The organism is Rhodococcus wratislaviensis (assembly GCF_041228765.1).
Taxonomy (GTDB): Bacteria; Actinomycetota; Actinomycetes; order Mycobacteriales; family Mycobacteriaceae; genus Rhodococcus_F; species Rhodococcus_F wratislaviensis.
The window spans coordinates 288,357-403,699 of the sequence record NZ_CP150489.1 but is presented as its reverse complement, the minus strand read 5'-3'; the positions used below and the strand labels follow the sequence as shown (position 1 = coordinate 403,699).

At 65.3% G+C, this 115,343-nt stretch carries 97 protein-coding genes and 4 pseudogenes (1 of these 101 only partly in view); 61 read left to right on the top strand and 40 right to left on the bottom strand.

The window, feature by feature from the left end; genetic code table 11:
* Both WKC72_RS40680 and WKC72_RS40675 read left to right on the top strand, forming a co-directional pair.
* Window positions 1–352, top strand: the 3' portion of a protein-coding gene (locus WKC72_RS40680; protein WP_370184896.1) for a flavin reductase family protein. Its footprint begins 179 nt before the window's first position; 352 of the gene's 531 nt are visible here — the last part of the coding sequence; its start codon lies beyond the left edge, outside the window; its stop codon occupies window positions 350–352.
* A 65-nt stretch (window positions 353–417) separates the two neighbouring features.
* Entirely contained in the window at window positions 418–1,782 is a 1,365-nt protein-coding gene (locus tag WKC72_RS40675; protein ID WP_370184894.1) for an NAD-dependent succinate-semialdehyde dehydrogenase, read from the top strand.
* Window positions 1,783–1,825: 43 nt separating this feature from the next.
* Here the strand turns inward: WKC72_RS40675 and WKC72_RS40670 are convergent, their stop codons facing one another.
* Window positions 1,826–3,295 (bottom strand): MFS transporter, encoded by a 1,470-nt coding sequence (locus tag WKC72_RS40670; RefSeq protein ID WP_370184892.1) that lies wholly within the window; start codon window positions 3,293–3,295, stop codon window positions 1,826–1,828.
* 103 nt (window positions 3,296–3,398) lie between these two features.
* Between WKC72_RS40670 and WKC72_RS40665 the strand changes: the two genes are divergently transcribed.
* Entirely contained in the window at window positions 3,399–3,932 is a 534-nt protein-coding gene (locus WKC72_RS40665; protein ID WP_370184890.1) for a PadR family transcriptional regulator, read from the top strand.
* 64 nt (window positions 3,933–3,996) lie between these two features.
* Window positions 3,997–4,977: an NADPH:quinone reductase gene (locus tag WKC72_RS40660; protein WP_370184888.1), complete on the top strand. Its 981-nt coding sequence runs from the start codon at window positions 3,997–3,999 to the stop codon at window positions 4,975–4,977.
* A 1,019-nt stretch (window positions 4,978–5,996) separates the two neighbouring features.
* Here the strand turns inward: WKC72_RS40660 and WKC72_RS40655 are convergent.
* The 13 genes and pseudogenes from WKC72_RS40655 to WKC72_RS40595 all read right to left on the bottom strand — a co-directional run bounded on the left by WKC72_RS40655 (window position 5,997) and on the right by WKC72_RS40595 (window position 18,085).
* Window positions 5,997–6,134: a hypothetical protein gene (locus tag WKC72_RS40655; protein ID WP_370184886.1), complete on the bottom strand. Its 138-nt coding sequence runs from the start codon at window positions 6,132–6,134 to the stop codon at window positions 5,997–5,999.
* Window positions 6,135–6,469: 335 nt separating this feature from the next.
* Entirely contained in the window at window positions 6,470–7,699 is a 1,230-nt protein-coding gene (locus WKC72_RS40650) for an IS256 family transposase (RefSeq protein ID WP_016880606.1), read from the bottom strand.
* 437 nt (window positions 7,700–8,136) lie between these two features.
* The gene (locus tag WKC72_RS40645) at window positions 8,137–9,090 is read right to left on the bottom strand and encodes a helix-turn-helix domain-containing protein (protein ID WP_370185545.1); all 954 of its coding nucleotides are present in this window, start codon (window positions 9,088–9,090) and stop codon (window positions 8,137–8,139) included.
* Window positions 9,091–9,106: 16 nt separating this feature from the next.
* Window positions 9,107–10,405, bottom strand: coding sequence for a phenylacetate--CoA ligase PaaK (gene paaK, locus WKC72_RS40640; protein WP_370184885.1), 1,299 nt, complete (start codon window positions 10,403–10,405; stop codon window positions 9,107–9,109).
* A 32-nt stretch (window positions 10,406–10,437) separates the two neighbouring features.
* Window positions 10,438–11,534: pseudogene (gene paaE / locus WKC72_RS40635) on the bottom strand (1,2-phenylacetyl-CoA epoxidase subunit PaaE).
* A 2-nt stretch (window positions 11,535–11,536) separates the two neighbouring features.
* Window positions 11,537–12,046, bottom strand: coding sequence for a 1,2-phenylacetyl-CoA epoxidase subunit PaaD (paaD, locus tag WKC72_RS40630; RefSeq protein WP_370182314.1), 510 nt, complete (start codon window positions 12,044–12,046; stop codon window positions 11,537–11,539).
* 1 nt (window position 12,047) lies between these two features.
* Complete coding sequence (paaC, locus tag WKC72_RS40625; RefSeq protein WP_370184883.1) at window positions 12,048–12,965, bottom strand: 1,2-phenylacetyl-CoA epoxidase subunit PaaC; 918 nt, start codon at window positions 12,963–12,965, stop codon at window positions 12,048–12,050.
* Window positions 12,966–13,059: 94 nt separating this feature from the next.
* Entirely contained in the window at window positions 13,060–13,365 is a 306-nt protein-coding gene (gene paaB / locus WKC72_RS40620; protein ID WP_009475635.1) for a 1,2-phenylacetyl-CoA epoxidase subunit PaaB, read from the bottom strand.
* Window positions 13,362–14,315, bottom strand: coding sequence for a 1,2-phenylacetyl-CoA epoxidase subunit PaaA (gene paaA, locus WKC72_RS40615; protein WP_370184882.1), 954 nt, complete (start codon window positions 14,313–14,315; stop codon window positions 13,362–13,364). The genes paaB and paaA overlap by 4 nt, the downstream gene beginning before the upstream one ends.
* 125 nt (window positions 14,316–14,440) lie before the next feature.
* Entirely contained in the window at window positions 14,441–15,253 is an 813-nt protein-coding gene (locus WKC72_RS40610; RefSeq protein WP_370184880.1) for an enoyl-CoA hydratase/isomerase family protein, read from the bottom strand.
* A 35-nt stretch (window positions 15,254–15,288) separates the two neighbouring features.
* On the bottom strand, window positions 15,289–16,143 hold the full coding sequence (locus tag WKC72_RS40605) for a 3-hydroxyacyl-CoA dehydrogenase family protein (RefSeq protein ID WP_370184878.1): 855 nt from the start codon (window positions 16,141–16,143) through the stop codon (window positions 15,289–15,291).
* Entirely contained in the window at window positions 16,140–16,868 is a 729-nt protein-coding gene (locus WKC72_RS40600; RefSeq protein ID WP_009475638.1) for an enoyl-CoA hydratase/isomerase family protein, read from the bottom strand. Before WKC72_RS40600 ends, WKC72_RS40605 begins: the two co-directional genes overlap by 4 nt.
* Entirely contained in the window at window positions 16,865–18,085 is a 1,221-nt protein-coding gene (locus WKC72_RS40595) for an acetyl-CoA C-acyltransferase (RefSeq protein ID WP_370184876.1), read from the bottom strand. Before WKC72_RS40595 ends, WKC72_RS40600 begins: the two co-directional genes overlap by 4 nt.
* A gap of 147 nt (window positions 18,086–18,232) precedes the next feature.
* Here WKC72_RS40595 and WKC72_RS40590 point away from each other — a divergent pair, with 147 nt between their 5' ends.
* From WKC72_RS40590 to paaI, 4 genes are all read left to right on the top strand, one after another.
* Entirely contained in the window at window positions 18,233–18,871 is a 639-nt protein-coding gene (locus WKC72_RS40590; RefSeq protein WP_370184874.1) for a TetR/AcrR family transcriptional regulator, read from the top strand.
* A 76-nt stretch (window positions 18,872–18,947) separates the two neighbouring features.
* A complete protein-coding gene (gene paaZ / locus WKC72_RS40585; RefSeq protein ID WP_370184872.1) occupies window positions 18,948–20,987 on the top strand; it encodes a phenylacetic acid degradation bifunctional protein PaaZ in 2,040 nt (679 codons plus the stop codon).
* 38 nt (window positions 20,988–21,025) lie between these two features.
* A complete protein-coding gene (locus WKC72_RS40580) occupies window positions 21,026–21,343 on the top strand; it encodes an EthD family reductase (protein WP_370184870.1) in 318 nt (105 codons plus the stop codon).
* A 75-nt stretch (window positions 21,344–21,418) separates the two neighbouring features.
* Window positions 21,419–21,859 carry a hydroxyphenylacetyl-CoA thioesterase PaaI gene (paaI, locus tag WKC72_RS40575; RefSeq protein WP_370184868.1) on the top strand — a complete coding sequence of 147 codons (441 nt, stop codon included), beginning with the start codon at window positions 21,419–21,421 and terminating at the stop codon, window positions 21,857–21,859.
* A gap of 21 nt (window positions 21,860–21,880) precedes the next feature.
* Here the strand turns inward: paaI and WKC72_RS40570 are convergent.
* The 3 genes and pseudogenes from WKC72_RS40570 to WKC72_RS40560 all read right to left on the bottom strand — a co-directional run bounded on the left by WKC72_RS40570 (window position 21,881) and on the right by WKC72_RS40560 (window position 27,862).
* Window positions 21,881–25,338 (bottom strand): annotated as a pseudogene (locus tag WKC72_RS40570) (protein kinase).
* A gap of 235 nt (window positions 25,339–25,573) precedes the next feature.
* On the bottom strand, window positions 25,574–26,593 hold the full coding sequence (locus tag WKC72_RS40565) for a helix-turn-helix domain-containing protein (protein ID WP_370184866.1): 1,020 nt from the start codon (window positions 26,591–26,593) through the stop codon (window positions 25,574–25,576).
* A gap of 255 nt (window positions 26,594–26,848) precedes the next feature.
* Window positions 26,849–27,862 carry an AraC family transcriptional regulator gene (locus WKC72_RS40560; protein WP_370184865.1) on the bottom strand — a complete coding sequence of 338 codons (1,014 nt, stop codon included), beginning with the start codon at window positions 27,860–27,862 and terminating at the stop codon, window positions 26,849–26,851.
* Window positions 27,863–28,314: 452 nt separating this feature from the next.
* On the opposite strand from WKC72_RS40560, the gene styA reads away from it, so the two are divergent.
* The 18 genes from styA to WKC72_RS40470 all read left to right on the top strand — a co-directional run bounded on the left by styA (window position 28,315) and on the right by WKC72_RS40470 (window position 44,070).
* A complete protein-coding gene (gene styA, locus WKC72_RS40555; protein ID WP_370184863.1) occupies window positions 28,315–29,595 on the top strand; it encodes a styrene monooxygenase subunit StyA in 1,281 nt (426 codons plus the stop codon).
* On the top strand, window positions 29,592–30,125 hold the full coding sequence (styB, locus tag WKC72_RS40550) for a styrene monooxygenase NADH-dependent flavin reductase subunit StyB (protein WP_370184861.1): 534 nt from the start codon (window positions 29,592–29,594) through the stop codon (window positions 30,123–30,125). Before styA ends, styB begins: the two co-directional genes overlap by 4 nt.
* 66 nt (window positions 30,126–30,191) lie before the next feature.
* Complete coding sequence (gene styC / locus WKC72_RS40545) at window positions 30,192–30,698, top strand: styrene-oxide isomerase StyC (RefSeq protein ID WP_065493735.1); 507 nt, start codon at window positions 30,192–30,194, stop codon at window positions 30,696–30,698.
* A gap of 76 nt (window positions 30,699–30,774) precedes the next feature.
* Window positions 30,775–32,265 (top strand): phenylacetaldehyde dehydrogenase StyD, encoded by a 1,491-nt coding sequence (styD, locus tag WKC72_RS40540; protein ID WP_370184859.1) that lies wholly within the window; start codon window positions 30,775–30,777, stop codon window positions 32,263–32,265.
* Between the two features lie 80 nt (window positions 32,266–32,345).
* Entirely contained in the window at window positions 32,346–33,293 is a 948-nt protein-coding gene (locus tag WKC72_RS40535) for an ABC transporter ATP-binding protein (protein WP_370184857.1), read from the top strand.
* Complete coding sequence (locus WKC72_RS40530; RefSeq protein ID WP_370184856.1) at window positions 33,290–34,075, top strand: multidrug ABC transporter permease; 786 nt, start codon at window positions 33,290–33,292, stop codon at window positions 34,073–34,075. The genes WKC72_RS40535 and WKC72_RS40530 overlap by 4 nt, the downstream gene beginning before the upstream one ends.
* 453 nt (window positions 34,076–34,528) lie before the next feature.
* Window positions 34,529–34,942 (top strand): hypothetical protein, encoded by a 414-nt coding sequence (locus tag WKC72_RS40525; protein ID WP_073359527.1) that lies wholly within the window; start codon window positions 34,529–34,531, stop codon window positions 34,940–34,942.
* Between the two features lie 123 nt (window positions 34,943–35,065).
* Complete coding sequence (locus WKC72_RS40520) at window positions 35,066–35,518, top strand: hypothetical protein (protein ID WP_064080099.1); 453 nt, start codon at window positions 35,066–35,068, stop codon at window positions 35,516–35,518.
* A complete protein-coding gene (locus WKC72_RS40515; RefSeq protein WP_370184853.1) occupies window positions 35,515–36,168 on the top strand; it encodes a hypothetical protein in 654 nt (217 codons plus the stop codon). Before WKC72_RS40520 ends, WKC72_RS40515 begins: the two co-directional genes overlap by 4 nt.
* An 11-nt stretch (window positions 36,169–36,179) precedes the next feature.
* Window positions 36,180–36,713 carry a hypothetical protein gene (locus tag WKC72_RS40510; protein WP_370184852.1) on the top strand — a complete coding sequence of 178 codons (534 nt, stop codon included), beginning with the start codon at window positions 36,180–36,182 and terminating at the stop codon, window positions 36,711–36,713.
* Window positions 36,714–36,760: 47 nt separating this feature from the next.
* Window positions 36,761–37,465: a hypothetical protein gene (locus WKC72_RS40505; RefSeq protein WP_370185543.1), complete on the top strand. Its 705-nt coding sequence runs from the start codon at window positions 36,761–36,763 to the stop codon at window positions 37,463–37,465.
* Window positions 37,466–38,113 carry a hypothetical protein gene (locus tag WKC72_RS40500; protein WP_370184850.1) on the top strand — a complete coding sequence of 216 codons (648 nt, stop codon included), beginning with the start codon at window positions 37,466–37,468 and terminating at the stop codon, window positions 38,111–38,113.
* 51 nt (window positions 38,114–38,164) lie between these two features.
* Window positions 38,165–38,689 carry a hypothetical protein gene (locus tag WKC72_RS40495; protein WP_370184848.1) on the top strand — a complete coding sequence of 175 codons (525 nt, stop codon included), beginning with the start codon at window positions 38,165–38,167 and terminating at the stop codon, window positions 38,687–38,689.
* Between the two features lie 112 nt (window positions 38,690–38,801).
* Window positions 38,802–39,044 carry a hypothetical protein gene (locus WKC72_RS40490; protein WP_065493725.1) on the top strand — a complete coding sequence of 81 codons (243 nt, stop codon included), beginning with the start codon at window positions 38,802–38,804 and terminating at the stop codon, window positions 39,042–39,044.
* Between the two features lie 93 nt (window positions 39,045–39,137).
* Entirely contained in the window at window positions 39,138–40,271 is a 1,134-nt protein-coding gene (locus tag WKC72_RS40485; protein ID WP_370185540.1) for a nitric oxide synthase oxygenase, read from the top strand.
* Window positions 40,272–40,656: 385 nt separating this feature from the next.
* Window positions 40,657–41,157 (top strand): styrene-oxide isomerase StyC, encoded by a 501-nt coding sequence (gene styC / locus WKC72_RS40480; RefSeq protein WP_231138025.1) that lies wholly within the window; start codon window positions 40,657–40,659, stop codon window positions 41,155–41,157.
* 256 nt (window positions 41,158–41,413) lie between these two features.
* Complete coding sequence (locus WKC72_RS40475) at window positions 41,414–42,685, top strand: globin domain-containing protein (protein WP_370184845.1); 1,272 nt, start codon at window positions 41,414–41,416, stop codon at window positions 42,683–42,685.
* A 122-nt stretch (window positions 42,686–42,807) separates the two neighbouring features.
* Window positions 42,808–44,070 (top strand): lipase family protein, encoded by a 1,263-nt coding sequence (locus WKC72_RS40470; protein WP_370184843.1) that lies wholly within the window; start codon window positions 42,808–42,810, stop codon window positions 44,068–44,070.
* A 9-nt stretch (window positions 44,071–44,079) separates the two neighbouring features.
* Here WKC72_RS40470 and WKC72_RS40465 read toward each other — a convergent pair whose 3' ends face one another.
* From WKC72_RS40465 to WKC72_RS40445, 5 genes are read right to left on the bottom strand one after another with little or no spacing between them, the layout of a single operon-like run.
* A complete protein-coding gene (locus tag WKC72_RS40465; protein WP_370184841.1) occupies window positions 44,080–45,261 on the bottom strand; it encodes a cytochrome P450 in 1,182 nt (393 codons plus the stop codon).
* A 10-nt stretch (window positions 45,262–45,271) separates the two neighbouring features.
* Window positions 45,272–46,483, bottom strand: a complete 1,212-nt coding sequence (locus WKC72_RS40460; RefSeq protein ID WP_370184839.1) for a cytochrome P450 — start codon at window positions 46,481–46,483, stop codon at window positions 45,272–45,274.
* Complete coding sequence (locus WKC72_RS40455; RefSeq protein WP_370184837.1) at window positions 46,484–47,509, bottom strand: ABC transporter substrate-binding protein; 1,026 nt, start codon at window positions 47,507–47,509, stop codon at window positions 46,484–46,486. It lies immediately after the preceding gene.
* Window positions 47,510–47,536: 27 nt separating this feature from the next.
* A complete protein-coding gene (locus tag WKC72_RS40450) occupies window positions 47,537–49,303 on the bottom strand; it encodes an ABC transporter permease (RefSeq protein ID WP_370184835.1) in 1,767 nt (588 codons plus the stop codon).
* Window positions 49,300–50,445 (bottom strand): ABC transporter ATP-binding protein, encoded by a 1,146-nt coding sequence (locus WKC72_RS40445; protein WP_370184833.1) that lies wholly within the window; start codon window positions 50,443–50,445, stop codon window positions 49,300–49,302. The genes WKC72_RS40450 and WKC72_RS40445 overlap by 4 nt, the downstream gene beginning before the upstream one ends.
* A gap of 169 nt (window positions 50,446–50,614) precedes the next feature.
* On the opposite strand from WKC72_RS40445, the gene WKC72_RS40440 reads away from it, so the two are divergent.
* The 4 genes from WKC72_RS40440 (at window position 50,615) to WKC72_RS40425 (ending at window position 55,260) form a co-directional block, all read left to right on the top strand.
* Window positions 50,615–51,547: a PaaX family transcriptional regulator C-terminal domain-containing protein gene (locus WKC72_RS40440; protein WP_370184831.1), complete on the top strand. Its 933-nt coding sequence runs from the start codon at window positions 50,615–50,617 to the stop codon at window positions 51,545–51,547.
* Window positions 51,548–51,638: 91 nt separating this feature from the next.
* A complete protein-coding gene (locus WKC72_RS40435) occupies window positions 51,639–52,868 on the top strand; it encodes a CaiB/BaiF CoA transferase family protein (RefSeq protein ID WP_370184829.1) in 1,230 nt (409 codons plus the stop codon).
* Window positions 52,865–54,019 carry a 2-hydroxyacyl-CoA dehydratase gene (locus WKC72_RS40430; protein ID WP_370184827.1) on the top strand — a complete coding sequence of 385 codons (1,155 nt, stop codon included), beginning with the start codon at window positions 52,865–52,867 and terminating at the stop codon, window positions 54,017–54,019. Before WKC72_RS40435 ends, WKC72_RS40430 begins: the two co-directional genes overlap by 4 nt.
* On the top strand, window positions 54,016–55,260 hold the full coding sequence (locus tag WKC72_RS40425; protein WP_370184825.1) for a 2-hydroxyacyl-CoA dehydratase: 1,245 nt from the start codon (window positions 54,016–54,018) through the stop codon (window positions 55,258–55,260). The genes WKC72_RS40430 and WKC72_RS40425 overlap by 4 nt, the downstream gene beginning before the upstream one ends.
* A gap of 114 nt (window positions 55,261–55,374) precedes the next feature.
* Here the strand turns inward: WKC72_RS40425 and WKC72_RS40420 are convergent, their stop codons facing one another.
* Window positions 55,375–56,316: a PaaX family transcriptional regulator C-terminal domain-containing protein gene (locus WKC72_RS40420; RefSeq protein ID WP_370184824.1), complete on the bottom strand. Its 942-nt coding sequence runs from the start codon at window positions 56,314–56,316 to the stop codon at window positions 55,375–55,377.
* Between the two features lie 124 nt (window positions 56,317–56,440).
* Between WKC72_RS40420 and WKC72_RS40415 the strand changes: the two genes are divergently transcribed.
* Window positions 56,441–58,618, top strand: coding sequence for a cytochrome P450 (locus tag WKC72_RS40415; protein ID WP_370184822.1), 2,178 nt, complete (start codon window positions 56,441–56,443; stop codon window positions 58,616–58,618).
* Between the two features lie 72 nt (window positions 58,619–58,690).
* On the opposite strand, the gene WKC72_RS40410 is transcribed toward WKC72_RS40415, so the two are convergent.
* Both WKC72_RS40410 and WKC72_RS40405 read right to left on the bottom strand, forming a co-directional pair.
* Window positions 58,691–59,575: a TIGR03084 family metal-binding protein gene (locus WKC72_RS40410; protein WP_370184820.1), complete on the bottom strand. Its 885-nt coding sequence runs from the start codon at window positions 59,573–59,575 to the stop codon at window positions 58,691–58,693.
* Complete coding sequence (locus WKC72_RS40405) at window positions 59,575–61,152, bottom strand: class I adenylate-forming enzyme family protein (RefSeq protein ID WP_370184818.1); 1,578 nt, start codon at window positions 61,150–61,152, stop codon at window positions 59,575–59,577. The genes WKC72_RS40410 and WKC72_RS40405 overlap by 1 nt, the downstream gene beginning before the upstream one ends.
* A 214-nt stretch (window positions 61,153–61,366) precedes the next feature.
* Between WKC72_RS40405 and WKC72_RS40400 the strand changes: the two genes are divergently transcribed.
* From WKC72_RS40400 to WKC72_RS40355, 10 genes are all read left to right on the top strand, one after another.
* Window positions 61,367–62,698, top strand: coding sequence for an MFS transporter (locus tag WKC72_RS40400; protein WP_370184816.1), 1,332 nt, complete (start codon window positions 61,367–61,369; stop codon window positions 62,696–62,698).
* Between the two features lie 36 nt (window positions 62,699–62,734).
* Window positions 62,735–63,652 (top strand): LysR substrate-binding domain-containing protein, encoded by a 918-nt coding sequence (locus WKC72_RS40395; protein ID WP_370184815.1) that lies wholly within the window; start codon window positions 62,735–62,737, stop codon window positions 63,650–63,652.
* A gap of 190 nt (window positions 63,653–63,842) precedes the next feature.
* Window positions 63,843–64,829 carry a phosphate/phosphite/phosphonate ABC transporter substrate-binding protein gene (locus tag WKC72_RS40390; RefSeq protein WP_370184813.1) on the top strand — a complete coding sequence of 329 codons (987 nt, stop codon included), beginning with the start codon at window positions 63,843–63,845 and terminating at the stop codon, window positions 64,827–64,829.
* Window positions 64,830–64,860: 31 nt separating this feature from the next.
* Window positions 64,861–65,697, top strand: coding sequence for a phosphonate ABC transporter ATP-binding protein (gene phnC, locus WKC72_RS40385; protein ID WP_370184811.1), 837 nt, complete (start codon window positions 64,861–64,863; stop codon window positions 65,695–65,697).
* Entirely contained in the window at window positions 65,694–67,331 is a 1,638-nt protein-coding gene (gene phnE, locus WKC72_RS40380; RefSeq protein WP_370184809.1) for a phosphonate ABC transporter, permease protein PhnE, read from the top strand. The genes phnC and phnE overlap by 4 nt, the downstream gene beginning before the upstream one ends.
* A 133-nt stretch (window positions 67,332–67,464) precedes the next feature.
* Entirely contained in the window at window positions 67,465–68,595 is a 1,131-nt protein-coding gene (locus tag WKC72_RS40375; protein ID WP_370184808.1) for a cytochrome P450, read from the top strand.
* Between the two features lie 450 nt (window positions 68,596–69,045).
* Window positions 69,046–69,915 (top strand): cytochrome P450, encoded by an 870-nt coding sequence (locus WKC72_RS40370; protein WP_370184806.1) that lies wholly within the window; start codon window positions 69,046–69,048, stop codon window positions 69,913–69,915.
* A 22-nt stretch (window positions 69,916–69,937) separates the two neighbouring features.
* The gene (locus WKC72_RS40365) at window positions 69,938–70,141 is read left to right on the top strand and encodes a ferredoxin (protein WP_370184804.1); all 204 of its coding nucleotides are present in this window, start codon (window positions 69,938–69,940) and stop codon (window positions 70,139–70,141) included.
* 1 nt (window position 70,142) lies between these two features.
* On the top strand, window positions 70,143–71,348 hold the full coding sequence (locus WKC72_RS40360) for an NAD(P)/FAD-dependent oxidoreductase (protein WP_370184803.1): 1,206 nt from the start codon (window positions 70,143–70,145) through the stop codon (window positions 71,346–71,348).
* 118 nt (window positions 71,349–71,466) lie between these two features.
* Window positions 71,467–72,342 carry a PaaX family transcriptional regulator C-terminal domain-containing protein gene (locus WKC72_RS40355; protein WP_370184801.1) on the top strand — a complete coding sequence of 292 codons (876 nt, stop codon included), beginning with the start codon at window positions 71,467–71,469 and terminating at the stop codon, window positions 72,340–72,342.
* 324 nt (window positions 72,343–72,666) lie between these two features.
* On the opposite strand, the gene WKC72_RS40350 is transcribed toward WKC72_RS40355, so the two are convergent.
* Window positions 72,667–72,984, bottom strand: coding sequence for a hypothetical protein (locus WKC72_RS40350; protein WP_370185562.1), 318 nt, complete (start codon window positions 72,982–72,984; stop codon window positions 72,667–72,669).
* On the opposite strand from WKC72_RS40350, the pseudogene WKC72_RS40345 reads away from it, so the two are divergent.
* Window positions 72,967–73,997 (top strand): annotated as a pseudogene (locus WKC72_RS40345) (YhcG family protein). The gene WKC72_RS40350 and the pseudogene WKC72_RS40345 sit on opposite strands and share 18 nt — an antisense overlap.
* A 932-nt stretch (window positions 73,998–74,929) precedes the next feature.
* Here the strand turns inward: WKC72_RS40345 and WKC72_RS40340 are convergent.
* The 3 genes from WKC72_RS40340 to WKC72_RS40330 all read right to left on the bottom strand — a co-directional run bounded on the left by WKC72_RS40340 (window position 74,930) and on the right by WKC72_RS40330 (window position 76,214).
* Entirely contained in the window at window positions 74,930–75,259 is a 330-nt protein-coding gene (locus WKC72_RS40340; RefSeq protein ID WP_370184799.1) for a hypothetical protein, read from the bottom strand.
* A complete protein-coding gene (locus tag WKC72_RS40335) occupies window positions 75,256–75,546 on the bottom strand; it encodes a hypothetical protein (RefSeq protein ID WP_370184798.1) in 291 nt (96 codons plus the stop codon). Before WKC72_RS40335 ends, WKC72_RS40340 begins: the two co-directional genes overlap by 4 nt.
* Before the next feature lie 419 nt (window positions 75,547–75,965).
* Window positions 75,966–76,214 carry a hypothetical protein gene (locus WKC72_RS40330; protein WP_370184796.1) on the bottom strand — a complete coding sequence of 83 codons (249 nt, stop codon included), beginning with the start codon at window positions 76,212–76,214 and terminating at the stop codon, window positions 75,966–75,968.
* A gap of 345 nt (window positions 76,215–76,559) precedes the next feature.
* Between WKC72_RS40330 and WKC72_RS40325 the strand changes: the two genes are divergently transcribed.
* A complete protein-coding gene (locus WKC72_RS40325; protein WP_370184794.1) occupies window positions 76,560–77,585 on the top strand; it encodes a beta-propeller fold lactonase family protein in 1,026 nt (341 codons plus the stop codon).
* Window positions 77,586–78,021: 436 nt separating this feature from the next.
* Here the strand turns inward: WKC72_RS40325 and WKC72_RS40320 are convergent, their stop codons facing one another.
* From WKC72_RS40320 to istA, 5 genes are all read right to left on the bottom strand, one after another.
* Window positions 78,022–79,344: a VWA domain-containing protein gene (locus WKC72_RS40320; protein ID WP_370184792.1), complete on the bottom strand. Its 1,323-nt coding sequence runs from the start codon at window positions 79,342–79,344 to the stop codon at window positions 78,022–78,024.
* A 199-nt stretch (window positions 79,345–79,543) separates the two neighbouring features.
* Entirely contained in the window at window positions 79,544–79,777 is a 234-nt protein-coding gene (locus tag WKC72_RS40315) for a hypothetical protein (protein WP_370184790.1), read from the bottom strand.
* Window positions 79,774–80,271, bottom strand: coding sequence for a DUF2510 domain-containing protein (locus WKC72_RS40310; protein ID WP_370184788.1), 498 nt, complete (start codon window positions 80,269–80,271; stop codon window positions 79,774–79,776). The genes WKC72_RS40315 and WKC72_RS40310 overlap by 4 nt, the downstream gene beginning before the upstream one ends.
* A gap of 427 nt (window positions 80,272–80,698) precedes the next feature.
* Complete coding sequence (istB, locus tag WKC72_RS40305; RefSeq protein WP_029537648.1) at window positions 80,699–81,472, bottom strand: IS21-like element helper ATPase IstB; 774 nt, start codon at window positions 81,470–81,472, stop codon at window positions 80,699–80,701.
* Window positions 81,469–82,968 (bottom strand): IS21 family transposase, encoded by a 1,500-nt coding sequence (gene istA / locus WKC72_RS40300; protein ID WP_370184786.1) that lies wholly within the window; start codon window positions 82,966–82,968, stop codon window positions 81,469–81,471. Before istA ends, istB begins: the two co-directional genes overlap by 4 nt.
* 390 nt (window positions 82,969–83,358) lie before the next feature.
* Here istA and WKC72_RS40295 point away from each other — a divergent pair, with 390 nt between their 5' ends.
* The 3 genes from WKC72_RS40295 (at window position 83,359) to WKC72_RS40285 (ending at window position 85,755) form a co-directional block, all read left to right on the top strand.
* On the top strand, window positions 83,359–83,682 hold the full coding sequence (locus WKC72_RS40295; protein WP_370184784.1) for a hypothetical protein: 324 nt from the start codon (window positions 83,359–83,361) through the stop codon (window positions 83,680–83,682).
* Between the two features lie 670 nt (window positions 83,683–84,352).
* Window positions 84,353–85,000 carry a type IV toxin-antitoxin system AbiEi family antitoxin gene (locus tag WKC72_RS40290; RefSeq protein WP_370184782.1) on the top strand — a complete coding sequence of 216 codons (648 nt, stop codon included), beginning with the start codon at window positions 84,353–84,355 and terminating at the stop codon, window positions 84,998–85,000.
* Window positions 84,997–85,755, top strand: coding sequence for a nucleotidyl transferase AbiEii/AbiGii toxin family protein (locus WKC72_RS40285; RefSeq protein ID WP_370184780.1), 759 nt, complete (start codon window positions 84,997–84,999; stop codon window positions 85,753–85,755). The genes WKC72_RS40290 and WKC72_RS40285 overlap by 4 nt, the downstream gene beginning before the upstream one ends.
* Before the next feature lie 347 nt (window positions 85,756–86,102).
* Here WKC72_RS40285 and WKC72_RS40280 read toward each other — a convergent pair.
* A pseudogene (locus tag WKC72_RS40280) lies at window positions 86,103–86,345 on the bottom strand (AMP-dependent synthetase); the annotation flags it as partial.
* Window positions 86,346–86,377: 32 nt separating this feature from the next.
* Between WKC72_RS40280 and WKC72_RS40275 the strand changes: the two are divergent.
* The 8 genes from WKC72_RS40275 to WKC72_RS40240 all read left to right on the top strand — a co-directional run bounded on the left by WKC72_RS40275 (window position 86,378) and on the right by WKC72_RS40240 (window position 99,435).
* Window positions 86,378–86,560, top strand: coding sequence for a hypothetical protein (locus WKC72_RS40275; RefSeq protein ID WP_370185560.1), 183 nt, complete (start codon window positions 86,378–86,380; stop codon window positions 86,558–86,560).
* A gap of 805 nt (window positions 86,561–87,365) precedes the next feature.
* Window positions 87,366–88,211, top strand: a complete 846-nt coding sequence (locus tag WKC72_RS40270; protein WP_370184778.1) for a nitrilase-related carbon-nitrogen hydrolase — start codon at window positions 87,366–87,368, stop codon at window positions 88,209–88,211.
* On the top strand, window positions 88,208–89,716 hold the full coding sequence (locus WKC72_RS40265) for a cytosine permease (RefSeq protein WP_370184776.1): 1,509 nt from the start codon (window positions 88,208–88,210) through the stop codon (window positions 89,714–89,716). Before WKC72_RS40270 ends, WKC72_RS40265 begins: the two co-directional genes overlap by 4 nt.
* Before the next feature lie 505 nt (window positions 89,717–90,221).
* Window positions 90,222–91,157 carry a LysR family transcriptional regulator gene (locus tag WKC72_RS40260; protein ID WP_370184774.1) on the top strand — a complete coding sequence of 312 codons (936 nt, stop codon included), beginning with the start codon at window positions 90,222–90,224 and terminating at the stop codon, window positions 91,155–91,157.
* 189 nt (window positions 91,158–91,346) lie between these two features.
* Window positions 91,347–92,708 carry a histidinol dehydrogenase gene (gene hisD, locus WKC72_RS40255; RefSeq protein WP_370184772.1) on the top strand — a complete coding sequence of 454 codons (1,362 nt, stop codon included), beginning with the start codon at window positions 91,347–91,349 and terminating at the stop codon, window positions 92,706–92,708.
* Between the two features lie 233 nt (window positions 92,709–92,941).
* A complete protein-coding gene (locus tag WKC72_RS40250) occupies window positions 92,942–94,393 on the top strand; it encodes an amino acid permease (protein WP_370184771.1) in 1,452 nt (483 codons plus the stop codon).
* A 116-nt stretch (window positions 94,394–94,509) separates the two neighbouring features.
* Window positions 94,510–97,917: an NAD-glutamate dehydrogenase domain-containing protein gene (locus WKC72_RS40245; protein ID WP_370184770.1), complete on the top strand. Its 3,408-nt coding sequence runs from the start codon at window positions 94,510–94,512 to the stop codon at window positions 97,915–97,917.
* Window positions 97,918–98,451: 534 nt separating this feature from the next.
* On the top strand, window positions 98,452–99,435 hold the full coding sequence (locus tag WKC72_RS40240; protein WP_370184769.1) for an ester cyclase: 984 nt from the start codon (window positions 98,452–98,454) through the stop codon (window positions 99,433–99,435).
* A 1,489-nt stretch (window positions 99,436–100,924) separates the two neighbouring features.
* Here the strand turns inward: WKC72_RS40240 and WKC72_RS40235 are convergent.
* From WKC72_RS40235 to WKC72_RS40215, 5 genes are read right to left on the bottom strand one after another with little or no spacing between them, the layout of a single operon-like run.
* Complete coding sequence (locus WKC72_RS40235; RefSeq protein ID WP_370184767.1) at window positions 100,925–101,674, bottom strand: HpcH/HpaI aldolase/citrate lyase family protein; 750 nt, start codon at window positions 101,672–101,674, stop codon at window positions 100,925–100,927.
* Complete coding sequence (locus WKC72_RS40230) at window positions 101,671–102,435, bottom strand: SDR family NAD(P)-dependent oxidoreductase (protein ID WP_370184765.1); 765 nt, start codon at window positions 102,433–102,435, stop codon at window positions 101,671–101,673. The genes WKC72_RS40235 and WKC72_RS40230 overlap by 4 nt, the downstream gene beginning before the upstream one ends.
* Entirely contained in the window at window positions 102,432–103,754 is a 1,323-nt protein-coding gene (gene hisD, locus WKC72_RS40225) for a histidinol dehydrogenase (protein ID WP_370184763.1), read from the bottom strand. Before hisD (WKC72_RS40225) ends, WKC72_RS40230 begins: the two co-directional genes overlap by 4 nt.
* Window positions 103,739–104,464, bottom strand: coding sequence for an alpha/beta fold hydrolase (locus WKC72_RS40220; protein ID WP_370184761.1), 726 nt, complete (start codon window positions 104,462–104,464; stop codon window positions 103,739–103,741). Before WKC72_RS40220 ends, hisD (WKC72_RS40225) begins: the two co-directional genes overlap by 16 nt.
* A 1-nt stretch (window position 104,465) precedes the next feature.
* Entirely contained in the window at window positions 104,466–105,608 is a 1,143-nt protein-coding gene (locus WKC72_RS40215) for a hypothetical protein (protein ID WP_370184759.1), read from the bottom strand.
* 318 nt (window positions 105,609–105,926) lie between these two features.
* Here WKC72_RS40215 and WKC72_RS40210 point away from each other — a divergent pair, with 318 nt between their 5' ends.
* From WKC72_RS40210 to WKC72_RS40180, 7 genes are all read left to right on the top strand, one after another.
* Window positions 105,927–106,931, top strand: coding sequence for a LacI family DNA-binding transcriptional regulator (locus WKC72_RS40210; protein WP_370184757.1), 1,005 nt, complete (start codon window positions 105,927–105,929; stop codon window positions 106,929–106,931).
* A gap of 347 nt (window positions 106,932–107,278) precedes the next feature.
* Window positions 107,279–108,211 carry a carbohydrate ABC transporter permease gene (locus tag WKC72_RS40205; protein WP_370184756.1) on the top strand — a complete coding sequence of 311 codons (933 nt, stop codon included), beginning with the start codon at window positions 107,279–107,281 and terminating at the stop codon, window positions 108,209–108,211.
* A complete protein-coding gene (locus WKC72_RS40200) occupies window positions 108,208–109,098 on the top strand; it encodes a carbohydrate ABC transporter permease (protein WP_370184754.1) in 891 nt (296 codons plus the stop codon). The genes WKC72_RS40205 and WKC72_RS40200 overlap by 4 nt, the downstream gene beginning before the upstream one ends.
* Entirely contained in the window at window positions 109,095–110,468 is a 1,374-nt protein-coding gene (locus WKC72_RS40195; protein WP_370184752.1) for an ABC transporter substrate-binding protein, read from the top strand. The genes WKC72_RS40200 and WKC72_RS40195 overlap by 4 nt, the downstream gene beginning before the upstream one ends.
* Window positions 110,469–110,711: 243 nt before the next feature.
* Window positions 110,712–111,794: an ABC transporter ATP-binding protein gene (locus tag WKC72_RS40190; RefSeq protein ID WP_370184750.1), complete on the top strand. Its 1,083-nt coding sequence runs from the start codon at window positions 110,712–110,714 to the stop codon at window positions 111,792–111,794.
* Between the two features lie 148 nt (window positions 111,795–111,942).
* On the top strand, window positions 111,943–113,133 hold the full coding sequence (locus WKC72_RS40185) for an ester cyclase (protein ID WP_370184748.1): 1,191 nt from the start codon (window positions 111,943–111,945) through the stop codon (window positions 113,131–113,133).
* A gap of 539 nt (window positions 113,134–113,672) precedes the next feature.
* Window positions 113,673–115,085, top strand: a complete 1,413-nt coding sequence (locus WKC72_RS40180; RefSeq protein ID WP_370185523.1) for an L-serine ammonia-lyase — start codon at window positions 113,673–113,675, stop codon at window positions 115,083–115,085.
* Window positions 115,086–115,343 lie beyond the last annotated feature (258 nt).

The following is a 115,343-nucleotide window of genomic DNA, read 5'->3' as shown; positions in this document are numbered from 1 at the left end:
GTCGACGACGTGGCCGCTGCTGCGCGGACGGCACCGCCTGGGCCTCAGCATCCTGTCGCAGTGGCACGACGTCGCGTGCCGCCAACTCGCGAGCAAGGAAGGTGATCGGTTTGCCGGTGTGGAGTGGGATGCCAGTGAACACGACAGCATCTTCATTCGACGCTCCAGCGCCTGGATGGAGGTTTCCCTATACGACGAAGTTGAGGCCGGTGACCACACCATCGCTCTTCTCGAGGTCCACGGGATCGACACAGCACCTGACACACCTCCGCTGATCTTTCATGCCAGCAAATTCCGCCAGATCGCACTAACGCGTGATGAGGAGCTCCGACTTCACGCCCACCAGTGGTGAACACCTCTCGCACGTGAAGCCGGCTTTCTCGCTGGCCAGTCATCTCCCAACCAGAGGACCCTTAGATGTATGCAACCATCGACCCCACCACCGGTGGTGTCGTCCAGAAGTTTCCCACCCTGACCGCTGCAGAGACAACGGATGCCCTCACATCCTCAGCGAGAGCGTACCGAGAATGGTCACGGACGGCGCCAGCCGACCGGGCAGAGGTACTCCGCCGCATGGCCGAGCTGCATCGGGCCAACATCGAAGAACTCGCCGCGACTGCCACACTCGAAATGGGTAAGCCCATCACTCAAGCACGGGCCGAAGTCGAACTCGCGGCATCGATCTACGAGTACTACGCAACCGTATGGCCCTCGCTACTCGAGGACGAAGTACTCGATATCTCAGGAACCGGTCGAGCCCTGGTCAAAACCGAAGCGATCGGGCCGCTACTCGGCATCATGCCGTGGAATTTCCCCTTCTATCAGGTCGCACGTTTTGTGGCCCCGAATCTACTTCTAGGCAACACCATCTTGCTCAAGCACGCACCGAACTGTCCCCAGGCCGCTCTCGCCATCGAGGCAATCGCCACCCAATCCGGCGCCCCAACCAATGTGTACCGCAACCTCTTCGCGACGCACGAGCAGGTCGCAACGATGATCGCCAGCCCCCTCCTCCAGGGAATCTCGCTCACTGGCTCTGAGCGAGCAGGACGAGCCGTCGGCGCACTCGCGGGCCAGAACCTGAAGAAGTGCGTGCTCGAACTCGGCGGGTCCGACCCCCTCCTCGTGCTGCCCGAAGCAGACCTCGATCGTGCGGCCCCCGCAGCCGCGAACGGCCGGTTCTGGAACGCTGGCCAGGTATGCACATCGTCGAAACGCGCAATCATCACCGAACCTGTATGGAGCGAATTCGTTTCCCGGTTCCTTAAGGAGGCCGCCACATGGTCAATCGGTGACCCTAGAGCCGACGAAACCCGCCTCGGTCCCCTCGCCTCCGTCGCTGCACGAGACGAAGTCGCCGCCCAGGTAGCCGACGCAATCGACAAGGGCGCTGCCCTCCATCTCGGAGGCGAGATCCCCTCCGGCTCCGGCGCCTACTACCCGGCTACCGTGCTTTCCGGCGTCACACCCGAAATGCGCGCGTACCACGAGGAAATCTTCGGACCCGTCGCCGTCCTCTACCGCGTCGAGAACACCGACGCCGCAATCGTCCTAGCGAACAACTCCCCCTTCGGTCTTGGGAGTGCCGTCTTTACCACCGACCAAAATGAGGCAGTGGACACCGCCGACCGTCTCGACGTCGGAATGGTCGGACTTAACATGCTCATCCGCAGTTCTCCCGAGATGCCATTCGGCGGCGTCAAGAACTCGGGATTCGGCCGCGAACTCGGGCGCTTCGGTCTTGACGAATTCGCCAACAAGAAGCTCATCCGCATTCACTGACCAACGACAAAACCATCAGCACCCCCGGATTTTCCGGGCCGCCCTACCGATCTGTGCGATGTGCGCATGGCGCACCGTTATTCCCAGCCGTTGGACGCTGATGGATGTGGGTGTGGGTGGGGTCGATTGCAGTAGGTGTAGTTCGGGGGGCGTTGTCACCGCCGACGCGGTCAGTCGATGTGCGATCGCTGGCATTCGCGGGCGCTCTGGGCGCGGTCTCGGGCATATGCCACAGGACGGGGAGAGCCAGGAGGGCGACGGCGGTGACCATGGCTCCAGGGAGGATCGCCGAACCGCTGTCCTGGACCAGGGTTTGGGCGCCGTACGGGGTGAGGCCACCGAAGATGGTGGTTGCGACGGTGCCGACGGCCAGACCGGACAACCGGCCGGCGACCGGGAGTTGTTCGGGAGTGGCGGAGGCCCCGACGGCGCTCAGGCCGCCGGCGATGCAGGCCAGGGTCACCGCGCCGGTCAGCGCGAGAGCGAGCGAGCCGTGGGCCATGAATCCGAACATGCTCAGCGGCAACGCAACCGCGAGTGCGCCGAGGACGATCAGTGTCGGTCGCCGCCCAAAGCGGTCGGCCAGTGCTCCGGCGATCGGGGTGACCACGACGACGGCCACCGACGCGATCGTCGTCAGCCCGAGTGACCACCGTTCGTCATAGCCGCTCACGGTGGACAGAAAGACGGGCACGTACGTGATGCCGACGTAATAGGTCACCGAGGCCAACGCGGAGATCGCGAACGTTCGATACAGCGCGGGCCGATGAGATCGCAGAATGGAACTGAGCGGGCGCGAAGGCGCCGACCCGGATTTCTGCAGCTGCTCGAAAGCCGGGGACTCCTGCATGACCGACCGAGCGGCCACGGTGCCGGCCGCAAGCATGGCTCCGACCAGGAACGGGATGCGCCAGCCCCACTCCTCCAGCGCGTCACCACTGACGAAGAACACGGTCAGTGCGGAAATCCCGGCGGCGAGCAGACCGCCGATCTCGCTCGCCGCGGCGGCAAGTGACGCCACCAACCCCCGACGGCCCGGAACCGCACCCTCGACGAGGTAGGTCATCACGCCGGTGTACTCCCCGCCCACGGAGAACCCCATGACGCACCGCAACAACAGCAGCAGGACCCCGGCGGTGGGCCCGATCTGCGCCTGGGTGGGTAGCAGCGCGGTCGCGAGCATCGCGGCGGTCATCACGGTCATCGATGCGAGCAGGACAGGGCGTCGGCCGAGTCTGTCACCGAAGTATCCGAACACGAGCGCCCCAACCGGTCGCATCACATAGGCGATCGCGAAGACGGCGAGGGTGGTGAGGATCGATTCCGGTCCGTCGCCGAAGAACACCCGGGAGAGCACCGTGGCCATGAACAAAAAGAGGGTGAAGTCGTACCACTCGACGACGGTCGAGAGGGCCGCGACCACGATCGAGGCCCGCGGGAGTTGATGGTCGGTGGCCGCGTTGCCTGCGGTGGGCGGCCCCTGAGGGTCGGGGGCAGCGGGATTGATCGTCATGAGGATGTGCACTCCGGGGTGTCGAAGAGTCAGGCGCCGAGACAGCGCAGGACAAACGATACCTCGTATCGAGGTATCGCGTTTCGAGGTGTACGGTTGCGACATGCTGGAGTTGGCAATCCTGGGTTTCCTCACCGACGGTCCGTTGCACGGTTACGAGCTGCGCCGCCGCGTCACCCAGTTGTCCGGTTACACCCGCCCGGTCAGCGACGGGAGCCTGTACCCGGCGATCAAACGCCTGGTGCGGCAAGGGCTTCTCGAACAGCGGGTCGAACCGGGCTCCGCGGCGGCCCCACGGCAGGTGCTACACCTGACCGACGACGGCCGTAGCGAACTGCTGCGACGCTTGCGGCAACCGAACGAGCACGAGATCACCGACAACACCAAGTTCATGACCATCCTGGCTTTCCTGTCCCGGTTGCCCGACCCCGCCGCTCGGGCGGCGGTGCTGCGGCGACGCCTCGCGTTCCTCGAGGAACCGGCCAGCTTCTTCTACGACGGCGACCGGCCACTGCGCGCCGAGGAGGTCGGTGACCCCTACCGCCGCGGGATGCTCCGCGTCGCCCGGGCGACCAGTACCGCCGAGCGAGCCTGGCTGCACGAAATCCTTGCCGAACCGGAAATCGATCCCAAGTAGAACGTCCGCCGCAACATCATCGCGTGCGCGTCACTCCTGTGGCGGGCGAGAGAAAGGCCCCCCTGTGCTGGCAGTCTGGTACGACCTGCAAGGCCCGGCCGAGCAGGTGCTGCAATTCGCGAACCTGCCGACACCCGAACCCGGCGCCGGTGAGGTCCGGGTGCGGGTGACTCGTTCCGGGATCAATCCCGGTGACACCAAGAAGCGTCGAGGCTGGCTGGGGTCGTCGATGCCCTTCCCGCGGGTCATCCCGCACAGCGACGGCGCCGGCGTGGTTGACAAGGTGGGTGCGGGTGTCGATTCCGCCCGCATCGGCGAACGGGTCTGGGTGTTCGGTGCGCAGTCCTACCGCGCGTTCGGCACAGCGGCCCAGTTCACGGTTGTCCCTGCCGGCCAGGCCGTGGCCCTTCCCGAGACCGTCGGTGACGATGTCGGTGCCTGCCTGGGTATCCCCGGCATCACCGCCCACCGCGCGGTGTTCGGTGACGGCCCGGTCCGCGGCAGCACAGTCCTGGTGCACGGCGTGCTCGGCGGCGTCGGAAGCCTTGCGGCGCAACTCGCCGCCTGGGGCGGAGCGACCGTCATCGGGACCGTGCGCACACGCGCCGATTCCCAGGCCGCCCACCGCCGCGGAATCGAGCAGGTCGTCGCACTGGATGGCCCCGACCCCGCACGCGAGATCCGCAATCGTGCGCAGGGCGGGGTCGATCGCATTGTCGAGGTCGCGTTCTCCGACAACGTCGACCTCGACGCCGCGGTAGCGAAGAACAACACCGTGATCACCGCCTATGGCACCAGCGAGGACCGACCCAGCTTCCCGTTCTGGCCGATGCTGTTCGACAACATCACCATTCGCTTGCTGGGTAGTGACGATTTCCCGGCCGAGGCTAAAGAACAGGCCGCCACCGACCTGACCGCTGCAGCGGGGGGCGGTGCCCTGTCGATCGCGATCGACGAGCCCCTCCCCCTTGATCAGGCCGCGCGCGCCCACGACCTCGTCGACCGCGGCACCCGCGCCCGCATCCTGCTGGCTATACCGGACTGAACGAATGACACGAACTGCGGGCTAGCCAAGGGATCGGACCGGACGGATCAGTGTCGAAACCACCACTACCACAACACAAACTCCAGCCAGCGTCGACGCCAGGATCGGCGCCAAGCGCAACCGGCACGGACGGAAGTCTGCAGAGTTGGACGGTATTGGCGGTGGCCCAGCCCGCGCGATTATGGCTGTCCCTTTCCCACCTCACCTCGATCGAGAAGTAGAAGCCGGTCTTGTTCGCGTCGGAAAAGAGAGGAGCGTGTCGAGGTGAACAAGACTCTCCGTCGCAACAGATGGCTATGTTGGTACGGGCGTCGGTTGGAACGCAGCGAGCGTCTCTGTCATCGTCGGCGACCCACACGGCGAGGACCTCGCTGTGCAGGGTCTTCGCGGTGCAGTGCATCCCGATCGCGCCCTTCATCGTGCCGTGACGACGGCGGTGGCCGGGTAGAGGTCGACGCGTTCGGTGGTGTGCGTCAGTGCTGAGTTAACGAGTTTGCCGGATCACAACAGTTTCAGATATTCGTCCTTGGTGTCGGTCACTGCATTCAAATGTGTGTAACGGCGCCGCAGCAACGTGGAGCGGTTGAGAGCACTCCTAGCGACAGCGCTAGCCGCGCACCGGCTCGCGCGGCCCACGCGAGTTCGATCCGTTCGAGGATCTACTGGGCACAGTGGGTCGGTGTCGGGAATAGTACCTGCTCAATACATCAATCCGCTCGGCGAAAGTCCGTCGACTGTACTCGACGGACGGGCATGAGAGCCGACTGACGTGACGGCGAGAGTGCGGTCGTACCGACTGTGAATCCGCCGCGACAAGCCTTCACAGTCCGGGCACGAAGCAATTGTGCCAGCAGAGACGCTTGGTTTCGGATCCCGCCGGCTGTTTCGTCGATGGAGTCGATCGCGACTCGGGTCAGGTGGGAAGCAGGACAAGCCGGTCACAGTAGTTCTGAGCGCACCAGCAAGATCATCTCGGGCGCGTTCGACGTCGCCGCGGAGCGACACGCGGACCGTCACCGTCACGGAAAGTCAGTCAGAACCAGTCCGTTCGGTCCGACCAGCTCGACGCCCTCGGCTTTGGCCTGGGCCAACAGTTGTTGGGCCAGCTTCTGGTGGTCAATCTTCGACTGATCCATGTGATCAAGTGTTTCGGTCATCGTCTTGCCTTCTCGCCAAGAGAACTCGGCGTGTCGGCCAGATCCAGTTCAACCGTTATCCCGACAGTCCCGGTCGAATGTCCTGATGACCGGGTGTTCGGGCCATCGTTCGGTCCAGCTGTCGGTGTTCATCACAGTGCAGCTCGCAGTGGGGCGTGGCTGGTGGCCGGGATCTCGGGGATGGTGCGCCAGGCCACCGAGCCGGAGTCGCTGCGGATCTCCATGCGCCGTGTGCGCCGTTGGAATCCTTTGCCGGCGGCCGCGACGTCGAGTTGTATCCCGGTGACGGATAGAGCCCCGTGGGGTGGTGGGCTTTGAGGTCGAATCCTCGGTGCCTACTCGCCACGGTTGATCGCGGCGATGGTCCCAGTATCGCCGCTGGGATCCAGCAACGCCATCGACCCCTCGGAGAGGTAGCGGCGCTCGCCGGACTGCCACTCATCGTGCATGTCGGCCAGGACCGCACCGACGAGTCGGATCACGGCCGCCTCGTTCGGGAAGATGCCCACGACACGGGCTCTGCGCTTGATCTCCTTGTTTACCCGCTCCAACGGATTGGTCGACCAGATCTTCGACCAATGTGCCCGCGGAAACGTGCTGAACGCCAAGACCTCCGCCTTCGCCTGGTCCATCAAGGGACCGATCTTGGGGAACCGGCCGGCCAACTGATCGCGGACCTCGTCCCACGTGGAGGCCGCGGTGGCGGGATCGGGCTGGGCGAAGATCGTGCGAAACACGGCGGCGACCATGTCGGAGTGCGACTTGGGGACGTGCGCCAACAGGTTTCGCGCGAAATGCACTCGACACCGCTGGTGCCCCGAGCCCTGGAACGAGCGCCGCAAGGCCGCGACCAGGCCGGCATGCTGATCGCTGATGACCAGTCGGACACCGGACAGGCCGCGTTTCTTCAGCGAAGCGAGGAAGCCGCGCCAGAACACCTCGTCCTCACTGTCCCCGACATCGAGGCCGAGGACCTCACGCGCACCCTCGGCGGTGATCCCCGTGGCGACCACGACCGCCATCGATGTCACCTGCGAAGAGGAGTTGCGTACGTGCAGGTAGGTCGCGTCGAGGTAGACGTAAGGAAACGCGGTGTGGTCGAGCGAGCGGGTGCGAAATGCGCCGACGACCTCGTCGAGGCCAGCGCAGATCCGCGACACCTCGGACTTGGAAATTCCCGAATCGATTCCCAGAGCCGCTACGAGGTCGTCCACGCTGCGGGTGGAAACTCCGTGTACGTAGGCCTCCATCACCACCGCGTACAGTGCCTGGTCGATCCGTCGGCGGGGTTCGAGGATCGAGGGGTAGAACGAGCCCTTGCGCAGTTTCGGGATCCGCAATTGGACGTCGCCGGCTTGGGTGGCCACCAGCCGGGACCGGGCTCCGTTGCGTTCGGTCGTGCGGGCCTCGGTGCGTTCATAGCGGCCGGCGCCGATCTGTTCGGTCGCTTCGGTTTCGATCAGTTCTTGCATAACCATCCGGACCGATTCACGGATCAGATTCACTCCATCTCCGGTACGGAATGCGTCGAGTAGCTCGGACAGGGCAGACTGGGACAGGGCCATCGGTGGACCTCTTTCTTCGATGCGTGCTTGGCCGTACACACCGAAGATCCCGCCGATGGCCCTCTCTACGTCGGAGCCGCGCCGCTCAGCCCCAAACCCCACCACTCCACGGGACGCCTACCGGTGACGCGGCCGTGCCCTTCGCCGAGACCCTTCGGAGAGTCCCGTGTTGTGAACGAGGTGGCCGAGGCCGGCCGCGCAGAAGCCGTGTTGTTCGAACCCGGACGCCGCTGGTGAAGGATGGCCATCCGGGTGATCTCAGCGCTCGGAGCGGTCCCGACCTGTCGGGTCTCACGAGGTGCTCGCGCGGTCACCGTTGCGTCGGCTGATGCCCCTGTTGTGGTTGCCGTTTTCACCAGAAATGGGTCTTTCTGTTCAATTTGTAGGGGTCGGTGTTTGGCATGCCCCTGGTACGGGTCGGGGTGTTCGTTCCTCGGTCAGCGGGGGTAGCTTTCCTCGCGGAATGCGCGTGGCGATATCCCGTAGGTTTCCTTGAACAGTTTGGAGAAGTGCGAGGAGTTGACAAGTCCGAAGCGGGCGCAGATGGTACCGATATTCTCGGATCGCAGCGCCGGATCGGCCAGGTCGCGACGACATTTTTCGAGGCGTCGGTAGCGGATCCATCCGGCGACCGTGGCGCCGTCTTCTTCGAAAGTCTTCTGGAGGTGTCGGGTGGAGACGTGGTGGTGGGTTGCCACCATGGTGGTGCCCAGCGCGATGTCGCCGAGGTGGGTTTCAATGAACCCTTTCGCCTGTGTGAGCAGGGTCGCCTCGGTCACCGCGGTGGTGGGGGTAGATGTTTCTGTATGAAGGGCGGATTCGAGCAGATTGATGACACCGTCTTCGAGGTCTCGAGACGAGGTGACGGATTGGGTCATCGCAGTCCCGTGGAGGTTTCGCAGAAAGGGGGAAACAAGTGTCCCCACACCGGTGGAGCCACGGATCCGGCGTGCTGCCATGGTCTGCAACTCGGTGGTTCCGAAACGGAACAAATTTCGGGGAAACATCAGCACCAACATGTTGAAGTCGCCGGTGAAGTGCAGGTCGTAGGGCGTACTCGTGTCGTAGATCGCGAAATCTCCTGGAGTGAGGATAGTTTCGCGATCGTGTTGGGTGAGTATCCCGGTGCCTGCACGTTGGAGTCCGACTTTGATCATGCCAGGGTCGGACCGTTTGATCGTCCGCGGTGTGCGTTGGACGTGGACTTGTCGTCCGGCCACCTCGCTGAACTGAAGTTTGCCCAGCGAGGTGGTGTGCAGAGAACCGCGAAATGGTGGGGTGTCGGCGGCGGCGATGCTTCTGACTTCGAGTGGGACGAAGGCTTCCGAGACGGCGTGTTGCCATGGTTCGAACGGCGTATGTTTACACGCCGCCTCGGCGTTGTCGGCCAGAAGCACGGGGATCATCTCACAGAGCAGTTCGGTTGTCGATCAGGCGTCGGGCTTTGCCGATGGAGCGTTCGAGGTCGCCGGGGTCGGTGACGTCGACCTTCACGCTGACGCCGATGCGGTTTTTGATCAGTTTTTGCAGTTCTGTTGCGGCGCCGGTGTGATCGTCCGTGGCGGCGTCAGGGCGTGCTTCGACCCGCACGGTCAGCTCGTCCATGCGGCCCGGGCGGTCGAGGATGCACTGGAACTGGGGGGCCAGCGCCGGCACGGCGAGGATCAGTTCCTCGATCTGGGTGGGGAAGAGGTTCACCCCGCGCAGGATGATCATGTCGTCGGTGCGCCCGGTGACCTTCTGCATCCGCCGCACCGACCGCGCCGTCCCCGGCAGCAGCCGGGTGAGGTCGCGGGTGCGGTACCGGATGATCGGCATCGCTTCCTTGGTCAGCGACGTGAAGACGAGCTCGCCCTCCTCACCGTCGGGCAGCACCTCCCCGGTGACCGGGTCGATGATCTCCGGGTAGAAGTGGTCCTCCCAGATGTGCAGGCCGTCCTTCGTCTCGACGCATTCCATCGCGACACCCGGGCCCATCACCTCGGACAGGCCGTAGATGTCGACGGCGTCCATGTTCAGCTGCTTCTCGAGTTCGGTGCGCATCTCCTCGGTCCACGGCTCCGCCCCGAACACACCGGTCCGCAGCGACGTCTTCGACGGGTCGATGCCCTTCTTGATCATCGCGTCGACGATCGTGAGCATGTACGACGGCGTCACCATGATCGCGTCGGGTTCGAAGTCCTCGATCAGCTGGATCTGGCGGTCCGTCATGCCACCGGACATCGGGATCACCGTGCAGCCCAGCCGCTCGGCACCGTAGTGCGCGCCGAGACCACCGGTGAACAGGCCGTACCCGTACGCGACGTGCACCTTGTCCGTCGGCTTCACCCCACCCGCCCGCAGGCTCCGCGCGACCAGGTCGGCCCAGTTGTTCAGGTCGCCGGTGGTGTACCCGACGACCGTCGGTCGCCCGGTGGTCCCGGACGACGCGTGGATGCGCGAGACCTTCTCCTGCGGCACCGCGAACATCCCGAACGGGTAGTTCGCCCGCAGGTCAGCCTTCGCCGTGAACGGGAACTTCGCCAGATCCGACAGGTCCTTCAGGTCGCTCGGGTGCACACCGGCGTCGTCGAACGCCTTCCGATAATGCGGAACGTTGGTGTACGCGTGGAGAAGTGACCACTGCAGGCGTTCGAGTTGCAGCGATGAGATCCGGTCGCGCGTGGCGAACTCGATGTCCTGCGAGGGGGTGGCGATACTGGTCATTCTAGTCTCCGGGGTGTGCGGGCTGGGTATGGTCAGGCGTCGAAATCGACGGTCACGTCGTCGCTGACCGGGAAGGTCTGGCACGTGAGCACGAAGCCGGAGTCGACCTCGTAGTCCTCGAGCGCGTAGTTGCGGCGCATGTCCACGTCACCGCACGTGATCTTGGCGCGGCACGTTCCGCAGACGCCGCCCTTGCAGGCGAACGGAAGGTCCGAGCGGTACTTCTCGGCGGCATCGAGGATCGACTCGTCCCGCGGCAACGTCGCGGTGGTCGAGCGACCGTCCAGGACGAGGGTCACCTCGCTGCTCGGCCCGGTGACACCGGGTTCGCGGTGGGTTTCCATCGGCGGGGGACGTCGTCGACGAAGAACAGTTCGTGGTGCACGCGGCTCTTGTCGATCTGCAGCTCACCGAGAACCGTCTCGGCGTCGGTGACCATCCCGAACGGGCCGCAGAGCCAGAAGTGGTCGATGTCGGCGAGCGGCACGATGGACGTGAAGAGGGCACGCAACCGGTCGGCGTCGAGTCGCCCGGTGAACAGCTCGACCTCGCGGGGTTCGCGGGACAGCACGTGCACCACGTCGAAACGCGACCCGTACGTGTCCTTGAGGTCGGCGATCTCCTCGGCGAACATCACCGAGCGGGTGCGCCGGTTGCCGTACAGGAGAACGACTTCGGCCTCGGGATTCGCGAGCATCGATGCAGCGATCGACAGCATCGGCGTGATGCCCGAGCCGGCGGCGATCAGCACGTGGCGACCGCCGGCCGCCGGGTCGGCGACGAACGTTCCGCTCGGGCCCTGCACCTCGATCCGGTCGCCGGGGCGGACGTCGCGCACGAGCCACGTCGAGAACAGACCGTCGGACACCTCGCGCACACCGACCCGCGGCGCGGAACCGGCAGGCGCGCAGATCGAGTACGAGCGCCGGTGTTCGACGCCGTCGATCGTCCGCCGCAGCGTGAGCGACTGTCCGGGACCGAACGCGAACTCGTCGGCGAGCTCGGCCGGAACGTCGAACGTGACCGCGACCGCGTCGTCGCACAGGGATTCGACGTCGGCGACGGTCAGGGTGTGGAATGCCCTGTTGCGCAACGCCGCACCGGGTTTCGGGGAGATCGCTGTGGTCATGGTCAGATTTCCTTCACGTGATCGAAGGGTTCGAGGCAGTCGAGGCACCGGTAGAGCGCCTTGCACAGCGTCGCCCCGAATTCCGAGTCGAGCCGGGTGTTCGCCGAGTGACACTTGGGGCATGCCACGGCTCGCGGCTTGACGATGAGCGTCAACGGCACCGGACCCGAGGTGCGTCGCGGCGCGGGACCGGGTGTCGAGTAGCCGTTCTCGCGGAGCTTGCGCCTGCCGTTCTCGCTGATCCAGTCCGTGCTCCACGGCGGCGACAGGACGGTCCGGACCTCGACGCTGCCGAACCCCGCGTCCTGCAGGGTGTGCTCGATGTCGTCCCGCATGGTGGCCATGGCGGGGCAACCGGAATAGGTGGGGGTGATGGTCACGACCACCGAGCCGTCGGCGAGTTCCTCGACGTCGCGCAGGACACCGAGATCGGCGAGCGTGAGCATCGGCATCTCGGGGTCGAGGACCGATTCGGCGAGGCGGCGGGCGTCGCTGCGCACTGCCGTGGTCATGTCACCACACCCCTTCGGGATGTGCGCGGGCCACGCTCTGCATCTCGGCGAGCAGCAGTCCGAGCGTCTCGGTGTGCAGCCCCTGCCGGCCTGCCCGGCCGCCGACGGTGCCGACGGTCCGGCCGGTCGGTGCGGTGAGCTCGGCGGCATGCAGCACCTGCTCGAGCACGGAATCGAACTCCTCGCGCACGTCCCGCGGGTCGACCCCCACACCCACCTGTGCGAGCGCGAGCTCCTCGGTGGTCGGGGCGAACAGTTCCTCGACGTACGGCCACACCCGGGCGAGGGCGTCGACCATCCGCGACTTCGACTCCTCCGTGCCGCAGCCGAGCGTCACAACCCAGCGGGCCGCGTAGTCGCGGTGGTAGGTGAGTTCCTTGACGCCCTTCACCGCGACCGCCGCGAGGACCGGGTCCCGGGACGTGCGGAGACGATCGAACAGCGCGAGACGCCACGTCGAGAACACCAGCAGTCGCGTGATCGACTGAGCGAAGTCGCCGTTGTCGAGTTCGGCCAGCCGGGTGTTGCGGAACCGATTCTCGTCCCGGAAGAACGCGAGCGCGTCCTCGGCGGGAATCGGGCTCGTCTCCGAGATATACGGCACCACCGACGCGTCCGCCGCGGCCGCACGGGCGAGCAGCAGTCGCGCCTGACCGAGCAGGTCGAGCCCGACGTTCGCGAGCGCCACCTCCTCCTCGAGTTCCGGTGCGCGCGTGCTCCACTCGGCGAGACGCTGCGAGCTGATCAGTGCATCGTCACCGAGCATCAGGCAGTACCCGGCCAGCGCGGAGAGGTCGACGTCACCCGGAACCGTGGTGTCGACACCCGCGAGGGGGTCGTCGAAGCTGGTGCCGAACGCCCACTGCCCGTGGCTGTCTTCGTCGACGAGGCCTTCGTAAGCATTGTCGTGGTCGATCATCGATTCATCCTTGGGGTCAGTGAGCATGTGTCGACTGGTGCGGTGGACGCTGGATCCGCCGAGAGCCGTGATTGCCGGGACAAGATGTCGGGCGTCACATGTGGGGAACGTTGTCGGGGATCTCGTAGAACGTGGGGTGCCGGTACACCTTGTCGCCGCTGGGCGCGAAGTAGGGATCCTTCTCCGACGGGCTGGAGGCCACGATCGAACTGGACCGCACCACCCAGATGCTCACGCCCTCGTTGCGGCGGGTGTAGACGTCCCGGGCGTGCCGGACGGCCATCTCGTCGTCGGCGGCGTGCAGGGATCCGACGTGAACGTGGTTGAGTCCGCGCTTGCCGCGCAAGAACACCTCGTACAGGGGCCAGTCCGCGCGCACTGCGTTGTCGTCCGTGCTCATCGTGCGTTCTCCTTGCTGCTCTCGCGGCGGGCGAAGGCCGTCGCGGCCTCCCGCACCCACGCCCCGTTCTCGTGTGCTGCCCGCCGGTTGGCGACGCGCTCGACGCTCGATGCGCCGTTGCCCTTGATCACCTGCATGAACTCGCTCCAGTCGGGCTCACCGAAGTCGTGAGCGCCGCGCTCGGCGTTCCACTTCAGGTCCGGATCCGGGAACGTCACGCCGAGCACCTCGGCCTGCGGGATGGACATGTCGACGAACCGCTGACGGAGTTCGTCGTTGGTGTGCCGCTTGATGCGCCACTTCATGGACTGCTCGGAGTTGGGCGATTGATCGTCCGGCGGTCCGAACATCATCAGCGCCGGCCACCACCAGCGGTTCACCGACTCCTGCACCATCTCGCGCTGGGCGTCGGTGCCGCGCATCATCGTCATCAGCAGTTCGAAGCCCTGCCGCTGGTGGAACGACTCCTCCTTGCACACTCGGATCATCGCCCGCGCGTACGGCCCGAAGGAGCTGCGGCACAACGGAACCTGGTTGCAGATCGCGGCGCCGTCGACGAGCCAGCCGATCACGCCGACGTCGGCGTAGGTCAGCGTCGGGTAGTTGAAGATCGAGGAGTACTTCTGCTTGCCTTCGATCAGCTTCTCGGTGAGGTCGGCGCGATCGGCTCCGAGCGTCTCGGCGGCCGAGTACAGGTACAGGCCGTGCCCGGCCTCGTCCTGAACCTTCGCCATGAGGATCGCCTTGCGGCGCAGCGACGGCGCGCGGGTGAGCCAGTTCCCTTCCGGCTGCATGCCGATGATCTCCGAATGCGCGTGCTGCGCGATCTGCCGGATCAGCGTCTTGCGGTAGCCGTCGGGCATCCAGTCCCGCGGCTCGACCCTCTGGTCAGCGGTGATGGTGTCATCGAACAGGTGCTCGAGCTCTTCTGGTGCGTGTGACGTCGTCATATGTCCTAGCCTCCGTAGCCGAGTGGTTGGCGGTTCGAGCTGGGCTTGCAGGTAGTGCCACCCGTGGGGGCGGTATGCCCCGGCCCGGGGGTGCTCCCGGGGTGGTGCACGTGCTGAGGCGGGGGTCAGCGTCCCTCGAAGGTGGGGGTCTGTTTGTTCAGGAAGGCGTCGACAGCGGCACGGTGGTCCCTCGATTTCCCGAGGCACTCCTGCGCCTCCCGTTCGCGTTCGAGAGTCTCGGCCAACCCAGGTGCGGATGCCGAGACCAGCGCCTTCACCAGCGCATAAGCACCGGTAGGCCCGTCAGCGAGTTGACGGGCCAGCGCGGTCGCGGCGTCCCGAAGTTCGGCGTCGGGCACCACGCGGTGCACCAGGCCCCAGTCCAGCGCCTGTGTTGCGGTGAATCGGTCACCGAGGAGCATGAGCCCGGTGGCCCGGCTGGGGCCCAGGGCCGCGACCAGGGTGTGGCTGAGGCCGGAGTCGCTCGCCAGCGCGATCCCGGTGAAGGCGGTGGCGAACTTTGCGCCCTCGCCGGCGACGCGAATATCACCTGCGAGGGCGATACCGAGTCCGGCACCGACGCACGCTCCATTGATGGCCACGACGACAGGAACCTGGATACGAGAGAGGACTGTCAACAGGGGGTTGTAGTGCTCACCGACGGTGTCCATCGCATGTGCCGGGTCAGCCTCGAGGCCGGCGACGTGCTCGGCCAGGTCCTGCCCCACACAGAAATTCTTGCCGTCGGCAACAAGGAGCACAGCCCGCACCGAGTCGTCGGCGGCCACTGCCTGCAGCGCAGTCAATAGTTGTATTTTGGTTGCCCTGTCGAGAGCGTTGGATGCTGCGGGTCGTTGGAGTGTGATGGTGGCCAGGCCTGCGTCGACGGCCGATGCCACCACCGGGACGTTGGTTGTTGCGGTGTCGGTGGTGCTCATGGGCGCCTCCTGTTGGTTGTGGTGTGGGTGGCCCGTCAGGACCAGGTGAAGAACCCCTGGCCGGTCTTGCGGCCGAGTTCGCCCTTGGCGACCTTCTCGCGCAGCAGCGCGGGCGGCGCGAACCGGTCGCCGAGCGTCTTCGCCAGGTGCTCGGCGATCGCGAGCCGGACGTCCAGTCCGACCAGATCGGTGGACCGCAGCGGTCCCATCGGGTGGCGATAGCCGAGTTCCATGGCCCGGTCGATGGACTCGGCGTCGGCGACGCCTTCCTCGAGCATCCGGATCGCCTCGAGCCCGAGGCACACGCCGAGACGGCTGGTCGCGAAGCCGGGAGAATCGTTGACCAGCACCTCGGTCTTGCCGAGCTGGGCGACCCACTCCCGGACCTTCTCGACGACGCCGGCATCGGTGGCCGGGGCGCGGACGATCTCGACGAGCGTCGACGCCGGAACCGGATTGAAGAAGTGCATGCCGATCAGCCGGGCCGGGTCGCCGAGGGCACTGCCGAGTTCGGCGATCGAGATCGAACTGGTGTTGCTGGCGATTACCGTCGTGGGCGACACCGTCTTCTCGACGAGCGAGAGCACGGATAGCTTGAGGTCGACCAGTTCGGGCACCGCCTCGACCACCAGATCCAGGGCCGGCGGGAGCGCATCGGGGGCGGCCACCGTGGAGACCCGTCCGAGGATCGTCGCGGGATCGACGTCGCCGAGCTTGCCGCGTTCGTGCGCGCGGTCGAGTCCGTCGGACACCCGCTTCAGGGCCGCCTGCCGGTCGCCGCTCTCGGCGATGGTGACGGTGGAGCCGAGGGTGGCGAAGACCTGCGCGATACCCGCGCCCATCCGGCCGCCGCCGACCACTCCGACGTTCTTCGGTGCTGTGCTCGTCATTTCTTCTTCTCCAGAAACGCAGTCATGCGGTCGTGTTTGTCGCGGCTCTCGAACAGCACCGCCTGCGCGATGTCGTCGGCGAACGGGTGCGAGCCCGGCGCGTCGACGATCATCTTCGTGAGCTTGAGCGCCAGCGGCGCCGAGCGCGTGATGCGGTCGATGACCTTGTGCGCTGCATCGATGTGCTCGCCGGGTGCGACGACACTCATCACGAGTCCGCTGCGCAGCGCGTCCTGCGCGTCGAGGTTCCGGCCGCCGAGCAGAACCTGCTTGGCGACGGACGTGCCGACCAATTCGGGCAACCGGTAACTGGCCCCGGCCGCGGCCATGATGCCCAGCCCCGGCTCCGGGTTCCCGAAGACCGCGGTCTCGGTGGCGATGCGGATGTCACAGGCGTAGGACAGTTCGGCGCCGCCGCCGAGCGCGTACCCGCTCACCGCGGCGACGGTGGGCATCGGCAGCTTCGCGATGCGGTCGAACAAGTTGCGGTTGATGCCGGCGAACGCCTCGTCGCGGCCGCGCTCACGCAGTTCGGCGATGTCTGCGCCGCCGGCGAAGTGATCGCCCTCGCCGGTCAGCAACATCGGCTTCGGCGTGGCCTCCAGCGACGCGCACACCTGGTGCAGTTCGCCGATCATCTCCGCGTTGATCGCGTTGCGCTGTGCGGGACGATGCAGCGTGACCACCATGCGGTCGTCGCGGTCCTCGATCTTCAGTGTGTTCACGGCGCCTCGATCAACATCGCGACGCCCTGGCCGACGCCCACGCACAGCGTGGCCAGTCCGCGGCGGGCGCCTTCGCGTTCCATCCGGCCGAGCAGCGTCAGCAGGATCCGCGCACCCGAGCAGCCCAGCGGGTGGCCGAGCGCGATGGCGCCGCCGTCCGCGTTGACGATCGACTCGTCGAGCTTCAACTGCCGGATCACCCCGAGCGACTGCGCCGCGAAGGCCTCGTTGAGTTCGGCGGCGCCGAGGTCGGAGATCGACCAGTTGGCGCGGGCGAGGGCCTTGCGGGTGGCCGGGACCGGGCCCAGACCCATGACGTTGGGGGCGATGCCCGCGCTGGCGCTGGTGACGATGCGGCCGCGGACGGTCAGGCCGTACTTCTCCACCGCCGCCTCGCTCGCGACGACCAGGGCCGCGGCGCCGTCCGAGAGGGACGACGACGAGCCGGCGGTCACGATGCCGCCGGTGCGGAACACCGGTTTCAGCGAACCCAGCTTCTCCAGCGTGGTTCCCCGCCTGGGGGTTTCGTCGGCGGTCAGTTCACCGTCGCGCACCGGCACGGGCACGATCTCGCGCTCGAACCGGCCGGCGTCGACCGCCGCGATCGCCCGCTCCTGGCTGCGGAGCGCGAAGGCGTCGCTCTCGGCGCGGGTGATGCCCTCGAGCGCGGCGACCTCCTCGGCCGTCTCGCCCATCGACAGCGTCACCTTGCGGACGTCCGGTCCTGCCCCGGCCGGAACGTCGCGGTCGGCGGCGGTGAACCGCGGGTTCGTGAAGCGCCAGCCGAGCGAGGTGTCGGCCACCTCTCCCGGGCGTGCCCACGGGGTGCCGGGCTTGGCCATCACCCAGGGTGCGCGGGTCATCGATTCGACGCCGCCGGCGATCACGATGTCGGCCTCGCCGCTGCGGATGGTGTGCGCGGCGGACGCGACGGCGGTCAGACCGCTCGCGCACAGGCGGTTCACCGTGTAGCCGGGAACGCTGTCGGGCAGGCCCGCGAGCAGCACGGCCATGCGGGCGACGTCCCGGTTGTCCTCGCCGGCCTGGTTGGCGGCACCGAGGATCACCTCGTCGACGGCGTCGCCCGGGATTCCGGCCCGGCGGGCGGCCTCGGCCACGACCAGACCGGCAAGGTCGTCGGGGCGCACTCCTGCGAGCGCTCCGCCGTATCGACCCTGCGGGGTACGGGCTCCGTCCACCAGAAACACTTCGGCCACGCTTACTCCTTCACGGTGGGTGTCGTACATCTATTAATAACCGAATCTTCGGTCGGTAGACAAGGAGAATTGCGAACAATTACTTGGACTGGAGCGAACAAATGGAGCGACCGACACATTTGCCGAACCGTGCTGCAGGATGAACCCATGACCGCATTGCCCGCGAGACGCCCTTCGGGACTGCCCGGCCGACCCGGATACGACCTCGATTCCCTCCTTTCCGTGGCGGTCGAAGTCTTCATCGAGAAGGGTTTCGACAGCGCCAGCATGGAGACGCTCGCAAGCAGGCTGGGCATTTCGAAATCCTCTATCTATCATCATGTTTCAGGTAAGACCGAACTGCTCCAACTCGCTTTGACTCGGGCCCTGAACGCCCTGTTTGCGGTGCTCGCAGAACCTGGGACGGGGACCGGGCGCGCGATGGACCGTCTCGAATACGTCGTGCATCGAAGTGTCCACGTCCTACTCGACGAGCTGCCGTATGTCACGTTGCTGCTTCGGGTTCGAGGAAACACCGCGGTAGAGCGCCGCGCCCTGACCCGGCGCCGTGAGTTCGATTCCTTCGTCACCAATCTGGCTGTTTCCGCAGCTGAGGAGGGCGATTTGGCGACCGGCGTCGATCCCGCCCTGCTAGGTCGCCTGATATTCGGCACGGTCAATTCGTTGATCGAGTGGTACCGCCCCCGCACCGGCGAGTCGGCCACCGAGTTAGCGGATGCGGTCGTGGCATTCACGTTCGAGGGCTTACGTCGCCGGCACGGCGGTTACCAAATTCAAGGCTCATAATTTCAGACTCTTGACAACGGGCGCTAATTGCGACAATTCTGATTACCGACCGAACGTACGGTGAAATGGAGTTGTCGTGAGCAAGTTACTGGAAAGCTACGCCGCCGGACGCTGGTACACCGCGCCGGACGAAGGAACCCCGCTGCTGAGCGCGGTCGACGGCTCCGAGGTGGCGCGCATCTCCGCGACCGGACTCGACCTCGGCGAGATGGTGACCTACGCCCGCGAGGTGGGCGGAGCGGCGCTCGCGAAACTGACCTTCCACGAGCGTGCCGCTGTCCTCAAGGCGCTCGCCCTCACCCTCATGGCGGGCAAGGAGGAGTTCTACGCCCTCTCCACCTCGACCGGCGCCACCAAGCGCGACTCCGGCGTCGACATCGACGGCGGCTTCGGCACCCTCCTCAGCTACGCCAGCAAGGCCAGGCGGGAACTCCCCAACGACACCGTCTACCTCGACGGCGCCTTCGAGCAGCTGGGCAAGAAGGGCACCTTCCTCGGCCAGCACGTCTACACCTCGCGCCGCGGCGTGGCCGTCCAGATCAACGCGTTCAACTTCCCGGTGTGGGGCTTCCTCGAGAAGCTCGCCCCCGCGTTCATCGCCGGCGCCCCGTCCATCGTCAAGCCTGCGAGCCAGTCGGCCTATCTCACCGAACTCGTGTTCCGTCGCATCATCGAGTCCGGGCTGCTGCCCGAGGGTTCGGTCCAGCTGCTGTCGGGCAGCGCCCGCGGGCTGCTCGACCACCTCGGTGGGCAGGACTCCGTGGCGTTCACCGGATCCGCCGACACCGCGGCCACCCTGCGGGCGCATCCGAACGTCGTCGGTGAGGGCGTCCACTTCAACGCCGAGGCCGATTCGCTCAACGCGTCGATCCTCGGCTCCGACGTCGAACCGGGCAGCGAGGAATTCGACCTCTACGTCAAGCAGCTCGTCACCGAGATGACGGTGAAGGCCGGCCAGAAGTGCACCGCCATCCGGCGCGCCTTCGTGCCGTCGGCGTTGATGGACGACGTCATCGCCGCTGCCGAGGCCCGGCTGTCGCGCGTCGTGGTCGGCGCCCCCGACACCGAAGGCGTCACGATGGGTGCGCTCGCCAGCCTCGAACAGCGCGACGAGGTCCTGAAATCGCTCCGCGGCCTGACCAAGACGGCGCAGATCGTGGTCGGCGACCCGGAGAACTTCGACGTCGTCGGCGCCGACAATGCGACGGGCGCATTCCTGCCGCCGATCCTGCTGCGCTCCGACGACAAGGACGCCACCGAACCCCACGACATCGAGGCCTTCGGCCCCGTCAGCACCGTCATCGGATACGACAGCACCGACGAGGTCATCGAACTCGCCGCCCGCGGCAAGGGCAGCCTCGTCGCCTCCCTCGTCACCCGCGATTCCGCACTCGCCCGCGACATCGTGCTGGGCCTCGCCCCGTTCCACGGCCGCGTCCTCGTCCTCAACCGCGACGACGCCAAGGAATCCACCGGCCACGGCTCACCCCTGCCCGTCCTCGTGCACGGCGGCCCCGGACGCGCAGGCGGCGGCGAGGAACTCGGCGGCATCCGCGGCATCCTGCACCACATGCAGCGCACCGCGGTCCAGGCCACCCCCGACATCCTCACCGCGGTCGGAAACAAGTGGGTCACCGGTTCGCAGCGCAACGACGACGGCATCCACCCGTTCCGGAAGAACCTCGCACAGTTGCGGATCGGCGACACCATCGTCGGCGGCCCCCGCCAGGTCACCCTCGCCGACATCGACCTCTTCGCCGAGTTCACCGGCGACACGTTCTACGCCCACACCGACCCCGAGGCCGCGGCCGCCAACCCACTGTTCGGCGGCATCGTCGCCCACGGATACCTCGTCGTCTCCCTCGCCGCCGGCCTGTTCGTCGAACCGAATCCCGGTCCCGTCCTCGCCAACTTCGGCGTCGACAACCTCCGGTTCCTCACCCCCGTCAAGGCCGACGACAGCCTCACCGTCACCCTCACCGCGAAGCTCATCACCCCACGCAGCAACGCCGACTACGGTGAAGTCCGTTGGGATGCAGTCGTCGTCAACCAGGACGGCGATCCCGTCGCAACGTACGACGTTCTCACCCTCGTCGCCAAGGGCGACCCCGAATAGACCGTCGCCTCTGGCGGCGCCGATGAGAAGGAAGAGATATGAGCTTGAAAGTTGTCGTTTGTTACGGCCATCCCGATGACTCGGACGCCTTCGATGCGTACTACCGCGACACCCACATGCCGCTGGCCCGCAAGATCCCCGGGCTCACCGAATTTACATGGGGCAAATGCAGTGCGCTCGAGGGAGATACGCCGCCGTATTACGGTGTCGCGAGTCTGTTCTTCCCGGATGCCGAAACGCTGCACAACGCCCTGACGTCGGAGGAGATGGGGGCGGCTGCCGCGGACGTGGCGAACTTCGCCACCGGCGGAGTGACGATGTATACCCAGGAAGAGCGTTCGGTCGTCACCGCATAAGACTTCGGCCGGATCCCCGCCCTTTCGAGAGGGGGTCCGGCCGAATTTCAACGCGCCAGTACGGGAAGAGGACGTATGCCAGTCGAGGTTGAGGCAGGTCAGTGCCGGGTGGCGCGGAAGATGTTCGAGTCCGATGTCGCGTCGAAGGCGCTCGGCATCGAGATCCTCGAACTCAGCCCCGGTCACGCGGTCGCGTCGATGGTCGTGGGTGAGACCATGGTCAACGGCCACGGCATCACTCACGGCGGGTTCGTGTTCACCCTCGCCGACACCGCATTCGCGATGGCGTGCAACGGGTACGACTCCCCCGCCGTCGCCGCCCGCGCCGACATCCGATTCCTGACCGCCACCCGCCTCGGCGACACCCTTGTCGCCGAGGCCGTGGAACGGGCCCGCTACGGGCGCAACGGCATCTACGACGTCACTGTCCGGCGCGGGGACGACGTCATCGCCGAGTTCCGCGGCGACAGTCGCGTGATCGGGCGGACGAAGGCGACACCGCCGGACCGGGCGTGAGATCGGCGGCCCCACTTGGTGTCAGGGTCCTGTGCCGCGGAGCAGCCCGGTGAGGTAAGCGTCGGCAGCATCTGACCAGCCAGGCGGCCAGGGATGTGTGTGCAAGGCGCTGTCGAGGGCAGTGAGGATCTCGCTGATTCCCGGTCCTGCGTCGAGCAGCGGGCGGACGAGGCCGTGCCTGGTGCATGTGAGGATGGCGGGCACGAGTTCGCTGACGGCGTCATCGGTACGGCCAGCGGCTTGCAATGCGCAGGCGCGAAGTAGATGCGCCCGCAGTTCGGCCCGCGGTCGCGCCGATCGTGTGGCGCAGGTGACTAATTCGGTGGCCAACGTGATGGCCTGATCGGTGTTCTCCGCAGTGGGGTCGACGAGCAGAAGCCGGATGGTCGAGTCGGTGTCGAGTTCGGCGGTAATCGTCGCGATGCCGTCGGAGCCCGCACCGGTCAGCGGTGGGCGTTCACTGGTGCGGCGTTTGGTGATCAGACCTGCGCGGATACGCTCGTTCTCGATCCGGGCCGCCAGCCGTGGAAGGGACAAGTTGGCGGCGACCTCGGCTCCCTCTCGTAGACGCTGCTCGGCTGCGGATCGGTCACCCTGCACGGCCTTGATCCGGGCGCCGGTGCCGTAGGTGGCGAGCATGAAGTCCACGACCCCGCCTTCGGATCCGAGTTTGTAACTCTCGTCGAGAAGCTGTTCGGCGTCGTCGATATGCCCCTGCTCGTACATCAGGTCGGCGAGGATCGCCCCGGCCAACCGCACGGCATGCGAGGAATGTCCGCCGATCTGCCGGGCGAGTTGTTGCGCGGCGCGAAACGCATCATGAGCGGCGGTGATGTCGAGTTGCTCCATGGCGGCGATGCCGGTGAAACATGCCCCGTACATCACACTGAACGGACCGGTGGTGCGTTCGTGGTACGGGGTGGCCCACTCCTGCCAGCGGCGTGCGCCGGTGAAATCGAAGGTATAGATCGCTTGAAATGCGGCAACGTTGGCCGCCGCGGAGACGACGAACGGGCGCAGTGTGTCGGGGCGGGCGAGGCATTCGGCGATCCGTTTGTCCAGGCCGACGACGTGGTCGGCGAACAACTCACTGACTCCCCGGACGAGGGAGACCTCGGCGAGCAGATCGTCGGCGTCCTCGGTGGTGGTGCGCATGTGTTCGAGTGTGGACTCGGCGCTGCGGAGGGCTTCCTGGATCGGATGGGGCCGGTGGTGCAGCAGAACGTGGGCCCAGGCCACCGCGATCTGCAGTCGTGGGCGGGCACGCACGTGTTCGTGGGTGAGTTTGGCTGCCAGTCCCAGCAGTGTGGCCATCTGGGAGTGTTCGATGAGCAGCATGCCCTGGGCCTCGACGAGGTCTGCTGCAGTATCGGGATCGCCGGCGGCGAGGGCGTGGTCGACCGCCTCACTGAGCATGGCGTGCTCGGCGAACCACTGCCCGGCTGTGGCATGCAGGGCAACCACCAGCTCGGGGTGGTCACGTTCGAGACGGCACCGGAGGAAGTCGGCGAAAAGGTGGTGATAACGGAACCATTGGCCGTCGTCGTCGAGCCTGCGCAGGAATAGGTCGCGGCCCTCGATGTGTTCGAGCATCGCCTGCCCGCGGGGGATGTCGGCCAGCCGCCCAGCGAGGGGGCCGCAGAGTCGTTCGGTGATCGAGGTGCGTAGGAGGAAGTCGAGGACCTCGGGTTCGAGGGTGTTGAGGACATTCTCGGCGAGGTATTCGCCGATCGCGTGGTGCCGGCCGGACAGGTGCGCGATCAACTCGGTGGGGTCTTCGCGGCCGCGCAGTGACAGTGACGCCAGTTGCAGGGCAGCCACCCATCCATCGGTGAAGGTGCGCAACCGGGTGATGTCGTCAGCGGCCAGAGTGAGACCGGCCAGATCGACGAGGAAGGAGCGAGCCTCCTCGTCGTCGAAGCGCAGAGCGGCGGCATCGATTTCGACCAGTTCGTCGCGGACCCGCAATCGGCTCAATGGGAGCCCGGTTCGGCTGCGGCTGGTCACCACGACCTGCAGGTGGTGGCAGCTGTTGGTGAGCAGGAAGTCGATGGTCTCGAGGGTGGTCGAGTCGGTGATGCGATGCCAGTCGTCGATGATCACCACGAGTAGTTCGCCCGTCTCGTGGATGTCGTTGATCAGTGAGGTGAGCACATACCGTTCCGCGTCGTCCCCGTGTTCTTCGAGAACTTGTCCGAGTTCGTGCGCCAGGGCAGGACGCACCATGCGGATGGCCTCGATCAGGTGAGCGAGGAACCAGACTGCGTTGTTGTCGTCTGGGTCGATGCTCAGCCAGGCCACCGGGATGCCGGCGATGATCAGGTGTTCGCGCCACTGGGCGGCGAGGGTGCTCTTCCCGAAGCCGGCGGGAGCGTGGATGAGGACCAGCCTTCGGCGCTGCCCGGCCTGGAGCAGGTCGAGCAGCCGGGCCCGGGGCACGAGGGCACGGGCCGGGGTGGGGGGCCGGAACTTCGTCGAGGCGCTCGGTGGCACCGTGGCTGTGGGGGTGCGTGGTGGTGACGAGGTGGCCGCCGCGGCGGCCTCGACCGGTTCGCGTGAACCGGTGAGGCCGTCGGGTAGCGCCATGTCGTCGGTCGGTAGGCCCAGCTGCCGCTGCGCGTCGCGCAGCTTTTCGGCGAACTGGGCGACGGTATCGGGACGCCCGGCGGGTTCACGGGACATCGCCTGCTCGAGGATGGTGCAGACCGTGTCCGGGACGCCGGTGGGGCGTAAGTCGGGAATCGGTTCACCGGTGATACGCAGGAACTGGGCGACGATCCGTTCGCCGGGCCTGCGTTCGAACGGGGAGTGACCGGTGAGCAGACAGTAGAGGGTGACCGCGAGACTGTAGACGTCCGAGGTGACGGTGGGGGTTTCTCCCTTGAGGACCTCGGGGGCCGTGAACGACGGGGAGCCTGCGACGGTGCCGGTGGTGGTTTCGAATCCGCCGCTGACCCGGGCGATACCGAAGTCGGTCAGTTGCGGTTCTCCGTAGGCGGTGATCAGGATGTTTGCGGGCTTGACGTCGCGGTGCACGATGCCCGCGCGGTGCGCGAGGTGCAGGGCCCCGGCGAGTTTGACACCGATGGTCAGGACTTCGTGCACCGATAGTGGGCCGTGCTCACGGATGCGGGCGTCGAGTGAGGCGCCGGGGTGATACGGCATGACGATGTAGGGACGGCCGCGAGAGGTCACCCCGGTTTGCAGGACGTCGACGATATTCGGGTGCCCGGACAAGGTGCCCATTGCCTGTTGCTCGCGCAGGAACCGCGCACGATGGTCCTGGTCCGTGTCCTCGGTGAAGAGCACCTTGATCGCCACACTGCGGTGCAGCTCCGTTTGCCGGCACCGGTACACGACCCCGAACCCGCCGCGGCCGACTCGCGGGCGTCCTCGAATCCCGCCTCGGCGAACTCGTCCTCGAGCGTCGGGCCCGCCTCCGCCTGGGTCGGCTCGGGATCACCCGGATGCAAAGACATCTCATCCGTCCGACGTCGCACCCAGCACGGGCAGAACGCTTGCCGCGCGGTGTCCGGGCACCGCCGGACGGCGGCCGCGTCGTTGTTGTGGGTGTGAGCGCATCTCTCCTCGACCATCGCCATGCACAGACCGGTGGGCGATCGTTCCACCACGACAACCCCAGTGCCCCGGAGATGGTCCGGCCACTTACGGTCACCGTCCTGGATCGACCCACTTCAGTATGCGCGTGGGCGGTCAGCCTGCAGGCGAAGTCGCGTAGTTCCGCTCCCACGTCTGCGGAGCGTCGTCGTGGCCGCTGGCGAGTGCCTGTGCCCGGTACTCCCGGGGTGAGATGCCGTAGCTGGTTTTGAACAGCTTGGAAAAGTACGAGGAGTCGAGCAGGCCCCATTGGGCGGCGATCGTCGCGATCGGTGTCGTACCGTTTCGAGGATCGACCAGGTCACGGCGGCAGTGTTCGAGACGTCGGCGGCGGATCCACTCGGTGACGGTGGTTCCTTCGCCCTCGAACATCTTCTGTAGATAGCGAGATGAAATGTTGTGGGCGCGGGCGATCAGCGCCGAACTGAGCTCGGGATCGTAGAGCCGGGCGTCGATGAACGATTTGATCTGCAGCACCAGGGCAGCCCGGTGCGTTTCCGGGGGCACATTCGATTCGCAACCGAGCTGCTCAGAAAACGCTGCGGCCAGCAGATTGAGGACCCCATTCGACAGTTGTTGGTTGGCGGCGAGCTCTTCGACACCGCGGAGTTGCTCGGCAATACCGACTAGGAACTTGGACACCAGTCCGCCGACGCCCCGGCGACCGGAGACACGCCGAGCTGTCATGTCCCTCAACGCGTCGGGCCGCAGATGAATCAGCTCGGACGGAAACATCACCACCAACTGCGCGAAGTCCCGTTCGAACGCAACTTGGTAGGGGCGACGGGTGTCGTAAATGCTGAAATCTCCCGGGGTCAGCGCCGCCTCACGGTCGTCCTGGGTCAGGACGCAGTATCCGCGCAGCTGCATCCCCAGTTTCAAATACCCGGGATCGGATCGGCGGATCGTCTCGGGGCTACGGCGCACCTCGACCGCTCCCCCGGTCACCTCGGAGACCTGCAGCGCCCCGATCGCTTCGGTCAACAGGTGTCCATCGAAGACGCCGGGGGCGTGAGACTCGGCATCGAGCGGTACGAATGCGTTGGATACCGTTTCCCGCCACGCGCCGAACTTCTCCTGTGCGGGAATGTCATTGAACGAATACAGGGAACTCACGGATCTGTCCTCACTCCCAGCTGGCCGCGGCGCCGTGCGGGCACCGCCCGGTGGCTGTCGTTGCTCGTCGCTCACGCGGCAAGCAAGTTTCAGAAGCAGACACCCCTTCGGGAACAACATTTTTGGCTTCTGCTCAGGGCGTTTCTGTCCTCTGTCGGCAACGGTAGTCCTGTCAGGGGTGGGGCATTGTCCGCAGACCGCAGAGACTATCCATTCTGCGCAGAGACTTTGTCACCCTGCCGATCTGGCAGTAGGTCATGCCTTGGTCAAGGTCACCGACGGAGATTGGCCGTATCGTTTGCGATACTCGACGGAGAAACGACCGAGATGCCGAAAACCCCAGCGGTAGGCGATATCCGACACCGCGATATATCCCGGGTCGGCCGCGACCAGATCCTCGTGCGCGCGTTCGAGGCGGATACCACGCAGATACGCCATCGGCGCAGCACCGACGCACCGGGCGAATCCATCCTGCAGGGTGCGCACACTGACACCGACCAACTCGGCGAGGGTGCGCACGGTCCAGGGCTCCTCGGGGTGCGCGTGCATAGCATCGAGCGCCGCCTTGACCGTTCGCGGGCGGGCCGCCGGCACCCGCGAATCGAGCAATTCCCGCTGATCGTGAACCGCCGACACCAACAAACCCCTGGTCAAGGCCTCGACGAGGGGGCGGGAGACGAGCGGCGAGTACAGCATGCTGTGGCCGGTGTCCAGGTCCGACACCAGGGTCTTCACCAGCGCCAGCCAGCTGTTGACCTGCGGATTCGTCAGATCGAGCACTGGGTCGAACGTCACCGGTGCGCGTGCGGGCCGTCCGACCATTTCCTGAAGTTCGGCTTCAAGGTAGTCGCGATCGAATTTGATTCCGTATTGGGCGCCGCCCGCGCTCCACCTGGTGATGCTCGTGGCCCGGTGAGGGAGGTAGATGCACGCCTGACCGGGGGTGAAAATATGTCTTTGACCAGCCGATTCCGTGTCATGTCGACCGGCGACGGGGATAGCGACGTTGTAGGCGTTGCCGAGTTCACCGAAATCGAGGCTGACTTCGACACCGTAGGAGAGCCGCCCCACCGTCAGCGGGCCGAGATGAACCAGATGCAGGGACATGTCCATGCCCTCGCCGCCGCTGAGCTGGTGCAATCGGTGCGGAAAGTAGGTACGACCGAGCGCTGCCTGAGCCTCGTCGCGGTCGTGGGCGTCGAACGCCCGGACCTCGCGTTCTTCCGCTTCACCGGCGGCGCCATCCGCCGCATGCGGTGACTCCTGCATCGTCTCTTCGCCTCCAAAACCCCAGGCTACGCGCCCGACAACGTCACAACCGAAACACCGAAACCGGCGGTTTCACACCAGATCTTGGCAGGTTGGTGCCGCCGCCGAGGCAAGATACCCGAGTGCGGTGCGATCGGGCATACCGGTCCGGGCGCACCGGACATCGCCGACGCACCGGCCATTCCTCCGCACGAACAGGGCTCGGATTACCGAGTTTTGGTGAGGGTTGCGCGTGTACGCAAGCCGGTGTGCGGTTTTCTCCAATTATTCGTGCGCCCTGGTGCATGACGGGGCGGTGCGGACGTGTACATACTCGTGATGCGGGTCACAACTGACCACAGTAATCGGGTGCAGCCACCCTCGAGCGCATGAAACAGGCGCTATCGACTCACCCAGAAATCCCGTGTCACACACACCGACGCGTCCGACGCGTCAGCAGGAGGAGACCTTCCATGAGCAAGCGAATCGCCATCGTCGGGGCCGGCACCGCCGGCCTGCACCTCGGTCTGTACCTGAACGAGAAGGGCATCGATGCAACGATTTTCACGGATCGCCGCCCCGAGGAGTACGCGAACATCCGGCTGCTCAACACGGTGGCGCACCACTCGGTGACCATCGACCGTGAGGACGCGCTCGGGATCGACCACTGGCCCAACGACGGCTACTTCGGCCACTACTACTACGTCGGGATCCCCGGCATGCCGATCCGTTCCTACGGAGATCTGGCCAAGCCGAGCCGCGCGGTGGACTACCGAATCCTGCAGCCGCAGCTGATGCGCGACTTCGAAGAACGAGGCGGGAAGATCGAATACCGCCCCATCGGGGTCGACGACCTCACCGATCTGTCCGACGACTACGACTTGGTCGTCATCGGCACCGGCAAGGGCGGGCTCGGCACCCTGTTCGCTCGTGACGAGCAGAGCTCGCCGTTCACCGAGCCGCAGCGTCAGCTGTGTGTGGGAATCTTCAAGGGCATCGCGCCCGCCGAGACCCGGGCCGTGACCTTCTGCATCTCCCCCGGCGCCGGTGAAATGATCGAGATCCCGACCGTGACCTTCAGCGGTGACGCCACCGCCCTGGTGTTCGAGAACCACATCGGCAGCGACCTCGAGGTCCTCGCCCACACCCGCTACGAGGACGACCCGCGGGCGTTCCTCGACCTGATGATCGAAAAGCTCAAGCAGCACTACCCGATCACCGCCGAGCGCCTCGACGAGAAGGAGTTCGATGTGGCGAACAGCCACCTCGACATCCTCCAGGGTGGTGTCACTCCCACGGTCCGGCACGGACACGTCAAGCTCGACAACGGCAAGCTCGCCGTTCTGCTCGGCGACGCGCACGCGACCGTCGACCCGGTCCTCGGCCAGGGCGGCAACATGGCCTCGTACGCCGCTCACGTGCTCGGCGAGGAGATCGCCGGCAACGAGGTGTACGACGAGCTGTTCTGCGAGCGTGTCGACGCACGCCGGGCCGGCCGCGTTCTCGGCGCCACCCGCTGGACCAACTTCATGCTCAGCAACCTCAAGGAGTTGCCGAACCACTTCGTCGAGTTCCTCGGCCGCGTGATGATGGACCGCCAGCTCGCCGACCGGTTCACCGACAACTTCAACTACCCCGAAAAGCAGTGGGACATCTTCTCGAGCCCGGAGAACATGGTCGCCTGGATCGAGGCGAACGAGACCGGCGCGGAGGAGACCGAGCGCCCTTTCGCACAGACGGGAGCACAGTCATGACCCGCGCGGCCGAGGCTCCCCCCGCGCCCGAGGTTGTTCCCGCGCCGGTGGAGGTCGCCGCCGACTCGACTCAGTTCCGAAATTCGGTTGCGCTGTTCGCCACCGGCATCGCGGTAGTGACCATGCAGGACGGTGAGGGCGGTGTGCACGGCGCCACCATCAACAGCTTCACCTCGATCAGCCTCGACCCGCCGACGGTGATGATCTCCCTCAAACCCGGCTACGCCCACGAGCTGATCAGCAAGAGTGGCTGGTACGGGGTGAGTGTGCTGAGCAAGGCCCAGCAGGAGCACTCCCGGTACTTCTGCGGCACCCGCGACAGCGACTGGCGTCCCCAGTTCGTCGCCGGCGAGAACGTGCCCACTCTGTTCGGCAGCCTCGCCCGCTTCGAATGCAAGGTCATCGACACGATCACCGTCAACGACCACACCCTGTTCCTGGCCCGGGTGGCCCGGTGTGAATCCGAGGACGGTTCACCGCTGATGTTCTTCGCCAGTACCTACCACCAGCCGGCGCTGGGCGAGAGCTGACGTCAGTAGTCCCGGGCGGCCGCTGACGCGATTTACCCACACAAACCTGAGATACACGGAGAAACCATGAAAACGCTCGAACGGAAGATTTACGGACACGGAGTGCTGATGATCCTCAGCACGCTGATCTTCGGGTTGTTCCTGTGGATGAACCTCGTCGGCGGCTTCGAGATCGTTCCGGGGTACATCATCAACTTCAACATCCCCGGAACCGCCGAAGGCTGGGCGAAGGCCCACGTCGGGCCGGCACTCAACGGCATGATGGTGATCGCCATCGGCCTGGTCCTGCCGAAGCTGGCGTTCCCACTCAAGACCGCCAAGAAGCTCGGGTACATCATCGTGCTGGATGGCTGGGGCAACGTGTGCTTCTACTTCTTCAGCAACTTCGCCCCCAGCCGCGGCCTGAGCTTCGGCTCGAACCGCCTCGGTGAGACCAACATCTTCGGCGTCCTCGCTCTGGCACCGGCCTACGTCTTCGGTGTCCTGGCGATCGGTGCACTGGCGATCATCGGGTTCAAGGCCCTGCGGCAGACCGACGCCGAGGATCGTGCCATCGAATCGGCAAATGCCTGAGATCACCTTCACCGAGCGGATTCGACGACTCGGGTCCCGCTTCACCGCCCCTCGACCTACCCAGAAAGAACTCGCGATGACCACTGCAGACACCCTGCCCGGCGTCGGCACACCGCTGCCTGCCGGGACCCCCACCCAACTGTTCCTCAACGGCAACTGGCAACCGGCCTCCGACGGCGGCGTCTTCACCAACATCAATCCCGCCACCGAACAGGTCCTGGCCGAGGTGTCGGCCGGAACCCCCGACGACATAGACGCCGCCGTCCGCGCGGCCCGAGCTCAGCTGGGCGGTCAGTGGGGCGCGACCCCTGGGGCCGTGCGCGGACAGATCCTGAACAAGATCGCCGATCTGATCGAGCGCGACATCGACATCCTCGCCACGCTCGAGGCGCTCGACGTCGGCAAGCCGGTCGGTCAGCCCAAGATGCTCGACGTCCCCAATGCGGCCGCCACCTTCCGGCACTTCGCCGGCTGGGCCGACAAGATCACCGGATCCTCGATCCCCACCGCCGGGTACTTCGGCAAGCCGACCCACTCGTTCACCGTCCGGGAACCGGTCGGGGTCATCGGGGCGATCGTCCCGTGGAACACCCCGCTGATGATCGCCGCCTGGAAGCTCGCCCCAGCCTTGGCCTGTGGCAACACCGTGGTCGTCAAGCCGCCGGAAGAAGCCCCGCTCTCGATCCTGCATTTGGGGAAGATCTTCGAGGAAGCCGGCCTGCCCGCGGGCGTGGTCAGCATCGTGCCCGGTAACGGTGCCGTCACCGGCAACGCGCTCGTCGAGCATCCCGACGTCGACAAGATCAGCTTCACCGGTTCCCCGGCGGTCGGCCGCCTGATCCAGCAGCGGGCAGCGGCGACGTTCAAGCGCGTCACCCTCGAACTCGGCGGCAAGTCGCCCCAGATCATCCTCGACGACGCCGACGTCGAGGCCGCCGTGCAGGGCACCGCCATGGGGTTGTTCTTCAACCAGGGCGAGGTCTGTGCCGCCGGCACCCGCGTGTTCGTGCACCGCTCCCTCTACAACGACGTCGTCGACGCGCTCAGCGGGGCTGCCGACGCGCAGGTTCTCGGAGATCCGTTCGATCCGTCGACCACGCTCGGTGCACTGGTCAGTGCCAAGCAGCGGGACACCGTCCTGAGCTACATCGAACAGGGCAAGAAGGAAGGTGCCCGCGTCGCCGCCGGGGGCACCCGACCCGATCACTCCGGGTACTTCGTGCGGCCGACGATCTTCGCCGACGCCAACAACGACATGACCATCGCGCGGGAAGAGATCTTCGGTCCCGTCGGCACCGTCATCGCGTTCGACGATCCGGAAGAGGCGATCCGCCTGGCCAACGACACCCAGTACGGTCTCGCAGCCAGCATCTGGACCCGCGACGTCTCCCGTGCGCACACCCTGGCCCGCCAGGTGCGTGCCGGTGCGGTGTGGGTCAACGGCTGGGCCGCCATCGACCCGGCACTGCCCTGGGGCGGCATGAAGACCTCCGGCATCGGCCGGGAACTCGGCTATGCCGGCATCCTCGCCAACACCGAGGAAAAGGTCGTCACGATCGTCCTCTAGTCCGATCGGCTGGTTGACCCCTGCCCTGCAGCGGTCAACCAGCCGACCCCCACGATTTCCCTCTGCCCTCCGGAGTAGCAATGAACGCCTATCGCGCCCACACCGACCAGCCCTGTCTGCAGCTGAAGGGAGTGGTGAAGCGGTTCGGGAACACCACCGCGGTGGGCGGGGTGGACTTGCAGCTCGCACCCGCTCGGATCCTGGCCCTGCTCGGCCCCAACGGTGCGGGCAAAACCACCACGATCGAGATGTGCGAGGGATTCACCGCGCCGGACGAGGGGGAAATCTCCGTACTCGGGTTGAACCCGAGCACCGACGCCGATGCCCTCCGTCCCCGCATCGGGGTCATGCTCCAAGGTGGCGGTGGCTACCCCGGGGCCCGCACCGGTGAGATGCTCCGGGTCGTCGCCGCCTGCGCCCTTAACCCCCTCGACCCGGAATGGCTGCTACACACCCTCGGGTTGGCCGACGCCACCCGCACACCGTTCAAACGTCTCTCCGGTGGCCAACAACAACGCCTGTCCCTGGCGTGTGCGCTCGTCGGCCGGCCCGAACTGGTCTTCCTGGACGAACCCACCGCCGGACTCGATCCGCAGGCGCGCCACGTGGTGTGGGAGTTGATCGACAGTCTTCGTCGCGACGGTGTCGCCGTTGTGCTCACCACCCATCTGATGGACGAAGCGGAAGCTCTCGCCGACGAGGTCGTCATCCTCGACCACGGACGAATCGTGGCCGCCGGATCCCCGGGCGAACTGGTCCGCCGCGGAGCCGAACAGCAGGTGCGTTTCACTGCGCTCCCGGGCCTGGACCTTTCGACCTTGCAGACGACTCTGGCGGGCACCCACCGGGTCGACGAAACCAGCCCCGGCTCCTACCTGATCGAAGGCCATCTGAGCCCGCAGCTGTTGACGACCATCTCCACCTGGTGCGCTGCGATGAACGTGCTCATGACCGAATTGCAGGTCGAGCAACGCAGTCTCGAGGACTATTTCCTCGACCTGACCGGGCGGGAGATGAGCTACCGATGAGCACCCTCTCCCCCGGCCCGATGTTCACCGCCGGCACCTTCACCCCCGCACCGCGACGAAACACCGTTCCGGCCATGCTCGCCGCCCTGACCCGACTCGAAGCAACATTGCTGCTCCGCAACGGTGAACAACAGCTGTTGACGATGATGCTGCCGGTCACCTTCCTGATCGGATTGACTGTTCTGCCGATCGGAGCTATGCCCGACCCCCGCATCGACACGGTTTTCCCCGTCGTTCTCGCGGTGGCGATCATGTCCACCGGGTTCACCGGCCAAGCGATCGCCATCGGCTTCGACCGCCGCTACGGCGCCCTGAAGCGGCTCGGCGCCAACGCCATCCCCAAATGGGCGATGATCACCGGCAAGAGCGCCGCAGTCGTGGTCGTGGTCAGCCTGCAAACGTTGCTGCTCGGCACGATCGCGGCAGTCCTCGGCTGGCGACCGAACCTACTGGAATTGCTCCTCACTGCCGCGGTGATCATCGTCGGCACCGCTGCTTTCGCCGCGCTCGGGTTGTTACTCGGCGGCAGTCTACGTGCCGAAATCGTTCTGGCGCTGGCTAATGTCCTCTGGTTCGTGCAGCTGGGATTGTGCTCGATGTCGATGCTGCCCGGTACCTCTTCCACCGTGCAGAACCTGGTCGAACTCACTCCCGCCGGCGCCCTCGCCGACGCGCTGCACCAGGCGAACGACGGCGGCCTCGCACTGTCGAGCCTCATCGTTCTGACGGTGTGGGCTGCTGCTGCAACAGCTTTGGCGCGACGAACCTTTTCTTTCTCCTGAACCTTCTCGTGCTGGGCTGAGCCTCACCGTGATCCCCTCTGACGGGACGAGCTCGCACCACACAAGCATTGGGGAAGACATCATTCATTCTGGTAGAGGCGCGATCTGAGTTCCACGCGAGTGTTCGGAATCGTCGCACAATCTGAGCGCAGAATGACAAGACCTGACTGCATTGAATGACACAAGATGTGAGTGCAGTCACAAAGCGGAACGTGTGTGTTCTACACCGCGACTGTTGTTGGCCTGAGTGCCTCGGATGAGGGTCGCGGACTGCGTTCGTTCCCCGCAACACCGCACAGGTACCGCTCAATCCGCTGACCGCCTCCGCGAAATTTTCTTGCGGATGCACCGCCGGGATTTGGAGACCACCGAATCCCACCGCGGACTCCACCCCGAACTACATCGCGACCGGCTCGATGCACGAGCTGGCGAACAGAAAAGGAGATGAGATACATGACCGACAAGCTGAAGTTCTTCTCGCAGGAGTGGTGCGACGCCGCACGCGAGGCTGTCAACGCCAACCCCGACGTCCTCGCCGGATTCAAGGACGCATCGTCGTTCACCAACAAGATGGAATTCGGCGTGATCGGCCGCGACGACGTCGCCAGCCACCTCGAATTCAAGGAGGGCAAGGTCGTCTCCTGGTCGCCGCGCGTATTCGACCAGAGCGAGCTGTGGCTGGTCATCAACGGCAGCTTCCAGACCTGGCAGACCGCGGCCGCCGGTGAGGAAGAGGGCGGAAAGCTCCTGATGAAGGGCCTGATCAAGTTCGCCAAGGGACCGATGTCCGCGGCGATCGAGAACGCCGGCGCCCTCAACGCATTCCTGCGCACCTGGGGACAGATCCCCACCGACTGGGACGTGTAATCGACCTCCGTCAATTCGCTCACACCAGTTAGCCCCTCGCGCGGGACTCATGTCCTCCGCTGGAACGAGTCCCGCGCGGGTCCGAACCCTCACCGAACACCATGCTTGGAAAGGCCTTGACCCATGACAACCGTCGAGAAGGGCTACGCCGTCACGATGTACGACGGCGAGGACGCTAACGGCGTCGCCGGTATTGTCGGGATGCTGCTCGGGCAGAATCTCGAGAACTTCCCCTCCCGCGTGAAGTTCGCGCGTCGCATCTCCCGGCCGGTATCGATCTACAGCACCGACACCGAGACCGCCTGCACCATCATCTTCGGCAGTGACGAGGCCGTCGTCTACAACGACATCGTCGGCAAACCCGCCGTCACGGTGATGGCGACCGTCGATCAGATCCTCGACGTCTCCCAGCTGCCGATGAAGGCCGGCGGTCTGGTGCCGGTCGGATTCTTCACCGGCCGCGGTATGTCCGTTCTCGGGGAGATCCTCAAGCACAAGCTCGTCGTCAAGGGACTGCTGACCCACACCGTGACAGCGCTACGCACGATCGCGTTGGTCTCGGTCGTCGACGCATGACCGCGCTCTCGGGCCGAGGGCGCCCGTCAAGTCACGCCCTCGACGATCGCACCGACGTCATCGAATTGCCCTATGTCGGTGACCCCGAGGCATTCGAACCGGACCCGCCGCGGGCGTCGGCGAAGATGAACATCGCCCGCGGGCTGCTCGTGCTCGCGTTGATCCCGATCGGCGCGTTATACCTGTATCCACGTATCTACGATCTGACGGCAACGCCGTACCGGCTCGATCAGGCCGTGGTCTCGGCAGGCAATTACAACCCGGCCCTGGATCAGATCGTCGAGCACGAGAAGGTCACTCTCGCCGCGTTCGATTCGCTCGAGAAGATGAAGACCTCGCTGGCCAGTGTGCTGAGCACCGACGCGGCGGTGACCGCGGAATTGAACACCTTGACCGGGCAGATCAGCGGCGACGTCCAGGCGACCCTGAATCAGGCCGGTGCGAACGTGACCGACCTGGTCGCTTCCCTCGATACCTTGACCGCGCACATCAATTCGCTGCAGCCCGCGGCCGATGGTGCCACTGCGGCCGTCACCGGTAACCGGGCCACCTTGGATGCGATCCTCGCCGACGCCCGATCGACCGCCGAGAAGGTCCACAGCGCCCGTCTGTCCGCGGAAGAGTCCGCCAACGATTTGTCCGGAAAGTAGGAGATGTACCCGTGATTTTCTTCGGACGCCGCGGCGGCCCGGCCCGATTGGTGCTGTCGGTTGTCGCGGTAGGCGTGCTCGGCCTGCTCGCGTTCGTGGTGTTCAACCTCAACACCCGACTCGACAACCAGCAGCGGGCCAACGAGACCAGCATCACCGCATCCTCGGCGATTGTCGACGTGAACGACCGGCTGACCAACCAGCTGCAGCAGCTGACCGAGCTCACCCACACCGCGCAGACCGCCCTCGACGCCACGGCGGCGCTGGGCCCGTTGCTGGTGAAGCTGGACGAGGCGATCTCCCCGGCCGCGCAGATGCTGGCCAGTAACACCGAAGGGGCGCAGCTGACCAATGAGCAGTTGACGAACATTCAGGGCATCCTCGGCGAGGTTCAGAACACCGTGTTACCGCTGGTGGAATCCGCCCGCGCCTTCGGCGATCAGGGACAGCAGCTGTTGGTGGTCGTGCAGGGCCTGGTCAGTGACCTGCAAGGGTCGGTCGCTGCGGCGCAGACGATCAACCAGATGCTGCCGCTGCCGGGCTGATCGACCTTCCCCTTTGAACCGACAACCGATCGATGACTGGACGTGACATGAAGATGGGCACCGACCTGCCGGACGAGGCATATCCACGCCGCGGCCTGGCCCGATTCCAGCGTTTCGATGTTCCCGCATCAGCGCTGCCGTACCGCAAGGGCGTGATACCACAACGCCCGGATGTACCAGTGACCGCCGCAGCGGCCTCGAATGGTTTCACTGTGGCCACCGAATGGATGGGGCGACTGGCCGCGGTCCTGGCACTGATCCTGTTCGCCTTGGTCCTCATGGCCATCCACAAAGGCCAGCTCGTTCAGGACAGTGCCCGCACCATCGTGGACAACTTCCGGACCACCAACGGTTACTTCGCCGACCGCGCTGACTTGACCGCGCCGGCGACCGCCCGCAAGCAACTCGACGAACTCGCCGGGGTGCTGGCGGATCTCAACACCGCCACCGCGGCCGATGTCGACCACCTTGCGGCGCTGTTGCCGGACGCGCGGGCGTTGCTTGCCGCCGGGCAGGGTGACACCGCGATCGCCGGGCAGCTCGAAGGTGTCGCCACCACCCTGCAGGGGTCGGCGGCGTCTCTGCACCAGATCTCCGCGGACGCCAACACCACGGTCTCCGCCGTCAACAACGAGCTCACCACGGCCATCGACCTGGTCAACCAGCTCAACGGTGAGCTCACCCGCACAACCAACAAGCTGGCGCTCATTCCCGCCCAAGACGCCATCATTCCTGCACCCGGAGGCAACTGAATGATCACCAAGAAGGCATGGTTCGGGGTTGTCCTCGGTCTCGGCGTGGCACCGGCGGTGCTGCTGTGCGCGGTCAACGGGTTCCTTCCCGGTCTCGACGATGTCGTCGACCCTCTCGGTCGGCCGTCTCAGCTCAGCCTCGAGGTCATCGACTCCGCCGGCCAGTTCGACACCCTCACCGGCATCCTCGTTCCCAAGCACGCCCAGCTCTCCGGAGACATCCAGACCCTGGGCCCGTTGGCCGACGACCTCGAGGGTCTCACCGACAAGGCCGGCGAACTGACCGGGCAGGCGAAGACGCTCAATTCCTCCACCGGCGATGTCAGCACGATCGCCGGTCCCCTTCCGGATCTGGTCGCGAACGTGACCGGTCGCGCTAATCAGGCCGGTCCCACCGTTGCGGGACTGTCCACGGCTGTCGGGTCGGTGACCACCCAACTCGAGGCCGTCAACGATGGTTTGATCACGGTCGGAGGCACTCTGAGCACCCTCGGGCCGAAGGCCACCGCCATCGCCGCGACCCTGGCGAACGTGGAGGAGGAAGCACGCCACGTCCAGGAGTTGGGCCCGGTGCTCGCAGTAGTCGGACCTCCGGTCAACTCCCTCAACCTTCCAGCACTCGGTGTCGCACCCACTCCCACCCCGTAACGCTCGCCGCGGCCACCCGGCCGCACACGAGTGAAAGGCAGAACACAGACGATGTTTCGGCTCTCCTGGGCAATCGCCGCAGCCTTCACCATCGCGCTCCTGTGTGGCATCTTGATCGTCACAAGGGACCTCGCCATCACCAACGACATCTTCAAAGACGGTGTGGTACAGGCGCAAACGGTCGACAAGACCACCAACGACGCGTTGGCGGGTGCGAAAGAGCTTCCTCCCGCCAATGCCGCCATCAACCAGGGTCTGCCCGAGGTGGTGGGAGTCCTCGATTCCCTCACCCGCGCCGACCACACTCTCGGCGACCTCGGCACGCAACTGCAGGCGCTCGGTGACGCCCTGACAGCCGCCGACGCCCCTCTGGGCGGCATCATCGACGCCGGTGCCGCTGCGACGGATCAGGCCAACGCCGCCGCCGTGCCGGCAGAACAGATCGTGCAGACCCTCGCCGACGCCGACGGCAAGGTACAGACTCTGGGTCCGCTGCTGGATCAGTCCCTCGCCCTCGGCCAGGAAATCGACTCGAAACTGCGGATCGCGCTGATCCTTCCCGTCATCGGGGAGTAACCGGGCGATAGCGACGGAATCTCGCTCGTGCTTGTCGGAGGAGCACGAGCGAGACCGCACCTCGTGCGGAGCACCTCATGTATCAACCATCCGAAGTACGACGGAGAACGACATGGATCCCTACGACCAGGCCCTGCTCGAGCACACCCTGAGGTGGTGCAACTACGGCGGCGGCGACGAACACATCTTTCCCGAGTTCGGTCTCACCCCGGAGATGTTCTACCGTCGTGTCCTCACCGTGGTCGACAGCCGCAGCGAACTCGAGTTCCCCGCCAAGCAGTACCTCCGTGCGTACTGCTCCGAGAAGGTCACCAGTTCCGCTCGCCGCCGCAGGACCCACCCGTTCGGACTCTGACCATCGGACAGTCCGCTGTCCACCTCTGGCGGATACAGCGGCTGGAGGGACGGACTCGGCACAGGAGAAATCATCATGGTGTTCGCAGCGAGAATGGTCGATGCCGAGCCCGGTACCCACCACGGTGGGTTCGAGCGGCGTCTTCGGGAATGTCGGGAGTTCTTCGCGATGCCCGAACTGTCGCATCTTCCGGCCACGCGATTGCGGCAGGCGCTCTACGAGTTGTATGCGACCGGAACGTACACCCATACCGCCGAGGAGTTGCTGATCGGCGCGAAGGTCGCGTGGCGCAACCATGCTCGATGTGTGGGCCGACGGCACTGGCGGACACTGAAGTTGCTCGACGCCCGACACGCAACCACCGCGGAGGACATCGCTGCCGCGTGTTGGAAGCACCTGCGCATCGCGACCAACGGCGGGGCACTGCAATCGGTCATCACGGTCGGACCGCCGCCCCGAGCAGACGGTCGCGAGTACCGAATCCACAGTCCGCAACTGATCCGCTACGCCGGATACCGGCAAACCGACGGCAGCATCCTCGGCGACCCCGCCCATCTGGAGATCACCGAGACAGCACTCGAGCTCGGTTGGCGCGGATCCGGGACGGCCTTCGACGTCCTCCCTCTGCTGGTCTCCACCCCGGAGGAACCACTTCGCCAGTTTCCGGTGCCCCCCGAACTCGTGCTGGAAGTCGACATCACCCACCCCGACTATCCCTGGTTCGGCGAACTGGACCTGAAATGGCACGCCGTTCCGGCTGTCTCGAACATGGACCTGTCCATCGGCGGAGTGATCTACCCGTGCGCGCCGTTCAGTGGCTGGTACGTCAACACCGAAATCGGTGCCCGGAACCTCTGCGACGAAGACCGCTACAACATGCTCCCCGCCGTCGCCGCCGAACTCGGACTCGACACAAGTTCGGCCCGCACCCTGTGGAGAGACCGGGCACTGGTCGAGCTCAACCGCGCCGTCATCCACAGCTTCCGTACCGCCAAGGTCATCATGGTCGACCACCACACCGTGGCCCGCCAGTTCATCGACCATGTCGAACGCGAAGCCCGCGAGGGGCGCCTCTGTCCGACCGACTGGTCCTGGATCAACCCGCCGATGTCAGCCGGCCTGACCCCCACCTATCACCGGCTCTTCGACCGGCCCGATCCGACGGTACGACCCAACTTCCTCGCCCGACCACCCGGCGTCGGGTGCCCAGCCTCCGGAACGGAGTGATTACGGTGCAACCGCGCGTACACCCCGGTGCCGGCGGCCGACAGGAGCGAACCCGGCCGAGCGCAGGCACCGCGCTCGTTGGCACTGGAGATCGTGTCGGCGCCGTGCCGATTCTCGCGATCGGCGCTATATGGCCGCGGCGGCTACTAGCGTCGCTTCCAAGGGCTGCAACTCACGACTTCGTCATCTAGAGAGCGCCGATACCGTGACCGAACGCAAGTCGCACCGGCCAGCAGGCGACGCCTTGGGCGCGATACATCCGCCGGGCATTCCCTGCCGAGTCGGCGGCACCGCCGAACCCGTCGGGGTGGGCGACGTGTCACCCCGGGGAAGAACAGACCTCGTACGTCCGGATCCGGACACCACGAAAATGGAGGTGGAAGTAATGGAAACCCTGCAGAGAAAGATGGCCGGGCACGGCATCTTGATGATCTTCTCCACACTGATCGCGGGGCTCGTTCTGTGGGCAAAGCTCCTCGGAGGGTGGGAGGTTCGTCCCGGTAAGATCGTCAAGTTCGATGTACCGGGAACCGACGAGGGATGGGCTCGCGCGCACACCGGCCCGGCACTGAACGGCATGATGGTCATCGCGGCAGCATCGGTCATGCCCCACACCGGGCTGCCCGCCAAGACCGCGAAACGCCTCGGCTGGATCGTCGTCGCCGACGGTTGGGCCAACGTGCTGTTCTACTTCGCGTCGAACTTCACCGAGAACCGGTCGCTGAGCTTCGGCCCGAACAAGCACGGCAAGCAGAACATCTTCTCGACCATCGGACTGCTGCCCGCTTACGTCTTCGGCGTCCTCGTCACCATCGCGATGCCGATCATCGGATGGAAGGCCCTTAAGAACAACACGGCGACGAACAAGATCCTCGAAAAGATCTGAGACGCCGCAACCGCGACCACCCAGGTCGCAGGAGTCTCGAGTTCAGCCCAGCTCGAACGTAGCACTTCTGTGGGCGCCGCCCGAACCGGGTGGCGCCCACGGCTCCTGTGCCCGCGTAAACACACTGGTCCGGCGGGCGAAACCCGACGCCAGCCCTCCCTGACCCTCCGAGGACCCCCGAACCCGAAACCACCGCAGTGGAATCGTCACCGGATCACCGTTCTCAGCATCGATCAAGACAAAGGCAACGATTGTCGTGGATCCCCTGACGACTTCACTGGTCAAATCGAGCTTCAAATCCATTGGTGCGACTCACGGGGGCGAGAACGCATTCGCACGATCCTTCTATGCCGTCCTGTTCGCCGCGCATCCCGAGATCCGCCAGTACTTTCCGGCGGCCATGGACTTACAACGCGACCGGCTCATGCGAGCTGTCGGGTATGTCGTCGAGCGGCTCGACACACCGGAGACCGTTCTGCCGTTGCTCGCGCAGCTCGGACGTGACCACCGCAAGTACGACATCACCGATGACCACTATCAGGCAGTGGGGGAAGCGCTGGTCACCGCACTGGCGGGCCTGGCCGGACCTGAACTGTGGACCGATGAGACCGCACACGCCTGGCACAGTGCGGTCGCGTTGATCGTCACCACCATGACGGAAGCCGCGCGCGGCGAGCCTGGACCGCCGACCTGGGTGGGCACGGTACTCGACCACCGCCGCGTCCTCGATGACCTCGCCGTCGTCCGGCTCGAACTCGACCAGCCCATGCCGTACGCACCCGGCCAGTACGTCAGCGTGCAGGTACCAGGCCGTCCACGAATGTGGCGTTACCTTTCGTTCGCCACCCCACCCGGTCCCGACCGCATGGTCGAATTTCATGTCCGCCGGGTATCCGGTGGCTGGGTGAGCCCGGCGATCATTGGAGAAACCCGCGTCGGCGACACCTGGTTGCTCGGTTCCCCGCTCGGCGGGCTCGGAGTGTGGCAGAACCCCGAGCGGAGTCGGCTGATGATCGCCGAGGGAACCGGAATAGCTCCGTTGCGAGCGCAACTGATGAACATGCCTCGCCTCTCCGAACATCCTCGGACCCATCTGTTCGTCGGTGGGACCTACCCCTATGACCTCTACGACCTCGACCTTTTGTGGGCACTGTCGCGGACAAGTCCCTGGTTGACCGTCGTTCCAGTCAGCGAGAACAATCAAAACCCTTGGTGGTTCAGAGGAACATCAGACATTCCGGCGGGAATGCACGCCCGACTCACCGGGCAACTCGGGCGCGTCGTCGCCGAGTACGCGGACTGGACCGACCACGACATTCAGGTCGTCGGCTCGCCAAAAAAAAAAAAAAAAAAAAAAAAAAAAAAAAAAAAAAAAAAAAAAAAAAAAAAAAAAAAAAAAAAAAAAAAAAAAAAAAAAAAAAAAAAAAAAAAAAAAAAAAAAAAAAAAAAAAAAAAAAAAAAAAAAAAAAAGCACCATGGTCCGCACCACCAAATACCGGCTGATGGCCGCGGGTGTCGATTCAGATGACATCCACCACGACCCCCTGTACTGAGTACACCGCAGCGCCTAGCTGCACGCATTGCGCGGAAAGAATGCCGCACAGGTATCGCTCAACCAAATTTTTCATCATTCGAGATACGGAGTAGTTCATGGGTTCTCTTGTGCGTCGGACTATGGGCGGCGCCGTCGTGTGCCTTGCCCTGGCACTGGCCGGGGCAGGTGAGTCCGGCGCGGACCCGGTTTCCCCCGCAGTACCGTTTCCGGTGCCACAGTTGGAACTGACTCCCGACGTCGCCTCCTTGGTTCCCGACCCCGACCCGTTCTATGCCGCGCCCCAGGATCTGGCGTCGCACCTGCCCGGTGACGTGTTGAAGATCCGGCAGCTCCCGCCGTCCTACTACTTCCCCGGTAGCGCGGTGTGGGAGTTACTCTTTCGCACCACAGATTCTCGGGGACTGCCGATCGCGGCAAACACCACCTTCGTTCTGCCGCCAAATCACGTCCCCGACGGCCCTCTGGTGTCGTATCAGCACATCATCAATTCGCTGGGGCAGAAGTGCAAGATCGCCAGCGAGTTGTACACCGATGACCCGATGCACCAGATCCGTGAGGCAGCCGGGCTGAATATCGCGCTCGCGCGCGGGTGGGCGGTGGCGTTGCCCGACCACCTGGGACCGAGGATGGCGTACGGCGCCGCGAAGCTGGGTGGCCAGGTCACCCTCGACGGCATCCGGGCGGTTCAAAAGGTACCCGAACTACAGGTGCAGTACAGCAACGTCGGCTTGGGCGGATATTCCGGGGGCGGGATGGCGACGGCGTGGGCGGCGGCGCTGGCTCCGACCTACGCGCCGGAGCTGAACATCGTCGGGGCCGCCGCCGGCGGCGCTCCGATGAATCTCGTCAAGATGGGCGAAGCGCTGGGGGCCAATCCACACCCGGCCTTCGGCCTCGCCATGGCTGCCGCGTTCGGCCTCGAGCGGGAGTACCCCGACCGCGTCAACGTCACCGGACAGCTCAACAACAACGGTCGCTGGATGCGGCAGATGATCGGCAATGGTTGCACCAACGAGATCATGTTCTGGGGTCTCGGGCGCAGCGCCGCCGAGATGACCGATAACCGGAATTTCATGGATGATCCCGAAGCCTGGAAGGTGATGGAGGAGAACAGCCTCGAGCTCTATCCGGGAGTTCCGTCCGTGCCCCTCTTCGAATGGCACAGCCCCACGGACGCCCTGATTCCCGTCGACTCGGTCGACCGCACCCTCGAACGCTACTGCGACGCCGGTGTCGCGGTGCAGTCGTTGCTCACGCCCAGTCCGGACCACCTGTCGGCGGCGGTGCTCGGTCTCGTGCCCGGACTGGACTGGATGGACGCCCGATTCCGGGGCGACCCTGCACCGAGCACGTGCTGACGGGGATAGCTAGGACTTCGCGTTTATCCGGACTGCCTGGTATCCAAGTTCCGGCATCCGGGTAGGTACCGGATCGCTGACTAGCGTGATCGTTGTGGAGCCGTCGAGGATGGCGTCGAGGCCGACGCTGATGATCCCGCGGGCCAGGTGCATTCCGACGCACTGATGCCTGCCGATTCCGAAGCCGAGGTGTTGGGCGATGTTGTCTCTGTCGAGCACGAACTCGTGCGGATTGTCGAAGATGGCCGGGTCACGATTGGCTGCCGCGTAGGTCAGGGTGATGGGCTCGGTGGGTGTGATGGTTCTGCCCCGGATCGTCGTCTCGCGGCTGACTGTCCGGGCGAACCCGCGATAAGGCGTGAAGAGTCGGATGTATTCCTCTGCCGCCGATGGTCGGATTTGGCGGTTGGAACGGAGTTGTTCCTGCAGTGCGGGTTCGGTGGCGAGGTGTTTGGCCATGGAGCCGATGAGCAGAGGTGGTGCCACCATGCCCACAACCAGCGATTGGCGGATCGCGCCGATGACGAGGTCGGACTCGAGGGGTTGACCGTCGACGCGTTCGCTCAACAGCGAGCTTGCAGGGTCGGATACGATATCCCGGGGGTTGCTGGTTCGGTCGTCGACCAGCCAGCGCGCGACCCGGTACATCTCCTCGCTGAATCGGGTGACCTGCTGAGAGTCCTGGTTGCGCCATGCGTCGACCCAGTCTGTCGCTGTTGTGGCAAGCCATTCGACACGCTGCTCGTCGAGGTTCAGCCACGTTGCTGCGGCGTACGCGGGAAGTAGAGTTCCGAAAGATCGCGCGATGTCCTGGTCCTCGCCATCGACGAAGTCGGCGAACAGGGCGGCGGCGCGGGGGCGAAGGGCCTGGACGATCTGTTCGACCCTGGTGGTGGACAGGGTCCGGAGAAGTGCACGTCGGAATGGAGTGTGCTTGGGTGCGTCGAAGTTCAGGGGTGGTCGTCGGATCCCGCGGGGATCGCTGGGCACTACGGCCTTCACGGAGGAGATGAAAAGATCCGCGTCTACCGCGGCGTCGCGTACGTCCTCGTAGCGTGTCAGAGCCCAGTATCCGCCGTAGTCGGAGGTGTGTGCGACGGGACAGTGAGCTTGCAGATCCTGATACACCTTGAATACGTGGTCGGGATCGTCGTTGCCCGCAATGCTGAAATCGTCCGTCGTGGTTCTCATGATTGGTTCCTTAGAGTCCGATGAATTCCAGCGGAACCGAGCGGGTGCCCCACTCCGCCCACATGGCCATGCCAGGTGAGTCGGTGAGGAGGAATTCGGCGCGGGAGAGGGCTTCTTCGAGAGTGACTGTGAGCATGATGCGCGCAAGTGGGGCACCGGGGCAGCTGTGGGTTCCTCTGCCGAAGCTGATGTGGTCTTTGATGTTGGAACGGTCGAGGATGAACTCGTCGGGGCGTTCGAACACGCGGGGGTCCCGGTTGGCGGCCGTGTACACCAGCGCTATCGGGTCGTCTTGCAGAATTTCTTGGCCACCGACCGTGGTGGTGTCGCGGGCAGTGCGTGCCATGCCGCGGTACGGGTTGTACAGACGGAGGAATTCTTCGACCGCGGCGGGAATCTTGTCGGGGGTGGCACGGAGGAAGGACTGAAGTTCGGTATCGCGGCCGAGATGGACGAACATGTTGCCGATGAAGACGCTGGGTGCGACCATCCCTGTCACGATGAGTTGCCTGACGCATCCCAGGATCATCGCGGGTGGGAGGGGTTCACCTTCGTGGGTGCCGTCGAGCAGGGCTGCGGTGAGGTCTTCATCGGGACTGTAGAATCCGCTCGCGCGGTCGTCGATGATGGCCTGGGCGACGTCGTACAGTTCGCGGCTCAGTCGGCGGACGGTGTCGTGATCGAGGACCTGGATGGCGTCGACGTAGGTTCCGCTGATCCGCTTGATCTCGGAGCTCAATTCCACTGACAGATTGAAGAACTCGGCGAAGACATGCGCGGGAAGCTTCTGGGAGTATTCGAGTGCTACATCGACTTTTCCCTTGTGGATGAGGGGGTCGAGGAGTTCGGTCGAGCAGCGGCGGACCTTCGGCTCGATGGCTCTCATTTTCGGTGGTGTGAAGAACTGGTTGATGATTCGTCGATAGGCCATGTGTTCGGGAGGATCCAGGTGGAGCGGTGGGCGGACGCCGGTGAACGCGAAGGATGGGATCGCGTTCTGTTTGGTGGTGGTGAACCGGGAGATGTCGGTGATGACCTCGAGCAGTTCGGGGTATCCCAGCATGGCCCAGAAGCCGCCGAATTCTTGGCTGCGGGCGACGGGGCAGCGATTGCGCAGTTCCCGGAACTGAGTGTGCGCGGTGTCGAATGTCTCGGATACCTGAGGGTCGAAGTCGTGGTCGTCTCGTCGTGAGCGGCTGGTCGGGGCGGATTCGTTGGTCACTTAGTTGACTCCCAGTAGTGCGTTGATCTGAGCCGAGTCGGCCAGTTTGATGTTTTCCACCCGCGTGAATCGCTTCGTTCCCTCGGGGTCGTACGGTGAGATGCCGTCGGAGTCGTCGTTGAGCAGTCTGTTGCCGGCCTCCGACATCAGGTAGCTGGCGAGAAGCTTGGCGCCGGCAGGGTTGGATGAGTTCTTGGACAGGGCGAGGGTGGCCTCGGGACCCGTGGTCGGGGCCAGGTTTACCAATTGCACGGGCGCGCCTTGTTTGGTCAGGTTGTTGACGATCGCGGCGACTCCGGGGAAGCCGACTTGCGCTTCACCGGCCGCAATTCCCTGTGTCAACGGCACAGCGCTGTTCATGAACTGTGGCTGGTTGGCTGCAATCTGCTCGAGGAAGTCGTCGCCGTACTGCTGTTTCATCAGACTCCAGAACGCGATGTTGGCGGGTGAGGAGTCCGGCTTCGTCAGCATCAGCTTGCCTTTGAACTGGGAATCGGCGTACGCCGTCCAATCCGACGGAGTGTCCGATGTCTCGTCGGAGTTGATCACCATCTCGCTGGGAATGAGGGAGACCACCGCAGCGGACCCGTCGTGGGTGAGGTAGTCCTTAGGGAAGGTGTCGGCGGCCGGCGGCAGGTCTTGTTGAGCGATCGGGGTGATCCAGTCCTTGGCAAGGGCATCGGCGACGAAGCCGGAATCGGTCAGCAACATGATGTCGGCGGCGCTCTTGCCCGATGAGGCTTCGGCCGAGTAGCGCTGGACGAGATCGGCGGTCACCAATCGGACCGGTTCGACGCGGACTCCGTAGTTCTTGCTGAAGTCTTCGGAGATCACGCGCAAGGTACTTTCATCGAGCATGCTGTAGAAGGTGACCGGCCCGGCGTTCTTCGCCTCGGCGATCAGGGCTTGGGTTTCTGCGTCGAGATTGGCTGCGGTGCCCCCGCTTGCGGACTCGGTGCCGCCTCCGCCGCAGGCGGCCAGCACGGAGGTTGCACATGCGAGCGCGAGGAGAGTGAGTTTCTTCATGGTCGTTCCCTGTTCACGAGTTGAGGATCAGTGAGTAGATCGAGATTTGGCGACACCGAATCGTTTCGATGTCCAGATCACCAGCAGCAAAACTGTTCCGGTCACCAGGACAAGGACGGCAGACAGGGCGGCGAGTGTGGCGTACGAGCCCCCATTGAAGACTTCGAGGATCCGAAAGCCGAGGACGACATTGTTGGTCCCGGACAGGATCGCCGAAGCCGTGAGGTCACCGACGATGCGGATGAACAGCAGCGCCCATCCACCAACCAGTCCGGGCAGCATGAGGGGTGCGTAGATGCGTAGGAACGTTTTCCAGTCCCGGCCGCCGCTGACCCTGGAGGCCTCGGCAAGTTCGCGGCCGACGACGGCGACTGCCGCGTCGGAGGCGATGGAGGCCTGCGGGAGATATATCGCCAGGTATCCCAGTAGCAGGATCAGCCAGGTGCCGCCGAGGTGGAAGGGCGGGCCGCCGAGGAGGAGCAGGATTCCCACGGCGATGACCATGTGGGAGATCGAGGAGGGAAGTTTGATGGCTGCGTCCAGGATTTGCGTCGAGCGAGTGCGGCGCTGGGCGATGTAGATGGACACGATTGCGGCAGCCGAGATGCCGATCAGCCCGCCGACGAGGCCCAGTCCGAGGCTGTTGGTGAACGCCTGCTGTGTCTTGGGATCGGCGAACAACGCGGTGTGGAAGGCCTCGAAGCCCAGCGAGTCCCATTTGATCTTGGGGGTCCAGTAACCGTTGAGGGCTACGAGAAATAGTCCGGCCATCGGCAGTACGGTCGACAGGGTGACGTAGAGCAGAACGACTCCGCGGACGACGGGGCGCCATCTGCCCAGGCGAGTGATTTTGTGGGTGGAACTCTTGCCGCTCATACTGCTGAAGCGTGAGGTCTTGAGAATTCTGTACTGGACGAAGTACGAGATCCCGACGAACACCATCACAATTGCGCTTAATCCGAGTGCGAGATCTTCTTCCGGGGGGTAGGAGAAGGTCAGTAATTGCACGATGCGCACCGCGATGACGTCGATATGCGCGGGAGTTCCGATGATGGCGGCGATCGAGAACATGCCAAAACCGAACCATGTGCAGAGCAGGAAACCGGCACCGATCGAAGGAGCGAGGGCGGGAATGGTCACGCGGCGCAAGGTAGTGAGGTAGCTGGCGCCGCTCAGTCGCGAGGCTTCTTCGAGACTGGAGTCGAACGTGGTCATCGCCGCGGAGACGTTCATGTAAACGTAGGGCACTGCGTAGATGGTGTAGACCATGATCAGTCCGTACCAGGTGTTGATATCGAACGGTCCGCTGTCGAGGTGAATCCCGACTAGCTCGAGGCCATCCCGTAGCCATGCGTTGATCAGTCCGGCCTTGGGTGAGAGGAGCATCGTCCACCCGACCGCTCCGGCGATGGGAGGCAGCAGGAACGGCAGGTACGGCAGTACGTCGTTGAGAATTCCCATGCGGGCGTCGGTGCGTTCGTTGGCCCACGCGATGAGAGTGCCGATGATGACCGCCATCAGACTGCTGGCGACGACGACAACGACCGTGTTCAGGATCAATTTTCCGAGATCGGGAATCGCCAAGGTGCGTCGAATGGCCCCGAAGCTGAGAGCGCCGTTCTGCCAGAACATGTCCACCACGACGTTCATCAGCGGAACGCACACGATGACGATCAACGCCGTGGCGATGAGGAGAGCGACGAGGTTGAAGCTGGTGGGCGTTTTGAGTTTGCGCAGACGCGGGTTCTGTGCCGGCGCGTTGTCTGTGGGCGGGAGAGTGTCTGTGGTCGTCACGAGGCGGCCGTCTCGAGTTCGCGTGTGTCGGTGTTGGAGGTACTCGAGGTGTTCGGGAAGACCATGACGTCTTCAGGTCGGATTCCGATCCAGACTGTGTCGTCGACCTGGAAGCCTCCGTGTTGGCTCGTCCAGACCCTGGATCGCACCTCAGCGGACCGAATGATGTATTCGGTGTGTGTTCCCATGAACAAGGATGCGACGATCCGGCCCTTGAACCCGTTCATGTGGGTTGGCTGTTCGTGAAAGAGGCGACCGGCTTCTGGTCGCCAGAGCAGGGTCGCCTGCTCGGGTGAGCCGGATGCCGGGCCGGTGTGTACCGCCCCGGCCTCGGTCGCATACACGGCGGCGGCGCCACCTGTGACCCGGCGCCCGGGCAGCTCGTTGGTGTTCCCGATGAATTTCGCGACGTATTCGGTCGACGGGCGGCTGTAGATCTCCGCGGGTGTACCGAGCTGCTGCACTCTTCCCTTGTCGAGCACGGCTATTCGGGTCGCGAGTTCCATGGCCTCGGCCTGGTCATGGGTGACGAACAGGGCGGTGAATCCGAGCCGACGCTGGGTGGCGAGCAGTTCGATACGTAGTTGCTCACGAACTTTGGCGTCGACATTGGACAACGGTTCATCGAACAGCACGACATCGGAATCGTTGACGAGCGCGCGGGCAAGCGCGACCCGCTGCTGTTGTCCACCGCTGAGCTGGGCGGGGTATTGGTCGCCGAGGTCACCGATACCCACCAGGGTCAGCGCAGCGTCGACCTTGTCCTTCATCGCTGCGCGGGAAGGGCGTCGAATGCGCTGATTCTCGAGGGGGTACTGGACGTTCTTGCGGGCCGTCATGTGTGGCCAGAGCGCGTAGGACTGGAACATCATGCTCAACTGGCGTCGTTCGGGCGGTACGCAGATTCCTTCTGCGCTATTGAACACGGTGTGGCCGTTTACCTGGATTGTTCCCGAGTCGGGGGTCTCGAGCCCCGCTACCGAGCGCAGAAGGGTGGTCTTGCCGCATCCGCTCGGTCCGAGAAGGACGATGAACTCGCCGCGGTCGATGTGGATGGTGGCGTTGTCTATCGCACTGACAACGGCGCCGTCTCGGCGTCGGAACCGTTTCGACAGATTTTCGATGGCCACGGAGTGATTCATGCTTCCTCTTTCCCAGTTCGCGCCTGGAGTTCGACCCTTCCCTGCCCGGCAGGATGAGATCGGCGTCACTGCCCGATTATTGTCGGCGTATTTGTGACGATCGTCAATGTTTTTCGGTTAATTTGTGGGTCTACGCTAGATTCACAACAACCCCCTCCGAAGGAGTCGCATGGTCAGCCCAGGTCAGCACCACTTTCTCGAGCACATGCGAGTCCGCACCGCCGACGGGACACGTGCCCGACAGATGCTGGTCACCTTGATGGCCGACTACTGGTTGACAGAGGGGGCGCTTGCACCGTCCGGTGTCCTGGTGGATCTGATGTGCGATTTCGGTGTGTCCGAATCAGGCTGTCGCACGCTGTTGAGCCGGCTGACCAAAGAGGGGCGCCTCGTCGTGGTCAAGGAAGGTCGGCGAACGTTCTACCGCCTGTCCGAGCAAGCAAGAGTCCGCCTGGCGTCGGGACTGCGGCGAATCGCCGACTTCGATCAGGTCCGACGTGAGGGCCCGGACCAGTGGACCTGCGTCGGCTTCTCGGTTCCCGAGCAACAGCGGGCGCTGCGACAACAACTCCGCAAAGGGCTGTCCTGGTTGGGTTTCGCCCCACTCTACGATGGCCTGTGGATTACCCCGAGGCCGGCGGCCCGGGATGCGGCGGCACTGATCACCAAGCTGGGCATCGATTCCGCCTCGCTCTTCGAGGGAAAGATCGACGGCATCGGACTGGGCCACGGTAACCCGACCGACGCCTGGGACCTCACCGTGATCGAGAGCTTGTACCGGGAGTTTCTCGACGGTGCCGAACCACTGCTCGGAGGACTCGACGAGGCCAGCCTCGACCCGGCCTCGGCGCTGGTACTTCGGACCGAGCTCGTCAATGTGTGGCGATCGTTTCCGCGGATCGACCCCGATCTGCCACTGGATCTACTTCCGGAGGACTGGCCGCGGTCGGAGGCCCAAGCCGTGTTCGTCCGCCTCTACGACTCACTCGCTCCGGTCGCGATGCGCCGGGTACGGGACGTGCTGGATCGCAACGCCCCGGACTACGGGCAGCATGTGTCGGCGCACATCATCGGGACGCGCACCAGCACCTGGCGTGATTGACGCAAAACGCCCAATGCATCGCATTCTATAGACGATCGTATTGTTATTGAGATACGTTTGAGGGACAGTGCTTCACCCTCTGGAGGAAATTATGCGACGCGCGTTGGACGGTGTGGTTGTGCTCGACTTGACCACGGCTTTGGCGGGACCTTATGCAACGATGTTGCTGGCCGGTCTGGGTGCGCGCGTGATCAAGGTCGAAAATCGGTCCACGGGCGGCGATGCAGCACGAAACAACTCCCCCTATCTGACCGGTGACGGCCTCAGCTTGCGGCGCACGTGTGAAAACGACATGTCCCTCTCGCACCTGTCGAGGAGCCGGAACAAGGAGAGCCTGACCCTCGACCTGAAATCGTCACGGGGGCACGAGATCTTCTTGGATCTGGTCGGCAAGGCCGACGTAGTGGTCGAGAATTTCAGCGCCGGGGTAACCGGACGGCTGGGGATCTCGTACGAGGACCTCGAACCAGCGAATCCGCGACTGATCTACACCTCCATCAGCGGCTTCGGTGCCGACGGAGGCGATGGGCGCGCAATGGACACCATCATTCAGGCACTGAGCGGGATCATGCTGACCGCCGGCGACCCGGATGGACAACCGATCCGCTGCGGTCTTCCCATCGCCGATCTCGCGGCACCATTGTTTGCTGTCATCGGCACGCTGGGCGCGATCGCCCATCGCACACGGACCGGGGAAGGCCAGCAGGTCGACGTCTCCATGCTCGGGGCGTTGACCTCCCTGGTCGCCGCCGAACACTACGAAGCGTCCGTCAAACTGGGCATGCCCACTCGCACGGGACAATTCGTCCCCAGGCTCGCGCCTTTCGGAACGTTCGAATGCCACGACGGGTGGATCGCCGTCTGCGCCCCGTTGGACAAGTTCGCCCACGGCGTCCTGGCTGCGATCGGGTCCCCGGAACTGGTGCGCGACCAGCGCTTCGCCTACCGGGATGCCCGGGTGGAAAACGCCGACGTACTACACAAGCTCATCGCCGAGTGGGCACGAACCCAGGCCACCGCAGAGGCAGTGGCCACCCTCGACTCCCACGGCGTCCCGGTCGCCCCTGTCCGGGATCCGGTACAGGCGATGCGAGATGAACGGGTTCGCGCCCGAGGCGAGGTCATGCCGCTGAGCGGCACCGATGATCCTGACGGCGAGAAGCTCCTGGGCCCTGGACTACCGTTTGTGCTCTCGAAGTCGGCCACCTCGCTCGAGCAACGCGCACCGTACCTCGGCGAACATTCCCGAACGATCTTGGCCGAGCTCCTGGGGTACACCGAGCAGCACCTCGACATCCTCGAACAGGATGCCGTCCTGTGATCGACGTGGAGCAACTCTACAACGACCGGTGGGCATGGGCCCGCGCGCAGGCAACGAAGGGCAGCGTCGTCGTTCTCACTGTGGGAGCGGACATTCCTCATGAAATTCTGCACGCTGCAGGAGTGTTGCCGGTCGACATCTCATCGGGCTACGACCCGAGCGCATCCCCGGTGTCTCTCCGTTCCAACAAGTCCGGACTGTCGTCGGCAAACTTGCTGGGCGCTGCCGTCGACCCCGTCGCCGCCGTCATTCTCGATCATCTGCTTCGTGAAGATCTCGACTTCGCCGCGGCAGTCGTCGTCTCCTCCGAACGCGAGGCCTGGGTGCGTCTGTTCCAAGTTCTTCGGGAACTGGCCCGGATCGGGGAGAAGCTCCCACCGATCCATCTGGTCGACGCGTTGCATTTTCCGCGCGCCGCCTCGCGCAGCTATACCCGCGAGCAGTTCATACGCCTTCGCGACATCGCGACCGGCTGGACGAACACCGCCCCTGACCAAATCGACACGGCCGCAGCGATCGCCGCCACCGCGCCGGTACACACGCGTCTCTTCACACTCCGGCGTGCGCGGACCGCGGGACGGATCTCCGGACTAACCATGCTGCATTCGTGCGCCGCCACCCGGATACTCCCACCGAAAGAGGCTGTCACCATGCTCGACGCCCAGCTCGAGACGGCGAGCGCCGCCGAAACCGACAACCGACCGGGTCTCTACTTGTGGGGTTCCCCCCCACACAGTGACCGTCTATTTCGGATCGTCGAGTCCGGTGACTGGCGCATCAGCGGTGACGAGGCCGACGACTGTGCAGTCACGAGCGCGTACGACGACGCCGCCGACTCTGCCGACGACCCGATCGGATTTCTGGTTGACGCCTACTGCCGCCGCGGGCCCCTTCCCACTAGTGCGTCACCGCGATCGCGGGCCATCGACACACTGTGTGCAGTTCGACGCTCCGGGGCGAGAGTGCTGTTGGGGGTGATCCGCGAACACGATGAGGCACCCCGCTGGGATGCTCCGGCACTGCGCACCGAACTGGACACAGCCGGCATCCGGTCTGCGTTCCGTGAGCACCAGCCGATGGAGCCGGACCACGCCGTCCTCCACTCCTGCTTGGAGGAGCTGTCGGTCCATCCCGTTGGGGCGGGCGAATGACCGGCCGTCGCATCGAATCGGCCGAACGCGCCAGCGCCTACCACAAGCAGTGGTTCGCCGCGATCCGCGAGCGCGCCGCAGACGGGGATCCGCTTGCCCTGGTCAATGCCGATGCCCCGCAAGAAATCCTGCGCGCGATGGACATTCCCTACGTTGTCAACCAGTGGTGGGCAGCTCTGGTCGGCGCTAAGCGTCTTGCCGATCACAGTTTGGACGCGGTCCGCGCACTCGGGTATCCGGACGACTCCCGACAGTACGACGCGATCGCGCTGGGTTCGACCGGACTCGCATCCGCGGACGCCCCGTGGGGTGGGCTCCCCCGCCCCACCATTGTGATAGCCGAGAACAGCGGCGACGCCGGCCGCAAGGTGTTCGATTTGTGGGGTGAGTATCGCGATACCGAAGTGTTCCTGTTCGAGCGAACCACCGCACACGACGCACCCCATCGTTGGTGGGAGCTCGTACCGCGGCGGTGGTCGGAGGCTTTCGATGCCGACCGTCTCGACCTGATGGTGGCGGAGAACTGGTTGCTGGTCGACAAGTTGGAGAGGATCACCGGTCGGACCCTTTCACTTGATCGGCTTGCCGAGGTCATGGATCTGGTCAACCAGCAGGCCGAGTGGAACAGGCGATCACGCGACATCCTGGCCAGCGCCCGGCCGACCCCGGTCAGCGTGCACGAATCGATCAACAGCGTCATGATCCCGCAGTGGCACAGGGGGACGCAGTGGGCGGTCGACGCGGCCGAACGCTTCTGCCACGAGGTCGAAGCGGCGGCCGCCTCAGGGCGGGCCGTCTGTCCCGGTGAACGGGTCCGATTGATGTGGGTCGGCCGCGGATTGTGGTTCGACATGGACCTGTACGAGCGCTTCCAGCAGCGTTACGGTGCCGTCTTCGTATGGTCGATGTACCTGGCGATCGCCGCAGATGGCTATCCCCGTTACGGAGGGGACCCGATGCGTGCTCTCGCCGCGCGCTTCACCGGCTTCACCGACCAGTTGTACATGCCTGGCTGGGCGGCAGACTGGTACGTGAAAGAAGCACGGGGCCATGGCGTCGACGGGGTGATCCACTTGGTTGCCGACGATGTCCCCGGCCCCTACTTCGTTACTCGGGCCCTGGAGGAAGCCGGGATACCTGTCCTCGAAATCCGCGGCAACAACGCCGATCCACGCGCGCTGAACTCAGGCGTAATCGGACAGCGGATCGAGGAGTTCATCGCGTCCCGATTCTCGAGGTAACCGAGAAGGATGGGTACGTGCCCATCGGGAGTGCGAACATCGTCGCGGGTGGGGAGGCGGCGTCCCTCGAACGTGCTAGTTGCGAAGCCTGCGGGCAGTAGCTCAGAGTCGGCGTCACCAGGTCGTTGATGCCGCCCGATGAGGCACTTCGATATCCATCAGTTCCAGATTGGCTGCAACGGCGGAATTGTCCTCTTTCAGAAGAGTTCTGAGCCTGGTCAGGGCAAGCGGGCCCAATCCCGTCCACAGAGTCTCGAAGACCCGGCGCGCGTCACCTTGTGGCCAGTCCGCCGGTAGCAGCTGTTGCGGCAGCGAGGGGTCCAACGCGGCGATTCTACGCCAGTCGCGTAGCACGGTCGTTCGCAGCATCAACGCCCGGTCGGCGGTCAGTTGTCCCCGGACGATCGCGGTTGCCTCGTCCGAGTGGGAGGCAAGGAAGGTGTCGTACTCCTTGCGCACTTCTCGAAGGTCGAAGGCTCGGCTGGGCGCCATCTCGGAATCGGCGCCGGAGAGGAACTCTCCGCGGAACAGCGCCAGGTGCACACCTAGATCGGAGCCGATCCGGGACGCGTTGTCTCGTCGGTCCCAAGGACAGACCCAGACTGCATCTGCAAACATCGCAAACCCGTTGCTTTCGAGCAACGTTCGAAGGCGTTGACGAAGAATCCGCTGGGTTTCAGGGACCGAGAACATGGCCACGGTCCAGAGCCCGTCCCAGTGCGGCGCGGTGGTTCCGAAACGCACGACGGCGCCGAGTTTGGCGCGGTGGGTGAGCCGAGCGGTGTCACTGATGTGGTAAGTCACCGTCCGTCCGCGACGATGCGGGACGAGCAGTCCACGTTTGACGATACGGCTCAAGGCCGATCGGGCTCCGGAGGCGGATATGCCGAACTCGGCGAGCAGCTGCACGACTGCTTCGGATGTCAGGCCGCCCGCATCCTCGAAGGTGTAGTCCGCCAGTAGGGCTCCCAACAGGGCCTGTGAGCTGGACCCGGCCTGGTGCCGTGGCAAATCGACGACCTCGGGATCGGGCCATGGGTCGTTGGCATTGGTCATCTGGGCTTCCTCCTTATGTCGTGTCTCATCTTCACAGATCCCACCAAAGCATTGCACTACAAACGACGGTCACATATTATTATGCAAACATTCGTCCGGTCATCCACCCGAAAGAGGCCACCCGATGGCACCAGAGACAATGTGTCACGGCGACTGGGACCCGCTCGCCGCCCCACACGAAACCGATCCCACCGCCGAACACGCCAGACTCCGAGAACAATGCCCGGTCGCGCACACAGACCGATTCGGCGGGTTCTGGACCCTCAGCCGATACGAGGACGTGGTCGCGGCGGCACGGGACACCGACCTCTTCGCCAGCCGTTACAAAACGACCATCCCAGATTCGACGGGACCCACCCGACCTCCCCGGCCGCCCCTGGAATCGGACCCTCCCGAGCACCGCCAGTACCGCGATCTCTTGAACAAATACTTCTCCCCCCAACGTATTCGAGCCATCGAGCCGGCGATTCGGCGAATTGCACGGGACCTGATGGGCTCGGCAGTTGCGGCAGGACAGGCGGAAGTCGTCGAGTCGATCGCCTTTCCGCTGCCCGCACAGGTGTTGTGCACCTTTCTCGGGATCCCCACCGCGGATGCCGCCGGAATCAAAGAGATGGCGAACGCGGTGCTGACCGCCGGCACCCAAGGAGACGCCGCTCGACACAGCCAGGCCAACGACCGGCTCTACGCCTACGTCGAGGCACTGGTCGAGCAACGTCGCCAGCGACCACTCGCCCCGGAGACCGACGTGGCCACCGGCCTTTTGGTCGGTGAGATCAACGGGCGTCTGCTGAGCAACGACGAAGTGGTCGCTGTCTTGCGACTGCTCCTGCAAGCCGGGCACGGCACCACGACCAATGGCATCGGCAGCGTGATCGCCTTCCTCGCCAGCCATCCCGAAGAGCAGCAACATCTGCGCGAGAACCCGCATGCCATCCCGACGGCGATCGAAGAAATCCTGCGCGTGTGGTCACCGGCCCGACTGTTGGCCAGGACCGCCACCCGAGACGTCGACCTCCACGGGCACACCATCCGAGCGGGCGACAAAGTGGCCCTCCTGTGGTCCTCCGCCAATCGGGACGCGACGATATTCGAGGACGCCGACCGTTGCGTGATCGACCGCCGCCCGAACCGTCACGTTGCCTTCGGCCACGGTATTCATACCTGCCTCGGCGCACCATTGGCGCGTGCCGAGTTGCGAATCGTAGTCGAGGAACTGTTCGCGTTGACCGACGAAATCGTTCTCGACGGCGAGGCGGCACAGGCCGGTTGGCCCCATATCGGCCTGTCCAGCCTGCCGGTCCGGTTCACCCCGGCATCTGGTCACCGAACACTCGACTACGGGCTCGGTCTCCGTTCGGGTGAACGCATCACCGTGGTCGCCGAGGTGCGAGATGTGGCCGATGGCGTAGTGGAACTGACCCTAGCTGATCCCGGCGGGAACGCACTGCCTCGGTGGGAACCCGGCGCGCACATAGAACTGCGCCTACCCACCGGACTGGCCCGTCAATACTCGTTGTGCGGAAACCCCGACGAGTCCGACGCATGGACCATCGCTGTCCGTCGCGAGGACCACAGCCGCGGCGGTTCGGCGTTCATCCACGAGATGCTCAAGGCCGGCGACTCCCTCACCGTTGCAGGCCCGAAGAATCACTTTCCGCTGGTCGATGCCGATCGGTACCTGTTCGTGGCCGGTGGGATCGGGGTGACCCCCATGCTCACCATGGCGCGGCAGGCCCTCGATCGGCGCCGTCCGTTCGAGTTCCACTACATCGGCAAACAGCGCATGTCGATGGCCTATGCCGATATCGTCGCCGACCTACCCGCCGCTCAATTACACGAATCCACCGTGTCCGGTCGCCCCAACCTACTTGCGCTGGTTACCGCACAGGAACCCGGCACGGTCGTATACTCTTGCGGTCCTGTATCTTTGCTGTCCGAACTCGAAGAGGTCAGTAAGGCCACAGGCTTGGAACTGCATGTGGAATGGTTCTCCCCGAAGCCCGGCGCGAATGTTGCCGGCTATGGTGCGCTCGAATCGTTCCGGGTGCATCTGGAGCGCTCTGACGTACAGGTGACGGTGCTTCCTGGTCAGTCGATCATCGACGCGTGCGCCGAATCGGGTGTGGTCATTCCCGGATCGTGCTTCGAAGGAACGTGTGGCTCATGCGAGACTCGCGTGATCGAAGGGACACCAGATCATCGCGATTCGGTACTCGAGCAGTCTCAGCGTGAGTCGGGGAAGGTGATGATGCCGTGTGTGTCCCGTTCATGCACCGAGGCGCTGACCCTCGACGCGTAGACACTGCTGGAGCAGAACGTGTGCAACGACCCTGCGGTTCCCTCGCGGCCCTGATGATCAGATCTCGGTAAATCAAGTTGCCGACAGTTTCGCGGCAAGGCCACCCGACCCGGTGATGCGAGTAGCGCCCATCAGGGCGCTGCTGATACCGGGTTTGGGGTGGTGCGCCGCCGCGATCGTGTGGGGTTCACGACCGGGCCCGGGGTCGCCAGCGTAGGCCTGCACGATTGCCAGCCACCGGTCGGCGACGGCGCCGTCCGCCGACAGTGCGCAGTCGTCGCGGTGCCGGCGGCGGGTGGCCAATAGTGCGAAATCCAACGTGGATCCAGCAACACGCTCGTCGGCGTCGGCGGGTCCCGATTCCCATCGCAATCCGCCGTACTCTAGTTCGACGCGGAACGGTGCTGCCGGAACGGGTAAGTCGTGATTTCGGAAGGCGAAGTCACGGGCAGCGACGGCGAGGTGCGCGACGTGATGCAGACGCTCCGAAGCGGCCGGCTCGATCGCGAAGGTATCGCGAATGTCCTGTCCGTGGCCGAACGTTTCCATCACGCGCGCACTGATCGCGGTGGCGGCGCCCATTGGCGGGCCGAACCACGGTATGCGCTGCCTCGGTGGACACGTCAGCAGCGCCGATCGCACGGCCGCGCGCCCTTCCCGCCATCTGGTCAGCAGCACCGTTGGAGTTTCGGTGGCGCCATCCGTTGCGGCACGGTCGACGGTGTGCGGGTTCGCCGCTACCTGCGCGGCGAGCGCGGAAAAGGCTTCCGGGGTGCGCAGCGCGGAGACCAGCGCGGCGTCGGTCCATGCCAGATGGGCGACTTGGTGTGCGACGGTCCATCCCGGGGCGGGTGTGAGCCGGGTCCAATCCCGGGGATTCAGCGCGGTGAGGATCGAATCGAGTGAGGAGCTTTCCTGCTCGAGGTCGGCGAGCAGTGCCTGCAGGTCCGGTGCCATCAGGCTTGCTCGTTGCGTAGTTTGTTCTTGACGATCTTTCCTGTGGCGTTGCGCGGCAAGTCGGAGCGGAATTCGATCTGACTGGGGACTTTGTACGGGGCTAGGCGTTCTCGGCACCATGCCCGCAGCTGTTCGGAGTCGACGGTGCGGCCGTCGGCCGGGACTACGTAGGCCTTGCCGGTTTCGCCCCATTTCGTGTCGGGGATGCCGATGACCGAGGCTAGAACGATGTCCGGATGCTGGTAGAGGACGTTCTCGACTTCGGCGGGGTAGACGTTCTCTCCGCCGGAGATATACATGTCCTTCCAGCGGTCGACGATGTGGAAGATGCCGTCGGGATCGACGCTGGCAGCGTCACCGGTGCACAACCATCCATCCTCGGTCAGTGCTTTCGCGGTCTCCTCCGGCTTGCCCCAGTAGCTGTGCATCGTCATGGGCCCCCGGAGCCAGAGTTCACCTACTTCGCCGACTGCAACTTCGGTTCCGGAGTCGTCGCGGATCGTTGCTTCGACGTGGCGAAGGGGGATGCCGATTGCCGCGGTGCCCGAACTGCCCCGCGGTGGCATCGCCAGTAGGGAGGATCCGGCTTCGGTTGCGCCGTAGATCGGCATCATGTTCACGCCTCGATCGCGCCAGGTGCGGATCATCGCGGCAGGGACCGGTGAGCCGCCGACGGTAGCGAGCAACGGCGGAAACGCGAGGTGCTGGAAGTCCGGGTCGGCTGCCATGAACTGGTAATGCGCGGGGACACCGCAGAAATGGGTGATGCCGAGTGCGGTGTCGGCGAAGAGGCGCAGCGTCTCGGCGGGGTCGAAGGTCTTTGCGATGAGCACGGTTCCCCCGTGCATGAGTGCCGCGTTGGCGTAGAGATGTAGGCCGGCGACGTGGAAGGTCGGAAGCACGGTCAGCGCCACCGAATCCGCGTGGACGTTGCCGGCGAACGCGGAGTTCTCGAGATTTGCGGTTACCGACCGGAGGGTGTGTACCGCCCCCTTCGGCTGTCCGGTCGTACCCGAGGTGTAAATGATGACCCAGGGATCGGTCTCCGCCGCCCTGTGGGCCACCGAGGTCGGCTCGGTGGCCGCGGCGATCGCCCTCTCGTAGGCGTTGTCGACTCCGTCGTCCCAGCAGACCTGGTGCAGGTGCGGCGCGCCTTCGGTCAGTGCGGCAACGGCTTCGGCGTTGTCGGGGTCGAAGAAGATGGCGGACGGGGTGAAGTCGCGAGCGATCGCGCGGAGTTCGTGGGTGGACAGCCGCCAGTTCATCGGCACCATGATCGCCCCGATGTGGGCACACGCATACAGTACTTCGAAGACGTTCGCGCTGTTGTGGCTGAGCACTGCGACGCGGTCACCGCGACCGATTCCCAGGCCGGTCAGATGTCTTGCGAGACGGGGGATCCGGTCGCGTAGTTCGGCGTAGCTGCGACTGCGTCCGGTGGACAGTTCGGTGATGGCCGGCTTGTCCGGCACCCGGCGGGCTTGGTAGTCGATCCATCCAATCGGGGAGGTCGCCGCCTCATGTTCGCTCGTAGCGGTATGTCTCGCCGTTGGTCGGATCGGTGACACGGTTGCCATGGGCCCTCCGTTGATGCTTCGGGTGTGATCTGGACAACACGCTAAAGCCTCAGGCGACGGTTCGGAATGACGATTTTCTCGACGTTTCACGACGATTTATTGCGCTTGACCTGGAATTTTTCTCAACCCATGCTCACTGGAGCCGGTGTGACCTAGGACACGGCACCGGTATTCGCGACATCGTCGCCATGCCCGTAATCGAAGGAGTTCCGCAATGAGCGAAGAGCTGACCACTATCTCGGTGGGGCCACTGCCGCGCGTCCCGCCCTTGGCGCAGGGGGTGAGTCGGCGGCGCCGCGCCAAGGATTTGGTGGCCGTGAACATCGGCAACGCCATCGAGTGGTTCGACTGGAACGTCTATGCGATCTTTGCTCCGTTCTTTGCGGTGCAATTCTTCAACCGTTCCGATCCCCTCTCGGCCATGCTTTCCACCCTGGCGATATTCGGTGTCGGGTTCTTGATGCGTCCGATCGGCGGGTGGGTCTTCGGGCTGATCGCCGACAAGAGGGGCAGGCGTTTCAGCCTGACGTTGGCGATTCTTCTGGCGGCGGCCGGAAGCTTGATCATCGCCCTGGCTCCGACATTCACCCAGGTTGGCGTCCTCGCGTCGGCTGTCCTGCTCATGGCACGCCTGATTCAAGGACTTTCACATGGCGGCGAAACGGGGTCGGCCTTCACCTACCTTGCCGAGATCTCCCCGGACGGCAAACGCGGCCTATGGGCGTCGACGCCGTGGGTCGGTGTCGCGATCGGCACGATGACCGCTACCGGTCTCGGGTTCGCGTTCACAACCTTGCTGACTGCAGATCAGATGAGCGACTTCGGCTGGCGTATACCGTTCTTCGTCGGTGCCGCGCTTGGCGTCTACGGTCTCGTCATCCGATTCCGCATGGCGGAGTCCGACGTGTACGAGCAGCAGGATGAGTCTCCGCACAGCCTCACCTTGAAGGACACCTGGCGGATTCTGGTCGAGCACCGCACGGCGGTGAAGTACATTGCGATCCTGTCCACGAGCGGTGTGGCAATCTTCTACACCTGGTTCATCTTTGCGCCGTCCTATGCGACGACGGTGCACGGTGTCCCTCCCGGCCAGGCCCTGCTGGCTGGTCTGCTCGGTCAAGCGGTGTTTCTCGCGTTGATCCCGGTGATGGGCGCCCTGTCCGATCGCATCGGCCGACGCAAGATGGTCTTTGCCTACACTCTCGGCTTCGCCGCACTCGCGTTCCCCCTCGAGCTGATACTCGGCTCGTCCGCGGTGCGTCTCTTCCTGGCCATGGCCGTGGCGTCGACCATTCTCGCGGTCTGCTGCGCCCCCTTGGGCGCTATCTTCACCGAACTCGTGCCCACGCGAGTACGAGCAACCGTCGTCGGAATCACCTATGGCGGGTTCTGCGCCGTCTTCGGTGGCAGTGCTCCGTATCTGAACGCGTGGCTCTCCAGTGTGGGACTGCACTATCTGTTCGTAACGGCTCTCGTGGGGTTGTCGCTGCTGACTGCAGTCATCTGCCGGCGAATGCCCGAAACCAAAGGCACACCGATTCGCTAGAGTACGAGCACCCTGTTCTAGCGAGAGGCGGCGCTGATGCCCCGATTCACGTTGCGGCAGTTGGCCTACTTCAAGGCTATCGCCGCAACAGGGAGCATCAGCGCCGCAGCTGCGGCCGAGTCGGTTTCGAGGTCTGCCCTGACTTCAGCGCTGGACGCGCTCGAACAAAGCCTGCGGACTCAACTCTTCGTTCGCCACAAAGCGCACGGCGTCATCCTCACCCCCACCGGTGAGCGCATCCTCGAGATGGCCAATGCCCTTCTTCAAGATGCCGAGCAGATCGAAGCGTCCATCGATCAGAGCCATCTCACCGGCAGCGTGGCAGTCGGATGCTTCAGCTCGCTGGGCCCGACCATAGTGCCGACGTTGTTCGACGCACTGGCGGCCGATCACCCGGGTGTCACGGTGCGCGCCTACACCGAATCGGCGGATCGGTTGATGCAACTTCTTCTGTCCGGGGAGATCGAGATCGCCATCGGGTACAACACGCACCTGGACAGGGCGCTCCAAACGGTGCCACTGTTCGAGACTCGAATGCACGGGATCGTCTCCGCCGACCATCCAGCCGCAGCTCAGCCGGTGATCGCTGCGATAGATCTTGTGGAAGAGCCGCTGATTCTCCTCGACGTCCCGCCGAGTCCGGAGTATGTCTCGAACTACTTCCGGGAGCTGGATCTGTCCCCCGTCATCAGGCACCGGTTCCCGAGTTTCGAAGTGGTTCGTTCCCTTGTGGCGCGTGGCTACGGATACTCGCTGTTCATTCAACAGCCGGCCTCCGGCGTCAGCTACGAGGGCGTGCCCGTCGTGGCGAAGCCATTATTGCCTGCGCCGCGAAGGGAGCGGGTGGGGGTGGCATGGCCCGCCGGGCGACGGCTGTCGACGAACGCCAAGGCCGCGGTCGATGCACTTCGGGCCCACGTCGACCGCATTCAGCCGCCCGACCTGTACTCCTGAATTTCCACCCCCATACTCTGTTGACATCTACAACCATTGATGATTGTCTGTGATCCCCATTACATCCCCTTCCCTCCAGTTCCAGCTCAGCTGAAATAGGCCACACAAATTGTGGTGACCGAACGAATCTAAGCAGACCATCTCCTCATGTGAGCCGACTTTCAGACGGCAACGACGACGAAGGACGACCATGCGAAACACAATCTTCCGGGCCGCGCTGGTCGGTGGTGCGCTCGCCTCCACCGTGGCGCTGACCGCCTGCGGGACCGGGCCCGCCACCCAACGCAGTGCCGAATCCCCCACCAAACTCGTGTTCGCCGCGATTCCGTCCGAGGGCTCGGAGGAGCTCCAATCCTCCTTCGCACCACTCGTCAACGCCCTGGAGAAGGACTTGGGAATGCCGGTGGAATTCCAAGCCGCAAACAGCAACTCGGGCGTCATCGAAGCGCAGGTCGCGCATCGGGTAGACATCGCAGTGTACGGCGCATTCAGCTACTTTCTGGCCCGCAACGTCGCCGAGGTCGAACCAGTTGCCGTTCCCGTGCAGACGCCCGCCGCTGATCCCGGAGTTCATTCCTACGGCCTCACCCGCTCGGACGATACGGGCATCAACGAACTCGGCGATGCGGCCGGCAAGGACGTCTGCTTTACGGATCCGGCATCGACGAGCGGGTACCTTTCGCCGGCAGCGGGCCTGATCGAAGCGGGCGTCGATCCGGCGAAGGACCTGACAGCGATATATGCGGGAGGTCACGATACGGCCGTGTCCTCTCTTCTGGCGGGAGACTGTGCGCTCGCATTCGCCGCCGACGCCTTCGTCGATGACATCCTGCCCGCTCGGGGTCTGCTGAGCGCGGGAGACGTGCGTAAGGTGTGGACCTCACCGTCGATCCCCGGACCCCCTGTGGTGGTAGGGACATGGCTGCCCGAAAAGCTGCGACAGAAGATCGCAACGACCATTACTTCCTACACCGCCACGTCCGCTGCCGCCGCCGGCTTCTGCGAGGACGGTCAAGTACCCGGCCCTTCTGCATGGGGCGAGTTCGCAGGACAACCATCGTGCAAGTGGGGGGCCAACAACGGCTTCGCCTACGTTCCGGCGACTCAGGCGGATTTCGATCCGATCGTCGAGATCTGCGAGACGACCAAGGCCGAAGTGTGCACGTCCGGAAGCTGATCCCGCTTTTCGAGTCCGAAACGAGAACAACATGACACGCGCCACAGGAAGCCGCCCGGACGTGGTCGCGGGCAGCCTCGACAACCTACGCGTAAACGGTCACCGCCGCGACGAGCGTGGGGCCGCCATCACGGTCCGCGATCTTGCCAAGCAATTCGGCTCCAACAACGTCCTGCACTCGATCGACCTCGAGGTCGGACGGGGCGAGTTCGTGGCGCTGCTCGGCCCGTCGGGCTCGGGTAAATCCACGCTGCTACGCATGCTCAACGGAACGCTGCGACCCAGTAAGGGCACAGTGGAGATTCTCGGTACCGACCCAGCCACCTGCTCCCGATCCGACCTGCGTGCTGTGCGCACCCGCGTCGGGTTCGTCTTCCAACAGTTCGGACTGATCGGCCGAATGTCTGCCATGGAGAACGTATTGATGGGCGCACTGGGCCAACTCAGACTGCCGCGCTACGGAATCGCCACATATCCCAAAGATCTGCGTCTGAGAGCCGTCGAGAAACTCGACCGGGTCGGTCTGGTCGACTACCGCTTTCAACGCTGCGACACCCTGTCCGGTGGCCAGCAGCAGCGTGTAGCCATTGCGCGATCGCTCATGCAGCAGCCGTCGGTGATTCTGGCCGACGAACCAGTAGCGTCACTCGACCCAGTGACGAGCGAGCGGGTGCTCGCGATCCTGCGGCGCATCAGCACCGAGGACGATCTCACTGTGGTGTGCAGCTTGCATCAGACCGAACTGGCCCTGCAGAGCGCCGATCGCATCGTGGCTCTGAGTGACGGCGGAATCGTTCTCGATTCCGCCACGCAAGGCCTGACCACCGATGATCTTCATACGATCTACGCACCCAGGGCAGCGTCATGACCGCGCGAGCCACTGCCGTACTCGATCTTCCTACCTCGAGCCACCAGCCGGGACGCGGAAAACAGGGGATACTGGTCGCGGCACTGCCAGCGGCTTTCCTCGTGATCACTCTGATCGGATTCTGGTGGATGGGGGTTTCGGCCGCATCACTCGCCGAGGGTGTGGGTGATTCGTGGCGACTTCTCCAGCGCATGTTTCCACCGACGTTCGGCGACCCCGTCACTTTGACCGGCCTGATCATCGAAACCCTCCTGATCGCAGTCGCCGGAACAGGTCTGGCCACACTCGCCTCCATACCGTTGGCTCTTGCGGCCACTCGGTCTGATTCGGGTCGGAACATCGGACGCGCAGTCGCCCGCGGCACCATCGTTCTGACCCGGGCGATCCCGAGTCTGATCTTCGCCATCTTGTTCGTTCGGGCCTTCGGCCTCGGTCCGTTCGCGGGGGGTCTCGCGATAGCAGTGCACTCGATCGGGATGATCGCCAAGCTTGTCGCGGACTCTATCGACGAACTCGACCCCACTCCCTCGGAAGCGGTGACGGCGGTCGGTGCGCGTAGATTGCAGGTAGAAGTTGCCACGGTGCTGCCGCGCATCGCGCCTGTTCTGACCGGCGCGGTCCTGTACCGACTCGACATCAACATTCGAGCTTCCGCGATCCTCGGAATCGTTGGCGCCGGCGGCATCGGCGTAGCCCTCGAGACCGCACTGGGAAGCCTGAATTATCGCCGAGCCGCGGGGATGATCCTAGTCGTCATCTGCATCATCCTGGTATTGGAACTGGTGTCGGCGGGCGCGCGACGACGACTATCGATGCATCACAGCGATCGAGCACATCGCGATCTCTTCTCCGCCGCGAGAGAGCCACATGACGTCGGCTGGGACAGCGTCCGGATCCGACGGATTCTGCTCACGGCGGGAATGCTCGTCTTGTTCCTCTATTCCCTCTGGGCCCTCGACGCCGATCTCGGACGGCTACGCGACGCGGCACCCAGAATGACCGAGATTCTTTCCGGTATGTGGCCGCCGGCCTTCTCGATCGCTGTGTACCAAGGTGTTCTGGAGAGCCTCCTGATGGCCGTGTCCGCGACGACGGTCGGCGTCGTCCTCGGACTCGGGCTCGCGGTCGCCGCAACGCAGCTGCTGGTGCCGTCCATCATTTTGTCGGCGGCGGCACGCGCGGTCGCTGTGCTGCTGCGCGGCATTCCGGACATCGTGTACGCGATCATCTTCGTCGCCGCGCTCGGTCTCGGCCCATTTCCGGGATTTCTGGCTCTGTCCATATCCTGCACTGCGTTGGCCGCAAAGTTCTTCACAGATTCGCTCGAAGTCCTCGATCCGGCTCCACGCGAAGCCTTGCAGGCGCTCGGAGCGACCAGGTGTCAGGTGTTCGTCTGCGCAGTGTGGCCGCAATTCGTCCCGTCGCTCACCGGCAACAGCTTGTTCACCACCGACCTGGCGCTCCGCGAATCGACTGTGCTCGGGGTCGTCGGTGCCGGCGGTATCGGATTCTTGATGTACGAGTCGGTCTCCACCCTCGATTACCAGACGACCAGCGCAATCCTGGGCTCGCTCGTGGTGGTCGTCACGGCCCTCGAGGCCATTGCGCGCAGCCTTCGCCAGCGCATCATCTGACACATCACCGATCCCCAGGATGACACTCATGGACCAGCACTCCGCCCAAGTCAGCACTTCTCGGGGCCGCTGCCCCTTCCGCGCCTCGGAATGGGACCCGACCACACCGGAGACTTTCGACAGCGCCCACACCGTGTACACCGACTTGCGAAATAGCACCCCGGTGCCATGGAGTAACGCCTACGGCGGCTTCTGGGCCGTAACGACGTACGACGACGTGATCCGAGTGACGAGCGACTCCGACACTTTCGTGACGTCAGTCCAGAATGTCGTTCCCGCGGTGCCCCGCACCACCCGGCGTCCACCGCTGCACTTCGATCCTCCTGATCACGCGAGGTATCGCGCTCCACTCGACAGGGTCCTCCGCAAGTCGCTCGTGCAGCGACTGGAAGGCAATTTCCGCTCTGTAGCAGAGGATCTCACGAAGTATTTCATCACCTCCGGTGGCGGCGACTACAGCACTGACGTCGCGTTACCCTTTGCAGCGGGAGCCTTTGCCTGCCTTCTTGACGTGCCCGCCGACCGGGTAATGGAGATCCGCAAGATCGGAGTGGACTACTCGCTGGCCATCCAGGCGATGGACACGGCGCAAATCGCAACCACAAGTGCCGAGCTGTACGAGCTGGCCACGGCGATCGTCGATCTCCGCCGCCGCGATCCACGATCGCCGGAGCAGGATCTGGTATCGAGTCTCCTCGCCGCCGGCGATGATCCCGATGCTCCGATTTCGGACGAGATGGTGGTCGCGTCGGTCCGTCAGCTCATAGTGGCGGGTATCGGTGCGCCACAGGCTGTTCTCGGAAGCATCGTTGCGCATCTGTCCCGAGATCACAATCTGCAAGACCGTCTGCGTGCCGACCGCACCCTTCTTCCGAGAGCCATCGAGGAATTCCTGCGCCTCTACGCTCCCTACCGAGTATTTGCCCGCACTCCGGTCGAGGACGTGGTCGTCGGTGGGCGGACGATTGCAGCGGGGGAGCCGATCGCCATGATCTTCCCCTCGGCGAACCGGGACGCTGCCCGATTTCCGAATGCACAGGAGTTCGTCCTCGATCGTGCCCCAAATCCGCATCTCGCGTTCGGTCGAGGTCCCCACCGCTGTCCAGCTGCAGCGATGGCGCGCCTCGAATTGGGCTGCGCACTCGATACCCTTTTGTCGGCGACCACCTGTTTCGCACTCGACGGTGAAATCGAAATGTTCAACTGGCTCGAGTTCGGGCCACGCGTCCTCCCGCTGACGATCACCCCGCGTGCTACAGGATAGTTCAGATCGCTTTGTCTTCAACATCTTCCGGCAATCTCGCAAATAGGCTACAGTTTTCATTGCGAGAGCTATTACTAGTGCATCTAATTTCGCCCGATCTTCCGAAGGAGACACATGACACTCGCCGACTCATCTCAATCACCCCCTCGAGAATCCGACTGGAATCCGATTGGAGAGGCCGCCGACCAGAACCCACTCGCCGAGCAAGCGCGCCTCCGTCGCGAATGCCCGGTGGCGTGGACCTCGGTACTGGGCGACGGCTTCTGGGCGATCACCCGCTACGACGATGTGACCCGGGCCGCCCGTGACCGGGACACCTTCTCCAACAAGCCAATCGGAGGCCCACGCCTCGGCGCACAGCCCGCTCCGCCACTCGAAGTCGATCGACCGGAACACACACCGTATCGGCGACTGCTCAACAGCTACTTCACCCGCGATCGACTGCAGGTGTTGGAACCGTGGATCACCGACCTCGCCGACGAGATGATCTCGTCCATGGTAATCGCCGAACAAGTCGACGCCGCTCAGGTCTTGACCTATCCCTTTCCGGCTCGGGTTCTCTGCCATCTACTCAAGCTGCCTGACACCGACTGGGCGAAGATCAAGCAATGGTCCGAAGAAGTCTTCCGCTACATGGAGGAACGCGAGAACGACCCGGTCCGGCACGCAGAAGCCAACAGAAAACTGCACGATTACGGCGCACAGATGATCAAAAGCCGCCTGCCGATGGGCCTCGACCCGAGCGAGGACATCGTCACTGGGCTGCTTTCCCATAAAGTCGACGGTCAGCCACTCACCTCGGAAGCTGTGTTCGGGATTGTTCGCCTACTGCTATCCGCCGGCCACAACTCGACCACGAGTTCGATGGGCATCAGTCTGCTGCGGATCGCCGAAGACCAGCAATTGCAGGACCGACTCCGCGCCAACCCGGACCTGATTGCTACAGCGATCCCGGAGTTCCTCCGACACGAGTCGCCCGTCATGGCCACACCGCGACACATAACCCGCGACATCGAGTTCGCCGGGAAGAGCATGAAGGCGGGCGAACTCGCCATGCTGGTGTGGTCTTCCGCCAACCGCGACAGCGACCACTTCGATGAGCCCGAACAGTGCAAGATCGGCAGATCCACCACCGATGCGGTCACGTTCGGTCACGGTATCCACAAATGCCTCGGCATGCCCCTCGCTCTGATGGAGATCCGCATCGTTCTGCAGAAACTGCTCGCGTCCACCACCTCGATCACCCTTGCCGGACCGGTTGAGCGTACGACCTGGGAACGCTACGGCGTCTCGCGTCTTCCCTTACTCCTCCGAAAGTGACCCCGACTCAAAGGAATGCACCATGCACATCGATGTCGATATGACCTTCTGCCAAGACCACGGCCAGTGTGTGATGGTCGCCCCGGAAGTCTTTCGCTTCAACTCCGACGGTAACCTCGAGTACTCTGAGACTCCCTCCCTTGCCGGAGATCTGATCGATCGAGTGGAAGAAGCAGCCGATATCTGCCCCGTCCAGGCCATCATCATCTCCCGCGCCGCGAGCTGACATGGCGCACATCACCGCACCAGTCCTGGTGGTCGGCGCCTCGATGGGCGGCCTCCGCTTCGTCGAAAATCTTCGATCCCGTGGATTCGACGGTCCCATCGAGATCGTCGGCGACGAAGTCCACGCCCCCTACAACCGGCCTCCGTTGTCGAAGGACGTACTCCATACCGCCACCACAATCGACGAACTCACTTTTCGCCGCCGGGCATCCACACGACACGAGACCTGGCGACTCGGTGAACGGGTCCGGCAGGTTCGGATCGCCGATCACGTCGCCGTCCTCGACAGCGGGAAGGAGCTGCGCTACACAGCACTAGCCGTTGCCACCGGTCTTCGCCCTCGAACGCTGGAGACACCCGGACCGACAAAGGGGCGCTTCGTCCTCCGAACCTACGATGATGCTGTCGCACTCAAGACCAGACTCACACCCGGAATCCGCGTGGTGGTCATCGGGGCCGGTTTCATCGGTTGCGAAGTTGCCTGCGCTGCAATACGCAACGGGTGCACAGTCACCATCGTCGCACCGGAAGCCGCGCCCATGATCCGCCCCCTCGGGTCCGTACTGGCAACAGAAACGCTCCGCCACCACGAATCCGCCGGCGTTCAATTCCGGCTCGGCTCCGGCGTCCGAGAGTTCGCCGGCTCGAGGCGGGTCGAGGAAGTAGTGTTGTCCAACGGCACCGTAATCGACGCCGACATCGTGGTCGAAGCAGTCGGATCGATCCCCAACGTCGAATGGCTCGACGGCAACGAGCTCGACCTCTCGGACGGCGTTCTGTGCGACCACTGGATGCGGGTCGAGGGGCTCCCCGACGTGGTAGCGATCGGAGACGTCGCACGTTTCCCGAACCTTCGGTTCGATGACATACCCCGACGAGTGGAACATTGGTCCATGCCGACGGAGACAGCACGTCGCGCAGCCGAAGGCCTTGCGACCCATCTCGCCGGCCAACCCCTGCCCGCCTCGCCGTTCACCCCATTGCCCCACTTCTGGAGCGATCAGTACGGCTACCGTGTACAAGGATTCGGCACCCTGTCACTCGCCGAGCAAACATCCGTGCTGGAATCGGACTCATCCGGCAGCCTCGTAGTCGGGTACTTCAAGGCCGACAGACTGGTTGGAGTGGCAGGAATCCACCCCCGGAAGGACGCACACAAACTCCTCAAGTACCGGGCGGACGTCGAAGCAACGCACCACGCCGCTTAACCTCGGTCATACAGAGCATCAGCGTGAAGGGAAGAAAACCCGGGTGACACCGTCGGAGATCGACTACCACTACGCCGGTCTGCCGCGACCACGTCACGGCGCGGAGCCCCAGCGACTGTTGAGCACCCTGCTCGGCGACTACTGGTTCTGGCGGAACGAGCACATCCCCTCCGCGGCACTGATCGGCTTGCTCGGCGAGTTCGAAATCAGTCCGTCCGGCGCACGCGCCGCGATGCAACGACTGACCGCACGCAACCTCCTGGTGTCCTCGCGTTCGGGCCGCACTACCGCGTACGGCCTCCTTCCCCGCAGCCGAACGGTACTGATCACCTATCTCGATAAATTGTTCATGCTGGGCAGCGGCGAACCGGCCTGGGACGGCAACTGGACTGTTGTCACGTACTCGATTCCAGAGGACGAAAAAGACAGCCGACGAGCCCTACGCGAAGCCTTGCGAGAACTGAAGTTCGGCATCCTCTACGACGCGGTATGGATTTCTCCCCGAGACAAAAGCCTGGACGTACTTGCGGTGCAGGAGGAAATCGGAGTGTCGGTGACAGTCTTCCGAGCGAAGTGTGTGTCGCCGGAGCACCCCGTCACGGTCGCGACCGAAGCGTTCGACCTGGGGGCTCTGGGCAGTCGGTATCAGGAATTCATCGACACCTACCAGCCAGTTCGCGAGAGTCTCCGCAGCACGAAGCCCACCCCCGCGCAGGCCCTCAAACTTCGCACCGCCGTCATGACGGACTGGCGCGACTTCCCCCAGCTGGACCCGAACCTGCCCACTGCGCTACTGCCGCAGGAGTGGCCCGGTCGTGACGCCCTCGAATGCTGCGCCGGCATCTACGACAGCCTAGGACCGTTGGCTGAAGAGTGTTTCCGCAGCACCATCGCGGAGTTCGATCCTGGTTTGGCGCTGCTGTCCAGCCACCACACCTTCGCGGGTGCACGCGAGCTGATCAGCCAAGGTTGCACTGGGCACAATGGCCGTTGACTCAAACGCGGTGGGTAGGCGGCATTGACGGCGCTCGCCGAAAGCGGATCTGGCGCAATTTTCGTGATTGCTATGGGGCGCTTAGCTATCCAGCGTGGATGACGCGTTTGCGGAGTAGGTCGAAGTTGGCTCGCCCGTACATCTGCCGTTTGAGCATCTGATCCTGTTCGCGTGCCCCTCGACGGCGCCGGAACTGTGCGGCAGTTCAGCCCGGCGGTGACGGCATCGAGATCACGGACCAGGCCTGCAGCAAACGACCGGAGTGCCGGTGACCCTTCTCGCCGGGCGCGGCCGATCCAGGCGTTCAGGTCCTGGTCACGCCGATCAACCATGATCGGCGAAGTCCCGGACCAGTCCACCGGTGGTGGCGAGCGCGGGGCCGCGCGCCAGGAGCGCGTCACGCCCGGCCCGGTCCTCGTCGGTGAGCCGGTCCGGTCGTCGGGTCAGCCACCCGGTGACCCGCCGGACGCTGGGCGCGGCCGGCCTCGAGGGCGGTGCGGTGTGGGCGGCGCGCAGTGGCTGCAAGAATCGGCGCACGGTCTTGGTGCTGCCGCGGTAGCCGAGTTCGGTGATCTCGCAAGTGAGGACGGCCGCGTCGACACACCCGCCGGTGGGCTCGAGAGCATCAAGCGGCTCGTGCACGAAGCGCGCTACATCGCCCAGCGGCGAGTGAACACCGAACTGCTCAAGCTCTACTGGCAGATCGGGGCGACGAACATCGAGCGACAAAAGACAGCCCCCTGGGGCAGCAAGGTCCTCTCCCGGCTCTCCGCGGATCTGCGCACAGAGTTCCCAAATGCGAAGGGATTCTCGCCGGCCAACCTCAAGTACATGCGGAGGTTCGCCGAGGCGTGGCCCGACGAGGAGGCAATCGGTCAACGACCCGTTGGCCAATTGCCCTGGGGTCATGTCATCGAGCTGCTCGAGAAGCTCGACGACGCCGAGTTACGCGACTGGTACAGCGCCAAGGACATCGCACACGGCTGGAGTCGTCCCGTGCTGGCACACCAGATCAAGACCCGACTGCACTGCGCGAGGGCGCGGCCCCGTCCAACTTCCCGCACGCGCTCGAGCGCACCGACTCCGAGCTCGCTCAGCAGATCACCAAGGATCCGTTCACGCTCGAGTTCCTCGCCATCGACGGCGATGCCGCCGAGCGGCAACTCGAGGATCGGCTCGTCGAGCGCATCATCGATACCCTTCGCGAGCTCGGCCCCAGTTTCGCGTTCGTGGGCCGCCAGGTCCACTTCGATGTCGAGGGCGATGAATATTTTGTCGACTTGCTCTTCTTTCACGTCGAGCAACTCCGGTACGTGGTCATCGAACTCAAGACCACGAAGTTCGACCCGCGCGACGCCGGCCAGCTCGGCTTCTATGTCGCCCTCGTCGAGGACCGGCTGCGCAGGCCGCAGCACCAGCCCACGGTCGGGATGCTGCTGGTGGCGGACAAGAACGAGTCCGTCGTCCGGTACGCACTGGCCGGCACCACCCAGCCGATCGCCGTCTCCCGCTACGATCTCTCGCCCGCCGAGCAGGCCGCGCTCCCCGCCGAGGACGCCCTCACGCGCGCGGTCGCCCTCGAGCTCGACGACCACACCCCGCCCTCGACACAACCCCATCGGAAACACTCATCACGCAGTGGATCCGGCGGGTGACGCGGGACACGGGACGTGCGTGTCCGACAGGGGATCCGCTTTACGGGTCGCGCACCGCACCTGACGTGGGTGTCAGAGCAACCGGATCGCCCGGCGCGGCAGGGGCACCGGCCCGGGCTGCACGGACCGCGGTCGTCGCCGGTGTGGCGTCAAACCCCAAGGTCCGGGCATTAAGGTGCCCCGACGTCGGGGGGTGACGCCGGGGCGAGAGTTCCGAGAACCAGTTTGGGGGGGATCCCCGGAACGGCGCCAACAGTACACAGCGCCCCGGACATGTGATTGTGCGAATACGGCGGTCACGCCTACTCGGGCGGGGTGTACCACCGATCCTGCTGGGGGCAGGCGCCGTCACAGGGCGGGATGCGCACGGTCTGCCCGCACGTGGAACGCCAGAAGGTGCGATGGCCGGCCGTGCCGGTGGCGGCGGCCGCGGAACACCCGCAGACCTCCCAGCCGACCAGGCATTGCCCGGCAATCAGGGGATGGCCTGAGGGGCACCGCAACGGTGCGGCCTCGAACTTCACGAGCTCAGGGGAACATATGTTCGATTTGAGGTAACCTCGATGCTGCCCCTATCCGGAGGGAAGCTGGTCGGGGCACACAACTATTACCGCCGACATGACCTACCATTCTGGCGGCGGAACTGGAGGAATGGCTACGTGACCAGCGGAGATACGGTGATGCTGCACGTTCGAGGCATCGCGAAGTTCACGATCATCTCCCGTCGAGGACGGTGATGCCGTCATCGAGTCCTTGGTGGACAGCCCGGGAACATTCCCGCTCCGGGTCCAGCTGAAGTTCCTGGTACCCGCGACCTGATCCAGGCTGCCCGCGGCACCCCGCCGCAACGGCCTCCTACGCGTGACTGATGCAGAACGGCCCCTGCGGAACTCTCCAGGGGCCGTTCTGGTGTCTCTACGGTTGCGACGTACCTACCTGAGGGCGTGCCGGTCCCGGTCCTGGATGATCCGGTCGGCCAACCGGTAGACCGCCAGCTCGTCGGGGATGCCGACCTGGGTGGCGGCATCGCGGGCCGCGAGGAACGCCCGGACCTGCTCGTCATCCCGTGATGTGCGGTCTCGGTTCAAGAACGCCTGGCGTGCGTCGGCGAGATCCTCGAGCACCCACCACTGGAAACGGTCGAGACCGGCGGCGATCTCGGCGACCCGCGCCCGCTCCGACCGGCGGGTGCGCCAGCGGTCCGCCAGTTCGGAACCCCCGAGCAGGAGACCGAGAACGACGGCGCAGACCGCGGTGATCACTGCGCGTCCCGGCGCGCGGCCACAGACCGTGCCGGCTCCCGGGTGACCGGCTGTGCCGGCTGCCGGGTGACTGTAACCAGGGCGACGGTCGCCGCGATCGCGACCACGAGGATCAGCAGCAGCGGCAGCGAGAACTCGGACGTGAACACCGCCGAGGCGGCCGTGGCCACGAAGGCGAGCACGGCGAGCACCCAGAGGGCCCGGGCCGCCACTACCCGGCGTGTGAGGTGGGCGGCCGAACCGCCGACGACCAGCACGGCGCCGATCCAGAGGGTCCAGGTGGTCATGGCGGTACGGGTCCTCCAAGGGCCGGCGGGCGTGAAGTCACGTCACAGGGTGTCATGCCACTGAAGGCCGACAGCCGGGCAGGCCATGAGCGGGGATAATCGGGCCGCACTATCGGCGAAGACCGTCGGAGCTGCGCACACAGGCGCACAATCGGCCCATGCGGCTGATTGTGCCGATGCTGGTCACCCCGTGGGGGGAGCCAACTTCGACCTACTCCGCAAACGTGCCATACACGCCGGATAGCTAAGCGCCCCAAAGCAATCACGATAATTGCGCCACATCCGATGACGTGACGGACAAACCCCTCAACCTGGGGAATTTCGTGACCAATGACAGATGTGGATAGCACACGCCACCATCACCGCGCCATCACCTCACCCCTGCCCGATCTCCTTCACCACATCTGACAAGGCCGACTTCAGCCCTCCAGGTGTTGCGAATCCGTCGAACCGACTGCACGAAACGCGCGGGACGCCTTCAACCCCTTTCGCACAACTCGGAGCTGAAAAATCGCCACGACAACCGACCCCGCCGCGAAGACCATCGCCAGATACCACCACCACGCGTCAAACACGAGATAGAGCACCGCACAGGCACCGGCGGCGGCAATGAACGCCCACTGCACGCGGTCCAGCGTGCGAGCCTTCTCAGTGGCACGAGTCATCACCGCAAGATAAAAGCCCTGGCTGTGCGAATGAATGTCGATCTCCCGTCCTCAACTGATCCGACACCGGTGGCAAGCGTCCACGACGACCGTGGCACAGAGTCCGCGTCATTCGTCGCGACCACCAGCCATCGTGCAACCGTAAGCGTAGAGGTCGCCACCGACACTGCACAGCGGCCAATCACGAGCCGGCCTACCCCAGACCATCCGGTGTGCTGCGTCGATCTCCGACGGAAGCTCCGGGCTGGAGAGCTGTGTGGCGCATCCGCGCATAGCGCCCAAAACGTACCTTTAGGTCGGTTATGGTCCGTTTGTTCGCGCCAGTAACCGCCGATCGAAGAGGTACGCATGCCGACCGCTCTGCCGAGCCTCCTCCGCCGCACATCAACCGTCCTGACCATGACCGCCGCGACGTTCTCCCTCGTGGCCACTACCGCCGGTGCCGCCCCGGCATACTCCTTCGCGGTGGCCGCGACGACGCCGGTGGGCGCGGCGCCGTCGCAGGTCGCTGTCTCCCCCGACGGCGCCGCCGCGTATGTCACCAACGCCCAGAGCAACGACGTCTCGATCCTCGACACCGCCACCAACACAGTCACCGGGACCGTTCCGGTCGGCGAAGCACCCGGCGGGATCGCCATCACGCCCGACGGTTCGGGGGTCTACGTCGTGAACGCGACCGGCAAGACCGTCTCCGTCATCGATACCACCACGAAAACGGTGACCGCCAGTGTCCCGATCACCGGTAGCGCGTCCTGGGGAGCCGCCGCCTCCGCGGATGGTGCGCACGTCTATGTGCCGACCGGTGATGCGATCTCGGTGATCGACACCGCCACCAACACGATCGCGGCCACGATCCCGGTGGGGTCGTTCCCGATTCTTACTGCGACCAACTCGACACATCTGTACGTCACCAATGCCGGCGACTACACCGTCTCTGTCATCGACACCGCGGCGAACACCGTCGTTGCGACCATCCCGGTCCCGGCAGCCGGCCGCCCCGTCGCGGTCACCGCCACCGACCAGGCTGTGTACGTCCGCAGCGGCACCGAGGTGTTCGTGATCGATGCCGTCACCAACACGGTCAGCACAACCTTTCCCGTGAAGGGCACCCTCGGCGGGGTGGCCGTCACCGGCGACGGAAACACGCTGTACGTCATCGACTCCGAAGGCGGCGCGGTCGCGGTCTTCGACACCGCCACCAATACCGAGGTCGCCTATCTTCCCGTCGGCGCGATCACCGGTGGCGTTGCCGTCTCCCCCGACGGCAACAAGGCCTACGTCACCAGCTCCGACAACATCGTTGCCACCATCACCCGCGGCGGTGCGAACGAAGCGTGCACCGGATCGCTGTGCCTTCCGATCCCCGGTCGCTGACGCGAACAATAATGAGTGAGGGCGGAACCCCGAAGGGCTCCGCTCTCACTCATTCAGGTCAGTCGCACGCGGTCATCGGGCATCTCCAAGCTCCGTGGCCATCGCGGAGCAATGACCAGAGCTTGCAGACGGTCTGCTGCGCAAAGTGACGGGGTGCGCCCGTCCAAGGAGGTCGGCTGGCCGGTGAACAACCCTCCCGCCCGTGTCCCCGCCGGCGCCCGCTACGAGCTGGCTTCCGCGGCCGCGCGGGTCGGCAGCGCGACCGCGCTGAAGCTGTACGCCACCGGGGTTTCTTTAACGGGATCGCCCCTCGCATCGGTCTTCTCCACATCGAGTGGCGCTGGATCACCGGCGGCAGTCCTGCAGGCATGCTCAAGGTCGCTGTGGACAAGCGCTGTCCTTCGGATGATGATCCCGCCACGCTTCCCCAGGCGCTTCAGCTGAGAACGCGGGCCTGCCGTGCCGCACGCAGCCAGTCCGGGTACTCGCTGAGCAGCAACTCGTACAGGGCCGCGTTGCTGAGCGTGTCGACGTTCTCGACCGCGAAGAACCCGGCGTTGTCGACGAGTCGGCCGGTCAGGTTGTCGAGCCTTTCGAGGACACCGAAGCTGGACTTGCCGATTCCGATGAACTGCCAGAACGCCGGCAACGCCGACGCCGTCCGCATCAGGGTGGTGATTTGAGCTTTTGCGTGGAATCCGCCGTCGGTGAAGAACAGCACCAAGGTCGGGACCGCGGCGGACTTGTCGAGGGTGCCGATGATCTCTTCCATGATCGGGATCTCGTTGTTGGTGCCGCCGATCGCATCGAAATCGATGTCACCGTGGCGGCCGTGCAGGTGGACATAGGTGTTCACCCAGGTGTCGGCGTCGGCGACGGTGACGTCGGGCAACTTCACGAACCGCTGGGCATAGGCATAGGCCTCGAGGTTCCCGTCCGAATCGAGCTGCGTCGCGACCGGCACCATCCGCTCGATGATGCGCTTGACCTCACCGGACCGGTACCGCTTGGACATCGACCCCGTGTTGTCCATCACCAGGACGACCCGGCCGACCGGGTTGGAGGCCCCCTTGTGCAGGAGCACTTTCGCGACCTCCCGTTTCTGCAGGTTCAGCTTCTCCCGCTTGACCAAAGAGAGCGTGGCTTCGCCGGGAACCGTTCGAACACCGTCCCCGTCGACGGTCGCCGAAGTGCCCGCCGCGCCAGCGGTTCGTACGAGTTCGGCCGCCTGTGTAGGTGTGGGTGTGGGTGTCTGCGCGGGGGTTTCGTCGACAGTGACACCGTGCTCGGTGACCAGGGCGCCGAGTCCCCCGCCCCAGCCGGCCGACCGGTTACGCACCTTCCAGGACCCGTTGCGCCGGTACACCTCGAGCAGCACCGCCGACCGCTCGGTGGTCAGGCCCTCCGCTGGGATCTCGAACGAGGTACCGCCGGTCTGGGTGACCGTCACGGCCAGGCCGGGCACCTGGGACAGGCTGCCGGGCGCGTTCTCATCCAGCGCGACGGCTACAGCGAGGGTGTCGATCGCTGCGGGGACAGTGCCGAGGCTCAGCGTGACCTGCTCGCCGGCGAGAGTGACCGCACCCTCCGGGGTGCTGGGGTTGTTGAAGAACACCAGATCGGCGTCCGTCCGCACCTTCAAATCGGCACCGAGCTGGAAGACGAACAGATCGACAGTTCCCTGCCGGGCGCCGGTCACCTCCACCGTCGTGGTTGCCGTGTCGATCGGGCTGTTCGCTCCGCGAGTCAGAGAGGTCATGGTGTGTGCCGGCCCCCTCAGGTGGGACCGAGTCCTTTCCTTCGTCAACTGGTGTGGCGCAGAACCGGCTGTCGCCGGGGCGAATTCATGTCCAGCCCTCGATACTCCATCGTGGGGGTAGCGACCGGCCCCCGTTACGCAGTTCGGATCCCACGGGCATCAGTTCGACGAACCGACCGAGTATCGAACTGGTGCCCGCTCACCGTGTCAGGTTGATGACGCAGGTGTCGAGGGCTTGGACGATTTCGTCACCGGGGGAGATTTTCAGCGGGGCGTCGCTGGCCTTGGGCCAGGTGGTGGTGTTGCGGGCTCCGCCGGTCGAGGAGTAGACGGCGCCGTTCGCGATCACCCAGACGTCGGAGCGGTTCTTCATCTTGCCGGTCGTGTCGACGGCGGTGCCGCCGTGGAACGTGTACGGGCCGGAGTCGATCACCGTGCCGTTGATGAGCGACAGGCCGGACGCGGAGAACCCCGACTCGACGAGGGCAACGAGCGTTTCGTTCGCCGGGGCGCAGCGCGGGTCGGACGCGGGAACCGCAGGTCGCGGGGCCGCGGCCTGTGTTGTGGTCGGTGCGGCCGCGGCCGGTGGAGTGGCCGACGAGGGTGCCGCCGATGTCGTTGTAGGTCGTGTCGTTGTAGGTCGTGTCGTGGTGACCTGTGTCGTTGTGGCGGTCGTTGTCCTGCGGCCGCCGGCCTGTCGTCCTCCTTGTCACCGCCACCGAAGACCGATCCGAGAATTCCCATGACTACCAGCACCGCGACCAGAATCAGCAGGACCTTCCCCACCCCGCCCTCCTTTTGTGGAGTGGGTGTCTGGGACGGCTTCGGTTGGGTCTGCTCGGTCCACTGTGTTCCGTCCCAGTAGCGCAGTAAGTTCGCATCTGCCGGGTCCTGGTGCCATCCGGGCGGGGGTGTCGGAGCGGTCACTGTGGGAGTTCTCCTCGATCTGCGCTGGGGCCCGCCTGCCTGTCAGGCGCCGGTGGATCCTCCGTTACCCCTCGAGATTCGGAAACGGTTGTGGATTCTCCGTGGATTGTGACACCTTCACCGCCGCGCTGCGTCCGGTGACCTCCTTCTACCCTCAGCCTGAATATCGCGCGAATGACACCGAGCGACACGGCCTTTCGGCGGGGGGACACACCCTCCGTCGATGATTCTATGGTGGGCTATGACGACGCGGCCGCAGGTAATCGGCGCACATACACCCACACACCGCGAGGCACACGAAACTACTGTCAACGGACACGAGGAAGCCCGGGCGGGCGGACATGAGATCTCCGGATCTGTGGACATCAAAATTCCGGATGTGTGGTCGTGGAAGACCGGTTGCGGCCGGTGCCGTTGGTCCGCGTCGTTAGTCGAGTGGGTGCACGCCCTTGCCGGCGAGGGCGTCGGCGAGGCGGTGTGAATCGCCCTTGGTCACGATGACGTGGGCGTGGTGCAGGAGCCGATCGACAGTAGCGGTGGCCAGGGTCTTCGGCATGATCGTGTCGAATCCCGAGGGGTGAATGTTCGACGTCACGGCGACCGAGCGGCGCTCGTATGCGGCATCGACGATGCGGTAGAACGCCTCGGCGGCGTCCTGCCCGGCGGGCAGCATGCCGATGTCATCGACCACCACGAGATCGCAGGAGCAGACCTTCGCCACCGTCCGGGCGACCGACCCGTCGGCCTTCGCCTTGTTCACCGTCTGGGTGAGGGTTTCGAGGGTGAACCACAGCACCCGCAGGTCGGCCTCGATCGCGGCGTGCGCGAGCGCTTCGACGAAATGACTCTTCCCCGTCCCGGACGCTCCGGACACGGCCAAATTCTCCCGGCGGTGCACCCATTCGAGCGTGGTGAGCGCGTTCTGGGTGGCCTCGGGAATCGAGGATTCCTCCGGGCGCCACGACGAGAACGTCTTGCCGGTCGGGAATTTCGCGTTCTTGCGGCGCATCCGCCGGGTGGCGGCGTCCCGGCCGACGACTTCCTCCTGCAGCAGCACCCGCACCACCTCGGCCGGGTCCCAGCGTTGGGCCCGGGCGGTCGCGAGCACGTCGGGGGCGGCCTTGCGCAGATACGGCAGCCGCATGCGGGTGCAGATCTTGGCCAGCTCGTCGGGGAGGGGCGGCGCCGAATTGCTGTTCATGCGCCCACCCGGCCCCATCCGGCGGTGCCGGGTTGCGTGGAGTGGGTTTCGTCGACCACAACCACAGGTCCGGGCTGTGCGGCGGCGGCAAGGTGGTCGAGGATCGAGGCGAGATCCCCGTCGCCGAACCGGTCCGCCGCCGCGGCCACGGCCAATGCCTGATCGACCCGTCCGGCGCCGAGGACGTGGGCGAATTCGACTGCCCTGGCCATCTTGTGGCGGATCCGGACGACCCCTCCGGCGGCGGCCTCGGTCAGCCAGCGGTGTGCGCCCTCTCCGAGGGCGAGGAAGTCGATCTCGGCTGCGGTGCGCGGGCGGGGTTTGGGCAGGCGCAGCACCGATCCGTCGTCGGGGTGATGCGGGTAATGCGCGGCGACGATCCTCGGGTTCCCCGGGGTGGACAGTCGGTGGCGGGCGATCTCCGCGACACCGCTTCCGGTGCGGGCGACGATCACCAATTCGTCGCCGGTGACCCGGCACCGCACCTTCGTCCCTTGGTGCCCGTCCGGGGTCGAGTACCGAACGTTTCCCCAGCTGACGGTCTGGTCGAAGCCGACGAGGCGCTCCTCACCGAGGGCAAGCAGATGCGGATCCTCGGGCAGCACGTGCAGCCGCCCGAATTCGGTGGCCAACCGCTCGGCCGGGGCGGCCCCGACGGCGCGATGCGGGCGGGCGTTGACCTTCTCGCACCACCGCTCACATGCGTCGACGAGCTCGGCGAAACTCGGGTATTCCTCGAGCAAGTTCGCCTCGGTCGGCACCAGATCGGCCTTCGCGATCTTGACCGTGTGCTCGGCGCCGCCCTTCGATTCCGGGTCGAACGGTTCACACGTGTGCACGACGCAGCCGTAATGCTTTCCTGCGGAGACGATGTCGGGGTGTCGGACGGGGACGCCGGCGATCCGGTCCATCGTGACGGTTCGGGGATTGTCGGTCAGCAGATACGTCGGTGCCCGACCGATCCGGCGCAGTGTGGTGTCCAGGCAGGCGATCAACGTCGGGAGCTGCTGGTCCCACGCCGGCACCACCACTCGGAACCTCGACCACGACAACCATGCGCAGAACAGTTGGGTTCGCCGGCCACCGACCCGCGGGCCCTCGCCCCAATCGAACTGCAGCCACATGCCCGGCTCCGGGATCCAGGGCCGATACTTCCGGCGGTGCCCGGCCCGGTAGGTCGCCTTGAGCTCGGCGACCGCGCGGCGGGTGGTGCGGTCGGTGCCGTCGAAGCCCATCGCGGTGAGCTTGTCGTGCACCACGTCCGCCCGGATCCGGCCCTGTGAGGCCTCCACCAGCTCCTCGATCTTCCCGAGGAAGGGGTCGATCGAGCGTGCGCGGCGCTCACGCTCGGCCGGGTCACGGCCGGCGTCGCGGAGCTCGACATACCGGGCCACCGTCTTCTCGTCACACCCGACCAGCTGCGCCGCCGAATGCGCACACTGGGTCAGGTCGTAGGCCTCCAAGATCTCCATCACTTCCCTGGCACACTTGGTCATGGGGTTCCTTCGGTCGGTTGGTTTGCGCGGCAAACCAAGCCAACTCGGGCGAAGGAACCCCGCCCGGTATTTACGCCAGCGTGTCAATCAGCTGTTTCGTGTCCGCCGACCCGGAATTCTCGTGTCCACTGATCCGGAGAAACCGTGTCCGTCCAACCGGAGCGAACTGACCGCCTACAAGGAGTCTGACGTGTCCGTTGGCAACTACCCGAGTCCCTGAAGTCGGTTCCGTTTACGATCGGTGACGGCGGGGGAACGCCATCCGGCGCACAACGAGGGGGAACACGCATGTCTGCAGTCGCACAGGCGGAGAAGGCCGACGCCGCCCCATACAGTCGGGCGCTGCTGGGCCTGGACAGCTGATTCGCCGCGCGGGAGCGCTGGCCGCGGTTGTCGCCCGCGATCGCGACCATCGTGGTCACGTTCATCTTTCATCCCCCAACCGAGATCTGTCGCGGACACCACCCCTTCCCCGAGGACGTGCTCGCCCAGTACGGATTCGCCGTCGCCGAACAACACTTCACCCGAGCACGCATACCCATCGTCGCCGCCCACTGCACCCTCCGGCTCGTTTCCGGCCCCCGAACCACCCCCACCGCGTTCGTGGCCGACTGGCCGGCGACCGGACTGGCCCTCGCCGGTGTCGTCCTCGCCGCAGGTGGCATCTGGCTCGGGTGGCGATCCCGACTTCGCAGCTCGGACCGAACACGTTAGGCCAGGCGCGAACACACCACCCCGTTGTGCGTGATCCGCCGATGCCGCCTGCCATACCGAGAGGAACCCCAGCGCCGACACCCGAACCCGACGACCACAAAATCGTCAGCCTGAACGCCGTGCGTCAAAGGAGAACCGACGACCTACTGTCCGGACACATACCGCCAACATCGCTGCCGGACCGCCGACGCGACCGAATCGCCGCCGACCTACTCGTCACCGACGTCCTCACCACGTACATGCGCGGGATCCGGGATCGAGCCGGCCGGGGTCATGGTCACGCTCGGCATCGCCGACGACGCCCGGCTCCGCGACCTGACCGCCGAGCAGCGCGGGCAGATCACCGACGCGATCGCCGCGACGAGCGAGCGATAAGGGACGCGTATCTCCGCTGCCCAGATGGCACTACTCGTCCGGTTCAGGACTCGACCGGGACCAACCGCTCCAGGCGGGCATGACAGGGCAACCGACCAGGGATGTCGCCGCGCACCGAATCGATCACCTTGTCCCCGCCGTCGACACATGCGTACGGACGGACTGGCGGAGATCTTCGACCAGAGGCGCTCACCGAGCACTGCGCCGTCGACTGCGTGCCCTGACCCCTTTGCTTTCGTGCTGCGCGTTTCGTAGGCTTTAACCCTACGAAACGCGCCTGAAGGAGGGTGACATCATGGCTCTGGCACACAGCACCGCCGTACCCGCCACCTTGGCCCGCCGGCCCTTGCGCACCTTCCGCCCCCAAGACGCCACCGACGTCTACGCCCACCCCCGCCCCGAACTTGCCCGCCTGGTCACACGCGGCGTCTTGCACCGCGCCGCCCCCGGCTACTACATCGTCACACCGCCGGAACAGGCCGGGCGCCCGTGGATCCCGAACCTCGAAGCCACCGCCGCCGGCATCGCCACCACGATCTACGGACCCGATCATGCGATCGTGATGGGCATCAGCGCCGCCCGCCTCCACCATGCGATCCCCCGGGCGCTGGCCACCGCGGTCGTCGCCGTCCCCCGCCGGCACCGGAACATCACCCTCACCGACCGGACCGCCACCATCCGTTTCCTCCGCCGCGACACCCCCGAACTCGACGCCGAACGCCTGAACACCCCCCTCGGGTCGGCGCTGGTGACCACCCCGGAACAGACCGTCCTCGACCTGGCACGGTGGCCGGCCCTCGGCGACGCCGAAAACGAAATCCCCACCGCCGTCACCTCGCTCTACCGGCGCAGCGACCGCGAACGCCTCACCACCCTCGCCGCCGAGCAGAAACTGACCGCCGCCCTCGCCCGCGCCGAAACCTGGGTGCAGGCAGCCTCGTGAACCTCGACGAACGCGACAGCGTCGCCGACCTGTTCGGCGTCGCCCCCGAACAGGTAGAACGAGACCACCTCATCTCCCTGCTCCTCGCCTACCTCAGTGACCATTTCGCCGACCGACTCCACTTCATCGGTGGCACCGCCCTCGCCCGAACACACCCGCCCGACGGGCGCCTCAGCGAAGACATCGACCTCATCGCCCTCGACCCACGACGCAGTACCCTGGCCGCCGACCTCGACAAAGCGCTCCCGAGAGCGTTGCAACGCGCATACGGTCGCCTCGCATGGGCGCCCCCGCTCAGCGCCGGCACGAGTGTGGACGCCGCCACCCTCCACACCACCAGTGGCCTCGCGGTGAAAATCCACCTCCTCGCCTCCACCGACCGCACCCTCTGGCCCACCGAACCCCGCACCCTCATCCAGCGCTACACCGACTCCCCACCCGCCCGGCTGCTCGTGCCCACCCTGCCCGCATTCGCCGCCTCCAAAACCGCCACCTGGTGCGACCGCGCCGCCGCCCGCGACCTCTGGGACCTCTGGGCACTGACCAACATCGGCGCCATCAACCCCGAGACCGCCGCACTGTTCCGCAAACACGGGCCCACCGGGAAGAACCCCGGCACCTACGTCTTCACCCGCCCACCCAGCGACAACGAATGGCACATACAACTCGCCGGCCAAACCCGACTCACCATCACCGCACCCGACGCCCTCCACACCGTCCGCACAGTATGGGACCACCTCACATCCCACCCCTGACGCATCCCGAACCCATTTCCCCGGTGGGGTTTTCGCGCTCGCATACCCACAGCTCACGTCAGCATCGTCGGTCATGGTGCCCGTCGGTTGCCGTCATCGATCTGGGCCTGCCGAGCCCCAGGTCCGCAGCACCTCTCGATGCACACCGAGCTGGTCCGCGATCCGCGCGATCGCTCCAGCCGATGCGCTCGGGTCGCGACGGGCCTCGAGCGCCTACCCGCGTCGCCCGCTCCTTCAGCTCCTCTGGATATTTCCTCGACGCTCCCATGAATCTCACCTTCCGTGTGATGAGACCTTCCGTCAGAGTCGGGGCGCACCACGACGGACCGCCCCGCCGCCGGGGCCGATCAGCCCTGCCGCAGGATGTAGCGCTGGATCTTGCCGCTGGGCGTCTTCGGCAGCCGGGGCACGAAGTGCACGGTCCGCGGGTAGGCGTGCGCCGCGAACTTACGCTTGACCAGCTGCTGCAGTTCCGCCGCGAGCTCGTCGGTGCCCTCGACACCGTCGTGGAGCACCACGAACGCCTCGAGCACCTCACCGCGCAGCTGATCGGGCATGCCGACGACGGCGGCCTCGACGACGTGCTCGTGCGACCGGGCAGGTCGACTCGGCCAAAGAGCTGGTGGCCTCGATTGCCTCTCGGTGCGCCGATGCGGGTCTGGCACAGTACCTTCTCGACGGCGGACCGCACGTGCTGGCGCTGCTGCACGGGCTTCGCGACGACCAGGTCGCAGGCCGCTGGCACACCGGATGGGAATCCGTCTCCACCGCCTTCCTCGATCGACTGGTCGAGGAAGACCACTGACCCGGATGACATCACGCGGTTCTGCCGCAGCGCCGGGCCGTTCCCGTTTCGCTCCTGCCCGGAGTGTCACGGGTTTGCACCGTGGCGCCGGACAGCTTCGCCCCGCCGCGCACAGCGGCACCGGTTTCGGCACTGCCCGACACCGAGGCCCGGGCGAACGCGGTCGTCGAGAATCCGGGGCGGTGCCGAACGGGCGGTGCACCGGCGCCGGATACTGTACTCGCCAGCGCGTTTTCGCGTCATGATGCCGATTGCGCGCGCATCTTCCGCATCCGACACCGCGGACAATGCACCCAGTTGCGGTGGCGACCCCAGCTCGGGAATTGATGCAGGGTCCCCGATTGGGGGCCGGTTCGCTGCATAGGTCGGCGCAGGTGGGCGGACGGGAAGTACCGGGTGTGGCTCCTCTCGTAACCCTCGGCGTGGCACAACTCAATGTTGTCGACATGGAGGCCAGGGCGAGTCGGTCGGATGGTCGGTGACCCGGAGTCGCCGATCGTCCACTTCACAACTCGAGGACAAGGGCCCCCGCCACCACGCACAGGATAAGCCTGTGCTGCCCTCAGGGAACTGCCATCTAGACCTGTGACGGAACGAGCACCTACCGTACTGCCATGTCGAGCACCAGTCGCCAGCCACCCCCACCCCGACCCGTCGGGGCCGCCACGTCAAGTTCGTCGCGTCGACCCGAGCAGCGCCTGAACCTCGGGTGCACGGTCGCCCGGGACGGGCGCCACCGGGCTCGCTCGTCGGATTCCGGCTGCGGCTCGGCCAGCCCCACTTCATCGACCCAAGGAGTGAGATAGTGCGCACTGTCGAGGTCGCGGCGGTCGAGCCCGATATCCGTGTCGGCGATATGGACCACAATTTGGAGAGTATTCGCGCCGGTTTCGCCCGCGGCGCTGCGGCCGGTGCCCGCTTGATCGTGTTGCCCGAGCTCGCCACCAGTGGGTATGTCTTCGAGGATGCGTGCGAGGCCCGATCGCTGGCACTGACCGCCGACGATCAACAGCTCATCTCCGTGGCATCGCAGCTGCCCGACGGTACGGTCGGTGTGGTCGGCTTTTGTGAACTCGCCGGTGACCGCCTGTTCAATTCAGCCCTCGTGCTCACCCGTCACCGAATTCTCGCGCGATATCGGAAGGCCCACCTCTGGGCGGCCGAGACCGAAATCTTTACGCGCGGTTCGGAGGCCGGCGCCATCGTCGCCACCCCCATCGGCAGGATCGGGATCGCGATCTGCTACGACAACGAGTTCCCCGAGGTACCGCGTCGGCTCGCTCTGTCCGGCGCCGAAATCCTTGCCCTTCCGGTGAATTGGCCCCTCGTTCCGCGCCCGCCCAGGGAACGGGCACCGGAGACCATCCAGGCGATGGCGGCCGCCCGGTCATCCCGGCTGGCGATGGTCATCGCCGACCGCCGCGGCCACGAACGCGGAGTCGAGTGGACCGGAGGCAGCGCCGTGATTTCCCCCGATGGCTGGGTATGCGCGGAGGCCGACGATCGTGCCAGGATCGCCCATGCTCTGGTGGACCTGCCGGAGCCGGGAGACAAAGCCCTCGGCGACTACAACGATTTGTTCGGCGACCGCCGTCCCGACCTCTACGACCTGACCCCCACCCCGCACTCACCCGCGAGGTCGACCCTGTGAGCGAGGATGCCATGCCCGAGGACTCCGCGACCTCCCGACAACCCATCGCCACGCCCGCGCGCGGCACGGTCGAGACCAAATCGATCGACTGGATCCCGCTGACCGAGCGGCGCGGCACGCCGTCGACGCTGTTCCCGCTGTGGTTCATGTCAAACGCCAACCTCACTACCCTCGCCACCGGCATGGTGGGGGCGGCACTGGGCGCGACGTTGATGACCTCGGTGTTAGCGATTGTGCTCGGCGTCGCAGTCGGAACGGTGTTCACCGCGTTCCATTCCGCGCAGGGCCCCCAGCTGGGGCTCCCGCAGATGATCCAGTCCCGGGCCCAGTTCGGCTACCGCGGCGTCGTGGTGATCTGTGCGGTGGTCGTGTTCAGCATCGTCGGTTTCAACATCTTCAATCAAATGCTTGCCTCGGACGTCCTGACGATCACGACGGGCATCGACGCGCACGATGGGTGGTGTGTCCTCGTCACGGTGCTTGCGCTGACCCTCGCGATTTTCGGCTACCACTGGATCCACCGGACTCAGACCTGGCTGACCTGGCTGTGTCTGATGACGTTCGGTGTCTTCACCGTCGCGGCGATCATCGTTCTCCCGTTCCCGGCCCAGCAGCTCGGCCTCGCCGGATTCGACTGGGCCGCGTTCCTGGTGCAATTCGGCGCCGCGGCGGCCTATGCGTTGGGGTGGGCACCGTATGTCTCCGACTACTCCCGCTACCTTCCACCCCAGACAAGTCCCCGCAGAGCCCTTCTGTTCACCTACGGTGGCATCTTCGTCGGTGCGGGCTGGCTGATGACGCTCGGCGCGCTGGTGGCCGCCCTGTTCGCCGGCCTGTCCCCACTGCAGGCGGTGCAGCACACGGCGGACCAGATCCTGCCCGGGTCGGGGTTCTGGCTTCTGCTCTCGGCGCTACCCGCGCTGATCACGGTGATCACCGTGAACATCTACGCGGCCTCGATCGAGTTGATCACCATGGTCGACTGCTTCAAGGCACTCCGGCCCACCCGCGCGATGCGGGTGATCGCCTGCACGATCGTCGCGTCGGCCGGGCTCGGCGGCGCGGTCGTCTCGAGTGGTGAGTTTCTGGCGAATTTCGGCAGCTTCCTGGTGGTGTTGCTATACCTGCTCGTGCCGTGGACGTCGGTCAATCTGGTCGACTACTACTTCGTGCGGCGCGGGCACTACGCCATCCGCGAGATCTTCATCCCGCACGGAGGAATCTACCGCACCTGGGGATGGCGGGGACTGACCGCGTACGCCTTCGGCATTGCGGCCATGATCCCGTTCGTGGTCACCATCTGGTACACCGGCCCGGTGGCGTCGGCGATGGGAGGGGTGGACGTCGCACTCTTCGTCGGCCTCCTCGGCTCCGCCGTCGCGTACGGAATACTCGGGCGATCACTCGACCTTGCCGCCGAACGAGAGCGCGCCCAGGCCGATGCCCGGTCGCACGGAGTCGAGGCCGTCAGTTTCGCCGGTCTCGCTGCGCCGGTGGAGACTTAGAGCGCGCCCCGGACACTGGAAACCCGGTTGGGTGGGTAGCCGACCCGACAACACTCGTCGGGCACGTATGTGCCCATCGCCGGGATGGCGCCGCTTCGCCGACCGTGCTGCGGGCGTCTGGGATCCGCCACCGAGCGTCGCCATTGAGCCCGCCGGAGTCGGCTCGCGCTGTCCAGGCCACCGCAGCGCACGGACACTAGCGTGCGCATATCGGCTGCAAGGCCCAAGGATTCCCTGGCGGGTTCTCGTCGCGGATCTCCTGCCGCAGCGCTTGGCTGACCCCATGCACAGTCACGATTCGCATCAACCCGGATTCCCACGTCGTTTCGAGGGCGGGAAAGGGTTATCCCTTACCTGAATTATTCTTGATAGGGTCGTCCTATACTTACAGTTCCCAATGCCTTGGCGTCCCGGGTGCGCGTGCGGTATTTCGCCTGTGGTGGTGCACCGTCCGCCGGGAGGGTTTGTCGGACTGCGGAGCCCGACGAAGAGGTAGAGAGGTATCGTGACGACGCTGAATCAGCTTCGGGCCTTCGCGGAGGCCGAGCGGCTCGGGTCGTTTACCGCGGCGGCAGACATCCTGCAGGTGGCGCAGGCATCGATCTCGGAGTTGGTGCGCCGCCTCGAGGATGAACTCGAGGCGCAACTGTTTGTCCGCGGCAGCCGCCGGCTCTCGCTGACCGCGGCGGGGCAGGAGTTGCTGCCCTACGCGCAGCAGGCTCTGCACGCCGCGGACGCCGGGACCCAGGCGGTCCACTCGCTCGGCTCCCTGGAGGGCGGCACCGCAACCTTCGGCGTTCCACGCAACGCCGACTATTACATGCTGTCGAATCTGGTGCAGACCTTTCACTCCCGGTACCCCGCCGTGCGAGTTCGGCTGGTGGGTCAGAACTCCGCGGAGACTGCCGCGTCCATCGCCGCCGGAGAGATCGAGGCCGGCCTTGTGGTTTTGCCGATCGACGACGACGAATTGACCGTGCGACCGCTGATGCGCGACGAGGTCTTCTACATCAGCGCCGACTCCGCCCGCACCGCCGAGCCGGTGACCATCACGCGCTTCGCGGCCGCGAAACTCGTGTTGTACGATGTGCATTACGGATGGAACGACCCCACCCGCCGCCAGCTCGCCGAACGGGCCCAGCTCGCCGGTGTCCGCATCGAACCGCAGATCGAGATCGAACATGTCGAGGCGGCACTGAAACTCGTGGCGGCAAAAGTAGGCGACACGATAGCCAGTCGAGCCGTCATCGCTGGCGCAACGTTCCCGAAAGGCTTGCACACCGCACCATTCGCAGAGCCGCTCTACGACACCATCGCCCTGGCTCAGCACCGAGGCCGGCCCCTGTCGAATGCCACCCGAGAGTTCGCGCGACTGGCCGAGGACACGATCCGCGAGATTTCTGGCGGCGAGCACGCACGAACCCAGCCCGCACGGCGCTGATCCCGCAGACCGAGGGACCCACCGACCACCCGGTCCGCTCGCGCAATGGTGGCACGCAACCACTCTCGGTCTGACTGTGCACCCCACTTCCCTACAGCAGAACGCACTCTTTGCTATAGGGTTTTCCTGTGATACCCCTAGGAATCACTCCTCTAGTCCTATAGCCGCGGAGCGCCTACCGTCACTGACATGCAGATCACACCTGAAGAAGCCCGGGCCCTCGGCCCCCTCACCTGGCTCAAGAAGCCCGCCGTCGACGGTCCCCCCGCACAGCGCGACCCGAAGGTCGTCGAACGGGTCTCGGAAATGTTGTCGCACATCGAGCGCACCGGTCTCGACGCCGTCCGCTCCTACTCCCGGGAGCTCGACGGGTGGTCCGGCGACCTCGAGATCAGCGCCGAGCAGCTCCGCAAAAGCGGCGACGCCCTTCCCTCCGATGTCCGTGCCGCCCTCGAACTCGGCTACGAGCGCACGAACCGGTTCGCCGTCACCCAGCGTGAGCACCTGACCGATTTCGAGATCGAACTCGCCCCCGGCGTGGTTGGCGGTCAGCAGTACATCCCGATCACCCGCGTCGGCGCCTATCTTCCGGCGGGCCGATTCCCGCTGCTGGCCAGCGCGTTCATGACCGTCGGGGTGGCCAAGGCCGCGGGTGTGCCCACCGTCCTCTCGTGCACCCCGCCGTCCGGTGAGCACGGCGCGCACCCTGCCGTCCTCTACGGGGCGTACCTGTCTCGGGCGGACCGGGTCTTCGCGATCGGCGGCGTGCAGGCGCTCGGCGCGATGGCGTTCGGGTTGCTCGGTGAGGCTCCGATCGACATGCTCGTCGGCGCCGGCAATGCGTTCGTCACCGAGGCCAAGCGGCAGCTGTTCGGTCAGGTGGGCATCGATTTGCTTGCCGGCCCCTCGGAGGTGGCGGTCCTGGCCGACGAGACCGCCGACCCGGAATGGGTGGCCGCGGATCTGCTCGGTCAGGCCGAGCACGGGCCGAACTCGCCCGCCGCGTTGATCACCACCTCGGAAGAGCTGGGCCGCAGGGTAATCGAGGCGGTCGACCGGCAACTCGACAGCCTCGCTACCCGCGAGGTCGCGGGTGCGGCCTGGCGGGACTTCGGTTCGGTCATTCTCGCGACCGACCGCACCCAGGCAGTGGCGGTATCGGATGTCCTCGGGCCCGAGCACCTCGAGATCCAAACCGCGGACGACGATTTCTACCTCAAGGAACTGCGGAACTACGGGTCGTTGTTCCTCGGGCCGTGGAGCACAGTGGCATACTCCGACAAGGGAATCGCCGGAACCAACCACGTGCTCCCGACGGGTAAGACCGCCCGCTACAACGCGGGCCTGTCGGTCTCGCGGTTCCTCAAGCCGCTGACCTACCAGCGGGCGCAGAAGGAGGCCACCCCCGCGCTGGCTCCGGCCGTGGAACGGATTTCGGCGTTCGAGGGCCTGGCCGCCCACGAGGCGACCGCGACGATCCGAATCGACAAGGTCGGCCGATTCTCCGGCACCTTCGACGGCACCCCGGCGGTCACCCGCGACCAGCGATAGCCGCTCACGGCGTCGGCGGCGAGAGGCAAGGCCGCCGACGCCGAGCCCCGATGCTCGCGTCGATGTCGCGACGTCAGCACGACACGCATGTCGGTTGCACCACCCCTATCAGGGGTGACACCGCACCTCACCCCGCCGGATCCGTGCAGTGGCCGAATCCAGGGCAAGCGCGCAGGCTCCGGCCGGCATCACCGCACTCGCGGGCACTCAGTCACACGATCGACGAGGATCCCATGTCAGAACACACAGTTTCTTCCTCCCCGCCCGGCGCGGGTGGGCAGCTCAGCCAAGGTCTCAAGGGCCGCCAGATCACCATGATTTCCATCGGCGGCGTGATCGGTGCCGGCCTGTTCGTCGGCTCCTCCACCGCGATCGCCGCGGCCGGCCCCGCGGTAGTGATCTCCTTCCTCGCCGCGGCGGCGCTGGTCGTGCTCTGCATGCAGATGCTCGGTGAGATGGCGGTCGCGAACCCGGACACCGGTTCGTTCTCGACCTACGCCGACCGCGCGCTCGGACGGTGGGCGGGGTTCTCCATCGGCTGGCTGTACTGGTGGTTCTATGTGCTCGTCATCCCCATCGAGGCGATCGTCGCCGGTGAGGTGCTCGGTGGCATGCTCGCGATACCCGGCTGGACGGTCGCATTCGCGGTGATCGTCCTGCTCGCCGGGACCAATCTGCTCAGCGTCCGCAATTACGGCGAATTCGAGTACTGGTTCGCACTGCTGAAGGTCGTGGCGATCGTCGGGTTCATCGGGCTGGGTGTTGCGGCCATTTTCGGGTGGCTGCCCGGATCCGGTGTCAGTGGCATCTCCAACCTGTGGACCAATGGCGGGTTCATGCCCAACGGTGCCGTCGCGGTCGTGGCCGGTCTGCTCACGGCCATGTTCAGTTTCCAGGGCAGCGAGATCGTGACCATCGCCGCGGCCGAGTCCGAAGAGCCGAAGAAGAACATCAAGAAGGCCATCCGCGCGGTCGTGTGGCGCCTGGGCCTGTTCTACCTGGGCTCGATCTTCATCGTCGTCAGCCTGGTGCCGTGGAACGCCGACGGCCTCGCGTCCGGCTCGTACCAGGCGGTCCTCGAGCGCATGAACATCCCCGGCGCCACCGGCATCATGGATGTCGTCGTCCTCGTCGCCGTCTGCAGCTGCCTGAACTCAGCCATCTATACCGCCTCCCGGATGGCGTTCTCCCTCGCCACACGGCGGGACGCCCCGGCCGCACTTGCCGTGACCGCGAAGGGTGGGGTCCCCCGCAATGCGGTCCTCGCCTCCACCGCTATCGGCATCGTTGCCGTCATCGCGAACTATCTTCTGCCGCAGATCTTCAACTACCTGCTCGCCTCGAGCGGCGCGATCGCGTTGATGATGTACATGGTCATCGCCCTCACCCAGTACGCCACCCGCCGCAAGACCCGCCACGAGGACCACACCCTCGAGGTCAAGATGTGGGCGTTCCCGTTTCTGACGGTGGCGACGATCGCATTCATCGCCGGTGTGCTGCTGCTGATGGCGATTCTGCCCGGCCACCGTCTCGAACTGTGGCTCTCCCTCGGCCTGGCGGCGGTCGTCGTCGCTCTCGGCGTGCGTCTGCAGCGCAAGTACGGGGCACACCGCCCTCCCACCGGTGATGCGGTATCGGCGGTCAGCCATCATGCGGCGTCCCCGACACCGGAACCGCAGTCCTGACCACACCACAGACCCGGGGTGGTGGCCACCTTGCGCCGCCGCGGTCGCCACCACCCCGCTTCCACTCTTCTTCGCCCGCTTCGGCACCAGGTTCACTCCGACGGAGGACAGCGCACATGACCACCGACACCGGCCGGCTCTGCCCAGCACATTCGAGCGAGCAGAGAGCGCCGGTTGCCCCGAGTGGGTATGACGACACTGTCGCCGCCCTCTCCGACGGTGACGTCGACTTCCGCCTCGACACGATCAGCGCCACGGACAGCGCCCGCGGGATCGTGCGTCTGACGATCTATCTCGCCGGCCACAGCGCCTCGCTGAGTACGATCATGCCGATGCTGCACTCGATGAATATCGAGGTGCTCGACGAGCGTCCCACCGAATTCACCCGTGGTGACCGATTGCCGTGCTGGCGGTACGACTTCCGGCTCCAGATCGATCCGGCCGCCACCGCCCGTCTCCACTCGGATACCCTCGCCGAGGCGGTCACGTCGACCCTGCGGGCAATCTGGACCCGCCGTATCGACCTCGACCGATTCAACGCCCTGGTGTTGGGAGCATCCCTGTCCTGGCGCGAAGCCGAGATGCTGCGGGCCTATGCCCGCTACCTGCGGCAGATTTCCCTTCCGTTCAGCCAGAGCTACATCTGCTCGGTGCTGCTGGACAATCCGGGGACAACCCGCGCCCTCGTCGCCCTGTTCACCCGCCGTTTCCATCCCGCCACCGCAGCCTCCCTCGAACAACTTCAACCGGACATCGACGCCCTGAGCCAGGCCATCGACACCGTCACCGGTCTCGACGCCGACCGGATCCTGCGCGCCTACTCGTCGTTGATCCAGGCCACCGTCCGCACCAACTACTTCGCCGACCGGGCGGCCGAGGCGCTGGCCCTCAAGCTGACCCCCCATGCGATCGGCGAAGCACCGCACCCGCGGCCGCTGAGCGAGATCTTCGTCTACTCCCGTCGGGTCGAGGGTGTACACCTGCGGTTCGGGAAGGTCGCCCGCGGCGGACTGCGGCACTCCGATCGCCCCCAGGACTTCCGCACCGAGATTCTCGGTCTGGCCAAGGCACAGTCGGTGAAGAACGCGGTCATCGTGCCCGCCGGAGCGAAGGGCGGATTCATCGTCAAAGAACCCCCCGCCAAGACTGGGGATGTCGGCGCCGATCGGGCACGGCAACTCGACGAGACCATCGCCTGCTATCGCATCTACATCGACGCACTGCTCGACGTCGTCGACAACCTCGACGTCACCGACCGGCGGGTACTCGCCGACCCCGACGTGGTGCGGCACGACGGGGACGATACGTACCTTGTCGTCGCCGCGGACAAGGGCACCGCCAGCTTTTCCGACCACGCCAATGCCGTCGCCTGCGCACGCGGCTTCTGGCTCGGCGACGCGTTCGCCTCCGGCGGATCGGTCGGCTACGACCACAAGGCGATGGCGATCACCGCCCGCGGCGCCTGGGAATCGGTCACCCAACATTTCCGCGAACTCGGCCACGACGTCATGACAGCCCCGACGAGCGTCGTCGGGATCGGCGACATGAGCGGCGACGTGTTCGGCAACGGCATGCTGCTCAGCCGGCAGCTGAAACTGGTTGCCGCGTTCGACCACCGGCACATCTTCCTCGACCCCACCCCCGATGCGGCCACCTCGCACGCCGAACGAGCCCGCCTGTTCGCCCTGGACCGCTCGAGCTGGGCCGACTACGACACCACCCTGCTCTCCGACGGCGGCTTCGTCGTCCCGCGCACCGCCAAACGAATTCCACTGACCGCGGCCGCCCGCACCGTTCTGGGCATCGACGCCGCGGTCACCGCCCTGACCCCCAACGAACTGATCACCGCCATCCTGCAAGCCCCGGTGGATCTGCTCTGGAACGGCGGCATCGGCACCTACGTCAAGGCCTCCACCGAAACCCACGCCGATGCCGGGGACAAGACCAACGACACCGTCCGCATCAACGGCCACCAGTTGCGCGCCCGGGTGATCGGGGAAGGAGGCAACCTCGGACTGACCCAACGCGGCCGCATCGAATACGCCCGCGCCGGCGGCCGGATCAACACCGATGCTCTCGACAACTCCGCCGGTGTCGACTGTTCCGACCACGAAGTCAACATCAAGATCGTCCTCGACTCGGCGATCCGCAATGGTCGCCTCGACCCGAACGCCCGCACCCCCCTGCTGGAAGCGATGACCGACGACGTCGCCGACTTGGTCCTGGCCGACAACCGCAACCAGAACGAACTACTCAGCATGGTCCGCGGCACCGGGGACAGCCAGCTCCCCATGCACGCCCGGCTCATCAGCGAACTCGAGGAGACCACCGGCTTGGACCGCGAGCTCGAGGCGTTGCCGTCCAAGGCAGCGATACGGGCACTGAACACCAACGGCGCGGGCCTGACCTCCCCGGAACTGGCGACCCTCCTCGCGTACGTGAAGTTGTCGGTCAAGGCCGCCGTACTCGCCGGCAACCTGCCCGACGTCGACCACGTCCACTGGTTGTTGACCGACTACTTCCCCAACCGGCTCCGCCGCGACTACCCCACCGAGATCAGCTCGCATCCGCTGCGCCGGAACATCATCGCCACCACCCTGGCCAACGACATCATCAACGTCGGCGGCCCCACCTACATGATGCGAATGCGCGACGAGACCGGAGCCGACACCACCGACGTGGTGCGGGCGCACCTGGTCGCCTCGGAAGTCTTCGGTATTCGGCAGCTGCGCGAGACCATCCGCCGTACCGATCCGCAACTGCCCGCCGCCGCGGTGGCCGCACTGCAACGCGAGATCACCCGGCTGCTCGACCGCGCCACCCGCTGGTTCCTGACCAACCGGCCACAACCGGTCGCGGTCGGCGCCGAGATCAACCGGTACCAGGGGGCAGTGACCGCGCTGTCCGCAACGATGCCCCAATGGCTCTCCGGCGCAGACGCCGACGAAGTACGCGCCAAAGCCGCCGCATTCGTCTCCGCCGGAGTCCCCACCACGATCGCCGACCGGGCCGCGGGACTGCTCGACTCGTTCAGCCTGCTCAACATTGTCGACGCCGCCGAACTCTCCCACAACGCCGACCCCGAGGTTGTCGCGCCCGTCTACTATGCGCTCTCGACACACCTGCGGATCGGACAATTGCTCACCGCCGTGTCCGCACTGACACCCACCGACAAATGGGACTCCCTCGCCCGCCTCGCACTGCGCGACGACCTGCACTTCGCACTGCGGGCGTTGACCCTCGACGCGCTCGCAGTCAGCTCCCCTGGAGATACCACCGAGCACCGGATCGCCGAGTGGTACTCGGTCAACCGATCACGAATCCACCGAGCCCACAACGTCCTCGACGACGCCGACTCCGAATTCGGGCCAGCGAAAACGATGTCCGCCCTCGCGGTCGCGACCCGCCAGATCCGCAGCATGGTCGGCGCACCCGGGAGCGGATCCACACGCGATATGGCCTCGCTGCTCGTCGCACTCGACAATGCACTCGGGGCCCCCAATCCGCCCGCGCTCGAGGGATAGACCGAAGTCACAACGACGGCTAAAACCGTGTCCACCGGAACACTCCGAAGCCCGACCCGCACAATCCTCCTCATGAGGAGGGACCGATTCGTGAGCGGTCGTGGTATCCGCAACCGAGGATCGCCCATCGCCTGGCGAAGCCGGCACGACCATCGAAGTCGGACCCTCCCCGGTATACGAGCACCCTCACCATGTAACACCGCCGCAGCGGCGCGCCGACGATCTCCCTCCACCACGGTTTGATCCGCGCTGCCATGGCTGAGCGACGCGAGACCGGAGGCAGGGCGAAATGCAGGCCGCATGATCGAATGCATACGGAATCTGAGCGCGATCGGCGACGAACCGGGAACCGCAGCCCCGGCGGCACGATACAACCACCACCGAGCTTAGGGCGACGTGATCCTCGGCGGAGCGAAATCCAGACTGAGCGAATGATTCCGGCGATCGCGGGACCCTCCGGTCCGCGAGCAAAAATGGACCGGTTCACGCCTCGCCACCCCTTGAAAGCCACGCATACGTATGTATACTTGGCGCATGGATTTGAAGCCGATTGCCTATGAGCCCTATGCAGATCCCGACGATTTCATCCGGGAGGTGACCGACCTCATCTGGATCAAACGGGCGATCGGACACATCCGGGAGAACTACGTGGACGATTCGATCGTCCACGGTGTGTTGGGCACCTCGGTGACCCGCGAGGAGGTCATCCAGGGATGCCTGATGCGCATCTCGAACACCCCGAACCGGGTCGGTCAGGCCGAGGACATCATTTGGGAGGCCCGGGGTGACGACGCCTTCCTCAGCTCGCACCTCGTGCTGAGTACCGATCTGGAGAACCTCGACTTCCGCACCCGCGGGATCGCCAATTGCTTGTACCGCCGCGGCCGGATGGTGGAGGAATGGGTGGTACGTGACGGCGTCGCGGTCGCCCGACAGCTGGGCCAGGACCCCGACGAACTGGCCCGGTTGAAGGCATTTCGCGGATTCAGCGGTTCAATGGTGCAACCAGCGCCCGCCGATGTCATCGCCGTCGGTGACAGCGGTCCGCGCCCGGATGATCACCGGAGCGAGGTGCAGATGGTGCTCGAATTCATCGAGGCAGTCTGGAATGGGCGCGAACTCGAACGAGTCGAAGAGTTCTGGATCCGGGATCTGGTCCTCAACACTGTCGACGACCGGACGATCGTGCGCCCCGAGGGGTACCGGCGGGCGCTGCTGCGGATGCTGAGGCCGTTCCCGGGCGGAACGTTCGAAATTCGTGATGTCGCCACCCATGACTCACCGCGGTACGCGGGACTACGGGTGGCCGTCACCTGGAAATTCTCTGGAGTTTACGACGGGGCCGCCGATTTCGGGCCGCTGACCGGATCGCCGGTCGAGATCCTCGGCATCTCGCAGTTCCTGATCCAGTCTGGCCGTATCGTCAAGGAGACCCGGGTCTACGACGACATCGCGACCCGCGCTCAAATCTTCGCTGCGCGCGGGGACGAGCCGTTCCTGAGCCCGAACATCTACTGAGGACGACCCAGTGCGGTTGCCCGCGACCGCCACTCCGGCGAGCGCGGGCAACCGTCCCACAGCTCCACGCCGACTCCGCCCGAACAGCGTCGGCTTGAAGCCGGACCTCATGCACCGACGCCCGGAAGACGCGATACTTTTCGACCGCAGGATCGATCCGCACCCCGGGGCCTCCGGCCCTCGCAACCTGCCCAGGATGCGGCCCACCGTTTGCATCCGAACCCGCCCCTCGCCACACGCCGGCGATCCCGACGAGAGAATCGGAACAATGCCCGATACGAATCGGGCATCCATGGCAGCCAGGGAAAGTTCCGGTCTTGATGGTTGTCAGCGATCTTCTCGGTTCTTGCCGCGGTAGATACTCCCCGTCGCATCCGCCATCGATCGGGACGGCACACGACTCGAGCACCACGCCGGGCGGCCCGTCATCGACGGCCTCTTTGCAGTCCCCCGACCTCCAGGTACAACGCCGCCTTGCGATCCACACTCCAGCCGCCATGTCGCGCGCAAATCTCGTCGACCAACTCGCCCCACACCCTGACTCGGAGTCCATCCGTGGCTCCGTCCGGCTCGATGGCCATCACCTCCGCGCCGACGCCATCCACGGCGCCCGATCTGGCATGACAGATGGAGTCACCCTGGAGGCTGTCCCGGCGCGGCACGGCTTGCGTGGTCGTGGTGTGCTCGACGCCGGTGACACCACACGGGTCCGGTGATGGACAACGGTGAGCGCACGACCCCGGTTGACCACCGCGTCACAACGTGGTGGTCAACCGGCTGTCATGCCAAATCAAACAGGGAACCGTGTTCCAGCAGATGTCATCGCGATGCATCCAGACCGGGCCGCCGGCCGGGTTTGAACGAAGCGCGTGGGATCGACGAAATCCATTGCACAACACTATTCGATAGGTAAGTGCGAGACCGCGAGGCTAGATTCCGGCGAGGTATCCGGTCCCCCGCGACGTCGAGGAGACCGTCGACGAGGTCGAGATCCCTACTGCACCCCATTTCAGTGTGCCGTGGCGGGAGGGCTGCAGCACGGATGGAGGCTGCACCGACTGGGAACTGAAGGTCTCCAGAGAGCAGGTGGTGGCGGGGGTGGTTCCTCGACGCCGCACGGACTCGAAACGGATGCAGCGCCGCCGATCCCGTGCCCGCGTATGACGTGCGGGCACGGGTCGAGTCGTGGGAGTCGATGGTGACGTCGAGTAGTTCGCGCTCCCCGTGTCTTTCAGGCTCGTTCTCTTCGGTTGTGGCATCGTTGCCGAGCCCTTGCGGGCGGCGAGACTGTCCGGCGCTGGTTACCGCAGGTGAGGAGGAACGAGGACAGGTACCGTCCCCTCTGCCAGCACGCGAGCCACGGGACGGTCCGACCGTCGGTCGGGTCGGACTGCCCCGATGCTCTGCATTCACGCGGTCGACCACGTTGGCGACCACGTGCGCAATGCACGGTGGACGCGCTGCCGCTCACGGAACTCGATCAGGTCCGTCACCGGATTCTGCGGAGTCCGCCGAACATATCCATCAGCACGTGGCTGAGGTTGATCACCACGAGTCCGGCACCGGCATCGAATGCCTCCTGTGCGCGCTTCTCACTGGCGACGATCTCGAGCCACACACGTTCACCCGCGGAGACCGCGGTGTGCACCCGGTCCAGCGCCCCGACCACCTTCGGGTCGGATGATGTGGGGACACCCATTGACACGGCGAGGTCGGCGGGCCCACCCATGACACCGTCGACCCCGGGCACCGAGACGATGTCCTCGACGTTGCGGCACCCGATCTCGGATTCGACCATCACGATCACGACCGTTTGTTCCGTGTCGGCCGTCAGATGGTCTGCGGCGGAGACACTTCCGAATCCTCCCGCCCGCCCGTAGGTGGCAAAGCCGCGGTCCCCCACGGGCGCATACCGGGCGGCACGAACGACGTCGGCGGCTTGCTCCGCATCGTCCACGTGAGGAACCACGATCCCGGTCGCCCCGTGATCGAGCACCCGCTGGATCAGGGCCGGCTCGTTCTGGCCGACGCGGACCAGCACATCCATCCCGTGCAGTTGCGCGGCGGTGATGTGCTGACGCAGGGGAATCAGGTCGGCGGGCCCGTGTTCGCAATCGATGAGCACGTAGTCGATTCCCGACATACCCGCCATCTCGACGAGTTCCTCGGCGGGCATCCGGACCAGCACACCCAGCAGTTGCTCCCCGGCCGCGAGGCGCTCCTTCATCCGGCCGGTCATCGTGCCACCATCCCGGCCGACAGGTCGATGTCCGCGGCACACAGACCGGGCATCGCGAGCATCGCGAGCACCGAACTCGCTACCTCCTGCTCCGTGACCATGCGCCCCAGGGCCGCGCGCGAGACGAACGCCTGCTCCGCCTGCTCGTAGTTGGTGCCGGTGCGCTCGGCCTCGAGCCGGAAGTTGCGGTGCATGCGGGCACTGTCCACCGGTCCCGGGGACAGCGAGTTCACACTCACACCGAGCGGTCCCACCTCCGCGGCCAGGGTGGTGGTCAGCCCGATGACGGCCATCTTCGACGCACAGTATGGAGTCCTGCGGGCCAGCGGACGCTTACCCGACACCGACGCCAGGTTGATGACGTCTCCCCGCCCGGCGGCCACCATGCCGGGAACGAATTCCCGGCACATCAGGTAGACACCGCGGACGTTGACCGCGAACACCTCATCCCACTCGTCGGGTTCGATGTCGGTCAACGCTGCCACCGGACCCGGGATTCCGGCGTTGTTGACCAGGATGGAGATGTCCTCGTCCGCCAGCTCGGCCGCCAGCCCCGCCACCGACAGCGGTGTTGCCACGTCGGCGACGGCGACCCGGACCGCACCACCGTGCTTCGCCGCGACCGCGGTCAGCTTCTGTTCGTCCCGGCCGACGACGATCACGCGTGCACCGGCCTCCACCAGCGCCCCGGCGATGGCGGCACCGAGCCCGCTGCCACCGCCGGTCACGAGCGCGGTGCGGCCGCCCACGTACGGGTTCACGCCGATGCACCCGCGGACATCTGATCGCTCCACGCCAGCGGTGCGCCGGCGTATTTCGCGGCCCGGACGTCACCGGAGCGTGCGTGGCCCTCGAAGAGTTCGACGCGTGCGGCCCGGCCGCAGACCTCGCCGAGGTGTGCGCTCGACGACCGGTCGGTGACCTCGGAGTAGGTCACCGTCTTGAGGTATTTGCCGACCCACAGCCCTCCCGTGTAGCGGGCGGAGCCGCGCGTCGGCAGCACATGGTTGGTGCCGATCACCTTGTCGCCGTATGAAACGCACGTGCCTTCACCAAGGAACAGGCCGCCGTAGTTGGTCATCTTCGCCAAGGCCTCGCGCGGGTTCGCGGTGAGGACCTCCACGTGCTCGCTGGCGTACGTATCGGCCAGCGTGTAGGCCTCGTCGAGGGAGTCCACCACGATGACCTCACCGTGATCACGCCAGGCCGGTTCGGCGAAGTCCTTGGTGGGCATGTCGGGCAGGATCTTCTCGATGTGTTCGAGCACCTTCCGGCCGAGTTCGGCGGAGGTCGTGATCAGCACCGCCGGCGAGTCGGGTCCGTGCTCGGCCTGGGAGAGCAGGTCGACCGCGACGACGAACGGATCGGCGTCGGCGTCGGCGATCACCAGGACCTCGGTGGGGCCGGCGAACAGGTCGATACCGACCTCACCGAACAATTGACGCTTGGCCTCGGCGACGTAGGCATTGCCCGGGCCGGCCAGCAGGTCCACCCGACCGACCGTCTCGGTGCCGCAGGCAAGCGCGCCGATGGCCTGGACGCCGCCGAGCAGGTAGATCTCGTCGGCGCCGGCGAGGTGCATGGCCGCGACGGTGGCGGCGGGGATCTCGCCCCGGATCGGCGGCGTGCAGGCGGCGACGGACGGAACACCCGCCACCTTGGCTGTCACGATGGTCATGTGCGCGGACGCCGTGAGTGGGTACCGCCCGCCGGGAACGTAGGCGCCGACGCGGTTGATCGGAATGTGCCGCTGGCCGAGATGAACTCCGGGGAGGGTCTCTACCTCGAAGTCGGTGAGCGAATCACGCTGATGCTGAGCGAAGGTGCGGACCTGTCGTTGGACGAACTCGATGTCCTCGATCACCTGCGCGGGCACTCCGGCGATGATCTCCTCGATCTTCGCCTGCGACAGCAGGAACGATTCCGGGCTCCACTGGTCGAATGTCTGCGACCACTTGCGGACCGCGGCGTCGCCGTTGGCACGGATGTCGTCGAGGATCGATGTCACCTTCGCGCCGACTTCGGTGCGATCGCGCCGAACCGACTCGGCGACAATCGGCTTCTTCAGAACTTCTGACATGTCAACTCCTGTGAGGTGGTGGCGGGTAGCCAGTCGTGGATGAGTGCGGCGATGTCGTCGGGACGCTCCCAGGTGCTGACGTGGCCGGCGCCGGGAAGTGAAGCAAGACAAGAATATTCGACCGACGCCGCGATGCTGTGATGATAGGGCGGGGGGCACAGTCGGTCCGCGCCTGCGGAGATGACCAGTGTCGGGCACCGCGTCTGTGTCAGGGCGGCGAACGCACTGCGCCGGGTGTGCTGGGCGGCGAGCTGCGTGATGAAGACCTCGGGTCCCACCCGGTCCGCCATGGCGAGGAACCGCTGCCGCAGCTGCGTGGGCGGGGTCGTGGTGGCGAACATCTGCGGGAGTATCGAGGTGGCCACCACCGCGGCGAAGTCGCCGGCCCGGGTGCGCCGCGCCAATTCCGTCCACTGCTGCTTCTGCGTCGTCGTGGGCGCGGCGGCGTTGGTGGAGAGCGCGCAGAATCCGGCGACCCGTTCGGGGGCCAGCCGCAGCACTTCGAAGCCGACGATCGCACCCAGACTCAGTCCGGCCAGGATGAACGTGCCGGGCACGCTCGAGAGCACCTGCTCGGCCATTGCGCGGATGGTCGGTGCGTCGATCACGGCGTCGACCGTCGGTACGTCCAGGCGCGTGCGGACATCGGACCACAGGTCGGCGTCGCAGAGCATCCCCGGAACGAGGACCATCGGTGGCTGCCCGCTCACGTCACGACCCGATCCGCCGGGGCACCAACGCGTACGGGGCGAGGTAGCCGTTGTGGTCGATCGCGTCGCCGGCGTCGGCAGCGGCCTTGACGACCTCGTCGTCCCAGTCCAGCCGGACGCGTCCGTCACCGCTGTTGACGACCAGCAGTAGTCCGGTTCCGGAGCCGACATTGCGGACCGAGCGGTAGGCGCCCCGGGGGATGGACACCATGTCCCACGGTCCGAGGGTGATGGTGAGCGCGTCGGCACCGCGGTTGAGCGTGATCTCCCATTCGCCGTCCTTGACCATCAGCACCTGGTTCTCGTCGTGCCGGTGCAGCGAGACGCCCTGCTCCGGTTCGGCGCGTAGCCAGGCGATGTTGTGGCCGTGCGGGTTGTAGATGCGCGGCTCCTGATCGACGTCCTCGCTCATGCCGAAGCCGATGACCAGACCGAGTTCGGCGCCGCCGCCGGGAATCTTCGAGTCGAGGAGGGCGCGGGCTGACCACTGAATGTTGTCCGGTGTCGCGATCCGCGAGGCCATCTTCGCGGTGCTGAAGGTGCGCAGCCCGGCGATCTGCTCGGCGCTGATCGGCTCGAGGAGATCGACGGCGTCGGGTAGTTCGTCACCGGCGACGGTGTCGATCAGCTTGTTGTCCGATGTCAGATACAGACCGTGCCCCTTGGCCTCCTCGAGGACGGACGGTCCCCAGATGATGCCGCCGGTGTCGTCCATGCCCAGGGCGGTGAACAAGATGCCGTCGTCCGGGCCGATGTTGGTGAAGCCGCGGAAGATCCAGGTGGGCATCGACGCGATCTCGCCCTCGCGGAGCAGAATTTCACCCTCTTTCCCGTCGGCACCCCAGCGCAGCAGGTACTCGCCTCGGAAGCAGAGGAAAACCTCCGCCGTGAAGTGCAGATGCAGATTGTTGGTGACGCCGTTCGGCATGGCCGCGGCGCCGATCTGGAATCCGTGCGGCTCGCGGAGGTTCACCACCTGACTCGAGCTCTGCGTGACGCCGCGGCCGATCATCGAGTAATTCTGCTTCTTGTCCGAGCCGGGTGTGCGGCAGTCGATGAACGCCTGGTTGCAGGACACGAAGTCGGACTGGCGGATGGTGCGGCGGGTGAGTTCTTCGGCGGTAACGGTGACGTCGGATGACATCGGGCCTCCCAAATCGACGGGTGGGTCGAAGCGCTGATCGGATTCGTCGGGCCGCGGTCTGAGACCAGCGAACCCGGAAGATTTATACGTATGTATCGTGGCAGAGCCGCCGTCTCCTGTCAACGACACACCGCCGCCGACGGCCGTTTAGTCGATGTTTTCGGCGGTTAACGCCGCTACCACGCCCGTTCTCGGCGCCGCGGCGCCCGGCGGAGGGCGAGCCCGGCGCCGTTTCGCCGCGCGCCATCTATGATCCGTATACATCGGATAGCCCACCGGTGCGCGAAGGCGCGACGGTCCACACTGATCAGGAGCGAAATGGCCATCACCAGTCGTGACGTCGCCCGGCTGGCCGGAGTGTCGCAGCCGACGGTCTCCCGGGCGTTGCGCGGAGACCCGCGCGTGGCCGCCGAGACCCGCGCCCGGATCGAGAACGCCGTGGCGGCGCTGGGCTACGTGCCCAGCGAGGCGGGCCGAAGCCTGGTGACCCGGACGACGCGGCGGATCGGCATCGTCGTGAGCGATCTGACCAACCCGTTCTACCCCCACCTCCTCGGCCCCTTGCACGACACCCTCGAGCAGCACGGCTACCGGATGATGGTGTTCGCGGAGCGGTCCGACAGCCAGGTGTCCATCGAGCAGCTCGTCGACGGCTCGGTGGACGGGGTGGTGCTGCTGACCAGCAACGTCGGCTCCCCGCTCCCGCATGAGCTGCACCGTCGTGGACTTCCGTTCGTGTTCCTCAACCGAGAGAGCAGCCTCGGACTGGGCGACGCCGCGGTGGTGGACAACGAACAGGGCGGTCGACTTGCCGGGATCCGACTCGCCGAACTCGGGCATCGGCGCATCGCCGGGATCTTCGGACCTCAGACCACGAGCACCGGACGCGACCGCGAGATGGGTTTTCGCCTCGCGCTCGCCGACTCCGGCATCGGCCTGCCACCGGAGCTCACCCGGCGCGGCCCGTTCGAGTTCGACACGGGATACCAGGCCATGCAAGAACTTCTCTCACTGCCGACGCGTCCGACGGCGGTATTCTGCGGCAATGACGTCGTCGCGATCGGCGCGATGAACGCCGCCCTCGCCCAGGGCGTCGAGGTCCCCGCCGATCTGAGCGTGATCGGCTTCGACGATATCCCGATGGCCGCGTGGGAGACCTTTCGGCTCACCAGCATCGGTCACAACCTCGAAAAGATGGCCGCGGCAGCTGCAGGGCTGCTGGTCGAGCGGCTCGCCTCCCCCGCTGCCGGCGCGCCGCCGCGCCGGGTCGTCCTCGAGCCCCATCTGGTCGAGCGGGCGACGCTGGCACCGCCACCCGCCTGACCCGCAACGTCACATACGTACTTCGGTGCCATTTCTTTCGTCGGCGATCACGACAGCGCCAATGAGGGATCGCAGCGTGGGCCCGGCACATTACTGCAGGTAAAGGCCCTGTAGGTCCCGCAGGACACCCGGATACCCCGCGGCGTTGCCGCAGATCCGCTCTTGCGAAACCGCTATACATACGCATACACTCGGGTTTCCCCTTGTGAGCCGCGTTACATCGCCGGCGACACTGGCCCCAACACCCCTCCCTTGAAGGAGTTCCGAGTGACCACCCGATGCACCCTGGCCCACTCCGAATCCGTGGACAGCCACCGATCATGTCCGTCCGGAAGCCGAGCACAGCGGTGAGCACGACAACGGCCGCCCGCGCGGGCGCGACGGACCGCAGACGCCCCTCCGCGTGGCGTCGGGTGGGCGTCCCGTATGCACACCTGGCGCCGGCGCTGATCGCCGTCGCGCTCACCACGATCTATCCCCTCGGGGTCGCCCTGTCCAACAGCTTCCGACATTGGCGGGTGAACGAGACCCGCACCCCGCAGGAATTCGTCGGCCTGCAGCAGTACGAAAAAGCGTTCACCGACAGCAACTTTCACAACGCGGTGTGGGTTACCCTGATCTTCACCGTCATCTCGGTCGTCCTTTCGGTCGGGCTCGGACTCGCGATGGCGCTGGTACTGAACCGTGTGAACTGGCTGTCCGGTCTCACCAAGGCGCTGCTGATCCTCCCGTTCGCCGTTGCCCCGGCACTGAAGGGCTATTCGTGGCGATTCATGTTCAGCCCCGACTACGGCGTCTACGACAAGATGCTCAAGACGTTGCTACCGTTCACCGATTCCATCAACTGGCTCGGTGAACCGTTCTGGGCATTGATGGTGATCGTGCTCAGCGAGGTCTGGGGCTGGGCGCCGCTCATCGCGCTGATGTTCCTCGGTGGCCTCGGATCCATCTCCCCCGAGATTCGCGACGCCGCCCGCGTCGACGGAACCAACGCCTGGCAGGAGTTCTGGAAAATCAGTTTCCCGTTGTTGCGGCCACTGATCCTCATCGTCGTGTTCCTCAAGGCCGTCTTCTCGGTCAAGATCTTCGACCAGGTGGTCACGATCACCTCCGGCGGACCCGGTCGGGCGACGGAATCGCTGAACTTCTTCGTGTATTCGCAAGGATTCACCTTCCTGGACATCGGCTACGCCTCCGCCGTGTCCTGGATCCTCGTCGTGATTCTCGGCGCCCTCGCCGCCGGGTACCTCTGGCTCATGGGAAGGCAGGAGTCGAAATGACCGACACACTCGACCGCGAAGGAGCGCGGACCCGACCCGCGGTTCCCAAGCGCCACAAGCCGCGCAAGACGGGCATGCAGGCTGTCACCGGCGTCGCCCGCACCATCGCCACACTGGCCATCCTGTTCTTCGTGATGTTCCCGATCGTGTGGCTGACGCTCACCGCGTTCAAGCCGGAGAGGGAAGTGTTCGCCACATCCATCTTCTTCAGTCCTTCCCTGGACAACTTCCGCGGAATCATCGGCGGGGCCAACGATCTGGTCCACCCGATGCTCAACAGCATCATCATCGCGGTGATCACCACGGTCATCTCCGTGCCGCTGGCCCTGCTGGCGGCCTATGCGTTCTCCCGGTACCGGTTTCCCGGCGCGAAATCCGTGCTCCTGGGAATCGTTGCCACCCAATTCATTCCGGGGGTCGCGATCGCCCTCCCGTTCCTCACGATGTTCCGCGACCTCGGCCTGCTGGACACCCACCTCGCCCTGATCATCACCAATCTGGCCATCGTGGTGCCCTACAACACCTGGTTGCTCAAGGGATTCGTCGACGGGCTCCCGATCGAGGTCGAGGAAGCCGCCAGGCTGGACGGATGCGGACAGCTGATGCTGCTGTGGCGCGTCATCACCCCGCTCGCCGCACCCGGGATCTTCGTGTCCGTGGTCTTCGCCTTCCTTCTTTCCTGGAACGAATTCCTCTTCCCGACATTCCTCGCCAGGGCCAACGCCGTCACCCTGCCCGTCTCCCTGATGACACTGGATCAGCCCAACGGTGTCCTCTGGGGCCAGATGGCCGCGGCCGGCCTGCTCGTGATGGTTCCGATGATCGTCCTGGCAACCCTCGTTCGTAAACACTTCGCACAGGGCATGACACTAGGAGCGGTCAAATGACCCGACGAACCCGCCGCCTCCGGAGCGTCGTTCCGGCCACCATCGCCCTCGTCGTCGCGCTACTCGCGTCCGCCTGCGGATCCGGTCCCACCACCGAGGACTTCCTCTCCCAGGTGAAACCCGGATCCGTGGACGAACTCGGGCTTCTCGAAGGAAAGCCGTACGACGGAACCCACATCCGCTTTCTCACCTGCTGCACCGCGGTGCCGCAATTCGCCGCATTGAACGAGCGGACGAAGCAATTCACCGAACGCACCGGCATCACCGTCGAGTGGTCCAACATCCCCTATGCCGCCTTCTTGCAGAAGATCGTTGCGGAAAGTGCCATCGGAGGCGGTACCTACGACGTCCTGATCTGGCCCGACGCCTGGGGCCCCTCACTGAAGATCGGCGTCCAGCCCCTCGACGAGGTGATGAAGAAGGACGGCATCACCCTCGACGACTTCTCCGGGCCCTTCCGCAATGCGGCAGGCGCCGGTGACCCGGAGGCCACCTACGGTCTGCCCTTTCGAGGGTTCTCCTACAACCTCTTCTACCGCAAGGACATCTACGCCCAACTCGGACTGGAACCGCCCACCACCTGGGACGAGTACTACCAGCAGTTGGAGCTGATCAAGAACCGCACCGACAAGAGTCCGCTCGCCGGGCAGTTCAGCCGCAACAACGGCCAGGACCTCTACACCTGGCTGACCATGCTGTGGAGCAACGGCGCAGAACTGTTCGACGACGCCGGGGCGCCCGCATTCACCAGTCCGGAAGCAATCGCTGCCACGCAGAAATATCTGGAAACGGTCCGGAAGGGATACACGCCGCCGGCGTCCACCAACTGGGGTGAACTCGACGCGACGAACGCCTTCATGAAGGGAACCGCCGCGACTGTGCTCACGTGGTCCTGGTGGCTCGAGGACTTCACGAATCCGAGCAAGGCCGCACCCGAACTCGCCGGCAACGTCGGGGTCGCCTCACTGCCCGGTTTCCCCGGCGAGGACCCGTCGAGCTACGCGTTTACCTGGCTCACCGGGGTCCTCGATACGTCGAAGCATCAGGGCGCGGCGTGGGAATACGTCAAGTGGCTGACCGGCGCCGCAACCGAACGCGAGATCGCCCTCGACAAGAGCGATCCGGCCACCACGACCGGGATCACCGTCCACAACTCGAACATGCTCGACCCGCAGGTCAACGCGGCCAACCAGGGACTACCCCAGCTCCAGTACGGCACGCTGCAGTCGGCGCGGGCGATCCCGATGAATCTCGACTGGCCACGCATCATGGACATTCTGGCCGTCGCCGTCAACGAGATGGCGAACGGAGCGGACGTCCGAAGCAAGCTGGACGAGGCCGCACACGAGATTCGGGAACTCGACCGATGACCACCGCCACGAAGACGTCCGCTGGTCCCCCGGTCATCGTGACGCGCGGAAGGAGCGGAGCGCCCGACCACACGACCAGCGCTTGCCGTCTCGCCACCGCACGGTACCGGCCCGCACTCGACACCGATGCTGCCGAGTGCACATGCGTAAGCATCACCGACCCCGGGGTCCTGGACATCACCTGCCACACCCCTCGAAACCGCTCCGCCGACCCACCGCAGACCCCTTCAGGAAGGGCATGACATGGCCACCGTCAGCTACGACAGCGCCACCCGCCGCTACCCCGGCACCGACATCGCCGCGGTCGACCAACTCGACCTCGATATCCAGGACGGCGAATTCCTCGTCCTGGTCGGACCGTCCGGATCGGGAAAGACCACCGCCCTGCGCATGCTGGCCGGACTCGAGGACATCGACGAGGGAGGAATCTCGATCGGCGGACGCGAGGTGACGACCGTGGCACCGAAGGACCGCGACATCGCGATGGTGTTCCAGTCCTACGCGCTGTACCCACACATGTCCGTCGGCGACAACATGGGCTTCGCGCTCAAACTCCGCGGTGAGGACAAAGCGGTCGTCAAGGAGAAGGTCGCCGAAGCCGCCCGCCTCCTCGATCTGACTCCATTCCTCGATCGCAAGCCCAAAGCATTGTCGGGCGGTCAGCGCCAGCGCGTGGCGATGGGGCGCGCGATCGTCCGCGATCCATCGGTGTTCCTGATGGACGAACCGCTGTCCAACCTCGACGCCAAACTCCGTGTCGAGACCCGCGCCAACATCGCCGCCCTCCAGCAACGGCTGGCCACCACCACCGTGTACGTCACCCACGATCAGGTGGAGGCGATGACGATGGGGCACCGGGTGGCGGTACTGAAGGACGGCCTCCTGCAGCAGGCCGCCACCCCCCGCGAACTCTACGAACGGCCGGCCAACGCCTTCGTCGCGGCCTTCATCGGCTCACCCGGAATGAACCTGACAACGGTGCCGGTGTCCCCGGTGGGCGTCGAGTTCGGCGAACTCACCGTTCCCGTGCCGCGGTCCGCCGTATCCGGTCTGGACGAAGTCACCTTCGGAATTCGGCCGGAAGCACTGCAATTGGTCGGGCCCGCCGACGACGGATTCGACCTCGCCGTCGAACTGGTCGAGGAACTCGGCGCCGACGCCTACATCTACGGCACCGTTCTGAGCACCTCCGGGGCACATCGGGTCAACGTGCGCGTGGACGGCCGCACGCCTCCCCGGCTCGGGCAGAGGGTACGGGTCGGCATCCGCAACGTGGCCGAGACCCACTTGTTCCACCCGGTCACCGGGGCACGATTGCTCGGTTGAGCAACCAACCAGCAGTCGACGGCCGCCGCCCACCCCGATCGGCCCTGCACGACATGACCGACACCGCGCCCGTCGATCCGTCGATCTGTCCACCAGCGCGCGCTCGTAGCGCCGGCTTATTATCAGATAATCACGAAGGACACCCACCATGCCCAAGACTGACGACCAGTCGCCCGCCATCGCCGCAACGGCGACAAACGGCAATGCCAGTGCCACGACGGCGAAATCCGGTTCGCCCCGCACGATGCCGCCGAACTTCGACATCGCCGTCCGGCCCGCCAACGGTGCGGACATGCCCGGCTATCCCACCGGGGAACGTCGACATTCGATGCGCGGCTTCGAAGACCAGTACACCGACATCGTCGACTACATCGTCCGCATCACCCATCGCATCTGGGAGGACCAGGACGTGGGCTACATCTACGACACCTACGCCCCCGGCTGCCGGGTCTCCAACGACAGCGGATTCGCCTTCGGTGTCGAACACATGGTGGAAGGCACCATCCAATCGATCAACGCCTTCCCCGATCTGCGCCTGTACTCCGACGACGTCATCTGGGCCGGCGACGACGACCAGGGATTCGTCACCTCCCACCGGGCGATCAACATCGGCCACCACACCGGACCGTGGCAATGGGGGCCGCCGACCGGCCGCAAACTCGAAACCTGGGTCATCGCAAACTGCCTCGTACGCGAGAACGAGATCGTCGAGGAATGGGTGCTCTACAACATGGGCGCCAAGCTCAAACAGCTCGGCATCGACGTCGTCGACGCGGCGCGGGCTTACGGCAACAACGGAGGCATCGCACCGTTGACCGAACGCGACTACACCGAGGTCGCCCGACTGGCGGGGGGCCGCAAACCACTGCCCTACCCACAGGCCAGCACCCGCACCGGCTTCGATGTCGAGCACACCGTGCGTGCACTGTTCCACGACGTGTTCAACCGGCGCGACTTCAGCGCCATCAACAAGGCCTACTCCCCCACCGTCCTCTTCCACGGCGCAACAAATCGCGAAGGACACGGCCGAAACGACGTCCGCGCCTTCGCCCGCGGACTGCTCTCGACGTTCCCCGACCTCGGAGTAGCCGTCGACGAGGTGTATTGGATGGGCAACGACCGCGACGGATACCGGGCCAGCGTGCGGTGGACCGGCACCGGAACGCACCGCGGCTACGGGTTCTACGGAACACCGACAGGACGGCGAGCTCACCTCTGGGGAATTACCCAGTTGTACATCGCCGACGGACGCATCACCGAAGAATGGAACCTGTTCAACGAATTCGATGTTCTCGCACAGCTTCTCCGAGACGACGAATCAGCAGGTTTGCTCCGCTGACTGCAACACCCGATCGATAGAGACTGCAGCGGAGGGCGGTGTGCGCACTCGACGAGTTCCCGTCTGGGCACACCGCCCCCATCGCTGACGCCCCGAATACACGGCGCTACAACCCTTGAGCGAGTTCGCTCGCCCGAATGGCCGGGGCGGGTTCCCCCGCGCACAGAAGCGTCAGAGAAGTTCTGGCCACACGAGAAGACGGAGAGGCCCCGCACCTCCCACCCCACACGCGGCGGCGGCGCCGCTCGGGCGCGCCGGATCGGTCACGGTTCACCGAGTCAGCCCGCGATGACCGCCCCTTACGAGTCTGGGCGTCCAACCGCCGTCCACGTGGCGGGTGCAGCACGGGGATTCGTCTGCGAACTCCGGACTTCGTCTGCCGCAGCGGAGTCCTTCTCCGCACCTCACGTAGTGGTGCGCCGATCTGACCGTCGGCAACGAGGAACCCCCGGCCCCGGCGGGGCGGGAGCTGCGCCGACAGCACCGACCTGGTGTCGGGCCTACTCCGTGTCGTCCACCGAAGAATGGAACACCGTCTGATGGCCATCAGTGTTTTCGATTTGTTCTCCATCGGCATCGGGCCGTCGAGCTCGCACACTGTGGGACCCATGCGCGCCGGCGCGTTGTTCGTCGAGGAGGTCGAGAACGTCGTCGGCGTCCGGTCGGTCACCCGCCTGGAGGTTGATCTCTACGGTTCGCTCGCGGCGACCGGGCGTGGGCACGGCACCCTTGGCGCCGTGCTCCTCGGGCTCGAAGGCAACACACCGGAATCGATTGAGCCCGCCTACGCGCACAACCGTGTCGCGCAGATCGAGGCCGATGGTCGCCTGGACTTGGGATCGGCGAAGGAGCTCGCCTTCGACCCCGGGAACATCGGGATGCACCCGCTCACCGTCAGGGACCGCCACACCAACACCATCCGGTTCGCCGTCCACACCGACTCGGCCGCCGCCGACTACACCCGCGAGGAACTCGCGGCGGTCATCCCGGCGCACGAGGCGGTGTATTACTCGATCGGCGGAGGATTCGTCGAGCGACACGGCCAGACCGGCGGCGACTCCCCTACCGTGCCGGTGCCGCTGCCGTTCCGCACCGGGGCGGAGCTCTTGGCGATCTGCGCGAGGGAGAATCTGTCGATCAGTGACGTCATGTGGCGCAACGAACTCGCATACCGCAACTCGGACCAGGTCCGTGCGGGTCTGCTCGAGATTTGGCAGGTGATGGCCGACTCGATCCGCAGTGGTTTCACCGCCGAGGGGTTTCTGCCCGGGGCGCTGCGGGTGAAGCGGCGGGCACCCGAGTTCCACCGTCGGCTGATCACCCGCCGGACTACCGTCGACCATGCCGACTCCATGGATTGGCTCAACGTCGCCGCGATGGCCGTCAATGAGGAGAACGCTGCCGGCGGACGCATTGTCACCGCGCCGACCAATGGCGCCGCCGGCATCGTGCCCGCCGTACTGTTCTGGGCCCTGCGCTACCTCCCTGGTCTCGCGGACGCCGACGCGCGGGACGCCGCGGTTGTGAGGTATCTGCTCACCGCCGCGGCGATCGCCGTCCTCTACAAGGAGCAGGCATCGATCTCCGGAGCCGAAGTCGGCTGTCAGGGCGAGGTGGGCTCGGCCTGCTCGATGGCCGCGGGGGCCCTCGCCGGCCTCCTCGGTGCTACCCCCGCCCAGGTCGAGAACGCCGCTGAGATCGGCATCGAACACAACCTCGGCCTCACCTGCGACCCGGTCGGCGGCCTCGTGCAAATCCCCTGCATCGAACGCAATGCCATCGCCGCCGTCAAGGCCGTCAACGCCGCGAAGATCGCCGTGCACGGCGACGGTACCCACCGAGTCTCGCTCGACCAGGCCATCGAGACCATGCGCCAGACCGGTATGGACATGCTGTCGAAGTACAAGGAGACCTCCCAGGGCGGCCTCGCCGTCAACGTCCCGCAATGCTGACCACCCCGCCCGGGCCCGACCCCACGTCGGGTCGATCACCGGTTCTCGTGGTGCCAGATCCCTCCTCCTTCCACCGGGAAGTGGATGGACGGCACGAGTGGGATCCGAACTGCGATCGGCGAGCTCGCCGGCGTCACCCGTGCAGGTTGGACCTCTTCGGCAGGGCGACATCCACGAGGAGTTGATGCGGCCGGCGATCGCGGCCGCGCACCGCAGGAAGAGACACTCCACGCCCCTGCGTCGGGAGGTGGCCTCGGT

Bases quoted from the DNA above. Each gene is read 5' to 3' on its own strand.
- styD (WP_370184859.1), top strand. From the start codon at position 30,775: ATGACCACTGCAGACACCCTGCCCGGCGTCGGCACACCGCTGCCTGCC.
- WKC72_RS40320 (WP_370184792.1), bottom strand. From the start codon at position 79,344: ATGACCTCTCTGACTCGCGGAGCGAACAGCCCGATCGACACGGCAACC.
- paaC (WP_370184883.1), bottom strand. From the start codon at position 12,965: ATGATCGACCACGACAATGCTTACGAAGGCCTCGTCGACGAAGACAGC.
- WKC72_RS40195 (WP_370184752.1), top strand. From the start codon at position 109,095: ATGACCCGACGAACCCGCCGCCTCCGGAGCGTCGTTCCGGCCACCATC.
- paaB (WP_009475635.1), bottom strand. From the start codon at position 13,365: ATGAGCACGGACGACAACGCAGTGCGCGCGGACTGGCCCCTGTACGAG.
- istA (WP_370184786.1), bottom strand. From the start codon at position 82,968: ATGACCAAGTGTGCCAGGGAAGTGATGGAGATCTTGGAGGCCTACGAC.
- WKC72_RS40390 (WP_370184813.1), top strand. From the start codon at position 63,843: ATGCGAAACACAATCTTCCGGGCCGCGCTGGTCGGTGGTGCGCTCGCC.
- WKC72_RS40415 (WP_370184822.1), top strand. From the start codon at position 56,441: ATGGCACCAGAGACAATGTGTCACGGCGACTGGGACCCGCTCGCCGCC.
- WKC72_RS40525 (WP_073359527.1), top strand. From the start codon at position 34,529: ATGACCGACAAGCTGAAGTTCTTCTCGCAGGAGTGGTGCGACGCCGCA.
- WKC72_RS40185 (WP_370184748.1), top strand. From the start codon at position 111,943: ATGCCCAAGACTGACGACCAGTCGCCCGCCATCGCCGCAACGGCGACA.
- WKC72_RS40650 (WP_016880606.1), bottom strand. From the start codon at position 7,699: ATGGCCCTGTCCCAGTCTGCCCTGTCCGAGCTACTCGACGCATTCCGT.
- hisD (WP_370184763.1), bottom strand. From the start codon at position 103,754: ATGTCAGAAGTTCTGAAGAAGCCGATTGTCGCCGAGTCGGTTCGGCGC.
- WKC72_RS40445 (WP_370184833.1), bottom strand. From the start codon at position 50,445: ATGAATCACTCCGTGGCCATCGAAAATCTGTCGAAACGGTTCCGACGC.
- WKC72_RS40530 (WP_370184856.1), top strand. From the start codon at position 33,290: ATGAGCACCCTCTCCCCCGGCCCGATGTTCACCGCCGGCACCTTCACC.
- WKC72_RS40495 (WP_370184848.1), top strand. From the start codon at position 38,165: ATGTTTCGGCTCTCCTGGGCAATCGCCGCAGCCTTCACCATCGCGCTC.
- WKC72_RS40180 (WP_370185523.1), top strand. From the start codon at position 113,673: ATGGCCATCAGTGTTTTCGATTTGTTCTCCATCGGCATCGGGCCGTCG.
- WKC72_RS40535 (WP_370184857.1), top strand. From the start codon at position 32,346: ATGAACGCCTATCGCGCCCACACCGACCAGCCCTGTCTGCAGCTGAAG.
- WKC72_RS40485 (WP_370185540.1), top strand. From the start codon at position 39,138: ATGGTCGATGCCGAGCCCGGTACCCACCACGGTGGGTTCGAGCGGCGT.
- hisD (WP_370184772.1), top strand. From the start codon at position 91,347: ATGCAGATCACACCTGAAGAAGCCCGGGCCCTCGGCCCCCTCACCTGG.
- styB (WP_370184861.1), top strand. From the start codon at position 29,592: ATGACCCGCGCGGCCGAGGCTCCCCCCGCGCCCGAGGTTGTTCCCGCG.
- WKC72_RS40425 (WP_370184825.1), top strand. From the start codon at position 54,016: ATGACCGGCCGTCGCATCGAATCGGCCGAACGCGCCAGCGCCTACCAC.
- WKC72_RS40405 (WP_370184818.1), bottom strand. From the start codon at position 61,152: ATGGCAACCGTGTCACCGATCCGACCAACGGCGAGACATACCGCTACG.
- WKC72_RS40240 (WP_370184769.1), top strand. From the start codon at position 98,452: ATGGATTTGAAGCCGATTGCCTATGAGCCCTATGCAGATCCCGACGAT.
- istB (WP_029537648.1), bottom strand. From the start codon at position 81,472: ATGAACAGCAATTCGGCGCCGCCCCTCCCCGACGAGCTGGCCAAGATC.
- WKC72_RS40190 (WP_370184750.1), top strand. From the start codon at position 110,712: ATGGCCACCGTCAGCTACGACAGCGCCACCCGCCGCTACCCCGGCACC.
- phnC (WP_370184811.1), top strand. From the start codon at position 64,861: ATGACACGCGCCACAGGAAGCCGCCCGGACGTGGTCGCGGGCAGCCTC.
- styC (WP_065493735.1), top strand. From the start codon at position 30,192: ATGAAAACGCTCGAACGGAAGATTTACGGACACGGAGTGCTGATGATC.
- WKC72_RS40560 (WP_370184865.1), bottom strand. From the start codon at position 27,862: ATGCAGGAGTCACCGCATGCGGCGGATGGCGCCGCCGGTGAAGCGGAA.
- WKC72_RS40435 (WP_370184829.1), top strand. From the start codon at position 51,639: ATGCGACGCGCGTTGGACGGTGTGGTTGTGCTCGACTTGACCACGGCT.
- paaD (WP_370182314.1), bottom strand. From the start codon at position 12,046: ATGACCACGGCAGTGCGCAGCGACGCCCGCCGCCTCGCCGAATCGGTC.
- WKC72_RS40440 (WP_370184831.1), top strand. From the start codon at position 50,615: ATGGTCAGCCCAGGTCAGCACCACTTTCTCGAGCACATGCGAGTCCGC.
- WKC72_RS40675 (WP_370184894.1), top strand. From the start codon at position 418: ATGTATGCAACCATCGACCCCACCACCGGTGGTGTCGTCCAGAAGTTT.
- WKC72_RS40210 (WP_370184757.1), top strand. From the start codon at position 105,927: ATGGCCATCACCAGTCGTGACGTCGCCCGGCTGGCCGGAGTGTCGCAG.
- WKC72_RS40245 (WP_370184770.1), top strand. From the start codon at position 94,510: ATGACCACCGACACCGGCCGGCTCTGCCCAGCACATTCGAGCGAGCAG.
- paaA (WP_370184882.1), bottom strand. From the start codon at position 14,315: ATGACGACGTCACACGCACCAGAAGAGCTCGAGCACCTGTTCGATGAC.
- WKC72_RS40235 (WP_370184767.1), bottom strand. From the start codon at position 101,674: ATGACCGGCCGGATGAAGGAGCGCCTCGCGGCCGGGGAGCAACTGCTG.
- WKC72_RS40325 (WP_370184794.1), top strand. From the start codon at position 76,560: ATGCCGACCGCTCTGCCGAGCCTCCTCCGCCGCACATCAACCGTCCTG.
- WKC72_RS40465 (WP_370184841.1), bottom strand. From the start codon at position 45,261: ATGAGAACCACGACGGACGATTTCAGCATTGCGGGCAACGACGATCCC.
- WKC72_RS40520 (WP_064080099.1), top strand. From the start codon at position 35,066: ATGACAACCGTCGAGAAGGGCTACGCCGTCACGATGTACGACGGCGAG.
- WKC72_RS40470 (WP_370184843.1), top strand. From the start codon at position 42,808: ATGGGTTCTCTTGTGCGTCGGACTATGGGCGGCGCCGTCGTGTGCCTT.
- WKC72_RS40605 (WP_370184878.1), bottom strand. From the start codon at position 16,143: ATGACGAGCACAGCACCGAAGAACGTCGGAGTGGTCGGCGGCGGCCGG.
- WKC72_RS40335 (WP_370184798.1), bottom strand. From the start codon at position 75,546: ATGACCACCTGGACCCTCTGGATCGGCGCCGTGCTGGTCGTCGGCGGT.
- WKC72_RS40200 (WP_370184754.1), top strand. From the start codon at position 108,208: ATGACCGACACACTCGACCGCGAAGGAGCGCGGACCCGACCCGCGGTT.
- styC (WP_231138025.1), top strand. From the start codon at position 40,657: ATGGAAACCCTGCAGAGAAAGATGGCCGGGCACGGCATCTTGATGATC.
- WKC72_RS40250 (WP_370184771.1), top strand. From the start codon at position 92,942: ATGTCAGAACACACAGTTTCTTCCTCCCCGCCCGGCGCGGGTGGGCAG.
- WKC72_RS40505 (WP_370185543.1), top strand. From the start codon at position 36,761: ATGAAGATGGGCACCGACCTGCCGGACGAGGCATATCCACGCCGCGGC.
- WKC72_RS40665 (WP_370184890.1), top strand. From the start codon at position 3,399: ATGCTGGAGTTGGCAATCCTGGGTTTCCTCACCGACGGTCCGTTGCAC.
- WKC72_RS40455 (WP_370184837.1), bottom strand. From the start codon at position 47,509: ATGAAGAAACTCACTCTCCTCGCGCTCGCATGTGCAACCTCCGTGCTG.
- WKC72_RS40515 (WP_370184853.1), top strand. From the start codon at position 35,515: ATGACCGCGCTCTCGGGCCGAGGGCGCCCGTCAAGTCACGCCCTCGAC.
- WKC72_RS40610 (WP_370184880.1), bottom strand. From the start codon at position 15,253: ATGAGCACCACCGACACCGCAACAACCAACGTCCCGGTGGTGGCATCG.
- WKC72_RS40420 (WP_370184824.1), bottom strand. From the start codon at position 56,316: ATGACCAATGCCAACGACCCATGGCCCGATCCCGAGGTCGTCGATTTG.
- WKC72_RS40655 (WP_370184886.1), bottom strand. From the start codon at position 6,134: ATGACCGAAACACTTGATCACATGGATCAGTCGAAGATTGACCACCAG.
- WKC72_RS40365 (WP_370184804.1), top strand. From the start codon at position 69,938: ATGCACATCGATGTCGATATGACCTTCTGCCAAGACCACGGCCAGTGT.
- WKC72_RS40580 (WP_370184870.1), top strand. From the start codon at position 21,026: ATGAGCTTGAAAGTTGTCGTTTGTTACGGCCATCCCGATGACTCGGAC.
- WKC72_RS40290 (WP_370184782.1), top strand. From the start codon at position 84,353: ATGGCTCTGGCACACAGCACCGCCGTACCCGCCACCTTGGCCCGCCGG.
- paaK (WP_370184885.1), bottom strand. From the start codon at position 10,405: ATGACCAGTATCGCCACCCCCTCGCAGGACATCGAGTTCGCCACGCGC.
- WKC72_RS40360 (WP_370184803.1), top strand. From the start codon at position 70,143: ATGGCGCACATCACCGCACCAGTCCTGGTGGTCGGCGCCTCGATGGGC.
- styA (WP_370184863.1), top strand. From the start codon at position 28,315: ATGAGCAAGCGAATCGCCATCGTCGGGGCCGGCACCGCCGGCCTGCAC.
- paaI (WP_370184868.1), top strand. From the start codon at position 21,419: ATGCCAGTCGAGGTTGAGGCAGGTCAGTGCCGGGTGGCGCGGAAGATG.
- WKC72_RS40500 (WP_370184850.1), top strand. From the start codon at position 37,466: ATGATCACCAAGAAGGCATGGTTCGGGGTTGTCCTCGGTCTCGGCGTG.
- WKC72_RS40400 (WP_370184816.1), top strand. From the start codon at position 61,367: ATGAGCGAAGAGCTGACCACTATCTCGGTGGGGCCACTGCCGCGCGTC.
- WKC72_RS40670 (WP_370184892.1), bottom strand. From the start codon at position 3,295: ATGACGATCAATCCCGCTGCCCCCGACCCTCAGGGGCCGCCCACCGCA.
- WKC72_RS40590 (WP_370184874.1), top strand. From the start codon at position 18,233: ATGACCGCATTGCCCGCGAGACGCCCTTCGGGACTGCCCGGCCGACCC.
- WKC72_RS40410 (WP_370184820.1), bottom strand. From the start codon at position 59,575: ATGGCACCGGACCTGCAGGCACTGCTCGCCGACCTCGAGCAGGAAAGC.
- WKC72_RS40395 (WP_370184815.1), top strand. From the start codon at position 62,735: ATGCCCCGATTCACGTTGCGGCAGTTGGCCTACTTCAAGGCTATCGCC.
- phnE (WP_370184809.1), top strand. From the start codon at position 65,694: ATGACCGCGCGAGCCACTGCCGTACTCGATCTTCCTACCTCGAGCCAC.
- WKC72_RS40215 (WP_370184759.1), bottom strand. From the start codon at position 105,608: ATGTCATCCGACGTCACCGTTACCGCCGAAGAACTCACCCGCCGCACC.
- WKC72_RS40490 (WP_065493725.1), top strand. From the start codon at position 38,802: ATGGATCCCTACGACCAGGCCCTGCTCGAGCACACCCTGAGGTGGTGC.